The sequence below is a fragment of the Pseudoalteromonas espejiana DSM 9414 genome (assembly GCF_002221525.1).
Taxonomy (GTDB): domain Bacteria; phylum Pseudomonadota; class Gammaproteobacteria; order Enterobacterales; family Alteromonadaceae; genus Pseudoalteromonas; species Pseudoalteromonas espejiana.
Window position 1 is genome coordinate 1,922,815 of sequence record NZ_CP011028.1, and the last position, 115,343, is coordinate 2,038,157.

At 39.7% G+C, this 115,343-nt stretch carries 104 protein-coding genes and 2 tRNA genes (1 of these 106 running past the window's edge); 40 read left to right on the forward strand and 66 right to left on the reverse strand.

Annotated elements, in window-relative coordinates; translation table 11 throughout:
- Positions 1 to 208: 208 nt before the first annotated feature.
- Positions 209 to 616 carry an ArsR/SmtB family transcription factor gene (locus tag PESP_RS08815; RefSeq protein ID WP_089347703.1) on the forward strand — a complete coding sequence of 136 codons (408 nt, stop codon included), beginning with the start codon at positions 209 to 211 and terminating at the stop codon, positions 614 to 616.
- Positions 617 to 857: 241 nt separating this feature from the next.
- Positions 858 to 1,478: a trimeric intracellular cation channel family protein gene (locus PESP_RS08820; protein WP_055014828.1), complete on the forward strand. Its 621-nt coding sequence runs from the start codon at positions 858 to 860 to the stop codon at positions 1,476 to 1,478.
- 65 nt (positions 1,479 to 1,543) lie between these two features.
- On the opposite strand, the gene PESP_RS08825 is transcribed toward PESP_RS08820, so the two are convergent.
- Positions 1,544 to 2,053, reverse strand: a complete 510-nt coding sequence (locus PESP_RS08825; RefSeq protein ID WP_089347704.1) for a DUF421 domain-containing protein — start codon at positions 2,051 to 2,053, stop codon at positions 1,544 to 1,546.
- Positions 2,054 to 2,159: 106 nt separating this feature from the next.
- Positions 2,160 to 2,600 carry a GNAT family N-acetyltransferase gene (locus PESP_RS08830; RefSeq protein ID WP_089347705.1) on the reverse strand — a complete coding sequence of 147 codons (441 nt, stop codon included), beginning with the start codon at positions 2,598 to 2,600 and terminating at the stop codon, positions 2,160 to 2,162.
- Between the two features lie 104 nt (positions 2,601 to 2,704).
- Between PESP_RS08830 and gloA the strand changes: the two genes are divergently transcribed.
- Positions 2,705 to 3,232: a lactoylglutathione lyase gene (gene gloA, locus PESP_RS08835; protein WP_024033580.1), complete on the forward strand. Its 528-nt coding sequence runs from the start codon at positions 2,705 to 2,707 to the stop codon at positions 3,230 to 3,232.
- Between the two features lie 65 nt (positions 3,233 to 3,297).
- On the opposite strand, the gene htpX is transcribed toward gloA, so the two are convergent.
- The 6 genes from htpX to bioB all read right to left on the reverse strand — a co-directional run bounded on the left by htpX (position 3,298) and on the right by bioB (position 10,004).
- Complete coding sequence (htpX, locus tag PESP_RS08840) at positions 3,298 to 4,161, reverse strand: protease HtpX (RefSeq protein ID WP_089347706.1); 864 nt, start codon at positions 4,159 to 4,161, stop codon at positions 3,298 to 3,300.
- Between the two features lie 270 nt (positions 4,162 to 4,431).
- On the reverse strand, positions 4,432 to 6,000 hold the full coding sequence (locus PESP_RS08845; RefSeq protein ID WP_089347707.1) for an FAD-dependent oxidoreductase: 1,569 nt from the start codon (positions 5,998 to 6,000) through the stop codon (positions 4,432 to 4,434).
- A gap of 164 nt (positions 6,001 to 6,164) precedes the next feature.
- Complete coding sequence (bioD, locus tag PESP_RS08850) at positions 6,165 to 6,848, reverse strand: dethiobiotin synthase (RefSeq protein WP_089347708.1); 684 nt, start codon at positions 6,846 to 6,848, stop codon at positions 6,165 to 6,167.
- Positions 6,849 to 6,884: 36 nt separating this feature from the next.
- Complete coding sequence (locus tag PESP_RS08855) at positions 6,885 to 7,799, reverse strand: methyltransferase domain-containing protein (RefSeq protein WP_089347709.1); 915 nt, start codon at positions 7,797 to 7,799, stop codon at positions 6,885 to 6,887.
- The gene (locus PESP_RS08860; RefSeq protein WP_089347710.1) at positions 7,796 to 8,953 is read right to left on the reverse strand and encodes an 8-amino-7-oxononanoate synthase; all 1,158 of its coding nucleotides are present in this window, start codon (positions 8,951 to 8,953) and stop codon (positions 7,796 to 7,798) included. Before PESP_RS08860 ends, PESP_RS08855 begins: the two co-directional genes overlap by 4 nt.
- A 10-nt stretch (positions 8,954 to 8,963) precedes the next feature.
- Entirely contained in the window at positions 8,964 to 10,004 is a 1,041-nt protein-coding gene (gene bioB / locus PESP_RS08865; protein ID WP_089347711.1) for a biotin synthase BioB, read from the reverse strand.
- Positions 10,005 to 10,096: 92 nt separating this feature from the next.
- On the opposite strand from bioB, the gene bioA reads away from it, so the two are divergent.
- From bioA to PESP_RS08890, 5 genes are all read left to right on the forward strand, one after another.
- Positions 10,097 to 11,398, forward strand: coding sequence for an adenosylmethionine--8-amino-7-oxononanoate transaminase (bioA, locus tag PESP_RS08870; RefSeq protein WP_089347712.1), 1,302 nt, complete (start codon positions 10,097 to 10,099; stop codon positions 11,396 to 11,398).
- Positions 11,399 to 11,562: 164 nt separating this feature from the next.
- A complete protein-coding gene (locus PESP_RS08875; RefSeq protein ID WP_089347713.1) occupies positions 11,563 to 12,375 on the forward strand; it encodes a hypothetical protein in 813 nt (270 codons plus the stop codon).
- Positions 12,376 to 13,416, forward strand: coding sequence for an extracellular solute-binding protein (locus PESP_RS08880; RefSeq protein WP_089347714.1), 1,041 nt, complete (start codon positions 12,376 to 12,378; stop codon positions 13,414 to 13,416). It begins immediately after the preceding gene.
- Complete coding sequence (locus PESP_RS08885; RefSeq protein ID WP_089347715.1) at positions 13,417 to 14,916, forward strand: ABC transporter permease; 1,500 nt, start codon at positions 13,417 to 13,419, stop codon at positions 14,914 to 14,916.
- 14 nt (positions 14,917 to 14,930) lie between these two features.
- Positions 14,931 to 15,944 carry an ABC transporter ATP-binding protein gene (locus PESP_RS08890; protein ID WP_089347716.1) on the forward strand — a complete coding sequence of 338 codons (1,014 nt, stop codon included), beginning with the start codon at positions 14,931 to 14,933 and terminating at the stop codon, positions 15,942 to 15,944.
- Between the two features lie 53 nt (positions 15,945 to 15,997).
- Here the strand turns inward: PESP_RS08890 and PESP_RS08895 are convergent, their stop codons facing one another.
- Positions 15,998 to 16,432, reverse strand: a complete 435-nt coding sequence (locus tag PESP_RS08895; RefSeq protein ID WP_089349131.1) for an ATP-binding protein — start codon at positions 16,430 to 16,432, stop codon at positions 15,998 to 16,000.
- 279 nt (positions 16,433 to 16,711) lie between these two features.
- Here PESP_RS08895 and asnS point away from each other — a divergent pair, with 279 nt between their 5' ends.
- Positions 16,712 to 18,109, forward strand: a complete 1,398-nt coding sequence (asnS, locus tag PESP_RS08900) for an asparagine--tRNA ligase (RefSeq protein WP_089347717.1) — start codon at positions 16,712 to 16,714, stop codon at positions 18,107 to 18,109.
- 143 nt (positions 18,110 to 18,252) lie between these two features.
- A complete protein-coding gene (locus PESP_RS08905) occupies positions 18,253 to 19,185 on the forward strand; it encodes a PstS family phosphate ABC transporter substrate-binding protein (RefSeq protein WP_089347718.1) in 933 nt (310 codons plus the stop codon).
- Between the two features lie 261 nt (positions 19,186 to 19,446).
- Here PESP_RS08905 and PESP_RS08910 read toward each other — a convergent pair whose 3' ends face one another.
- Complete coding sequence (locus PESP_RS08910) at positions 19,447 to 20,373, reverse strand: electron transfer flavoprotein subunit alpha/FixB family protein (RefSeq protein ID WP_089347719.1); 927 nt, start codon at positions 20,371 to 20,373, stop codon at positions 19,447 to 19,449.
- Positions 20,374 to 21,123, reverse strand: a complete 750-nt coding sequence (locus PESP_RS08915; RefSeq protein WP_089347720.1) for an electron transfer flavoprotein subunit beta/FixA family protein — start codon at positions 21,121 to 21,123, stop codon at positions 20,374 to 20,376. It lies immediately after the preceding gene.
- Between the two features lie 206 nt (positions 21,124 to 21,329).
- On the opposite strand from PESP_RS08915, the gene PESP_RS08920 reads away from it, so the two are divergent.
- From PESP_RS08920 to PESP_RS08945, 6 genes are all read left to right on the forward strand, one after another.
- A complete protein-coding gene (locus tag PESP_RS08920; RefSeq protein ID WP_089347721.1) occupies positions 21,330 to 22,976 on the forward strand; it encodes an electron transfer flavoprotein-ubiquinone oxidoreductase in 1,647 nt (548 codons plus the stop codon).
- Positions 22,977 to 23,110: 134 nt separating this feature from the next.
- Positions 23,111 to 23,575 (forward strand): acyl-CoA thioesterase, encoded by a 465-nt coding sequence (locus PESP_RS08925; protein WP_055014849.1) that lies wholly within the window; start codon positions 23,111 to 23,113, stop codon positions 23,573 to 23,575.
- A 314-nt stretch (positions 23,576 to 23,889) separates the two neighbouring features.
- On the forward strand, positions 23,890 to 24,459 hold the full coding sequence (locus PESP_RS08930; protein WP_089347722.1) for an outer membrane beta-barrel protein: 570 nt from the start codon (positions 23,890 to 23,892) through the stop codon (positions 24,457 to 24,459).
- 203 nt (positions 24,460 to 24,662) lie between these two features.
- The gene (gene tsaA / locus PESP_RS08935; RefSeq protein WP_089347723.1) at positions 24,663 to 25,367 is read left to right on the forward strand and encodes a tRNA (N6-threonylcarbamoyladenosine(37)-N6)-methyltransferase TrmO; all 705 of its coding nucleotides are present in this window, start codon (positions 24,663 to 24,665) and stop codon (positions 25,365 to 25,367) included.
- 90 nt (positions 25,368 to 25,457) lie between these two features.
- A complete protein-coding gene (locus PESP_RS08940) occupies positions 25,458 to 27,182 on the forward strand; it encodes a proline--tRNA ligase (RefSeq protein ID WP_089347724.1) in 1,725 nt (574 codons plus the stop codon).
- 150 nt (positions 27,183 to 27,332) lie between these two features.
- The gene (locus PESP_RS08945; RefSeq protein ID WP_089347725.1) at positions 27,333 to 28,172 is read left to right on the forward strand and encodes a UDP-2,3-diacylglucosamine diphosphatase; all 840 of its coding nucleotides are present in this window, start codon (positions 27,333 to 27,335) and stop codon (positions 28,170 to 28,172) included.
- A 16-nt stretch (positions 28,173 to 28,188) separates the two neighbouring features.
- On the opposite strand, the gene PESP_RS08950 is transcribed toward PESP_RS08945, so the two are convergent.
- The 4 genes from PESP_RS08950 to PESP_RS08965 form a co-directional block, all read right to left on the reverse strand.
- A complete protein-coding gene (locus PESP_RS08950; RefSeq protein ID WP_174694383.1) occupies positions 28,189 to 31,245 on the reverse strand; it encodes an ATP-binding protein in 3,057 nt (1,018 codons plus the stop codon).
- A gap of 418 nt (positions 31,246 to 31,663) precedes the next feature.
- Entirely contained in the window at positions 31,664 to 32,872 is a 1,209-nt protein-coding gene (locus tag PESP_RS08955; RefSeq protein WP_089347726.1) for an ABC transporter permease, read from the reverse strand.
- Positions 32,865 to 33,653 (reverse strand): ABC transporter ATP-binding protein, encoded by a 789-nt coding sequence (locus PESP_RS08960; protein WP_089347727.1) that lies wholly within the window; start codon positions 33,651 to 33,653, stop codon positions 32,865 to 32,867. Before PESP_RS08960 ends, PESP_RS08955 begins: the two co-directional genes overlap by 8 nt.
- Positions 33,650 to 34,462: a DUF3025 domain-containing protein gene (locus PESP_RS08965; RefSeq protein WP_089347728.1), complete on the reverse strand. Its 813-nt coding sequence runs from the start codon at positions 34,460 to 34,462 to the stop codon at positions 33,650 to 33,652. Before PESP_RS08965 ends, PESP_RS08960 begins: the two co-directional genes overlap by 4 nt.
- A 113-nt stretch (positions 34,463 to 34,575) precedes the next feature.
- On the opposite strand from PESP_RS08965, the gene PESP_RS08970 reads away from it, so the two are divergent.
- On the forward strand, positions 34,576 to 36,201 hold the full coding sequence (locus PESP_RS08970) for a M28 family metallopeptidase (protein WP_089347729.1): 1,626 nt from the start codon (positions 34,576 to 34,578) through the stop codon (positions 36,199 to 36,201).
- A 122-nt stretch (positions 36,202 to 36,323) separates the two neighbouring features.
- The gene (locus tag PESP_RS08975) at positions 36,324 to 37,493 is read left to right on the forward strand and encodes a putative manganese transporter (RefSeq protein ID WP_089347730.1); all 1,170 of its coding nucleotides are present in this window, start codon (positions 36,324 to 36,326) and stop codon (positions 37,491 to 37,493) included.
- Positions 37,494 to 37,557: 64 nt separating this feature from the next.
- Here PESP_RS08975 and PESP_RS08980 read toward each other — a convergent pair whose 3' ends face one another.
- From PESP_RS08980 to seqA, 8 genes are all read right to left on the reverse strand, one after another.
- Entirely contained in the window at positions 37,558 to 38,883 is a 1,326-nt protein-coding gene (locus PESP_RS08980; protein WP_089346385.1) for an IS4 family transposase, read from the reverse strand.
- Positions 38,884 to 39,012: 129 nt separating this feature from the next.
- Complete coding sequence (locus PESP_RS08985; RefSeq protein WP_089347731.1) at positions 39,013 to 39,378, reverse strand: DUF805 domain-containing protein; 366 nt, start codon at positions 39,376 to 39,378, stop codon at positions 39,013 to 39,015.
- 139 nt (positions 39,379 to 39,517) lie between these two features.
- Positions 39,518 to 41,140: a dihydrolipoyllysine-residue acetyltransferase gene (locus tag PESP_RS08990; protein WP_089347732.1), complete on the reverse strand. Its 1,623-nt coding sequence runs from the start codon at positions 41,138 to 41,140 to the stop codon at positions 39,518 to 39,520.
- Positions 41,141 to 41,148: 8 nt separating this feature from the next.
- Positions 41,149 to 42,126 carry an alpha-ketoacid dehydrogenase subunit beta gene (locus PESP_RS08995; RefSeq protein WP_089347733.1) on the reverse strand — a complete coding sequence of 326 codons (978 nt, stop codon included), beginning with the start codon at positions 42,124 to 42,126 and terminating at the stop codon, positions 41,149 to 41,151.
- On the reverse strand, positions 42,126 to 43,340 hold the full coding sequence (locus PESP_RS09000) for a thiamine pyrophosphate-dependent dehydrogenase E1 component subunit alpha (protein WP_089347734.1): 1,215 nt from the start codon (positions 43,338 to 43,340) through the stop codon (positions 42,126 to 42,128). The genes PESP_RS08995 and PESP_RS09000 overlap by 1 nt, the downstream gene beginning before the upstream one ends.
- 265 nt (positions 43,341 to 43,605) lie before the next feature.
- Positions 43,606 to 44,658: a succinylglutamate desuccinylase gene (gene astE, locus PESP_RS09005; RefSeq protein ID WP_089347735.1), complete on the reverse strand. Its 1,053-nt coding sequence runs from the start codon at positions 44,656 to 44,658 to the stop codon at positions 43,606 to 43,608.
- Positions 44,659 to 44,738: 80 nt separating this feature from the next.
- Positions 44,739 to 46,376, reverse strand: a complete 1,638-nt coding sequence (gene pgm, locus PESP_RS09010) for a phosphoglucomutase (alpha-D-glucose-1,6-bisphosphate-dependent) (protein ID WP_089347736.1) — start codon at positions 46,374 to 46,376, stop codon at positions 44,739 to 44,741.
- Between the two features lie 10 nt (positions 46,377 to 46,386).
- On the reverse strand, positions 46,387 to 46,962 hold the full coding sequence (gene seqA / locus PESP_RS09015; protein ID WP_089347737.1) for a replication initiation negative regulator SeqA: 576 nt from the start codon (positions 46,960 to 46,962) through the stop codon (positions 46,387 to 46,389).
- A gap of 219 nt (positions 46,963 to 47,181) precedes the next feature.
- Between seqA and PESP_RS09020 the strand changes: the two genes are divergently transcribed.
- From PESP_RS09020 to fur, 5 genes are all read left to right on the forward strand, one after another.
- The gene (locus tag PESP_RS09020) at positions 47,182 to 47,949 is read left to right on the forward strand and encodes an alpha/beta fold hydrolase (protein WP_089347738.1); all 768 of its coding nucleotides are present in this window, start codon (positions 47,182 to 47,184) and stop codon (positions 47,947 to 47,949) included.
- Between the two features lie 95 nt (positions 47,950 to 48,044).
- Positions 48,045 to 48,266: a DUF2788 domain-containing protein gene (locus PESP_RS09025; protein WP_089347739.1), complete on the forward strand. Its 222-nt coding sequence runs from the start codon at positions 48,045 to 48,047 to the stop codon at positions 48,264 to 48,266.
- A gap of 2 nt (positions 48,267 to 48,268) precedes the next feature.
- Entirely contained in the window at positions 48,269 to 48,547 is a 279-nt protein-coding gene (ybfE, locus tag PESP_RS09030) for a LexA regulated protein (protein ID WP_004586673.1), read from the forward strand.
- Positions 48,548 to 48,561: 14 nt separating this feature from the next.
- Entirely contained in the window at positions 48,562 to 49,089 is a 528-nt protein-coding gene (fldA, locus tag PESP_RS09035; protein ID WP_089347740.1) for a flavodoxin FldA, read from the forward strand.
- A gap of 186 nt (positions 49,090 to 49,275) precedes the next feature.
- Positions 49,276 to 49,719: a ferric iron uptake transcriptional regulator gene (gene fur / locus PESP_RS09040; protein ID WP_089347741.1), complete on the forward strand. Its 444-nt coding sequence runs from the start codon at positions 49,276 to 49,278 to the stop codon at positions 49,717 to 49,719.
- 154 nt (positions 49,720 to 49,873) lie between these two features.
- Here the strand turns inward: fur and glnS are convergent, their stop codons facing one another.
- Complete coding sequence (glnS, locus tag PESP_RS09045; RefSeq protein ID WP_089347742.1) at positions 49,874 to 51,535, reverse strand: glutamine--tRNA ligase; 1,662 nt, start codon at positions 51,533 to 51,535, stop codon at positions 49,874 to 49,876.
- Positions 51,536 to 51,743: 208 nt separating this feature from the next.
- Here glnS and PESP_RS09050 point away from each other — a divergent pair, with 208 nt between their 5' ends.
- A complete protein-coding gene (locus PESP_RS09050) occupies positions 51,744 to 52,814 on the forward strand; it encodes a DUF3083 family protein (RefSeq protein ID WP_089347743.1) in 1,071 nt (356 codons plus the stop codon).
- A 62-nt stretch (positions 52,815 to 52,876) separates the two neighbouring features.
- On the opposite strand, the gene sucD is transcribed toward PESP_RS09050, so the two are convergent.
- The 8 genes from sucD to sdhC form a co-directional block, all read right to left on the reverse strand.
- Positions 52,877 to 53,749, reverse strand: a complete 873-nt coding sequence (gene sucD, locus PESP_RS09055; RefSeq protein ID WP_089347744.1) for a succinate--CoA ligase subunit alpha — start codon at positions 53,747 to 53,749, stop codon at positions 52,877 to 52,879.
- Complete coding sequence (sucC, locus tag PESP_RS09060) at positions 53,749 to 54,915, reverse strand: ADP-forming succinate--CoA ligase subunit beta (protein ID WP_004586679.1); 1,167 nt, start codon at positions 54,913 to 54,915, stop codon at positions 53,749 to 53,751. The genes sucD and sucC overlap by 1 nt, the downstream gene beginning before the upstream one ends.
- Positions 54,916 to 55,092: 177 nt before the next feature.
- Complete coding sequence (gene odhB, locus PESP_RS09065; protein ID WP_089347745.1) at positions 55,093 to 56,613, reverse strand: 2-oxoglutarate dehydrogenase complex dihydrolipoyllysine-residue succinyltransferase; 1,521 nt, start codon at positions 56,611 to 56,613, stop codon at positions 55,093 to 55,095.
- Positions 56,614 to 56,616: 3 nt separating this feature from the next.
- The gene (gene sucA / locus PESP_RS09070) at positions 56,617 to 59,436 is read right to left on the reverse strand and encodes a 2-oxoglutarate dehydrogenase E1 component (RefSeq protein WP_089347746.1); all 2,820 of its coding nucleotides are present in this window, start codon (positions 59,434 to 59,436) and stop codon (positions 56,617 to 56,619) included.
- Positions 59,437 to 59,525: 89 nt separating this feature from the next.
- A complete protein-coding gene (locus PESP_RS09075) occupies positions 59,526 to 60,242 on the reverse strand; it encodes a succinate dehydrogenase iron-sulfur subunit (protein WP_004586682.1) in 717 nt (238 codons plus the stop codon).
- Between the two features lie 10 nt (positions 60,243 to 60,252).
- A complete protein-coding gene (gene sdhA, locus PESP_RS09080; RefSeq protein WP_089347747.1) occupies positions 60,253 to 62,025 on the reverse strand; it encodes a succinate dehydrogenase flavoprotein subunit in 1,773 nt (590 codons plus the stop codon).
- Positions 62,026 to 62,373, reverse strand: coding sequence for a succinate dehydrogenase, hydrophobic membrane anchor protein (gene sdhD / locus PESP_RS09085; RefSeq protein ID WP_004586684.1), 348 nt, complete (start codon positions 62,371 to 62,373; stop codon positions 62,026 to 62,028).
- A complete protein-coding gene (gene sdhC, locus PESP_RS09090) occupies positions 62,364 to 62,741 on the reverse strand; it encodes a succinate dehydrogenase, cytochrome b556 subunit (RefSeq protein ID WP_084554498.1) in 378 nt (125 codons plus the stop codon). Before sdhC ends, sdhD begins: the two co-directional genes overlap by 10 nt.
- A gap of 415 nt (positions 62,742 to 63,156) precedes the next feature.
- On the opposite strand from sdhC, the gene PESP_RS09095 reads away from it, so the two are divergent.
- The 3 genes from PESP_RS09095 (at position 63,157) to PESP_RS09105 (ending at position 66,214) form a co-directional block, all read left to right on the forward strand.
- Positions 63,157 to 64,443 (forward strand): citrate synthase, encoded by a 1,287-nt coding sequence (locus PESP_RS09095; RefSeq protein WP_089347748.1) that lies wholly within the window; start codon positions 63,157 to 63,159, stop codon positions 64,441 to 64,443.
- Positions 64,444 to 64,557: 114 nt separating this feature from the next.
- A complete protein-coding gene (locus PESP_RS09100; protein WP_089347749.1) occupies positions 64,558 to 65,784 on the forward strand; it encodes an aminotransferase class V-fold PLP-dependent enzyme in 1,227 nt (408 codons plus the stop codon).
- Positions 65,785 to 65,797: 13 nt separating this feature from the next.
- Positions 65,798 to 66,214 (forward strand): SufE family protein, encoded by a 417-nt coding sequence (locus tag PESP_RS09105; RefSeq protein WP_089347750.1) that lies wholly within the window; start codon positions 65,798 to 65,800, stop codon positions 66,212 to 66,214.
- Between the two features lie 3 nt (positions 66,215 to 66,217).
- On the opposite strand, the gene tcdA is transcribed toward PESP_RS09105, so the two are convergent.
- The 7 genes from tcdA to PESP_RS09140 are packed head-to-tail and all read right to left on the reverse strand — an operon-like array spanning position 66,218 to position 73,679.
- Positions 66,218 to 67,021: a tRNA cyclic N6-threonylcarbamoyladenosine(37) synthase TcdA gene (gene tcdA / locus PESP_RS09110; RefSeq protein ID WP_089347751.1), complete on the reverse strand. Its 804-nt coding sequence runs from the start codon at positions 67,019 to 67,021 to the stop codon at positions 66,218 to 66,220.
- Complete coding sequence (locus tag PESP_RS09115; protein WP_089347752.1) at positions 67,022 to 67,693, reverse strand: TIGR01621 family pseudouridine synthase; 672 nt, start codon at positions 67,691 to 67,693, stop codon at positions 67,022 to 67,024.
- Between the two features lie 2 nt (positions 67,694 to 67,695).
- Complete coding sequence (gene kdsB, locus PESP_RS09120) at positions 67,696 to 68,457, reverse strand: 3-deoxy-manno-octulosonate cytidylyltransferase (RefSeq protein ID WP_089347753.1); 762 nt, start codon at positions 68,455 to 68,457, stop codon at positions 67,696 to 67,698.
- On the reverse strand, positions 68,445 to 68,642 hold the full coding sequence (locus tag PESP_RS09125; protein ID WP_004586692.1) for a Trm112 family protein: 198 nt from the start codon (positions 68,640 to 68,642) through the stop codon (positions 68,445 to 68,447). The genes kdsB and PESP_RS09125 overlap by 13 nt, the downstream gene beginning before the upstream one ends.
- Positions 68,632 to 69,612, reverse strand: a complete 981-nt coding sequence (gene lpxK / locus PESP_RS09130; RefSeq protein ID WP_089347754.1) for a tetraacyldisaccharide 4'-kinase — start codon at positions 69,610 to 69,612, stop codon at positions 68,632 to 68,634. The genes PESP_RS09125 and lpxK overlap by 11 nt, the downstream gene beginning before the upstream one ends.
- Positions 69,609 to 71,354, reverse strand: a complete 1,746-nt coding sequence (gene msbA, locus PESP_RS09135) for a lipid A export permease/ATP-binding protein MsbA (RefSeq protein ID WP_089347755.1) — start codon at positions 71,352 to 71,354, stop codon at positions 69,609 to 69,611. The genes lpxK and msbA overlap by 4 nt, the downstream gene beginning before the upstream one ends.
- Positions 71,355 to 71,414: 60 nt before the next feature.
- Positions 71,415 to 73,679 carry a DNA internalization-related competence protein ComEC/Rec2 gene (locus PESP_RS09140; protein WP_089347756.1) on the reverse strand — a complete coding sequence of 755 codons (2,265 nt, stop codon included), beginning with the start codon at positions 73,677 to 73,679 and terminating at the stop codon, positions 71,415 to 71,417.
- On the opposite strand from PESP_RS09140, the gene PESP_RS09145 reads away from it, so the two are divergent.
- A complete protein-coding gene (locus PESP_RS09145) occupies positions 73,659 to 74,165 on the forward strand; it encodes a DUF2062 domain-containing protein (protein WP_089347757.1) in 507 nt (168 codons plus the stop codon). The genes PESP_RS09140 and PESP_RS09145 overlap by 21 nt on opposite strands.
- Before the next feature lie 134 nt (positions 74,166 to 74,299).
- Here PESP_RS09145 and PESP_RS09150 read toward each other — a convergent pair whose 3' ends face one another.
- The 23 genes from PESP_RS09150 to PESP_RS09260 all read right to left on the reverse strand — a co-directional run bounded on the left by PESP_RS09150 (position 74,300) and on the right by PESP_RS09260 (position 105,386).
- Positions 74,300 to 76,036 carry a DUF3466 family protein gene (locus PESP_RS09150; protein ID WP_089347758.1) on the reverse strand — a complete coding sequence of 579 codons (1,737 nt, stop codon included), beginning with the start codon at positions 76,034 to 76,036 and terminating at the stop codon, positions 74,300 to 74,302.
- An 11-nt stretch (positions 76,037 to 76,047) separates the two neighbouring features.
- Positions 76,048 to 77,958, reverse strand: a complete 1,911-nt coding sequence (gene uup, locus PESP_RS09155; protein WP_089347759.1) for an ATP-binding cassette ATPase Uup — start codon at positions 77,956 to 77,958, stop codon at positions 76,048 to 76,050.
- Positions 77,959 to 77,970: 12 nt separating this feature from the next.
- Positions 77,971 to 78,207, reverse strand: coding sequence for a glutaredoxin family protein (locus tag PESP_RS09160; protein ID WP_089347760.1), 237 nt, complete (start codon positions 78,205 to 78,207; stop codon positions 77,971 to 77,973).
- Positions 78,200 to 80,317 carry a bifunctional 23S rRNA (guanine(2069)-N(7))-methyltransferase RlmK/23S rRNA (guanine(2445)-N(2))-methyltransferase RlmL gene (gene rlmKL, locus PESP_RS09165; RefSeq protein ID WP_089347761.1) on the reverse strand — a complete coding sequence of 706 codons (2,118 nt, stop codon included), beginning with the start codon at positions 80,315 to 80,317 and terminating at the stop codon, positions 78,200 to 78,202. The genes PESP_RS09160 and rlmKL overlap by 8 nt, the downstream gene beginning before the upstream one ends.
- An 89-nt stretch (positions 80,318 to 80,406) precedes the next feature.
- Positions 80,407 to 80,937 (reverse strand): cell division protein ZapC, encoded by a 531-nt coding sequence (locus PESP_RS09170; RefSeq protein ID WP_089347762.1) that lies wholly within the window; start codon positions 80,935 to 80,937, stop codon positions 80,407 to 80,409.
- A gap of 129 nt (positions 80,938 to 81,066) precedes the next feature.
- Positions 81,067 to 82,077, reverse strand: a complete 1,011-nt coding sequence (gene pyrD / locus PESP_RS09175) for a quinone-dependent dihydroorotate dehydrogenase (protein ID WP_089347763.1) — start codon at positions 82,075 to 82,077, stop codon at positions 81,067 to 81,069.
- Between the two features lie 117 nt (positions 82,078 to 82,194).
- On the reverse strand, positions 82,195 to 87,036 hold the full coding sequence (locus PESP_RS09180; RefSeq protein ID WP_089347764.1) for an NAD-glutamate dehydrogenase: 4,842 nt from the start codon (positions 87,034 to 87,036) through the stop codon (positions 82,195 to 82,197).
- 213 nt (positions 87,037 to 87,249) lie between these two features.
- A complete protein-coding gene (locus PESP_RS09185) occupies positions 87,250 to 89,571 on the reverse strand; it encodes an efflux RND transporter permease subunit (protein WP_089347765.1) in 2,322 nt (773 codons plus the stop codon).
- A complete protein-coding gene (locus PESP_RS09190; protein WP_089347766.1) occupies positions 89,571 to 90,566 on the reverse strand; it encodes a WD40/YVTN/BNR-like repeat-containing protein in 996 nt (331 codons plus the stop codon). Before PESP_RS09190 ends, PESP_RS09185 begins: the two co-directional genes overlap by 1 nt.
- A 127-nt stretch (positions 90,567 to 90,693) precedes the next feature.
- Positions 90,694 to 92,058, reverse strand: a complete 1,365-nt coding sequence (locus tag PESP_RS09195; protein WP_089347767.1) for a DUF1329 domain-containing protein — start codon at positions 92,056 to 92,058, stop codon at positions 90,694 to 90,696.
- A 13-nt stretch (positions 92,059 to 92,071) separates the two neighbouring features.
- Positions 92,072 to 94,165, reverse strand: coding sequence for a DUF1302 domain-containing protein (locus PESP_RS09200; RefSeq protein ID WP_089347768.1), 2,094 nt, complete (start codon positions 94,163 to 94,165; stop codon positions 92,072 to 92,074).
- Between the two features lie 250 nt (positions 94,166 to 94,415).
- The gene (locus tag PESP_RS09205; protein WP_089347769.1) at positions 94,416 to 94,637 is read right to left on the reverse strand and encodes a DUF2835 domain-containing protein; all 222 of its coding nucleotides are present in this window, start codon (positions 94,635 to 94,637) and stop codon (positions 94,416 to 94,418) included.
- A complete protein-coding gene (gene pepN, locus PESP_RS09210) occupies positions 94,638 to 97,232 on the reverse strand; it encodes an aminopeptidase N (RefSeq protein WP_089347770.1) in 2,595 nt (864 codons plus the stop codon).
- 43 nt (positions 97,233 to 97,275) lie between these two features.
- On the reverse strand, positions 97,276 to 98,736 hold the full coding sequence (nhaC, locus tag PESP_RS09215; RefSeq protein ID WP_174694384.1) for a Na+/H+ antiporter NhaC: 1,461 nt from the start codon (positions 98,734 to 98,736) through the stop codon (positions 97,276 to 97,278).
- 182 nt (positions 98,737 to 98,918) lie between these two features.
- Entirely contained in the window at positions 98,919 to 100,943 is a 2,025-nt protein-coding gene (prc, locus tag PESP_RS09220) for a carboxy terminal-processing peptidase (RefSeq protein WP_089347772.1), read from the reverse strand.
- Positions 100,944 to 100,969: 26 nt separating this feature from the next.
- Positions 100,970 to 101,608 (reverse strand): RNA chaperone ProQ, encoded by a 639-nt coding sequence (proQ, locus tag PESP_RS09225; protein ID WP_004586712.1) that lies wholly within the window; start codon positions 101,606 to 101,608, stop codon positions 100,970 to 100,972.
- 15 nt (positions 101,609 to 101,623) lie between these two features.
- Positions 101,624 to 101,902 carry a hypothetical protein gene (locus PESP_RS09230; protein ID WP_054982581.1) on the reverse strand — a complete coding sequence of 93 codons (279 nt, stop codon included), beginning with the start codon at positions 101,900 to 101,902 and terminating at the stop codon, positions 101,624 to 101,626.
- Positions 101,902 to 102,360: a GAF domain-containing protein gene (locus PESP_RS09235; protein WP_054982582.1), complete on the reverse strand. Its 459-nt coding sequence runs from the start codon at positions 102,358 to 102,360 to the stop codon at positions 101,902 to 101,904. The genes PESP_RS09230 and PESP_RS09235 overlap by 1 nt, the downstream gene beginning before the upstream one ends.
- Positions 102,361 to 102,488: 128 nt before the next feature.
- Positions 102,489 to 102,869 (reverse strand): hypothetical protein, encoded by a 381-nt coding sequence (locus PESP_RS09240; RefSeq protein WP_054982583.1) that lies wholly within the window; start codon positions 102,867 to 102,869, stop codon positions 102,489 to 102,491.
- A gap of 312 nt (positions 102,870 to 103,181) precedes the next feature.
- Positions 103,182 to 104,009 carry a CPBP family intramembrane glutamic endopeptidase gene (locus tag PESP_RS09245; protein WP_089347773.1) on the reverse strand — a complete coding sequence of 276 codons (828 nt, stop codon included), beginning with the start codon at positions 104,007 to 104,009 and terminating at the stop codon, positions 103,182 to 103,184.
- 119 nt (positions 104,010 to 104,128) lie between these two features.
- Positions 104,129 to 104,974, reverse strand: coding sequence for a LytTR family DNA-binding domain-containing protein (locus PESP_RS09250; protein WP_089347774.1), 846 nt, complete (start codon positions 104,972 to 104,974; stop codon positions 104,129 to 104,131).
- Positions 104,975 to 105,152: 178 nt separating this feature from the next.
- Positions 105,153 to 105,243 (reverse strand) — tRNA-Ser (locus PESP_RS09255).
- Positions 105,244 to 105,295: 52 nt separating this feature from the next.
- Positions 105,296 to 105,386, reverse strand: a tRNA-Ser gene (locus PESP_RS09260).
- 251 nt (positions 105,387 to 105,637) lie between these two features.
- On the opposite strand from PESP_RS09260, the gene PESP_RS09265 reads away from it, so the two are divergent.
- Genes PESP_RS09265 through PESP_RS09295 form a run of 7 tightly spaced genes read left to right on the forward strand, consistent with a single transcriptional unit; the run spans position 105,638 to position 108,777 of the window.
- Positions 105,638 to 106,303 (forward strand): Bax inhibitor-1/YccA family protein, encoded by a 666-nt coding sequence (locus PESP_RS09265; protein WP_089347775.1) that lies wholly within the window; start codon positions 105,638 to 105,640, stop codon positions 106,301 to 106,303.
- Between the two features lie 55 nt (positions 106,304 to 106,358).
- Positions 106,359 to 106,712, forward strand: a complete 354-nt coding sequence (tusD, locus tag PESP_RS09270; protein WP_089347776.1) for a sulfurtransferase complex subunit TusD — start codon at positions 106,359 to 106,361, stop codon at positions 106,710 to 106,712.
- Positions 106,709 to 107,065, forward strand: coding sequence for a DsrE family protein (locus PESP_RS09275; RefSeq protein ID WP_089347777.1), 357 nt, complete (start codon positions 106,709 to 106,711; stop codon positions 107,063 to 107,065). Before tusD ends, PESP_RS09275 begins: the two co-directional genes overlap by 4 nt.
- Positions 107,062 to 107,328, forward strand: coding sequence for a DsrH/TusB family sulfur metabolism protein (locus PESP_RS09280; RefSeq protein ID WP_089347778.1), 267 nt, complete (start codon positions 107,062 to 107,064; stop codon positions 107,326 to 107,328). The genes PESP_RS09275 and PESP_RS09280 overlap by 4 nt, the downstream gene beginning before the upstream one ends.
- A 3-nt stretch (positions 107,329 to 107,331) precedes the next feature.
- Positions 107,332 to 107,661 carry a TusE/DsrC/DsvC family sulfur relay protein gene (locus PESP_RS09285; protein ID WP_089347779.1) on the forward strand — a complete coding sequence of 110 codons (330 nt, stop codon included), beginning with the start codon at positions 107,332 to 107,334 and terminating at the stop codon, positions 107,659 to 107,661.
- A complete protein-coding gene (locus tag PESP_RS09290) occupies positions 107,661 to 108,344 on the forward strand; it encodes a pseudouridine synthase (protein ID WP_089347780.1) in 684 nt (227 codons plus the stop codon). The genes PESP_RS09285 and PESP_RS09290 overlap by 1 nt, the downstream gene beginning before the upstream one ends.
- Positions 108,337 to 108,777, forward strand: a complete 441-nt coding sequence (locus tag PESP_RS09295; protein ID WP_089347781.1) for an NUDIX domain-containing protein — start codon at positions 108,337 to 108,339, stop codon at positions 108,775 to 108,777. Before PESP_RS09290 ends, PESP_RS09295 begins: the two co-directional genes overlap by 8 nt.
- 35 nt (positions 108,778 to 108,812) lie before the next feature.
- Here PESP_RS09295 and PESP_RS20590 read toward each other — a convergent pair whose 3' ends face one another.
- From PESP_RS20590 to PESP_RS09305, 3 genes are read right to left on the reverse strand one after another with little or no spacing between them, the layout of a single operon-like run.
- The gene (locus tag PESP_RS20590; RefSeq protein WP_342744496.1) at positions 108,813 to 109,232 is read right to left on the reverse strand and encodes a diguanylate cyclase; all 420 of its coding nucleotides are present in this window, start codon (positions 109,230 to 109,232) and stop codon (positions 108,813 to 108,815) included.
- Entirely contained in the window at positions 109,229 to 109,501 is a 273-nt protein-coding gene (locus tag PESP_RS20595) for a GGDEF domain-containing protein (RefSeq protein ID WP_245852047.1), read from the reverse strand. Before PESP_RS20595 ends, PESP_RS20590 begins: the two co-directional genes overlap by 4 nt.
- A complete protein-coding gene (locus PESP_RS09305; protein ID WP_089347782.1) occupies positions 109,483 to 109,680 on the reverse strand; it encodes a hypothetical protein in 198 nt (65 codons plus the stop codon). Before PESP_RS09305 ends, PESP_RS20595 begins: the two co-directional genes overlap by 19 nt.
- A 470-nt stretch (positions 109,681 to 110,150) precedes the next feature.
- On the opposite strand from PESP_RS09305, the gene mnmA reads away from it, so the two are divergent.
- The 5 genes from mnmA (at position 110,151) to PESP_RS09330 (ending at position 114,944) form a co-directional block, all read left to right on the forward strand.
- Complete coding sequence (gene mnmA / locus PESP_RS09310; RefSeq protein WP_089347783.1) at positions 110,151 to 111,251, forward strand: tRNA 2-thiouridine(34) synthase MnmA; 1,101 nt, start codon at positions 110,151 to 110,153, stop codon at positions 111,249 to 111,251.
- Entirely contained in the window at positions 111,251 to 111,853 is a 603-nt protein-coding gene (gene hflD / locus PESP_RS09315) for a high frequency lysogenization protein HflD (protein WP_089347784.1), read from the forward strand. Before mnmA ends, hflD begins: the two co-directional genes overlap by 1 nt.
- Positions 111,854 to 111,885: 32 nt before the next feature.
- Entirely contained in the window at positions 111,886 to 113,256 is a 1,371-nt protein-coding gene (gene purB / locus PESP_RS09320) for an adenylosuccinate lyase (RefSeq protein WP_089347785.1), read from the forward strand.
- 74 nt (positions 113,257 to 113,330) lie between these two features.
- A complete protein-coding gene (locus tag PESP_RS09325; protein ID WP_089347786.1) occupies positions 113,331 to 114,476 on the forward strand; it encodes a ribosomal protein uL16 3-hydroxylase in 1,146 nt (381 codons plus the stop codon).
- 9 nt (positions 114,477 to 114,485) lie between these two features.
- Complete coding sequence (locus PESP_RS09330; RefSeq protein WP_089347787.1) at positions 114,486 to 114,944, forward strand: GNAT family N-acetyltransferase; 459 nt, start codon at positions 114,486 to 114,488, stop codon at positions 114,942 to 114,944.
- An 81-nt stretch (positions 114,945 to 115,025) separates the two neighbouring features.
- Here PESP_RS09330 and PESP_RS09335 read toward each other — a convergent pair whose 3' ends face one another.
- On the reverse strand, positions 115,026 to 115,343 hold the 3' portion of the coding sequence (locus PESP_RS09335) for a DUF4826 family protein (protein ID WP_089347788.1). 129 nt of this gene lie beyond the right edge of the window; only the last 318 of its 447 coding nucleotides appear in the window; the start codon falls outside the window, past its right edge — the gene reads right to left on this strand; its stop codon occupies positions 115,026 to 115,028.

The following is a 115,343-nucleotide window of genomic DNA, read 5'->3' on the forward strand; positions in this document are numbered from 1 at the left end:
CGCCCCTAGATTGAACAAATTTCAATCCGCAAAGGTCAACACGCCCTAGTAAGCACCACTTTTAAGTGGTGCTTTTACTATTTTTTGATGGTGTAAATTTTAAAGCACAGCCTTAGCGCCTGTTAGATTTGAGGAAATTTTATTTAGGCTCTGGTATAATCCGTTCGTAAATTTTTATGGTATTTTATTATTATCAAGAAGGTACATAATGGATGAAATGTATATTGATGCGCTTAAAGCGTTATCAGACCCTACCCGATTAAGATTATTTTGGTTAGTGGTTCATGTTGGCCAACATATAAATGTTGCTGAAGCAATGGATGTTATTGGTGATACGCAATATAACGTTTCTCGAAATCTTAAAATGCTACATAAAGCGGGTTTACTTACTTTAGAAAAAAAAGGAAAGTGGGTTTACTATACACTTAAAGAGCAAAGCGCCCCGCACTGCCAAGCTTTAGTAAACTCTGTAAAGTTTTTACCTAAAGAAACGTTTTCTGATGTTACAACTCGCTGCATGATGCGTTTATCAATGCGTGTAAATGGAGAGTGTGTTATTGGCGCCAATAGTGAACAGTGGTTAGCGGCATTAAAAGCTGAATCACCAACTAACTAAATTATGTATTAGATGAATTTAATACTATTTATTTTTATACATGGCGGCCATTTGTCCTTTGTTCTAACACTGCTAGCTTCTCCCTACTAATTGGCTTAACAGCTTGTTTACAAAGCATTTATCTATTAGATATTTCTATCTGAATTAAGCCAATTTAGTATGATTTTTCATTCGTTATTTACTTAATTTATCTATACAATCCTCACCTTATTTTTACGCACAGATCTCAAGTGATTATCTCATGCTACTAACCGTTGTTTATATTATTGGTATTACCGCAGAAGCCATGACCGGCGCACTTAGCGCAGGCAGAATGAAAATGGATTGGTTTGGCGTTGTACTGGTTGCCAGTGCAACAGCAATTGGTGGTGGCAGTGTGCGAGATATTTTACTTGGCAATTACCCACTTACCTGGGTACAACACCCAGAGTATTTATTAATTACTTGTATTGCGGGTATTGTGACTACTTGGCTTGCTAAGTGGGTGGTTAAATTTAAGGGCATTTTTATGCGCTTAGATGCGCTGGGCCTTGCGGCGTTTAGTATTATTGGCTGCCAAGTTGGGCTAAATATGGGTTTGCATTATGGTATTTGTGCAGTGGCTGCGGTTGTGACCGGTGTATTTGGTGGATTACTGCGAGATTTAATATGTCGTCAAGCGCCGCTTGTATTACATAACGAGCTATACGCGAGTGTATCGTTACTTGTTGCCTGCTTATACTTAGCGCTGCACCATTATAATATTGATGACAATATCAGCATTATTGTAAGCCTTGTTGCAGGCTACTTAATACGTATGGCGTCAATACGCTTTAAATGGCGCCTACCTACCTTTAGTTTATTAGAGCAGCACGCTAAATAACTTAGGCTTTAATACAAATTAAGGCAGGTATAAAGCCTGCCTTGGGTAATTTGTAGCGCATTATTTTAATAGACACTTACATCACTTAAAGCGGTTTTTATGCCGCTGTTATTTTGCTTAAGTACGCTAAAACTGCCGTCGGTTTCTAGCACGACTGCGGCTACATCTTCTATGGCCAATATTCCCGCGCCACGAATAGCCGCGCGAATTTCTGATTTAGTTACCCGCTGCGACTTAAGTGCAGCCGTGCAGTATTCACCATCACTCAATAACAGCGTGGGCTCTGCTTTTACTAAAGCCGCAAATTTAGAGGAGCGTACGCTTAGCCACGTAATTAAGTATTGCAGCCCTATTAACACAACAAAGGCCAATATGCCCTCAAGTAGCGCCACACTTTTTGAAATAATCACCGACGCTAAAATAGAACCCAGCGCAATAGTCACTATAAAGTCGAACACGTTCCATTTAGATAGCGTACGCTTGCCCGATACGCGCAGCCAAAACACCAACGCTACATAACCCAGTACACCAATAATAAGTACGCGTATTAAACCCTGCATATCATCAAAAAACATAGTCACTCCTTTATATACGTTATTTTCTGTATAAGTAATTGCCCGCAGTAGTTATTTAAACCCTACATGGTACTTAGTTAAATAACGATGAATAAAGCGCCCTGTTTTATTTTGCTAACTGTTTTACAAACTTAATTTTACTGAGCTCTGTACTTTGTTTATCGACATAGCCACCAATGTGATAGCCATTAGTGATAAGCATAGTGAGCATTTGAGGAAACTGGTTCATCGATTTTACATGTATATGTGTATAGCCTTGCTCAGCGGCCCATTGCTCCTGCTGAATAAGTAGCTTTTTAGCTATACCCAGCCTCCGGTATTTAAAATGTACGCCGCCAAGCCAGCTGTAAAACTGCGTGCTAGATTGCTCATAGCCAATTTTAAAACCAACTAATGTACCTTTATGGTAGGCAACTAATATAAGTGCTTTTTTATTATTTAAGCGGCTTTCTAATGCTTGATTATCAATAGTGGTTAGCAGTTCGGGAATATGTTTACTTACTGCGGTAACATCTTCAATTGTGCCTGTGGCTATTGTGATGGCCATAAAAGTCCTTTTTTAATACGCTTTGTAATTTAAACAACGGTTGATTATGATGGTTTAAGCATTATATCTCTATTTTCGCTGTTTAATTATTAGAAAGGATCATCATGTCTAGCTATAACGAATCTCCAGAGCAAATTGAACAAGCCACTAAAGGCTATGTGATGCAACAAACTATGTTGCGTATTAAAGATCCCAAACCATCGCTCGAATTTTATCAAAATGTTTTAGGTATGAAACTGTTAGGTAAGTATGACTTTCCTGAGATGAAGTTTACGCTGTACTTTTTAGGCTACGAGCCAGAGCAGCCGCAAGGTGATGATAAAACTAAAGCTAAGTGGGTATTTGGTCGCCCTGCTTTAATTGAGCTTACCCATAACTGGGGTACAGAAGACGACGATAGCTTTGAGGGTTACCACAGTGGCAACCAAGAGCCTAAAGGCTTTGGTCACATTGGTATTAGTGTACCCGATGTTTACGCAGCCAGTGAGCGTTTTGCAAAGTACGATGTAGAGTTTGTTAAAAAGCCAGACGATGGCTCAATGAAGGGCTTAGCATTTATAAAAGACCCTGACGGCTACTGGATAGAAATACTCTCACCAGAGGGCATTACCGATATTATTTTTGGTAAATAACCAGCGCCTACATACTAAAAAGCCAGCTATTACGCTGGCTTTTGTGTTTTTAAATAAGCGTTACTTTATTTACGTAGTGCGTCTATTCGCGCATCAAGCGGCGGGTGAGATGAAAACAGCTCAGCCATACCTTTACCACTTGCAATACCAAAGGCCATCATAGAGCCTTGTAATTGCGACGGGTGGTTTTGCTTTAATCGCTCAAGCGCTGATCGCATTTTGTCTGCACCTACCAATTTAGCGGCGCCGCTGTCGGCTGCAAATTCGCGCTTACGGCTGTAACTAGCAACCACTATGCTTGCAAGTACACCAAATAATACTTGGAATAGCATGTCGAATAAAAAGTAAGACCAGCTGCTACCGCCCTCTTCTTCGTCGCCATTTAAAAAGTTATCTACTATGCCAGCCAGTACTTTTGCGGCAAATATTACAAAGGTATTTACCACGCCTTGTATTAGCGTAAGCGTTACCATGTCACCGTTAGCTACGTGCGATACTTCGTGGGCAAGTACCGCTTCGGCTTGGTCTTGGCTCATGTTATGTAATAAACCTGTGCTAACCGCCACCAGCGAGTTATTTTTACTTGGGCCAGTTGCAAAGGCGTTCATTTCTGGGCTATCGTAAATTGCCACTTCTGGCATTTTTATACCTGCTTTTTGTGCTTGTGCAGATACGGTTTGTACAAGCCAATGCTCGGTTTCATTACGTGGTTGGGTAATTACCTGTGCACCCGTTGATTTTTTAGCAATCCACTTAGACATAAATAACGAAATAAACGAACCACCAAAGCCAAATACAGTGGCTATAAGTAATATTCCGCCAAGGCTACGATGGCTTAAGCCCAGCACGCTCATTATTATTGAAAGCACTACACCTAATACCAACATAACCGCTAGGTTAGTTAATAAAAACAAAAATATACGTTTCATATTGTCCTCACAAAAATAGGTTTGATCACTAAGCCATTTACGAATTTTAAATTAAATCAGCTAAAAGCAATCACCGCGCTATGACACACTATGTCATAGCGTTAGCGCCATTCTGTGACAAACTATGTCATAACGCAAGCGTTATTTATGTGTTTATAAATAAATATTTTGGGAGTATTTAGAGGCGTAAAGTTTTATAGGCTTGCTGTTAGTTAATAATAACAGCAAGCCTTAAATCGCTATTTAATCAGATGGTTAAGAGGTTAAACTTTAGGTACTTTTGTTTATACCGTTATTAATATTTGCCATAGCCACTGGGAAGCCACGTTCTTTTGCCAAGACTTGTGCAATTTTGCTTATGTCTTCATTACAATTTTGCTCAAGGTACGCCCATTGATGGTTGTTACGGTGGTTATTAATATCGTGATCGCTGCTTATTAGGCCAAGTTTTGTAAATTCAGCGACTATTTCGTCGGCAGCGATAAGCGTAGATGACGCTTTTACGTTTTCGGCGCGCGCATAACTAATATCTGAATATAAGCTAACATCGGCTACACGTAATGTGTCGTCTTCTCCTGGGATTTGTTGGCCACCAAATAACGCATTGTTTTGTGTATTTGCATTATTAAATGCCGGTACAAACTCGGCAACATAATTTATCGCTTTTTGGCTGCGTGCTTTAAGTGCGGTTTCATCCCACCCTTCGCTTATGTACTCTAAATATTTACTAGGTAATTGAGGTTGCGCGCTACTGCCGTTTGTTTCTACAAGCCCATCGTTAAATAGCGTAATTGCGTTGGTCATACCGTGTATTTGAAAGTACCCGTCTGGGTAAGGCGTTAACTGCGCCATACCTTCGGGCGTACCGCGGTTACCATAAATAATAATTTCAGGGATTTGACCACCAGCGCCCTGCCAATGAGTAATATACGAGGCTTTAAATTCAACCATACGTTTGGCATCAACCCCTACCATGTCATCAACAATACCGGTTTGAAACCCACAGGCATTAATAAGGTAATCAACCTCTGTTGATTGCGTGGCGTTGCTTTGTGCGTTTTGGTATTCAATTTGCCAAGTTGATGATTGGGTTTTGCCATTACTGCCATTACTGCTATTAACTTGGCTAACCTGTTTAACCTCTGTACTGGTAAGTACGTTAGCGTGTTCGTATTGTGCTAGTGCAAGCTGAGCACTGGCCGACAACCTAAATATGTTCCAGCCATATTCTTGAGCAACAATGAGTGGGTATTTAATTTTGTTTAAATTTAGGTGCTTAGCAACAGGAATCATCCACTCATCAAGTGTTTTAGGCTCTGCTATTTGCTCTTTATGTGAAAGCGCGACCATTTGCTCATAACTATAAAGCTGGTAGTAATTATCGGGCTCGCCAAGCACTTGGTTGTTAGGGTCTTGCTTAACTAAGTCTTTATACGCATTGGTTATTTTATTTAATCTTGGTAGTAAATCATCGGGTGAGTCGTCATCACGCGTTGGCACAGCAAACACTGTTGGGCGTACGTCTATGGTGTAAGGGTATAACCTTAAAATATCAATGCATTGTTTAAGTAGGTCTATGCAGTCTTCGTCGGAGATCTCTCGGTATAAATTACCCCCTGCGTGCAAGTGGCACATAGGCGGGCCATCTATTAATGACTTTTTTTTCTCAAAAACAGTAGTGTGTATTCCCAATGCCGCTAAGCGAATTGCTATTGTTGCCCCTGCAGTGCCCCCACCTAAAATACCCACACGGGTTTTAGGCAAAGCACTTTTTAGTACGTCTGGCTCGGCCTTTACGTGCGTATTTTGAGCGTAATTTTCGATAAATGGGTGGGTCATAGTGGTTGTAATTTCCTTAGTAACAATAACGGCTTAGTTATAAATGTTATATGTGTACTAAAGAGGGTTATTTCAAGGTGCAAATAAAAATATTAAGCATATGTTTTTAAAACAAAAACTGCTTTGTATATTTATTAAAAATTACAAAGCAGTTTTTTTAACTTTTAAGAATTTAAATCAAGAGTATTGAGTAACGTTTTGTATATTTGCAGCTTTGGTGTCTGTTCGCTGTAGGGGCTTATTGCAAGAATAGGAAATGGTAAACGCTCTTTTAGCGAATCAAGGTTGGCTTGGTATTCGTCCATGTTAGGGTCTACCTGGTTTGCAATCCACCCTACACAGTTAATACCTAAACTTTGCATATGGGCAGCAGTAAGTAAGGCATGGTTTAAACAGCCTAGCTTCATGCCTACCACTAAAACTACTGGCAGTTGCTCTGCTTTAACCCAATCGTATAAATAATCGGTGCTATTAATAGGTAGTGCCCAACCACCAGCGCCTTCGGTTAGGTGGTAATCGGCACCTTGTTGTTTAAGGGTTGAATACGCTGCGCTGAGTTTATCAAGCGTTATGGTTACGCCTACTTGCTCTGCTGCTATATGCGGTGCAATTGGCGGTGCAAAAGCAAACGGATTTATTACATCGTATTTGGCACTGACCGTTGCGCTTTCCATAAGCATAAGTGCATCAGCGTTTACGAGTTGATCAAATGCCATTTCGCAGCCTGCTGCAAGGGGTTTAAAACCAATCGCGTTTTTTTTATGTTGGGCAAGCAGCTTTAATAGCAAACTGGTAACGTGGGTTTTTCCGGCGTCGGTGTCGGTGCCGGTAATAAAAAATTCTTTCATTGCTTAGCCTTGGTATTTATTTTTAACGTGTGCTACTTACGTTTTTGTAATCGGTTTTTTTAATGATAATAATACCACATGGTATGACACACACGCTTTATTGTTTGTAAGCGGATACGCATTACACACTTTTTGCAGTGCCGATTTAGTTAATAACCCTTGGCGTGTATTAGTATGGTTTTGCGTAGTCGCACCAATGGCTTTAATTGATTTAATAGCTTTTAAGGGCGTTGAGTAGCAATCAGTATAAACCTGTTTTTGCGAGCTATTAATTTCAAACCCTGCCTTTTGGACTGATTGGTTTATATAGCCATGTGAATTAAAGGTGTTTATGTGGCTGCTGTTATCAAGGGCTGTAAAGGCGGTTTTAATTTCATTAAGCGACCCCTCAACCACCGTGCTTATATACGCCTGCCCGCCTGGTTTTAAAACACGATAAAGTGATTGCATTAACAATTCAAAATTAGCAGACCACTGCACAGCAAAGTTACTAAATATAGCATCTACACTGTTTGCCTGTAGCGGTAGGTTATCCATATCGGCGCAAATACGAGGTGTATTTAACGTGCTGCTTTTTAACATGTTTAAGCTTAAATCTATGGCAAAGACCTGCCCAAACTGATTTTGCAACGTGTGGATATTTACAAGCGGGCCTGCTCCTAAATCTACACACAGTTTATTTTTATTTTGTGGGTTTGCATTTATTAATTTAAATAAGTCGTTTGCTGCAAGTTTTTGTACATTAGCATGGCTGTTGTATTGCTCTGCCGCTTGTGAAAACTTAGTTTGCGCTGCTTTTTTTAGTGACTTATTTGCAGGATGTTTAGTTATACCGCTCGGCGTATTTGCAAATGGTTTTATGTTTTCAGGCACTTTTAGCTCAACTAACTCAACTACCTCAGTTTTACGCTCAGCTTGCTTTTGTATATTACTTAATGCGTGTGCAATCATGCTATTGCACCTTTTAAATGCTCAATGAGTGTTGTTATATCAGATTGCGTATGTGCAGCTGTTAACGTAATTCGTAATCGCGCGGTATTATGTGCAACCGTGGGTGGGCGAATAGCCGTAAGCCAAATTCCGTGCTTTTTTAGTTGCTCAGCAGCTTTTAGTGTTTGCTCAGCGCAGCCAAGTACAATGGGTTGAATTGCTGTGTTTGACTCCATAACCGCAATGTTATGCGTTTTAGCAAGCTGTTTAAAAAAGGCAATATTGCTATTAAGTTGCTCGCGTTTGCTGTTTGCCGTTTTAATTGCTTTTAAACGGATAAGCGTAAGGTGCGCCATAAGCGGCGACATAGCAGTTGAATAAGTGTAATCACGGTTATATTGCAGCATGTAATTTATGAACTCTTTACTTGCTAATACACACGCCCCGCTACTTGCTACGGCTTTGCCAAAGGTAATAACCAGTATTTCTGGAAGTGCTAACCCCTCATTTAACAATGCTTCGCAACTACCTAAGCCCGTTTTACCTAAAGCGCCAAAGCCGTGGGCGTCGTCTATCATAAGCCAGGCATTATGTTGCTTTGCCAAGGCGAGTAACGCTTTTAATGGTGCAGTATCGCCATCCATCGAAAATACGCCTTCGCTTATAATAAGCTTATTGTGGGCTTTTGATTTTTCGAGCCGAGAGCGTAAATGGTTTAAATCGTTATGATTAAAGCGCACTAATGCGGCGTTAGAATGCATTGCACCGTCAATTAAGCTGGCATGATTTAACTTATCTTGAAAAATAGCACTATTCTGCGCGGTGGTTTTATCTTGAAACAGCGCTTTAATTACGCTGCTGTTTGCACTAAAGCCTGAGTTAAACAACATACCTGCGCCATAGCCAAATTGCTCACATAGGTAGTGCTCAAGCTGTTGTTGCTGCGCTTGATACCCGGTAACTAACGGCGAGCTGTGGCTACCCAGTATTTGGCTTTGCTCAAGGTTTAATGTGCAATCGCCAAAGCCTAAGTAATCATTACTCGCAAAGTTAAGGTAGGTAACGTTATTTACTGTAATGGTGCGGGCTGTGGCGCTTTGCACACTATGGCGATTACGTAATAACGCATCTTGCTGGCGCGCTTGCAGATGCGTATTTATAAATTCAAATGGCATGCGTTTAAACTTAAGCTTCGTAAAATAGTTCTGACGTTGCTTTATCAGCCACTTGCGATGAAAGCGACGCAGCTACAGCTTCGTCTGAATAATCTTCGCTAGTTTCTGGGTTCATGCCTAATTTTTTAATGAGGTTCATGTCGGCATCTGCTTCTGGGTTTTCGGTTGTTAGAAGCTTATCACCATAAAAAATGGAGTTAGCGCCTGCAAAAAAGCACATAGACTGCATTTGCTCGTTCATGGCGTTGCGTCCTGCCGATAAACGCACATAGCTTTGTGGCATCATAATACGGGCTGTGGCTATAGTACGTATAAATTCAAAGTGATCTAAATCGTCAACGTTTTCAAGCGGTGTGCCTTTTACTTTAACCAGCATATTAATGGGTACGCTTTCTGGTTGTTGTGGCAAATTAGCTAATTGCATTAATAAACCAAAACGGTCGCTTGCTTGTTCGCCCATACCGACTATACCGCCTGAGCACACTTTCATGCCCGCATCACGTACGTGATCAATCGTGTTTAATCTGTCTTGAAATGTGCGAGTTGATATTATTTGCTCGTAATACTCAGGTGAGGTATCGAGGTTATGATTGTAGTAATCAAGCCCTGCACTGCTTAGTTCATGGGCTTTTTCGTTGCTAAGTTTACCTAAGGTCATACAGGTTTCTAGGCCAAGCTCTTTTACTTCTTTAACCATTTGCGAAATGTATGGCATGTCTCTGTCTTTTGGATCTGACCAAGCTGCACCCATACAAAAACGTGTTGCGCCTTTTTGTTTAGCAAGGCGTGCTTGCTCTACAACTTTTTCTACTTCTATTAGGCGTTCACGTTCTAGGTCGGTTTTATAGTGCCCCGATTGCGGGCAATATTTACAGTCTTCTGGGCAAGCGCCTGTTTTAATTGATAACAAAGTAGATATTTGTACTTCGTTAGGATTAAAATTAGCACGGTGAACCGACGCCGCTTTAAAGAGTAAATCGTTAAACGGCATTTCAAATAATGCTTTAACTTGTGTGTGGGTCCAATCGTGGCGAACAGGTGCAAATTCCATAGTAGTCTCTTATTTTTCTCAGTGGTGATGTTGGCTTAGTCTACGTCTTGAAGTACCATTGTCAACGAAGCCCACCAAGTTAAAGTTTACATATGAATAAAAAACAAACGATTGACCTTGATTTTGATCGTGAGCACATTTGGCACCCATATACATCTATGACTCAGCCAATTCCGGTTTACCCTGTTACCCATGCAAATCATAATTTAATTCACTTAGAAACCGGCGAGCAGCTAATCGATGGCATGGCCTCATGGTGGAGCGCTATACATGGCTATAACCACCCTATTTTAAACGCCGCTATGGTTGAGCAAATAAACAGCATGAGCCACATCATGTTTGGTGGCATAACGCATAATAGCGCGGTTGAGCTGTGTAAAAAGCTTGTTGCTATTACCCCTGAAAGTTTAACTAAAGTATTTTTAGCCGATAGCGGCTCGGTAAGTGTAGAAGTGGCCATAAAAATGGCCCTACAATATTGGCTAAGCCAAGGCATTAGCACTAAACAAAAATTAATGACCCCGTACAAGGGTTACCATGGCGACACATTTGCTGCTATGAGCGTATGCGACCCCGTTAACTCCATGCACAGTTTATACAATGGCTTTTTACCAGAGCATATATTTGTGCCTGCGCCAGTGAGTCAATTTGGTAGCGAATTTAACCAAGCAGAAGCCCAAACACTTGAGCAATACTTTAAAGCGCATCACAACCAGGTAGCTGCTTTTATTATTGAACCCATAGTACAAAACGCGGGTGGCATGAACTTTTACCACCCCGATTACTTAGCCTGCGTACGCAAACTTTGCAGCGAATATAATGTACTGCTGATTTGCGACGAAATAGCCACTGGTTTTGGCCGCACGGGTAAATTATTTGCGGTTGAGCATGCTGACATTGAACCCGACATTTTATGTATAGGTAAAGCACTTACTGGTGGCACAATGACGCTATCAGCAACACTTACCAGCGAAAAAATAGCCACGGGTATTAGTGAAGGCGAAGCCGGTGTTTTGATGCACGGACCTACATTTATGGGTAACCCACTCGCCTGCGCGGTGGCGTGCGCAAGTATAGATTTACTACTAAATCAAAACTGGCAACAACGTATTAGCGATATAAACAGCCAATTACAACAACTTAATAAGTGCCGTGAACTTGATGATGTAGCCGATGTACGCACATTAGGCGCAATTGGTGTAGTAGAGCTAAACGATGCTGCAGGCAGCGTTGATGTAGCTAAAATTCAAGCTTACTTTGTTGAGCAAGGTGTGTGGATTCGCCCGTTTGGTAAACTTATTTACCTCATGCCTCCGTATATAAGTGACGCAAACAGCATTAAAACACTGTGCGATGCGATTTATAATGCAATTAAAGATAAGCATTACCGCTAAAATACCTAATTATACAAAATATGCATACTTACTATTTACTTGTTATTACCTAATTTATAACAAGTTTTATGCTTTATTTAGGCAATTTTGATATATTGATTTTGGTACGCATTACGGATATGATAATGTCTATCATTTACAATTACCCTTTCGGACCCACTGATATGAAACACCTTTCAAAATCTGTTAAAACACTAGGCGCAAGCTTATTGCTAGCTTCTGCTTTTGCTACTCAGCCTGTGCTGGCAAACGGCCCAATTGGCGAACACGTTAACCATTTACAAGCAAACATTAAAGACTATTCAGAAGAAGTAGAATGGATGGTTGGTAAAGTAGACACTATGGTAAGTGACTACAGCAAAAGCGGCGCTAAAGCAGTTAAAAGTGATGATTTAATTGAATATTGGGAGTCGGTTAAGTTTCATAGCGCGATTGAAACTAACTATGTACCGGTGTACGCATCTATATGGCAAGGGATTTATGGCGTAAAAATGGCCATTGATAACAACAAACCTGCCGAAGAAGTGCGCAAACAGCAAAAAGCCATGAACATAGCCTTGTGGCAAGGTCTTGGTGCTGTTAAGCTTGCCGCAAAATTCCAGCAAAAAGGCTTGCTAGACACTGTTAAAGCCACTGCAACAGAGGGCATGACTCAAAGTGCCACTATTGACGAAATTAAGCATAAGCTTGACCGTGTTGTTGCTAAATTTGCAGAGCGTTTACAAGACGAAGCCACTGAAATTGTTCATGACACTTACCTACACCTTTTTGAAGGCGTGGAAGGTACGCTTATTGAACAAGACGCAAAATTAGTAGAAGTACTGGAAAAAGATTTTAACGTAACACTTCCACAAACAATTAAAAGCGCTAAAAGCGTTGATGAAGTTCGTGACGTGGTAAGTGATATGCACACTAAATTAGACCGCGCTAAAACGCTAATAGAAAAAGCGGAGAAGTCGCGTAAGGATGTTTTTTAAGTGAAGCGTAGGACCTTTATACAAGGCCTAGCTGCGTTAGGGGTTGTTGGCGCTTTGCCACTTCCTCTATCTCGCGCGCTAGCTGCCGATATAGCAAACCCAGTGTCTGTAGATAATTTACCAAAGCTTAAAGGTGATTTAACCTTATACCTTGGCCGTGGTGAAGGTGGTTTGTATGAAAATGTATTACAAGCGATTCAGAAAAAAAATCCTGATTTTAATTTAGCTATTCGCCGAGGTCCTACAGCCGCTCTTGCAAATACAATTGTTGCTGAAGCCAAAGCTGGCGTTCGTCGCGCCGATTTATTTTGGGCGGTAGACTCAGGTGCAATTGGTTTAGTAACCGATGCAGGCCTTGCAAAACCTCTTCCTAGCGATTTAACTGCGCAATTACAGCCGCAATTTAGATATGATCAATGGGCCCCTGTAACTGGGCGTATTCGTACATTACCTTATAACACTTCGCGTTTAACTAAAGATCAAATTCCAACAAGTATTATGGAAATTGCCGATAGCGATTTATCGATTGGTTGGGCACCTGCTTATGCGTCTTTCCAATCGTTTGTGACAGCTATGCGAATTTTAGAAGGCGATGATAAAACCGCTAAATGGCTTAAAAAAGTTAAAAAGCGCGCCAAAACTTACGCCGGTGAACTGGGTGTAGTAATGGCTGTAGAGCGCGGTGAAGTAGATATTGGCTTTGCTAATCACTATTACACATTACGTCTTAAATCAGGTAAACCAGATGCTAAACTTGATTTAGCCTTTACCGAACAAGACGCAGGCTGTTTAGTTAATGCCTCTGGCATACTTACGCTTAATGATGATCCGCTTGCGACTAACTTTATGCGTTATTTACTAAGCGAAGAAGTGCAAGGTTATTTAGCACGCGAAGCGTACGAAATACCGCTTGTTAATGGTATTACTCAGCCTGAAGGCTTGCCTTCTTTAAGTGATATTTCTCCACCAAAAGTTGATTTAACGCAACTTGCGGATTTACGCCCAACCATCAACTTGATGCGCAACAACGGCGTTTTGTAAATGCGAATACCTGCTTCTTACCCAATGGCGCTGCTTGCAGCGCTCATTACGCTTACCCCTGTTTATATTTTAATTACCCTAGCCAGTGACACAAGTACCCTTTTTGATAGCCATAACTTAGCAATTTTAGGCAATACGTTAGCGCTAATGGGACTTACCGTATTAGGCTCTATTTTAATTGGCGTTCCACTTGCGTTTATTAGTGCCTATGTACACTTGCCGCTAAAGAAAATATGGCTGGTAATATTTGCAGCCCCTCTGGCAATACCTAGTTATATAGGTGCGTTTACCCTTTACGCTGCATTTGGCCCCGGTGGTGAAATAAACAACCTGCTTGGTTTTGAAACGCCTCCCATGTATGGGCTAACGGGCGCCGCCATTGTAATGACCCTATATACCTTCCCTTTTGTAATGATGACCACTCGCTCATCATTGTTAAGCTTAGATGCCAGTATGGTTAACGCAGCGCGTACCTTAGGTATGTCGATGACACAAAGTGTATTTAAAGTTATTTTACCTCGCGTAGTTAATGGTATTGCAGCGGGCTCTTTGTTAGTTGCGCTTTACACCCTTTCGGATTTTGGTACTCCCGCTATGATGCGCTTAGATACCTTTACCCGTGTTATTTATGTTGAATACAACGCCTTTGCGTTAGGCCGAGCAGCAATGCTCTCTTTACAATTGATGGTTATTGTTGGCTTTTTATTACTTATTGAATCACAAATTAAAACTGCGAGTGAGCGCCACGGGCGCCCCTTAGTGCTGTTTCCTAATAAATGGCAAATAACGGCAATGATCGCTACCTTTGCGCCTATTTTATTACTCGCCATAGGCCTACCACTGGCTATATTTTTTGTATGGCTTGCCCGCGACGGTTTAAGTGACTTTGACTTTAGCATTGCCTGGAATTCAGCCTATGCCTCTGCTATTGCGGCCATTGTTGCTGTTATTGTTGCAGTGCCTGTTGCACATGCTGCACTAAGTGGTAAAACCGGCCGAATAATGGAGCGCGTTACGTACTTTGGTTTTGGCATTCCTGGCATAGTAATGGGCACCGCCCTTGTTTATGGCGGCTTGCAACTACCGTTTTTGTACCAAACGTTAGCGCTATTAATCATTGCATATATGCTGCGTTTTTTACCCTTAGCTGTAGGCTCTATCCGTACTAGTACTGAACATTTAGATCAAAGCTTAATAAAATCGGCACGCGTACTGGGTGCAAGCCCACGTGAGGCCTTTACTCGTATTACCTTGCCACTAACAATGCGTGGTATTATTGCCGGAGCCGCATTGGTGTTTTTAGAATCTATGCGAGAGCTTGAAGCAACACTGCTTTTAGGCCCCACCGGATTTGAAACACTGTCTACCTATTTATGGCGTGTGTACGAAGCAGGCTATTTTGGCCGTGCTGCAATACCAGGCTTATTGTTAGTAGTGATTTCTGCCTGTGGCTTAGCTATTATGATGTCTGGCGAAAAACGTAACCAACTCGAACATTGAGGATTTAAAAACAAATGCTATCTGTAAGCCAGTTGTCTATAGATTACGGCAGTAACCGCGTTGTAAACGATTTAAATGTATCGTTAGGTGATAACGAAATCCTCATGCTAGTGGGCCCTACGGGATGCGGTAAAAGCACAATTTTACAAGCGCTTGCGGGCTTAATCCCAATTAGCGAAGGTGAAATAAATGTGGGTAAATGGCGTGCAACGCCAAAACTTAATGTACCACCAGAAAAACGCAGCGTGGGTATGGTATTCCAAGACTTTGCATTGTTCCCGCATTTAACGGTTGAGCAAAACATTTGCTTTAGATTAAAAGATACAAGTATTGCAGATCACTGGATTACATTACTTGGCCTTGAAGATTTTAGAACTAAAAAACCGGCAACACTCTCTGGCGGCCAAAAACAACGTGTAGCCCTTGCGCGCACCCTTGCCCACCAACCAGATTTTGTTTTACTCGATGAGCCTTTATCTAACTTAGATGCCGCACTAAAAGACATGCTGCGCTGGGATATACGAAACGCGCTAAAAGAAGCAGGCGTACCTGCTGTGTGGGTAACACACGACCAAGAAGAAGCGCTTTCAGTTGGGGATCGTGTGGGTATTTTAAAAGCGGGTAAAATTCAACAAATAGATACACCAGAGCGTTGTTTTAGCATACCAAACAACCGCTTTGTAGCGCGCTTTTTAGGCGAAGCTAGTTTCATTGCCGGTAACTTTGAAAACGGACAAGCCACAACCGCTATAGGTAACGCACCAGCTCAAGGTGTAGATTGCGAAAGTGGCCACGTTGATGTACTGCTTCGCCCTGACGACGTATTACTTGTACAAAGTAGTGTAGGTAATAACGGAGAAGTTGTATGGGTTCGCTTTGAAGGTGGCAGCCGATTATGTGCTGTAAAACTTGCCTGCTCTACTGTTGTAACCAGCCGAGTTAGCCATGAGGTTGTGGTAAACCCAGGCGATGAGGTGCATGTATCTTTAAGTACTTCTCACCCACTTGCGGTTTATTCAAAAAGCTAAAAACAAAAAAAGCCCATATATTTGGGCTTTTTAAATGAATACGTTAACGTAAATTACCACTCAAACATGTAGGCCATTTTACTAATTGTTTTTAGCGGTACATTATGTGTATTACGCTTTGCATATAAGTGCTGCATAGATTTGTCTTTTACTTCACCTACAATCACTTCTTTTACTTGATACCCAAGTGCATGTGCCGCTTGAGAGTACGCAATAAACTCCCACTTTTTAATATTAGTGTTATCAACAATAATAAGTGGAATATTTTGAGCCAACGCATTAATAAAACGCGCTAAGTTTAAATTGTGGTATTGCGGTAACTTAAACTTATCAAAGTGGTACTCGCCCTGATCATTTAAAAAATAATCGTCGGTGGAACAAATTAAGTACTGGCTAGAATCTACCCCGCCAAGTTCATCAGCTAGGCTTTGTGCATAGTAAGACTTACCACTTCCTGGTAGCCCTCTTAAAATAAAAACTTGTTTCATAGCATCCATTTTTTGGGTAATGGTAAACGTTAATACTGATAATAATGCCACAAAATCGTTAAATTTCAGAGTAACAAATAACAATAGTGGCAATTTAAAGCAAAAAACGCCTTAAATTTAACCCACCTGCATAAAAACTTTTAAAGAGTTGCTCACAATAGTTTTTTTATTTTATTTAACTAGGTAAGATACACGGTTCAAGTTCGACGCGCTAAATTTAATCGACGCGTTGTGCAGTTAACATTATATAGTTAGGCAACTTATATCATTGGAGTGAAGATGAGCCATTTAGCGATTTCAGAGCTATTAAAAGGCAATGTTGCGGTAGACAGCCAAGTTACAGTAAAAGGCTGGATCCGTACTCGCCGCGATTCAAAAGCAGGAATTTCATTTTTAGCCGTTCATGACGGTTCGTGTTTTGATCCTATTCAAGCGGTAGTTCCTAATTCACTAAATAATTATGATGAAGTTACTAGCTTAACAGCCGGTTGTTCTGTATCGGTTACTGGTGTTTTAGTGCAATCTGCTGGTAAAGGCCAGTCGTTTGAAATTCAGGCTAATTCTGTAACAGTGCTGGGTTGGGTAGAAAACCCAGATTCATACCCAATGTCGGCTAAGCGCCACAGCATTGAGTACTTACGTGAGCACGCTCACCTTCGCCCACGCACAAACATGATGGGTGCGGTAACACGTGTACGTAACTGTTTAGCACAAGCTATTCACCGTTTTTATCACGAGCAAGGTTTTTACTGGATCAGCACGCCAATTATCACAGCAAGTGACTGTGAAGGTGCTGGTGAAATGTTCCGTGTATCTACGCTTGATATGCAAAACTTACCGCGTACAGATAAAGGCGATGTTGATTACAGCGAAGACTTTTTTGGCAAAGAAGCATTTCTTACCGTATCTGGTCAGTTAAATGGTGAAACGTACGCATCTGCCATGTCAAAAATTTATACTTTTGGCCCAACTTTCCGTGCTGAAAATTCAAATACGTCACGCCACTTGGCTGAGTTTTGGATGGTAGAGCCTGAAGTTGCATTTGCCGATTTAGAAGACATTGCAAAACTTGCAGAAAACATGCTGAAGTACGTATTCAAAGCGGTACTTGAAGAGCGCCGTGACGACATGGAATTTTTTGCACTACGTGTAGAGAAAACTGCCATTAGCCGTTTAGAAGAGTTTGTAGAAAAAGACTTTGCACAAGTTGATTACACAGACGCTGTAGAAATACTTAAAACCTGTGGTAAAAAGTTTGAGTACGCTGTTGAGTGGGGTGTTGATTTACAGTCTGAGCACGAACGCTACTTAGCAGAAGAACACTTTAAAGCACCTGTAGTAATTAAAAACTACCCGCGCGATATTAAAGCATTTTACATGCGCCAAAACGAAGACGGTAAAACAGTTGCCGCAATGGACGTAGTAGCGCCAGGTATTGGTGAGATCATTGGTGGCTCACAACGTGAAGAACGCCTTGATGTGCTTGATGCACGTTTAGACGAAATGGGCTTAAACAAAGAAGATTACAGCTGGTACCGCGATTTACGTAAATACGGTAGCGTGCCGCACTCAGGCTTTGGCTTAGGTTTTGAACGCTTAGTTGCCTACGTAACAGGTATGGGTAACGTACGTGATGTAATTGCGTTCCCTCGTACTAAAGGTAGCGCAACGTACTAATCAAAATATCTTGATTTTAAAGCCAGCTTATTAGCTGGCTTTTTACTGCCTGTAATAAAGTTGCCTGACAATAGTGCCTATAAATTAGTGATTTAAAAATTTTGAACTATAGTTTTATAAACTTTTACTAATTTGGCTAATTTATGATTAAAAACCTAATTTTGGCAGTTTCTGTTCTTGTTTCAGCCTCTAATGTTACCACTGCCCCTCCCTCTAATTTTTCAGACCATAAACCCATTTTAGTGGGTGGCTCGTCATCGGTTTCCCAGTTACTTGAAATTGTAAAACCAGAATTTGAGAAACAAACCAATACATTAATGCAAGTACGCTCAATGGGTAGCGATAAAGGTATAAAAGCGATTGGTCAAAATATTATAGATATTGGTACAAGCTCGCGTTATTTAACCCATGAAGAGCAAGCGCTTTATCCGCAAATTAGACAAGTAGTAATTGCTCAAGATGCATTGGTTTTTTTTACAAATAAAAAAAATAAAATAGACTCCCTTAGCGTGCAGCAATTAACTGATATTTACGCGGGCAAATATAAAACGTGGCAAGAAATTAACCCAAATTATACCCCGCAATCAGAGCGAGATAATAAAATACTGCTGTTTAGCAAAGCCTATAACCATGGCACTTTTGATGTTTTACTGGAGTTTTTAAACCTTGGATACATGAAAATCCCGAGCAACAACACAATTAAACTTAAATACGCCGGCAACCGTGGGCTTTTTCCTAAAACAGAAGTACATATGTATGACGAATTTAATCAAGCCCTTGGTATAGTGCAGCGTATGCCTAATGCCATTGCCTTTGATTCGTATGGTGCGGTATCAAAAATGTTAGGTTCTAAAAAAATTAACAAGGTGAACTTACTAGGGATAGATGGTGTTGCAGTAAACGATGCAACAATTAAAAGTGGCGAGTATACGTTTGTGAGGCCGCTTATTTTACTGGTTAATAGCCAGTCTGAGCGCTCTGTAGAACAAGTAGAATTGCTATTAAACTTTTTAAAGAAAGACACAATTAAAACAGCCTTAACCGAACACCACTACTCATTGGTTGAAAATAACTAGCCTATAAAAAAAGCCGCAGGAACCTAAGTTCACCGCGGCTTTACAACCAGAATAAGTTAAATACCAATCCGCAATAATGCATACTCATTTTGCAGGGCTAAACGTGTCGCTAACTGCATTAAAAAACCTCATTTACGACTGCATGGATACAGAAGGCAGAGCAATTGCTGAGAACAACTAAATAGCGATTTTTTTACCTAGCTATCAACACGTTTTTCCAGCCTCAAAATAGCTCACTTAATTAAGCGAATTAGTATGAAGTTAAAGTGCTTGTTCAAGCTCAGGTAATACTTCAAATAAGTCAGCTACTAGTCCGTAATCTGCCACTTGAAATATAGGGGCATCAGGGTCTTTATTAATAGCCACAATTACTTTTGAATCTTTCATACCCGCTAAGTGCTGAATAGCCCCACTAATACCCACAGCAATATATAAGTTAGGCGCAACTATTTTACCTGTTTGACCTACCTGCATATCGTTTGGTACAAAGCCCGCATCTACCGCTGCGCGCGATGCACCAATGGCAGCACCTAGTTTGTCAGCAATGCCATTTAACAAGGCAAAGTTATCGCCGTTTTGCATACCACGGCCACCCGATATAACCACCTCTGCTGCAGTAAGCTCTGGGCGCTCTGACTCAGTTTGCTCAACGCTTACAAATTGGCTTAACTGTGAATCTGATACCGTGCCTAGCGTATTAATACTGACAGCGGCTTGCTCGCCTTGTAAATCAAAGCTACTTGCACGTACGGTAATTACTTTTTTAGTATCGAGCGATTTAACTGTAGCAATCGCGTTACCAGCATAAATAGGACGCTTAAATGTATCTGCATCGACTACGGCGATAATTTCAGAAATTTGTGCAACATCTAAAAGCGCTGCAACGCGCGGCATAAAGTTTTTGCCTGTCGTTGTTGCACTTGCAACAATGTGGCTATAGCTATCTGCAATACTTAACACAAGCTCTGACATGCTTTCGGCTAATTGGTGCTCATAAACCGCATTGTCTGCAGTCAATACCGCCTTAACACCTTCAATAGTAGCAAGCTGCTGTGCCATGGTGTCTACATTTAAACCTGCAACTAAAACATCTACATCAAGGCCTAACTTAACCGCGGCATTAATTGTTTTTGAGGTTTCTGGTTTTAAGGCACCGTTATCGTGCTCTGCAATTACAAGTGTTTTCATTTAAATCACCTTTGCCTCTGTTTTAAGTTTTTCTACAAGCTGTGCTACATCTTCTACAATAATGCCACCACTGCGTTTAGCTGGCTCTTCTACGCTTACAAGTTGTACGCGCGGTGCTAAATCTACACCTAACGAGTCGGCTGCAATAACCTCAAGGGGTTTACGCTTAGCTTTCATAATATTAGGTAGCGAAGCGTAACGCGGCTCATTTAAACGTAAGTCGGTAGTAACAATAGCTGGTAAGCTAAGTGCTACCGTTTGCAGGCCGCCATCTACTTCGCGGGTCACATTTACAGTGTTGTTATTAATATCGACCTTTGAGGCAAACGTACCTTGCCCGCGATTTGTTAATGCAGCTAGCATTTGCCCTGTTTGGTTATTATCAGAGTCAATTGATTGCTTACCTAAAATAACCAACTCAGGTGATTCTTGCTCAACTAACTTAGCTAATAATTTTGCAATATGAAGTGACTCTAATTTTTCATCGGTTTCGATGTGAATAGCTTTATCTGCACCTAACGCCAGTGCGGTGCGCAATTGCTCTTGTGATGCCTTAGCGCCAATAGTTACGGCAATTACCTCTGTAGCGGTACCCGCTTCTTTTAAACGAATGGCCTCTTCAATAGCAATTTCACAAAACGGGTTCATCGCCATTTTTACATTTGCTAAGTCAACGTCGGTGTTGTCTGGCTTTACGCGTGCTTTAACGTTGTAGTCGATCACTCTTTTTATTGGAACGAGAACTTTCATAGGAACTCCATTATTATTTAAACCTACAAGCTAACGTGTACGTCAACCTATTTATTTTATGAAATCAGACTACTTCCTGTTGACGTAAACGTCAACCTAAAATAACCTTAAACTATTCACAGCCTGTAATGTTTAATGTGCAAGTATTAAAAAGGCTGCATTGCTTATCTAATTTAGCTAAGCCCGTCACTGATTAAGAGGTTAATATGGTCGAACGTGAAACCATGGAATTTGATGTAGTAATTGTAGGTGCTGGCCCAGCGGGCCTTGCCAGTGCAATTAAGCTCGCGCAAAATGCTCAAGAAAAACAACAAGAGTGCATGATTTGCGTAGTCGAAAAAGGCTCTGAGGTAGGTGCGCATGTTCTCTCTGGGGCGGTTTTTGAAACTAAAGCGTTGGATGAGTTACTTCCTAATTGGCAAGAACTCGGCGCACCAGTTACTACAAAAGTCTCGCATGATGAAATTTACTGGTTTAACAATAATGATAAAGCCACCGCCATCCCCCACTTTGCTACACCTAAAACGTTTCATAACGATGGCAACTATATTGTATCAATGGGGAATGTGTGCAGATGGCTTGCAGAGCAGGCAGAAAACTTAGGCGTAGAAATATTTCCAGGCTTTAGCGCGCATTCACTCATTATTGAAGACGATACCGTTAAAGGCATTATTACCGGCGATATGGGAGTAGATAAAGACGGTAATGAAAAAGACGGCTACATGCCAGGCATGGAGCTTCGTGCTAAGTACACTATTTTTGCAGAAGGTTGCCGAGGTCACTTAGGTAAGCAGCTAATCAATGAATTTGCGCTTGATGAAGACTCATCACCACAGCATTATGGCTTAGGCTTTAAAGAAATTTGGCAAATTGATCCTAGTAAACATCAGCAAGGTAAAGTTGCTCACGGTACAGGTTGGCCGCTTTCTGGCGACACCAATGGTGGCTCTTTTATGTATCACAGTGACAATAACCAAGTAGTGATAGGTTTAATTGTGGATTTAAATTATTCAAACCCACATTTAAGCCCGTTCGATGAGTTTCAGCGTATGAAGCATCACCCTGTGTTTAAACAAGTGCTCGAAGGTGGTGAACGCATTGCCTATGGCGCAAGGGCTATTGCAAAAGGTGGCTTGCATTCGTTACCTAAAATGCATTTTGCAGGGGGATTATTAGTAGGCTGCGATGCAGGCACACTAAACTTTGCAAAAATTAAAGGTAACCATACTGCAATGAAGTCAGGCATGATTGCCGCTGATGTTATTTTTAATGCACTACAAAACCAACAAGCGAATACGGATTTAGTTGAGTATAAAACAGCGTTTGAACAAAGCTGGGCGTATAAAGAGCTGTATCAATCTCGAAACTTTGGCCCTGCTATGCACACTTTAGGTAAATTTATAGGCGGTGCTTATAATACGCTTGATCAAAATGTGTTTAATGGTGCCTTGCCATTTACGTTTAAAGATAACACCCCTGATTACGACACGCTAAAAGATGCCGCTTCAAGCACTAAAATTGACTACCCTAAGCCAGATGGACAAATTAGCTTTGATAAACTCTCTAGTGTGTTTTTATCTAATACTAACCATGAAGAATCGCAGCCTTGTCATTTAAAATTAAAAGATGCTTCTATTCCAATTGCTGTTAACTTAGTTAAATTTGATGAACCCGCACAACGTTATTGCCCAGCAGGCGTTTACGAAATTCAACAGATTGAAGGTGAAGACCAATTTGTTATTAATGCTCAAAACTGTGTGCATTGTAAAACCTGCGATATTAAAGATCCCAGCCAAAATATAACTTGGGTTACACCTGAAGGCGCTGGCGGTCCTAATTACCCCAATATGTAACTAGTTTATGCACAAAGGCGTGCAAAAAAACCATCTTTTACATATAAATTATAAACCTACCCTAAATTGCAGGGGCTTCGGCCCCTTTTTTGCGGTATGCTCATAGATAAGTTTCATAAAGTGAGTAATTTAATATGCCGTCGTCAAATGTTGTATTTCGATTTTTAGCTGAACCTACCGATGTAAATTTTGGTGGGAAGGTTCATGGTGGAGTGGTCATGAAGTGGATTGACCAAGCAGGCTATGCGTGTGCTGCTGGTTGGAGTGGCCATTACTGTGTAACTGTATCGGTAGCGGGTGTTAAATTTAGACGCCCTATTCTTGTAGGCCAAATTGTAGAAGTAGAAGCAAAAATTGCCCATACGGGTTCAACAAGTATGCAAATATTTATTCAGGTACGTTGTGGTGACCCTAAAACACAAAACATGGTAGAGACAAATCATTGTGTTATTAGCTTTGTAGCCATGGATGAAACGGGTTACCCAGTAGAAGTGCCTGCATTTAAAGCTGTAACAGATGAAGATAAAAAATTAGAAAACTACGCAATTAAAATGAAACAAATAGCCATTGAAACAGAAAACCTACTTCATAAAGTATAGCGCTTTAAAATATAAGTCTGGTTTAATGTTGAGTGACTGAGTGGATTTTAAACAAAACACAAAACGCTAAAATTTTTATCATGTAAAAATCACATGGACTGTGTAAAAGGTACAACCTTTTCTTAGAAAACAAATAACTTAAAAAGTTCAACACTGCTTACAAAAAATACAAAATAGCCGTAAAAACCCTGTAAAAGCGGTTTTTACGGCTATTTAATAAACAACTTTAATATTTGGCACGCTCACTGCAATTAGATAATTGTCGTTTGATAAGTTAAATCAAACATTTATTATTTTTTTAAAGGAGCTATACAATGATTAAAACACTTTCTCTTTCTGCAATTGCTTTAGCAACACTGGGTTTTAACTCTGCAGCACACGCTGATATTACGGATTTTGATTCTCCTCGTATTTATACAGGTATTGGTTACGGTCAATACTCATTTCAATTTGAAGACAGTGAAAACGACACTGATTTTGACGATGATTCACAAATGCTAAAAGGTTACGTTGGTACTCAATTTAACGAACACTTTAGCGTAGAGCTTGCTTATCAAAATTTTGATGAAGTAAGTGACATTGACAGCAAAGCAGAAGTTGATGGTGTATCGTTAGCTGCAATTCTTGCAGCCCCAATTACAGAAAGCTTTTCTGTATACGCTAAAGGGGGTTGGTTTGAATGGGATGCAGATGTAGAGCAAGAGCTTCCTGTAGGTAGCATTTCAGCATCACAAGATGGCGGCGATGTATTTTACGGTGCAGGTATTCAGTATGCTTTCTCATCAAACGTACAAATGCGTTTAGAATACGAACGTTACGAACTTGATGACGATATTGACCCAGAAATGGACGTAGCGTCAGTATCTATCCAATACATGTTTTAATAACATTTAATCTATGCGTTGAAGGTGAGCATTTATGCTCACCTTTTGTATTTACTCAATATTATTTACCCCTCAAAATAGATTAAATCAATCAGTCTAATTTAAATTTAAACCGCTTAGTCTATATATAAAGCCACATCTGTACTGCTATAAACGTTAAATAAAGGTAGAATAACGCCCTACTTTATTGATTACAGAGCATTATGAGCGATTATAGCATTTCGGCAGTTGGCCATATTCAATCCCCTTATAAACAAAAATTTGCAATTCCTAGGCAACCTCGCTTAGTGCCTCAAGCTAAAGCTAAGCTCATTTTTACTGCTGACTTTAATCGTGAAGAATTTGTACGCGGCATTGAAGAATTTAGCCATATTTGGCTACTTTTTAGATTTCATGAAACTGCAGATAAAGGCTATTCAGCCATGGTACGCCCACCCCGTTTAGGGGGTAATGAGCGAAAAGGTGTGTTTGCAACTCGTGCTACATTTAGACCTAATGCCATTGGAATGAGTGCTGTAAAATTAGAAGGTGTTGAGTATAAAAATGGCCAGCTTAGCTTACTGCTTGCTGGAATAGACTTACTCGATGGCACACCTATTATAGACATAAAGCCTTATTTGCCTTATTCAGATGCAATGCAAGATGCCAGTGCAGGCTTTGCCGATACGCGCCCAGAAACACAAATGAGTGTTGAGTTTGCCCCTGAAGTAACTGACTTCATTGCTAAGCAAACTGACCACCCAGAGCTTAAAGACTTTATTACTAACGTTTTAAAGCAAGACCCTCGCCCCGCTTATAAAAAACAAAAAGAAGGAGAGCAAAGCTACGGCATGACGTTATATAATTTTAATATTCGCTGGCAGGTAAATGGCGAGCATAACCTAGTAACAAGTATAGAAAATAGCTAAAAAGTGCAGTTAGCGCTTTAGTGTAAAAGCAAGCGCTGGTAAACTTAGCGCCCTATTAAAAAGAACATATTACTTTATTTCGGAAAAATCATGCGTACCAGTCAATATATACTCGCAACACTAAAAGAAACGCCATCAGATGCTGAAATTGTTTCGCATCAACTAATGCTTAGAGCCGGTATGATCCGTCGCGTCGCTTCGGGTTTATACACTTGGTTACCCTCTGGTTTACGCGTATTACGTAAAGTAGAAAATATTGTTCGTGAAGAAATGGATAAAGCGGGCGCAATTGAAATGTTGATGCCAATTATTCAGCCTGCTGATTTATGGCAAGAGTCTGGCCGTTGGGAGCAATTTGGCCCAGAGCTAATGCGTTTTAACGACCGACACAACCGTGAGTTTGCGCTTGGTCCAACCCATGAAGAAGTTATTACTGATTTTGTACGTAAAGAAATTAGCAGCTATAAACAACTGCCAGTTACTCTATATCAAGTACAAACTAAAGTACGCGATGAACGCCGCCCACGCTTTGGCGTAATGCGCGCTCGCGAATTTACTATGAAAGATGCTTACTCATTCCATTTAAGTGAAGAGTGTTTAGATGCAACTTATCAAGTAATGCACAAAGCATACTGCAACATTTTTGAGCGTTTAAATTTAGATTACCGCCCTGTACTTGCCGATACTGGTTCAATTGGTGGTAGTTTATCGCATGAATTTCATGTACTTGCTGAATCTGGTGAAGATGCTATTGCATTTAGCGATGCCAGTGATTACGCCGCGAATATTGAAAAAGCAGAAGCGCTAGCACCTACTGAGCAACGCCCTGAGCCAACTAAAGAGCTTAAAGCGTTTCCTACACCAGATGCTAAAACAATTAGTGAGCTTAAAAAGCATTACGGTGTAAAGCCTCATCGCGGTGTAAAAACCCTGATTGTATATGGCACACCTGATGAAAATGAGCAACGTGGTTTAGTGGCGCTTGTGCTTCGTGGCGATCATGATTTGAACGAGTTAAAAGCAGAAAAGCACCCACTTGTTGACTCGCCACTTGAAATGGCAACTGAAGCAGACATAGTTGCAGCTATTGGCGCAAAACCAGGTTCACTTGGCCCGGTTGGCTTATCAATGCCAATTATTGTTGATAGAACTGCGAATATAATGGCTGATTTTGTAGCTGGCGCTAATAAAGATGATGAGCACTTTAGCGGTATTAACTTCGATCGCGATGTAACTAACTATGAAGTAGCTGATATCCGTAATATTGTTGAAGGCGACCCTAGCCCATGTGGCCAAGGTAACTTGCAAATTAAACGTGGTATTGAAGTTGGTCATATTTTCCAACTAGGTACAAAATACTCAGAAGCAATGAAAGCCGGCGTGTTAAACGAAGGTGGCAAAAACCAAGTAATGACGATGGGTTGTTATGGTATTGGTGTGTCGCGCATTGTGGCCGCAGCCATTGAGCAAAATAATGATGACTACGGTATTAAGTGGCCACAATCTATTGCTCCATTTGATTTAGCCATTGTACCTATGAACATGCATAAATCGCATCGTATTCCTGATATTGCAAATAACCTATACCAAGGGTTAAAAGACGCTGGTTTAGATGTATTATTTGACGATAGAAAAGAGCGCCCTGGTGTGATGTTTAACGATATGGAGTTAATGGGTGTCCCATTTACTTTAGTTATTGGTGAGCGTAACCTTGACGAAAATAAAGTAGAGCTTAAAAACCGCCGCACAGGTGAAAAGCTAATGCTTGATATTGATACAGCGATTGAAACAATTAAGGCCGCTGTACAAGGTTAATAGCACACCTGCTAGATTTATCAAAAGCCGCTCACTATGAGCGGCTTTTTTATGGGCTACATTAATTGTCATAGAGGCTTAGTGAAAGTGTCGTATAAGTGTCATTAGATTTCCCTAAAGTGTTTAATTATCACACTATGGATGAAGGGCATGACAAACAATCAACAGAGCCAAAAACAGCACTACCCAGCCGTTTGGATATCTGACGTACACTTAGGATATAAAGATTGTAGAGCTGACTATTTACTGGATTTTTTAAACGCAATTGAATGCGATACACTTTATTTAGTGGGAGATATTGTTGATTTATGGTCAATGAAGCGCCAGTTTTATTGGAACCCATCGCACTACCAAGTGCTAAGCTGTATTCAGCAAAAGGCGCTTGATGGCACGCGAGTAATTTACATACCGGGTAATCACGACGAAACCTTTCGAAATTATATCAACCAAACTTTATTTGGCGTAGAAGTCCACCAGCAATTTATTCATACCACTAAGGCCAACAAGCGTTTTTTATTACTCCATGGTGATGATTTTGATTCAGCAACCCGTTATAACAAACTGATTAGTATTGCAGGCGACGCTGGGTACGATTTACTACTATTTTTAAACCGTTGGACTAATAGAGCAAGAAAGTTGTTTGGCGGTAATTACTGGTCACTTGCATCGTGGATAAAAGCGCGCGTACATAAAGCCCGTGAAGCTATTGCAGCCTTTGAAGATGCGGCTATTCATGAAGCTAAAAAGCAAAAGGTCGATGGGATCATTTGCGGCCATATTCACCACCCTAAAATTAAGGTGGTGGATGGCATTGTGTATTGTAATGACGGTGATTGGATTGAAAGCTGTACCGCTTTGGTTGAGCAACAAAACGGACGAATAGAACTAATTCATTGGTCAGATACACAAAAAATACTTGATACTACCGATATATCTAACCTAGTAACACCTGCAAAAGCGCAAGTGAAACCAAATAAGTCAGCGGCATAACGCTGACTTATTTTAATTAGCTCAACCAGGTTAACAGCCTGTTTTTAAGCGTTTTAGGCTTTATGGGTTTAGTAATGTAATCGTTCATGCCGGCAGTGATACAACGCTCTCTGTCGCCTTCCATCGCACTTGCGGTCATGGCAATAATCGGAATGCTAATATACTCTACCCCAGCTTTAGCATTTCTGATTTCGCTAGTTGTATCGTAACCATTTAAGTTAGGCATTTGGCAATCCATTAAAATTAAGTCAAATGGTTGCTCTTGGTTAAATTTAAGGGCTGATAGCGCCTCTATGCCATCTGATGCACACGTTATTTTAATACCTGTGCGCTTTAAAATTGCTTTAGCTACTTCAATGTTGATCATATTGTCATCAACAAGTAATACATGATAAGCAGATAATTCTGGCTCAGCCTCTTGCTCGCTAGCATGTTTTGGTGGTGCTAAAACAAATTCGCCATTGGCGCCAAAAATACTGGCTAGTTTATAAGTGAATTGATCTTGCGTTAGCGGCTTTTGCAATATGTGGCTGTGATCCGGAAACACTTTTTTAGATTGCTTATTAACAACCATGTCGCGAAGTATAAGCACATATTTTTTATTTGCTTTATCGCAGTAACTAATGAGTGCATTCACTTGCGGGTGTTCATCATCGATAATTAGTAAATCGGCTTCAAATTCGCTGTGTTCGCTAAAGTAATCTAACCGCGTTATATGGCTAGATTGTATTTTACAGGTTTGCGTAAGTAAGACGCATACATTTTTAAATACATTATTGCGTGCAATAAGCGCTGCAACATTAACGTCTTTAGACAGCTCAATACCCGTATTAAGCTTTTGCTGCTGTGCTACATGTAATTCAACCGTTGCAGTAAAGGTACTGCCTATCCCTTTTTCACTTGAAACAGTTATTGTACCACCCATTAATTGGGCAAGCTTTTTACAAATAGATAAGCCAAGCCCTGTGCCACCAAAGTGACGTGTTGTGCTTGAGTCTTCTTGGGTAAATACATCAAATAGCTTTTCTATGTTTTCTGGAGCAATACCAATACCTGTATCTTGTATAGTAAAGCTCATTAAAATTTTGCTATCGGTAATGTATTTAGCGTTAAGCGTTAAGCTCACTTCCCCTTTGTGGGTAAATTTGAAGGCATTATTGATTAGGTTTATTAAAATTTGCTTTAATCGATGGCTATCACCAATAACCATTCGATCAACCACATTTTGTGTATTTAAAAAGACCTCTAACCCTTTGCGTTGCCCCTGAAGCGCTATTGAGTTAATCATATCGCTGCACACAGTAACTACATCAAATGAGTGATTATCTATGTCGAGCTTACCTGCTTCAATTTTAGAAAAATCTAAAATATCGTTAATTAAACTCATTAATGAATTAGCACTGCTATTGGCTAATTTTAAATAGTGTTGTTGTTGCTCAGTGAGACTGTCTTCTTTGAGCATTTCTAGCATGCCCAATACACCGTTCATTGGGGTACGGATTTCGTGAGAAATATTAGCCACAAAATCACTTTTGGCCTGGCTGGCTGCAAGTGCTTGATCAATTGCGCGTTCAAGTTCAATGGTACGTTGCGTCACTTTTAGTTCAAGTGTGCTGTTTAAACCTTGTAACTCAGACTGAATATTTTTTAACGAGCTAATATTTCGTAAAATAGCAGCCACTTGGTAGCAATTGCTAAATACATCAAACACACTGGTTAGCGTAATAGAATAGTACTCTTTTGTTCCGCTAGCATCGGTATAAATGGCTTCAAATGGCATTTTAGAGCCATGTTCAATTGTATCTGCTATGCAGTTTTTATCTTGCTCAGAAAGAGAAAATAAACCGGTAAAAGAGACCTCTTCATCACTGAGTTTATTAGCAAACACACTTTTTGCTGTTTGGTTAGCATTAACAATTTTATCATCGCTATCTATTGTAAAAATAGCGTCAAGTGAGTTTTCAATCACTTTATTATTTTGCTCTTTTAATGAGTGTATTAGTAATTTTCGATTTATATAACGCTGATATAGCAAAGTAATAATAATAAATATGGTAAAAAATGTAGCCATAATTGCTATAAAGCTTTCTCGCCTTTGTGCTACACGCTCTAACAAGGTTTTTGAATCGATTGATACAGCCAACTCAAGTGGCAACATTGCTATGTTGCCGTCAAAGCTAATACGTTTATTTAAAAAATACTCTTTGGGTGCTTGTGACATTATTAGCGTATCGTGCGCATTCATGTTTTGCGAAGGACTAAACTCGTCATTCCAAGTCTTAGATTGATTAAACTCAAATCCAAAGCGTAAATCAGGGTTTGGATGATACAAAAATTCACTTTCATTATTTAACAAATAAATGCTGATCCCGGGTGGCAGCTCAAATGTTAAGCTTTCAAATAATTTATCTGCAGAATAATTAGTCACCAAAATGGCAAACACTTGTTTTAAATTATCAAAAACGGGTTTAGCAACACGATAAGTACTTACTAAGGGCTTTTGTATTTCGCCATTCTCGCGGTTGTAGTTAATAGGCGAAATATACACACTGCTTTGATCAAGCATACTGGCTTTAAGTACGTAGTCTCGTCCGCCTTTTTTTTGAAGTTGTGGGCCTTCGAGCCTAATAATATCTCCTAAAAACCTATCCACACGTACTATTTCTTGGCCGTTTTCAGCAAGCATTATGTAACGCGCTTGTAAAATGGAGTCATCTGTTTGCATAAAGCCACTAAAGATACTGGCTAAGCGCTCTTGCCAAACGGCTATAGGTGTTTGTAGTAATGGATCTATTAATTGGTTATCGGTCGCTCTTGATATGCCTTGAATTGGCGGAGTAGCGTTTAAAAAACGTATGGCTGTTATGCTATCGGTTAAATGATTTTTTAAAGACGCGCTTTTAGTCTCTAACTCACGATTTAACTCATCTCGTGCGTCTGTGTAAATTTCGGCCCGCACTTTTTGCTCAAATACATATAACGCAGGTAACGCTATCATTAAAAACACGACAATAGCGATTAATAGTAATTTATTACCTTTTGCCGCAGTTATAAACACATTCCCTTTGAGCATTGAACCCTCGCGCCTTCATAGTTATTACACTAGATTATAGAGGAATATTTAATAAAAAATAGAAGTAAAAATAATTAGTTACTCATTAATATTGTTTAATTCATAGAATAATAACTCTAAACCAATTACTAAGTATTAGCCTAGAAATGCTGCATTAATTTAAGATGAATATAGGCGTAAATATCATGCTATCAACTACGGTATTTATTAAAAAATGCTGCAATAAGTAAAACTGTGCTTTACGCTAATTTCAATATTAAACATTTAGAAGGTGGTTATTTAAGGTGTGTAAAAACGTGCGTTTTAAAATAGACAAGTGGATTTTATTATGGGATTACCGTTTTAATTTTAGTTTGATAAACATTAAAGGTATTAAATGAGTAGAGCTAAGTGCCCTACTCATAATTAATATTTAACACTATCTAAAAAGAACGTCTTCTCTGTTAAACCACTTAACACAAAATGCAAGTAATGCCCCAGCAATAATCGCTGTTGCTAAAAATATTAAACCTACAAGGGTGTAATCTACCGTGCCTTTAACAATTTCTTTAATTGCGAGCGCAACATTAGTAACAGGAATAAAGGCAGTTTTAGCTGTTAGCTCTACATTAGGCATAATTGATACAATGATGGGAAAGAACACCCCCATACTTAAAGGTGCCATGTAGTTTTGGGCCTCTTTAAATGTGCGAGCATAAATAGATATTGCTAACGCCAACGCTGAGAATATCGCGGCAATGGGTAGTAACAATACAAAAATCATTAATAAATCGCTTACCGCTAATGAGCTAAATGCTGTTTTAATTACTTCTAGGTCTGCAAATGCAAGGGCTACAGCTATCCACCCGCCCATACTCAGTACAGTTATAGTTGTAGATGCAATTGAGGTTGTCAGTAAGGTTATAAATTTGCCTAGTACAAGCTCTGTACGCGTAATAGGTGTAAGCAATAAGGTTTCTAATGTGCCGCGCTCTTTTTCACCTGCACCTAAATCTATTGCTGGGTACGTAGCGCCCATAAGCACTATAGGAATAAGTAGGTAGGGCAAAAAGCCACCTAGTTTTTCCCCTAAATTTTCACGTTTATCGGCGGTATCAACCTTTACTACTTCTATAGGTGTTAAAAGTGCTAAATGTGCCTCTTTTTCAATGCCAAAACTTATTAGTTTTTCTGTTTGTAATGAATCGCTGTATTCTTTGGCGAGCTCTTTTACACGCTGAAATAAAAAGTTGATAGATTTAGCATCATTAAATACCACTTCCCACTTACTTTGCTGGGCATCATTTAAGGCTTGTTTAGCGTTAGTGGGTAAATATATACCCATGTCTATATCACCTGCGATTACCCCTTCTTTTAGCTCTTCAATGCTATTAAAAGTTTTTGCACCTTTATATTGCTCAAAGCTTTTATGATAAAACACTTTTTCGGTAAACTCTGGCGCAAAATCACCATTTATAATGGCGTAAGTATGTACTTTTTGCTCTGCATCGAGTGCGGCTTGTGAGCTTATAAATGCCACTACGGCAAACAATAACGGAAACACAGCAACAGGTAGCGCGACTACAAATAACAAAGTTTTTTTATCGCGTAGCAGTTCTTTTAATTCCTTTTTAAATACCTCAAACATGGGGTTTCTCCGTTAAAATATTCATAAATGCTTGGTTTAGCTCTTCACTATTACCTGCTTTTTTAAATTCTTCCACTGTGCCATCAAAACAACTTACGCCTTCGTTTATAACCGCTACACGGTCACACAAAAGGGCTACTTCATCTAAATGATGGGTAGAAAAAATAACAGGCGTCCCTTGTGCTTTTAAGCCTTTAATAAAGTTTATAACCGTTTGCGTTGTCATAATATCAAGGCCTGTGGTTGGCTCATCAAGCACCACTACTTCTGGGTGATGAACTACAGCGCGTGCAATATTGGCTTTTTGTTTCATACCGGTTGAAAGGTTTTCGGCACGTTTATCTATAAACTTATGCATATCGAGTAAGGTAAATAGCTCTTCGCAACGCGAGGTAATTTGCTGCTTGTTCATACCATGGAGCTTTGCAAAATATTCAATATTTTCTTTTACAGTAAGGCGTCCATATAAACCTGTAGAGCCAGACAAAAAACCAATCGACTTACGCCCTACTAACGGCTTTTTAATAATATCGTTGCCTGCAATGGTTATTTGCCCTTCATCAGGCTTAAGTGCCGTTGACAGCATGCGCAATGTGGTGGTTTTGCCCGCGCCATTAGGCCCAAGTAAACCAAGCACTTCGCCTTTCGCGCAGCTAAAGCTCACGTCTCGTACTGAGTGAAAGTAGTCTTTATCTTCGCGGGGGTCTATATCGTCTACTTTATTTTTTTTATGGTCTTTCGTTAGCTTAAACTTCTTTTTAAGCCCTGCGACTTCAATCATGGTCGTGTCCTTCGTTTGGGTCTAAAGTAATCTGTATTATCATAAAACGCTTCATCAAGGTTTTCGTCGTGCCAGCCTGGTACACCTAATAATGGTAATGGAGAAAGCTTTTTGTTATCGGCTAAGCAATTGTCTATTTTTATCTTCTCATAAAGTACTTGGTCTAGGTACTTATATTGAGTTACTAAATCTTTACAAAATATTTCATCTGGTACACAAATAAACAAAGCTTTACCGGTTAAGCCAATATAAGGCTTAGTCAACATTTCATAGTTAGCGTGGCCAAACATAAAAGGTTTAATAGTTTTGCCCCATTGCCCTTTGTTTTCTACAAAAGCCGTTTTCCATTGGTGGTCGCGTAGCCATTCTTGCCACTGAGTATTGCTAATTGCCAATACCACGCCACATTCGTCAAACAGTGTTAGTGCATTACGATGCTTAGTACGTTGCTTTAAGCCATGTTGTGCTATTTCTTGTACATGTCGCTCGTTTATGAGGGCTTTCGTTTTTGGAAATAAACACCATATAAATCCGCCAAATAGGTCGTGCCAATTTTCTGCGCGTGTTGGTACAACGCCGGTTTCAAAAATAACTTGTTCGTAATAACGCTCAGCAAAATCTACTTTGGCATCATCTTCAAATACAATTGGAAGATTATTAGCGTTAATGGCTGTTAAATAAGGTGAAAACCAATCAGGTGCGGGCCAATCAGTTTGTTTTTCAATTTCAAACAGCGTGCGTAAGTGCTCAAACGCACCGGTGTTTAAACTGCTAACCTGCCATTGCTCGGGGGGAGTAAAGCGCTTCATTTATACCTTTAACAATTTATGCCTTTAATTTACGGGAAGTTTACCGCAAAAACTGGTTCTAATTAATAGAACTTAATATACTAATCAGATCTTAGAACAAGAATAGAGCGACTATGAAACGTTATTTTTCTCTCACACTAATTGCCGGCGCGGTTTTAGCCGGTTGTGCAACAACAAGTATTACCCCTACAGACGTAACAAATGGTTACAACAGTATTAAAGCCGATGAGCTTGCTAAGCACATTAAAGTATTAGCTTCTGACGAATTTGGCGGCCGTGCTCCGTCATCTGAAGGTGAAAAGTTAACGCTTGATTATCTAACCAGTCAATTTAAAGCTCTTGGCTTGGAGCCTGGCAATGGCGACAGCTTTTTACAAGAAGTGCCACTTGTTTCACTTGAGGCTGACTCAGATATGGTGTTAAGTATTGGTGGTAAAGATTACCAATACAAAAAAGATATGGTTATGGGTAGTAGCCGTATTAGCGCACAAGAAGGCATTGAAAACTCAGAGCTTGTATTTGTTGGCTACGGTGTAAACGCACCAGAGTACAACTGGAACGACTACGAAGGCCTAGACGTTAAAGGTAAAACAGTGGTTATGCTGGTTAACGACCCTGGTTTTGCGACTAAGGATCCTGCTTTATTTACAGGTGATGCAATGACCTACTACGGTCGTTGGACGTATAAATACGAAGAAGCAAGCCGTCAAGGTGCTGCTGGTGCCATTATTATTCACGAAACGGCGCCTGCTTCTTACCCATGGTCGGTTGTAGAGAACTCATGGAGTGGTGAGCAGTTTGGTTTTCAAAAAGAAAACAACAATATGGACCGCGTTGCGGTAGAAGGTTGGGTTACTACTGATGTAGCAAAAGAGCTTTTTGCAAAAGCAGGACTTGATTTTAATACAGCTAAAGAAAATGCAGCTAAAGGTGCGTACAACGTAGACATGGGCGACTTAACAGCTTCGGTTAATGTTAAAAACACCATTAAAAAATCGGTTTCGTACAACTTTATTGCTACGCTTGTGGGTAGTGAAAAAGCAGACGAGCATGTAATTTATTCAGCTCACTGGGATCACTTAGGGACAGATACGACTCGTAAGGGCGATCAAATATATAACGGTGCACACGATAACGCTTCGGGCACCGCTGGTTTAATTGAAGTTGCAGAGGCGTTTACTAAGCTTCCTAAGCACCCTAGCCGTTCAATGACCTTTTTAGCAGTAACCGCCGAAGAGCAAGGCCTGCTAGGCTCTAAATACTATGCAGCTAACCCTGTTATTGCACCTAATAAAACCGTCGCTAATATTAATATGGATAGCTTAAATTTATTAGGTAAAGTTAAAGATATGAACGTAGTTGGTTTAGGTAAGTCACAAATGGATGACCTACTTGCAAATGCAGCTAAAGAGCAAGGCAGAACCATCGCTGGCGATCCTAAGCCTTCATCTGGTGGGTACTACCGCTCTGATCACTTTGCTTTTGCAAATATGGGCATTCCTGCAATGTATGCAGGTGGTGGAACTATTGCCGCTGATGACGAAACAGCAACTTACCGAAAGCGTATGAGCTTAGTGCTTCGTGGCTGTTACCACCAGCCATGTGATAGATACCGTGACGAGTGGGATTTATCGGGCGCAGTGCAAGACTTACAATTATTTTATAAAGTAGGTTTTGATATTTCTGAGCAAGCACAATGGCCAACATGGTACAAAAACTCAGAGTTTCAGCGTAAATAACAATCAAGCTGTAATCGAAAAACTTAAACTAAGTAATCGATTTAAATAGACGCAAATGATATTGATTATCATTTAATTAAAATATACAGTGTGACTTAGTCAATTAAAACTGGGTCACACTTATGATTTTACTCTCACAAATAGGATTTATTACGCCAGCTTCAAAGCGTTTTGTAAGTCAAAATAAACGGTTATTACTGCCATTATTTTTATTGGTATGTTTGGCTGTGCCTACCCTTCGGGACATCACAATAACAGCACTAAGCGATGCTTTTTTTCAAGTTAGCGTATTTGTTGCTGCCACTTTATTAATTTATTACTACTCTATTGAGCATTTACCTCAGCTTGAGCTGAGCTATTTAAGTGCTAAATCCCCTGCTCTAGAAGTTATGTTTGCCTCAGTTTTAGGTGCTTTACCAGGTTGTGGTGGGGCAATAATAGTGGTTACTCAATTTACCAAAGGCCAAGCGAGTTTTGGCGCCATAGTTGCTGTGCTTACTGCGACAATGGGTGATGCTGCGTTTTTACTTTTAGCCACGCGCCCAACTGAAGGTTTAATGATTATGGCTATAGGCTTAGTGGTTGGCAGCTTTTGTGGCTTAATAGTAAATGCAATACACAAGCCTGACTTTTTACGCCCAACCGAGCAAGAACAAAAACATCAAGTAAAAATACTGCCTACTAAAATTATTAAAATAAGTAAGCCAGTTTGGATGTTTGCTATTATCCCGAGCCTAGTTATTGCCTTTTTAATTGCTTTTAATGTTGATTTTGACCAGTTTGGCCAATACACCAGCACAGGCATTAGCCTATTTGGTGCGGCAATGGCTTTGTTTACAGTGACAATTTGGGCATATTCTTCAAAGGGTGAAACCTATAAAGAAATTACCTCAGAGGACGATGAATGTAATCCTCCTTCAAAGCTAATAAAAGTATTACAAGACACCCACTTTGTAACAGCTTGGGTAGTGGCCTCGTTTATGTTGTTCGAAATACTCGTGAATATTGCTGGGCTAGATTTAAAAACGTGGTTTGTACACTATGCCTATTTAGCACCATTGGTTGCTGTTGTCATTGGATTTTTACCGGGGTGTGGGCCGCAAATAATTGTAACTACGCTTTATATACAAGGCATTATTCCTTTTAGTGCATTAGCTGCGAATGCAATTTCTAATGATGGTGATGCGCTGTTCCCTGCTATTGCGATGGCCCCCAAAGCAGCTGTAATAGCAACATTGTATACATCTATCCCTGCTTTAGTTGTAGGTTACGGGCTTTACTTTTTAAGCTAACGTTTTAAGCTAATTTTTTAAAAGATCATAAGTACAAAAAAGCTCAGCAATTGCTTAATGCCAGTCAGTTAACAACTGACTGGCGTTTTTTATTGGAATACTTACTGGGCTTTGGTTTCACACACCTTGGATACGCTCTCTCTCGTTTTATCGGTAAAATATGATGTTCAACTTGTGCTTGTAGTTGCTCAATAGATTTTGGGATACGTCCCGCATTCTCTATAAACATCGTGTGAATTAAGTTAATAATACTGATTGCGCACGTCGTAAAACTCAGGTGCTTGGCATAAAGTCCCGGCTTTTTCTGCGCCATTTTTACCATCTGATACCTGAGTAAGTTATAGCTAAGCATTATGCCCCATAGCTCTTGCGCTATCATATCTGGCTTTTTACTGCGTAACGTGAAGTGACTATTTAATAAGGTTTGTTTCATTTCTCGATAGCCAAGTTCTATTTCCCATCGGTCGCTGTATAAGTCAACGATTTCAGCCTTGGGAAAACGCATTGGGTCGCTCAATGACGTCAGAATATTTACTTCTTTCCCTTTAATTGTTTTCGTTACCAGCCTTACTTCAATGTCCATAGGTAAGTCTGCAAACTTTTTTCTCGCTTGCGCTGTTGTTTTTAGTTTGATGAGTTTGTCTTGACGTCCTAAAGAGCGAACGACTTCGTACTGGGTTCCTTTTCTCATGGGTTGGAGCCAATGGCGGTTTTTTCCTGCATGATGCCAGCGATTTAGTAAGCCCAAAGAATAAAAGCCTCTGTCAAATAACGTGAGTGAATTATCGGGTGTTACTTCGATTAAGTCTTCTGCAAGTACCATTTCGCTTGAGCGGCAGCTATCAAAGGCACTCCCCAATAATAAATGGCTAGTCAGCTCCATTAGGCATACCATACGAACTTGAGGAAAGGCCGTATCACCGTGCTGGTTTTTCCAAGCAGAAAATTCTTGATGATTTTCCTGGGTATCAGGTGTGCGCCAAATAACGCCATCAACGCCTAAGAGAGATAACCCGCACCATGTGGGATGGTTAGCATCCTTATTCCACATTTTTTGACTTTGTTCAAAGACTTCTTTCACTGCACCAGCGCCAAGGCGTTGTCTTGCTTGTACGACAGCACTAGGCGCAACAAGCTCTTTTTTACCGGGTAATGCTAAACCCAATTTACTGACAATGCTCCAGAGTGGGTCTTCACGATAAAGTGACATACAAATTACAGTCCAAACAGCCATTTCAACAGGCAGCCTTCTTCGTCTTATAGTCGCGACACCGGCTGTTTCAGCACATTGTTTGATAAAATCAGAGCATAAAAAATCACTCAGTTGACCTAAGCCTTCTGAGTTAGGGGCATAGCCATTGGCAAGAGAAAGTGCGGTAGTGAGTTGCAAAAGAAAAGACTCCTGAATAAATTCAGGAGTCTTTATATACTAGCCAGAAGATCGGTCAATGGATCATTAAATATTTCTTAACTGATCGGCATTAAGCAATTGCTGAGCTTTTTAATGTATGACGTTTTGTTATACGGAAGCAGGCTCAGCTGCTAATTCTTTTGGATTAGGGCCATAATCGTTCTCACCTTCATGTGAGTCCTGTGCTAAAAACACAATTAAGATTATCCAACCAATAATTGGCACTATCCAAAGTAGCTGCCACCAACCAGAACGACCCGTATCATGAAGACGACGAGCACCGGCACTTAATTGCGGTATTAACAGTGCCAAGCTATATATTGTTCCAACCACAGCTACACCCATCAGCTCATCAACCACTCCCAGTACTAAAGCGATTAAAAAGTTGATTAAGTAAAACATCCAAAATGCTTTGCGACGATTACGCCCTGAGAAATCAGCGTAGCTGCGCAGCGCGTTCATATAATGTTCCATAACAGTTCCTTAGTGTTTATTTTTATATTCCCTTGCGGGTTAATTTCATTACTTTTTAGTAACATTTGTATCTTAATTAAAAACAGCCCGCTTTAAAACAAAAAACCAGCAAATTGCTGGTTTTTTATAAGTTTAATTTTTAGCTCATTGCCATCATCATCGCCGATGGGTTTTCAAGATACGATTTCCATAAATTATTAAAACGCGCAATGGTGCCCCCATCAATAACACGGTGATCGCCCGACCAACTAACTTGCATAATTGCTCTACTTACAACTTGGCCGCTTTCATCAAAACGCGGTAAGTGCTGTAACTTACCCAAAGCCACAATAGCAACTTCTGGTTTATTGATGATAGGCGTTGCAATAGTGCCACCAATTGCCCCTATGTTAGAGATGCTGATAGTCCCACCTTTTAAATCATCAGGTGCTACTCGCCCTTCTCGTGCGGCATTCGTTAAATTAGTTAGGTTATTTGCTACATCAACAATGCTTTTACTTTGGCACGATTTAATATTAGGCACTAACAACCCAATTTTAGAGTCAACTGCAATACCAATATTATGATCGTCATAATAGGTAATCTCTGAGCAATCATCGTTCACTTTTGAATTAAGTACGGGGTACTCTTTCATAGCAAGTGACAGTGCCTTTATAAAAAACGGCATCATGGTGAGTTTGACACCTTGCGCTTTATATTGCTCTTTTAAACTTCCTCGTAAACTAATTAGCTCAGTTAGGTCTATTTCATCACTAAACGTGAAATGCGGAATAGTTGAGACAGACGCAACCATTTGCTTAGCCATAGCCGCTTTAATGCCTTTAATTGGCTCAACACGTGTGCCACCAACCTGAGAATGTTTTAAAGCAGGCGCTTTATTTTGAGCTGTATTATTTTCAGGAGCACTATTAAGTGGCGAAGTATCAATTGTGTTAGGTACCTCTCCTTTAATAAACTCTTCTATGTCTTGCTTATAAATACGCCCATTTTTACCACTGCCTGGTACACATGTTAAATCAACATCAAGCTCGCGCGCTTTGCGCCTAACAGCAGGCGATGCAACCGCTTTTTTGTTTATCACTTTATCAGCTTGCTTTGCATTGGTGGCTAACGGTTTTTCAGCCGCTTTTGACTGCGCTTTTACAACCGCTTCATTGACATCCACACTTGGCTTTTGAGCACTGCCTGCAATAGTCATTTGAAATAGCGGGCTATGTACTTTCGCAATTTCCCCTTTTTGATAATAAAGTTTTTGCACTGTACCCGTATATTTAGCTGGAATTTGTACCAAAGCTTTGTCGGTCATTACATCACAAACAGCTTGGTCTTCTTCTATTTCATCACCTTCTGCAACTAACCAATCAACAATTTCACATTCAACAATGCCTTCACCAATATCTGGTAAAATAAAGTCCTCTACTTGTTCATTATTTTGTAGAGAATTAGCTTGCGTGCTTTGCTCAATATTGTTGGTGTCAGCGCTAGAAGATGTATCAGGTTTTTGATCATTAGAAGCCACTTCCCCTGCTACATCCATAGCAAATAAAGGCGCATGTACTTTAGCTATTTCACCTTTTTGATAGTACAAAGTGGTTATCACACCATCGTGCACAGCAGGAATCTGCACTAGCGCTTTATCTGTCATTACATCACAGATAGGCTGATCTTCACTTACCGTGTCGCCCTCTTGCACTAACCATTCAACCACTTCGCATTCAACAATGCCTTCACCAATATCGGGTAATATAAAATCTTTAGCCATGGTATCCCCTAAAAATCCATTGATTGTTTAATTGCGGCCATTACTTTTAGTGCATCAGGCACGTACTCTTTTTCAAGTGCTAATGGATATGGCGTATCTAAACCACATACTCGCATAATAGGTGACTCTAAATGCAGGAAGCATTCTTGCTGAATTGTTGCCGCAATTTCAGCGCCAAATCCGTTTGTAATAGGCGCTTCGTGGCTAACAATTAAACGACCCGTTTTAGTAACCGATTTAGCAATGGTTTCTACATCCCACGGTAAAATACTTCTAAGGTCAATAACCTCACAGCTAATACCCTGCTCACTTGCTTGTTTAGCAGTTTGTTCAACAATTTCCATTTGTGCGCCCCAGGCAAGTAAAGTGACATCAGTCCCTTGTTGTACAACCTCTGCTTTACCAAGCTCTATGCTGTAATCTTCTTCAGGTACCTCGCCTGTAGAGGCGCGATATAAACGTTTTGGCTCAAAGAAAATGACAGGGTTGTCATCTTTAATACAGGCACGTAATAGCCCTTTTGCTTGATACGGGTTACGCGGTACCACAATTTTTAAGCCCGGTGTATGAGCAAAGTACGCTTCTGGCGATTGCGAGTGATATAACCCACCTGCAATACCGCCACCGTAAGGGGTACGAATAGTTAAATTACCAACGTTAAATTCGTTACCGCTGCGGTATCTAAATTTCGCAGATTCATTCACAATTTGATCAAACGCTGGGAATATATAATCAGCAAATTGTATTTCTGCTAAAGCGGGCGCGCCAAAGGCTGCTAAACCGTTAGCAAAACCTAAAATGCCTTGCTCAGTTAAGGGGGTATTAAAAACACGGTGCTTGCCGTATTTTTCTTGTAAGCCCGATGTTGCTCTAAACACCCCACCAAAGTAACCGACATCCTCACCAAACACACACGCTTGCGGGTGCTCTTGCATGGTTATATCAAGGGCTGAGTTAATTGCATGTAGCATATTCATTTTAGCCATTACTTGATTCTCCCTGCGGTGATTGGGTATGCATCAGGATGCTGTTTTATGTGTGCTTTTAAATCATCATACTGGCGGACAAGTGACGGAATGGGTGTATCGTACACATCAGAAATAAGCGCTTCTAACGCTGGCTTTTGTACTTTTTCTGCGCGTTTAAGGGCGGCTAATATATCTTCGCGTATGGCCTCTTTTGCCTTAGCGTCATCTTCTTCGTTTAACCAGTCTTGTTTAATTAGCCACTTTTTAAATTTATCAATTGGGCACACTTTGTGATTGGCTTCTTCATCTTTTGAGCGGTAACCACTTGGGTCATCCGATGTTGAATGCGCGCCTAAACGATACGCAATAGATTCAATAAGCACAGGCTCACCGTGTGTAGATGCTATTTCTCGTGCCTTTTGAGTGGCTGCAAATACCGCAAGTGCATCTGAGCCATCTACACGAATTGTTTTAATACCGTAGCCCACACCGCGAGAAGCAATGCCATCACCTTTAAATTGCTCATCAGCAGGCGTAGAAATCGCGTAGCCATTATTACGTGCAAAAAATATAACAGGCGCTTTATGCACCGCTGCCATATTTAAACCCGCATGAAAGTCACCTTCCGACGCCGCACCTTCACCAAAATAACAAATAGTGACGTTATCAATCGGGCTTTCAAGCTCACCGCTTTTGGCATCAATATGTTTTACTTTTTGCCCGTAAGCATACCCTGTGGCCTGTGGAATTTGCGTACCAAGGGGAGATGAAATGGTCATATAGTTTAATTCTTTTGACCCATAATGAATTGGCATTTGGCGACCTTTGCCTAAATCTAATTCATTAGAAAACATCTGATTCATAAACTGATCAAGGGTAAATCCTCGGTAATGCAATGCAGCTTGCTCACGGTATTGCGCCATTATCATATCGTCTTGATCAAGTGCTGCAGCAGAGGCCGTAACGGCAGCTTCTTCGCCTAAACATTGCATGTAAAAACTTACGCGGCCTTGACGTTGAGCCCCTTGCATACGCTCATCAAGTAAGCGAATAAAGCGCATGGTTTCGTATAATTTAATTGCCGTGTTTTTTGATATATCGGGTGCGGTTGCACTAGGATGAATGTCGCCGTCCTCAGTTAAAATACTAAGGGTTGGAATAGTTAGCGCATGACCGTCGATAAACGTAAGGTCGTGGTTAATATTCAGCGATACGTTATTGGGATTACTCATAACCTACCTTCTTTTGTTGTCAGTTATACAGCGCCCCCTTTAGATTATTATTATGGGTGAAGCTTGCGAATAAACTTTGCAGCATCTGCACTGTATTTAATTAAAGCTGCCACCACCTTACGTTAACGTAAGATGTTATTCAACAAGTCTAAGACGAAACAAAAATAAAATAAGCTTACAAACATGGAAAGTTAACTGTACGCAATTATTTGTTAAATAAAAACATACAGTTAAAAATATGGAGGTTGTGGTCTGATGAGTTGTATTAGACGAAATTACTATCTATTTGCATAGGTACGACTGTTAATAATGCTCTTTGTCCTAGTGCAACTTTTGCATTAGGGAAAATAATTGCTTCACCTTCAACATCAGCCACATAAGAAGTGTCGCCGTCTTTAGCTAACAGCTCACCTTTTGCAAAGCCTGTAAAGTTCTCTGCATCGTCTGAAAAAGTAAAGCTAAAGTCTTCTTGCGTTCTGTTAATGGTTCGGTGCACAGAAAACAGCTCAAAGTCTTTTGCATTAAATTGCGGGTATTCAACTTCATTTTGACTAATTAATGCAGTAAGCGTTTGCTTAGTTTTAGCAAAACGGGTCATATCGTTTTCGCCAAACGGCTTTACTTGTCCAAGTTCAACAGTAAACGAGTCAGCACCGTGCACAAATGAAGAATAGTAACTAAACGTAGTTGCAGGCGACTTCATCATTAAAACAGTATTAACACCACAGCTTAATAAAAACTGTAATTGGGATTTTTTCCACGGTTTACCATGTAAAAATGGATAAACAGCAAACTTTTCGTTTTTAGAGCCGCGAATTGCCGTGTGTAAATCGTAATGAAAGCGTGCGCTTTGTGCATTACCGCGATCAAAAAAATCACTCACGTATTGCTCAAGCTTAGCAGCGCGAACACGCTCATCGTTCATAGGCGTGCCATCTACGGTGTGGTGACCATTAAACAAGCGATTTAAATTTTCTTCAACAAAACGTAAACCTATATTTATTGATTTAGGATTACCGTAAATAAATAACACGCGTTGCGCCAGCTCAAGTTCGCCACTTATAATTTGCTTTATTAGCGAGTCACAAATTTCTATTGGTGCCGTTTCGTTACCGTGCACTGCACTAGAAAGCACAACGTCTTTTGTGGTTGTAACACGTGGTTGAAACTCAATCACACCCGTATCATGAATGGTTACGCGAGTGCCATTTTCTAAAGCAAATTCACTGGCCTCTAAATGCCACTCATTATTACGACTAAGCGTTAAGAAATCGCCGGTATTTTTTAATTCATTTAAATAATCTGGTTTGGCTAACATGATAAGCCCTTTTAATTGTGTGAGAGGTACAAACGAAAACGGCTGAATAAATCAGCCGTTTTTAAATAGTTTAAGTAGGGTTAGCTGATCACAGAATCAACTAATTGTTTAGCTTCTTTTTCAAGAAGTGCTAAATGTTCTTCACCTTTGAAAGACTCAAGATAAATTTTATAAATATCTTCAGTACCTGATGGACGAGCGGCAAACCAGCCGTTTTCAGTCACTACTTTTAAACCACCAATGGCTGCGTCGTTACCTGGCGCATGCGTAAGCTTTTGTAAAATTGGCTCACCTGCTAAGGTATCCGCTTTTACATCACTTGCACTGAGTGCTTTTAAACGCGATTTTTGAGCGCTGCTTGCTGGCGCATCTAATCGTTTATAAAGTGGTGAACCAAACTCTTGCTCAAGCTCTTTATAAAGCACTGAAGGTGTTTTACCTGTAACAGCTAAAATTTCTGCTGCAAGTAGCCCCATAATAAAGCCGTCTTTATCTGTACACCACACGGTGCCATCAAAACGTAAAAATGCAGCACCGGCACTTTCTTCGCCGCCAAAAGCAAGTTTTCCTTTATTTAAGCCCTCAACAAACCATTTAAAGCCTACCGGTACTTCTTTTACTTTGCGCTCATTACGCGCAACTACTCGGTCAATCATAGAGCTAGAAACAAGGGTTTTACCAATTTCTACGCTGCTATCCCAATCACGGTGCTTTAATAGGTAATCAATCGCTACCGCTAAAAAGTGATTAGGGTTCATTAAACCATCGGGTGTCACAATACCGTGGCGGTCGTAATCAGGGTCATTACCAATAGAAATATCAAAGTCGTCTTTTAGCTTAATTAAGTTAGCCATTGAATATGGTGATGAGCAATCCATACGAATTTTGCCGTCTTTATCAAGTGGCATAAAGGCAAAACGCGCATCAACCGTGTTATTTACCACGGTTAAGTCTAAGTTATACTTTTGCGCTATCACTGGCCAAAAATTAATACCTGAGCCACCAAGTGGATCAATTCCTACTTTAATGCCTGCGTCGCTAATTGCTTTTAAATTAACGATATTTTCCAAGTCATTAATGTAAGGTGTCATTAAATCTTCGTATTTAATAAAGCCTGAACGTGATGCTTTAGCAAACGGGAATAATTCTACTTCTACTAAATCTTCTAATAAAAGTTGATTGGCTCTATCTTCAATCCATTTAGTCACGTCGGTGTCGGCTGGGCCGCCGTTTGGTGGATTATATTTAAAGCCCCCGTCTTCTGGCGGGTTATGCGAAGGTGTAACTACAATGCCGTCAGCTAATTCGTTAGGGTTTAATTTATTATGGCAAACAATAGCATGGCTGATTACAGGCGTTGGTGTGTAATCGTCATTTTGCTGAGTGATAACTTGTACTTCGTTTGCTACTAATACTTCAATTGCTGAATTAAACGCAGCTTCACTTAAAGCGTGGGTATCTTTGCCTAAAAAAAGTGGGCCAAAAATATCATTTTGTTTTCTGTAATCACAAATAGCTTGGGTGATTGCTAAAATATGAGATTCGTTAAATTTAACATCGTACGAGCAGCCACGGTGACCAGACGTACCAAAAGCAACACAGTGCTCTGGGTTTTGTTCTAAGTCTGGCTCATTTAAGTAATAAGCAGAAACCAGTTTTGGTACGTTAACTAAAGTTGAATGTGGCGCAGTTTTCCCAGCACCTGAATGAATAGCCATGTTTATTTCCTTACAAGTAATCGCGAATTTCTTCTGCTTGCTCTGCTGTATAACCTAAGCACAGCGCAACCTCGTGTAGCATCATTTTTTTACGTGTAGTATTTGAATTTGTCATTACCCAATATTCACTATCAGTAATGTTTTTAGGGTTCATACTGCTACCGCTATTTACTAAGTCTTCTTTGCTTGTTGCAAAATAAACGCGGTCACGGCCTTTAATTTCAAGCACCGCGGAAAAATCTTTTTTATGAGTGCGGTAAAAAGCACTTAAAATAAATAAAAACCTGCCCACAACACCCTTTTGCATTGCAAGCTCTTCTTTATTTAGAATATTAAACACATTAGCGTTTGTTTGCTTCACGGGTGTGACAACCTCAGCTTCTTGTGAAGCGTCGGTTTGTGGGGAATCGTCAATATTATCTTGAGAAGCTGTTTCGTTATTTTGATTATTCGCAGCAACGGTTGTGTTGTTGTCACCGTTTAAGTTTAATAAACGACGTAAAATAGTGGATGCGCTTTCGCCAATACTTTGTGTATTGCTAGCAATATACTGATATAACTCGTCGTCTATGTCGATTTGTTTCATGTTGTTCCTGTCATTACGGGCCACATTTTTTCTTTCCACGTGATTATACCCAAACCAAATATAAATGCGAGTTACAACAGGCACTCACACTAACATATCCATTAATTACTAAGCGCTGTTGATTAAACACCCAAAAGCCCAATGTATTAAATAGTAACTGTATTTTTTGCTTTTTTAGCCAATGCTCGGCAAACTAAGCCAAAATTTTAGGAGGTGGTAATGCAATTAAACTATAAACAATACGGCCAAGGCCCTGATGTACTTATAATACATGGCTTATTTGGCTCACTCGAAAACCTCAATGTTATTGCAAAGCCACTGAGCGAACACTTTAAAGTGACCAATATAGACTTGCGTAACCATGGTGCTTCATTTCATAGTGACGAAATGAACTACCCCGCCATGGCTGCTGATATTGTTGAGCTTATGAATTTTTTAAGCATTGAGAAAGCCCATATTATAGGCCACTCAATGGGTGGCAAAGTTGCTATGGAAGTAGCACTTACTCACAGTGATAAGGTTAACAAGTTAGTTGTGCTTGATATTGCCCCTGTGAGTTACCCAGCGCGTCACACACAAATTATTAACGCTTTAAAAGAGGTTGCCAATAGTAACGTAGCCGATAGAAAACAAGCTGATGCAATTATGAGCGAGTATATTAATGAGCTGGGGGTTAGGCAGTTTTTATTAAAAAGCCTAGCTAAAAATGATAAGGGTAATTTTGCATGGCGCTTTAATTTAGATGTGCTTGATAAAAAATATTCGACAATCACCGCCAATGTTAATGAAAACAATTCTTGTTTATGCGATACTTTGTTCATTAAAGGGAATGATTCGGATTACATATTGCCCGAACACCGAGATGAAATAACCAAACGTTTTAAAAATACTCGCGCAAAAATTATACATGGTGCTGGCCATTGGCTACACGCACAAAAACCATTGGCGGTTAATAAGGCTATAAATGACTTTTTAACAGCGCTTTAATGCAATTTTAATCATGTGTTTTTGTTTATGCGTACTAAATTAATGCATATTTATATGCTATAGTACGCGCCGTTTAATTTAAAGGTTATACGTTGATGGTCAGTCAGTTTATTAACGAATTTGATACCCTAGGGTTGTACTTTGGCTTAGCCGGTATTTTTGCATTCATCGGCCTGGCAATTAAAGACGTACTAAATAGTGGTAATGTGCCTAAATTTGGTCGCTACATAGTATGGGGCGTACTTTTTTTAGGGTGTTCTGGCTTTATTGCAAAAGGGCTTATTCAAGTTTTTTGGCAAGGCGCAGGTGTAGGTTAGGCATGGCGAAGTCAGAAACAGATAGAACAACTCCCGATTTATTTGAATACGAAAAGCGCCCAGGCAGGCCTAAAACGAACCCTCTTCCAAGGGATATGCAGTTAAAGGTTAATAAACGTAATCAAATAAAACGAGATAAAGCACGTGGTTTAAAGCGTGTAGAATTTAAAGTTTCATCACAGTTATATCAGGCACTGAGTGATATGGCAGATGCACAAAATATTAGCCGTAGTGCGCTGATTGAAACAATTTTACAAGAAAGATTGGCTATTGATAGATAAAAGGTTTGAAGTCCATGGCAAGTGTAGGCATTTTTTTCGGAAGTGACACAGGTAATACAGAACACGTAGCAAAAATGATCCAAAAAGAATTGGGTAAAAAGCTTGTGGCTGTACACGATATTGCAAAAAGCTCTAAAGAAGAGATTGCAGAATTTGATTTGATCTTATTCGGCATCCCAACTTGGTACTACGGTGAAGCACAATGTGATTGGGATGACTTTTTCCCTGAGCTTGAAGAAGTAGACTTTGAAGGTAAATTAGTAGCAATTTTTGGTTGTGGTGACCAAGAAGACTACGCAGAATACTTTTTAGATGCGATGGGTATGATTAACGATATTGTTACTGAACGTGGCGCTATTGTTGTTGGCCATTGGTCTAGCGAAGGTTATGACTTTGAAGCATCTAAAGGCATGGCTGATGATGCTCACTTTGTTGGCCTTGGTATTGATGAAGACCGTCAACCAGAATTAACTGAGCAACGCGTTAAAGCATGGTGCGCACAAGTATACGACGAAATGTGCTTAAGCGAATTAGCTGACTAACCTCCCCCCTTTGTCGCTAACTGTTTAAATAATTATCAAACAGTTAGCGAATTTAAATTTAATAACAAAATTGATCAATTGTTCTTTGCACTCCGTGCTTAGGCACGTTATTCTTGTTATTGCTAATGTGTCGTGTACATCTGTAAGAGATGTCTAGTATAAACAAACAAATTTGAGACAGATTTAATGACTGATCATAACTTGGAACTTAAAAAAGCCGGTTTAAAAGTAACTTTACCGCGTATTAAAATTTTAGAAATTTTACAATCTCCAGATAACCAACACATCAGCGCTGAAGATGTATATAAAATTCTATTAGATTTAGGTGAAGAAATTGGTCTTGCGACTGTTTACCGCGTATTAAACCAATTTGATGACGCAGGCATTGTAAGCCGTCACCACTTTGAAGGTGGAAAGTCAGTATTCGAACTTTCTGGCAGCACTCACCACGATCACTTAGTGTGTTTAAAATGTGGCAAGGTTGTAGAGTTTGAAGACGATTTAATTGAACGTCGCCAGTTAGAAATAGCTGAAGAGAACGGTATAACGCTAACAAACCACTCTTTATATTTATACGGTGAGTGTAAAGACAAAGAAGCGTGCAAAGCATTTAGCGATGCAAATAGCTAATAGCGCTTTTTAAGTTATAAAAAAAACCTGCAATTGCAGGTTTTTTTGTGTTTAAAATTTAGTGTTTAACACTGAGTGCTTAACCACACAATTTAATACCAATTTGCAATAATAATTAATTACGCAAATTGGTATTATAAAACGTTATGAAGCGTTACTTGTTAATTTTAGCCCAAGAGTCTCTTAAGCCAACCGTTTGGTTAAATACTAAGGCTTCTGATTTTGTATCGCGAGCAAAATAACCCGTACGCTCAAACTGGAAACCTTGCGCAGGCTGTGCACTTGCAAGTGACGCTTCAAGCTTGGCGTTTTCAAGTACCACAAGTGAATCTGGGTTTAACGTTGTTTCAAACTCTTCTGCCGCTGCTGGGTTTGGCACATTGAATAAACGGTCGTACAAACGCACTTCGCCAGTTACCGACTCAGGAGCAGATACCCAATGGATAACCCCTTTTACTTTGCGGCCGTCACTTGGATTTTTGCCTAAAGTTTCAGGGTCATAGCTACAGAAAATAGTGGTAATTTCACCATTTTCATCTTTTTCTACACGATCAGCCTTAATTACGTAAGCACCACGTAAACGCACTTCTTTATCGAGTACTAAGCGTTTAAACTTATTATTAGCCTCTTCACGGAAGTCTTCACGCTCTATGTATAGCTCACGTGTGAATGGTACGTCACGACGCCCCATCTCTTCTTTATTTGGGTGATTAGCTACAGATAAGGTTTCAACTTTGTCAGCTTCGTAGTTTTCAATAACCACTTTCACTGGATCAAGTACAGCCATGGCGCGCGGCGCGTTTTCGTTTAAATCATCACGAATACAGGCTTCAAGCATTCCCATTTCAACCATGTTTTCTTGCTTGGTTACACCAATGCGTAAGCAGAACTCACGAATTGAAGCTGGGGTATAACCACGACGACGTAAACCGGCAATGGTAGGCATACGCGGGTCATCCCACCCTTCTACAAAATTATTTACCACTAAGTCATTTAGCTTACGCTTAGACATAATTGTGTATTCAAGGTTTAAACGAGAAAACTCAATTTGTTGTGGATGACACTCAAGGCTAATGTTATCAAGCACCCAGTCATATAAACGACGGTTGTCTTGAAACTCTAGCGTACATAAAGAGTGTGTAATACCCTCTAGCGCATCAGAAATACAATGCGTAAAGTCGTACATTGGGTAAATACACCACTTATCACCTGTTTGGTGGTGGTGAGCAAAACGAACACGGTAAATAATTGGATCGCGTAGCACCATAAATGAGCTCGCCATATCAATTTTAGCACGCAGAACACACTCGCCTTCTTTGAATTCACCAGCGCGCATTTTTTCAAATAAGGCTAGGTTTTCTTCAACTGAAGTGTCACGGTATGGGCTATTTTTACCCGGCTCTTTTAACGTTCCACGGTACTCGCGTGCTTGGTCGGCTGTTAAAAAACAAACGTAAGCTAACCCTTTTTCAATAAGCTCTACAGCATAGCCGTATAATGTATCAAAGTAGTTTGACGAATACTTAATGTCGCCAGTCCAGTTAAAGCCTAACCACTGAACGTCTTCTTTGATTGAATTAACGTAGTTAATATCTTCTTTTTCTGGGTTTGTATCATCAAAACGTAGGTTACATAAACCATCGTAATCTTTTGCGATACCAAAATTCAAACAAATTGATTTTGCATGGCCAATATGTAAAAAGCCATTTGGTTCAGGAGGAAAACGGGTATGCGTAGTCGCATGTTTTCCACTTGCTAAATCTTCATCAATTCGGGTTCTAATAAAGTTACTTGGGCGATTCTCAATTTCCGCCATAGGAGTGCGATCCTCTGAATATTTGTGATAACAAAACTAATGCATTATTACAAAAACAAACACTAACATACAGCACTAGATGCGCCTTTATTCTAGTTATTGTGGCAATGTTGCATTAGTTTATTGCTAAAAATTGTTTTAGCGCAATATTTGAGTCATCAAAGCATTTTATAGTATCTGAACTTAAGCTCATTAAAAGGATTCGACGATGGCAAGTTCTACCCAACACCGAGTATATATTGCGACCAACGCACGTGCTAACCACTATTTACTCGCTGAAATTACACCTAAAGAAACATTCTATAACAGCTTTAATAATATAGATTGCTGCTATGAGCGCATTGCTAAGCAACTCTTTGCAAGCTGTGATGAATACGAATTACATAATGTACATGTATTGGCCAATGATAAGTTACCTGTTGTGCGCTTTCATGACGAGGCGTATCAATTAGAAACAGCAAAGCAGATGTTATTTTTTTATAACCCTCGCTATCACGAGGCCCATAAACTTCATTACACTTCACAAGTAAAAAGTAAAAAAATCCGTTTATTGTTTTTAGCAACCGGAGAAGATTTAAGAGCAAGCTCAGCGCAATTTCATTCTCGTGTTCAAAAAGTGTTGGATAACTTACAAACTCAATTATTTATTGAGCAACCTCAATTTAAATTACGAGACCATCAACATTTAACATACGATTTATTCGCTAAAAGTAAGGGCTGTAATCAAAGCTATGGCTACAAATTAAGAAGCCTTTACCCAAGGTATTTAGCACGTAACTGTAAAATACCAGCTAAGCACGCAGAAATGACTTACGCGACCTTCTCTATTCCTGTTTCACGAGCTATTAAAACACAATTTCAAAGCTTAATTAATAACAATAATTACAGCGAGTTTTATAATTACTTTGCTCAAGCTTTTGAAGCTACTTGTAAAAACAATGGGCTGACTCACGGTGCTATGGTTGCAAATGGGGCAATACCCATAATACGAAATAGAAAAATAGATAAAACGCAGGGAAATAGCGAATTACAAAAGTTAAGCTTTGATACAGAGGATGAATCAACACAACTAACTATTTTTTTCGATGGAGCAAAGCTTGTTGAAACACTCCATTTTGTTATTGTTGCAAGCCAAAAAGATAAGCACGAAATGGGCTACGGGCGCTTTATGAATCAAGTAGAAAAGGCAATTCATGTACTGTGCTCAGAGCTTGCTATAAATAAAGAACGACAAGATTTATTAGTGCGGTTTTTTCAGCATATTAGTTATCCGTACTAATTTGTAAATTAATAACAAAAAGGCTCGCAAATGCGAGCCTTTTTAAAGATTAACAGTACTGATTACCAGCCTGTTTTCTCTTTAAGTGCTTTACCGATATCAGCAAGTGAACGTACAGTTTGTACGCCAGCAGCTTCTAGTGCAGCAAATTTTTCATCAGCAGTACCTTTACCGCCTGCGATGATTGCGCCAGCGTGACCCATACGCTTACCTTCTGGTGCAGTTACACCAGCAATGTAAGAAACAACAGGCTTAGTTACGTTAGCTTTGATGTACTCTGCAGCTTCTTCTTCTGCAGTACCACCAATTTCACCAATCATTACGATTGCTTCAGTTTGTGGGTCTTTTTCGAACATTTCTAAAACGTCGATAAAGTTAGTACCTGGGATTGGATCACCACCAATACCAACACACGTAGACTGACCAAAACCAGCATCTGTAGTTTGCTTAACAGCTTCGTACGTTAAAGTACCAGAGCGAGAAACAATACCTACTTTACCAGGCTTATGGATATGACCAGGCATGATACCAATCTTAGTTTCGCCCGGAGTGATAACACCTGGACAGTTAGGACCGATCATACGAACACCAGAGTTATCAAGCTTAACTTTAACGTCAACCATGTCTAGTGTTGGGATACCTTCAGTGATACAAACGATTAGCTCGATGCCAGCATCAATAGCTTCTAAGATTGCATCTTTACAGAAAGGTGCTGGTACGTAGATAACTGAAGCTGTTGCGCCAGTTTCTTGTACTGCATCACGTACTGTGTTGAATACTGGAAGACCAAGGTGCGTTTGACCGCCTTTACCTGGGCTAACACCACCAACCATTTGTGTACCGTACTCAAGCGCTTGCTCAGAGTGGAAAGTACCTTGGCCACCAGTGAAACCTTGACAGATAACTTTTGTATCTTTATTGATTAATACAGACATTATTTGCCCTCCGCAGCAGCTACAACTTTCTCAGCAGCGTCTGTTAGTGATTCAGCAGCGATGATATCAAGGCCTGAGTTCTTAAGAACGTCACGACCAAGTTCAGCGTTAGTACCTTCTAAACGTACAACTACAGGCACGTTTACACCTACTTCTTTAACTGCGCCAATGATACCTTCAGCAATCATGTCACAACGTACGATACCACCAAAGATGTTAACTAAAACAGCTTTTACGTTATCGTCAGAAAGGATGATTTTGAATGCTTCAGAAACACGTTCTTTAGTTGCGCCGCCACCAACATCTAGGAAGTTAGCTGGCTTGCCGCCGTGTAGGTTTACGATGTCCATAGTACCCATTGCTAGGCCTGCACCGTTAACCATACAACCAACGTTACCGTCTAGTGCTACGTAGTTAAGCTCAAAGCTTGCTGCGTGTGCTTCACGTGCATCTTCTTGAGATGGATCGTGCATTTCACGGATTTTTGGTTGACGGTAAAGTGCATTACCATCGATACCGATTTTGCCGTCAAGACAGTGAAGGTTACCTTCGTCTGTGATTACTAGCGGGTTGATTTCAAGTAGTGCGAAATCAAAATCGTTGAACATGTTGCCAAGACCCATAAAGATCTTAACGAACTGCTTCATTTGTGTAGGGTTAAGACCCAATTTAAAGCCTAACTCACGTGCTTGGTAAGCTTGAGGACCCACTAATGGATCGATTTCAGCTTTGTGAATTAGCTCTGGAGTTTCTTCAGCAACAGTTTCAATTTCAACACCGCCTTCAGTAGACGCCATGAAAACAACTTTGCGAGAAGCACGGTCAACAACTGCACCTAGGTACAATTCGTTAGCGATATCTGTGCAGCTTTCTACTAAAATTTTAGCAACAGGCTGACCATTTTCGTCTGTTTGGTAAGTAACTAAGTTTTTACCTAACCAGTTAGCAGCGAATTCTTTTACTTCTTCGATAGTTTTAACTAGCTTAACACCGCCAGCTTTACCACGGCCACCTGCGTGAACCTGAGTCTTAACAACCCACATATCACCGCCAATTTTTTCGGCAGCTGCTGCAGCTTCTTCAGGTGTATCGCAAGCGAAACCTTGAGAAACTGGTAAACCATATTCGGCAAAAAGTTGTTTTGCCTGATACTCATGCAAATTCATGATGCTTTATCCAATTTTTTATACTAAAAGAGCTGAATATTTATGCAAATAAACAGCTATCCCAAATTGCGCACTTAGTATAGATCCCAAGGCTTAACATGAAAACCCCAGTAACACTAAAGGCGCAAAAAAAAAGCTGTGAATTATCATTCACAGCTTAGATTTCATACAACTAGATTAAACATCTAGCAATAAGCGTGTTGGATCTTCAAGTAACTCTTTAATTGTTACTAAGAAACCAACAGATTCTTTACCATCGATTTGGCGGTGATCGTAAGATAGCGCCAAATACATCATAGGAAGAATTTCAACTTTACCATTTACTGCCATTGGGCGTTCTTGAATTTTGTGCATACCCAAAATTGAAGACTGCGGTAAGTTAATAATAGGGGTAGATAGTAATGAACCAAATACACCACCGTTAGTAATTGTGAAATTACCACCAGTCATATCGTCAAGAGTAAGTTTACCGTCACGACCTTTAAGTGCTAATTCACGAATACCTTTTTCGATTTCAGCAACCGATAACTTATCGCAATCTTTAAGAACTGGTGTAACTAAACCGCGAGGAGTAGAAACAGCAATGCTGATATCAAAGTAATTGTGGTAAACAATATCATCGCCATCAATTGATGCGTTTACATCTGGGAAGCGCTTAAGTGCTTCAGTTACCGCTTTAACATAAAACGACATGAAACCTAAACGAATACCGTGGCGTTTTTCAAACACTTCTTGGTATTGCTTACGAAGATCCATAATTGGCTTCATGTTTACTTCGTTAAACGTTGTTAACATTGCTGTAGAGTTTTTCGCTTCTAATAAACGATTAGCAATGGTTTTACGTAAACGAGTCATAGGTACGCGTTTTTGTGTACGGTCACCCATAGGTGCAGCTGGAGCCGCAGCTTCAGTTTTCTTAGCTGCTGGTGCAGGCGCTTTTAAGAAAGAGTCTACATCTTCTTTAGTTACACGGCCGTTTTTGCCAGTGCCTTTGATTTTAGATGCATCAAGGCCTTTCTCAGCGATTAGACGACGTACAGATGGCGTTAACACATCTGAGCTATCGCTTGAATCACTTGCTGGTGCTTCTTCCGCTTTTGCTGCAGGAGCAGCTGGTGCACCACCTGCTTTAACGTTACCAATTACTTGTTCGCCAAGTACTGTATCGCCTTCAGCGTTTAGTTGCTCACCCATGATACCGTCTTCTTGAGCTACTACTTCAAGAACAACTTTATCAGTTTCAATATCTACCAAGTTTTGGTCGCGAGTTACCGCTTCACCTGGTTGTACATGCCATGTAGCAATTGTTGCGTCTGCAACTGATTCTGGAAGTACAGGTACTTTAATGTCCACTTCTTTACCTTCTGATGCTGGAGCTGATTGCGCCGCCGGCGCGTCTTCTGATTTTTCAGGTGCCGCTTCTTCTTTAGCTGGAGCACTGTCACTTGCTGGTGCTGCATCAGCATCACCAAGTAAACCGATTACTTGATCGCCAAGTACCGTTGCACCTTCTTCTTGTGATATTTCAGTAATTACACCGTCATTTGGTGCTACAACTTCTAAAACCACTTTATCTGTTTCAATGTCTACTAAGTTTTGATCACGGCTAACTTTGTCGCCTACACTTACATGCCATGTAGCAACGGTAGCATCTGCAACCGACTCAGGAAGAACAGGAACTTTAATTTCTGTGCTCATTGCTTATCCTTTATTTTGTATAGTAAGCGCGTCTGCAACGAGCGCTTGTTGTTCTTTAGTATGTACTGACATGTAACCACACGCTGGTGATGCTGACGCTTTACGACCTGCGTAAGTTAATTTAGCACCTTGTGGGATTGCATCAATAAAGTGATGTTGTGAACAATACCATGCACCTTGGTTTTGTGGCTCTTCCTGACACCAAACAAAATCAGTAACGTGTTGGTAACGTTCCATAATCGTGTCCATTTCTGCATGTGGGAACGGGTATAATTGTTCAACACGTACAATAGCAACGTTATCTTGCTCAAGTTTACGGCGCTCTTGTAATAGCTCGTAGTAAACTTTACCACTACAAAATACCACGCGTTCTACTTTCTCAGGGTTAATATCATCGATTTCGTCGATCATATTATGGAAAACACCTTCAGAAAGCTCTTCAAGCGAAGATACAGCAAGTGGGTGACGAAGTAATGATTTTGGAGTCATTACAATCAGTGGACGACGAAGTGGTCTAACTGATTGACGACGAAGCATTGCATATACTTGTGCAGGTGTTGAAGGAACACATACTTGCATATTATGATCGGCACAAAGCTGTAAAAAGCGCTCTAAGCGTGCTGAGCTATGCTCAGGACCTTGGCCTTCATAACCATGTGGTAGCAAACACGTTAAGCCACATAAGCGACCCCACTTTTGCTCACCAGAACTTAAAAACTGGTCAAATACCACTTGTGCACCATTTGCGAAGTCACCAAACTGGGCTTCCCAAAGTACTAATGATGTAGGCTCTGCAGTGGCATAACCGTACTCAAAAGCAAGTACTGCTTCTTCAGACAATACAGAATCGAAAACTTCAAACGTACCTTGTTCTTCACTTAAATTTTGAAGAGGTAGGTAAGTAGAGCCATCTGCCTGGCTGTGAACTACAGCGTGACGGTGGAAGAAAGTACCACGGCCAGAATCTTGACCTGTAAGGCGAATATCTGTGCCTTCAGATGCAATTGTTGCATAAGCTAATGTTTCAGCCATACCCCAATCAAGTGGTTTTTCACCGTTTGCCATCAATTTACGGTCATCGTAAATCTTTTTAACACGCGATTGTGCTTTGTACTGCTCAGGGTATTGTGCAACTTTTTCGCCAAGCGCTTTTAATTGCTCAACGGGTACGCTTGCATCGTAATCAACGCTCCACTCATGGCCAACATATTTTGCCCAATCTGAAGAGTGTGATGTTTCTGGCTGAATTTCTTCAACAACACAATTACCATCATCTAAGCCATTACGGTAGTCATCGGCTAGTGCTTTAATTTCACTTTCAGTGAATGAGCCTTCAGACATAAGTTGATCTGCGTATATTAAACGCGGAACCGCATGTTTTTTAATTTTTTGGTACATAAGAGGCTGTGTTGCGTTAGGCTCATCAGCTTCATTGTGACCATGGCGACGGTAACATACTAAATCGATTACTACGTCACGTTTAAACTGGTTTCTAAAATCAAGTGCTAGTTGTGTAACAAACGCAACAGCCTCTGGATCGTCAGAATTAACATGGAAGATAGGCGACTGAACCATTTTTGCAATGTCAGTACAGTAATCTGTAGAACGTACGTCGTCTTGTTTTGATGTAGTAAAACCAACTTGGTTGTTTACAACAATACGAATACTACCACCACATGAGAAGGCGTTGGTTTGTGACAAGTTAAATGTTTCTTGTACAACACCTTGGCCAGTAATAGCCGAGTCGCCGTGGATAGTGATTGGAAGTGCTTTGCTACCAGAGCTATCACCTAAACGGTCCAAACGTGCTCTTACTGAGCCCATAACTACTGGATTAACAATTTCTAGGTGAGATGGGTTAAACGCAAGCGCCATATGTACATTGCCACCTTTGGTAGCAAAGTCAGATGAGTAACCCATGTGGTATTTAACATCACCTGAACTTAATGTTTCTTTATGTTTACCAGCAAACTCATCAAATAATTCTGATGGATTTTTACCTAAAACATTAACAAGCACATTTAAGCGACCACGGTGAGCCATACCAATAACAGCTTCTTTTTGCCCGCTTTCGCCAGCACGGTGGATAAGTTCTTTAAGCATAGGAACCAACGCATCACCACCTTCCAGTGAGAAACGTTTAGCACCAGGGAACTTTGCACCTAAATATTTTTCAAGACCATCTGCTGCGGTTAATCCTTTAAGGATACGCAGTTTTTCTTCTTTAGAAAAAGTTGGTCGTGATTGAACAGACTCTAAACGCTGTTGTAACCAACGTTTTTCTTCTGTTGATGTGATGTGCATATACTCAGCGCCAATAGAACCACAATATGTGGTTTTAAGTGCTTGGTATAGTTCACCTAAAGGCATAGTATCGCGGCCTACGGCAAACGATCCTACGTTAAATTCGCGGTCAAAATCAGCTTTAGATAGGTCGTGGTATTCTAGCTCTAAATCTCGAACACGCTCTCTCTCCCAAATGCCTAGTGGATCTAGGTTAGCATTTTGGTGTCCTCGAAAGCGGAAAGCATTAATAAGTTGTAGTACTTTAACCTGTTTAAGGTCACCGCCACTACCCTCTGCTACCACTACTTCTCTATGCTTGTTTTTTGCAAGCGCCGCAAACTGTGAACGAACTTCTGAATGTTTTACTTCAACATCCACACCATCTACTTTTGGTAGTTGTTCGAACACTTCTCGCCATTCTTCTGGCACAGAAGTCGCATCATCTAAATACGCTTCATAAAGCTCTTCTACATAAGCAACGTTACCGCCGTTTAAATGTGAAGATTCTAGCCATGCCTTCATCACACCTTCGTGCATTTATAAGCCCTTTTCTTTAGCGCAGAAATTAATAGTTGTCATAACAAGATGGCTAATAAAAATATTAGCCATCTTACGTTACTAAGTGATTAAACCGCGCGGTTTAATAACATAGATTTAATTTGTCCAATTGCTTTGGTCGGGTTAAGACCCTTAGGACAAACGCTAACACAGTTCATGATACTGTGGCAACGGAACACACTGAATGCATCGTCTAGGTCTGCTAAACGTTCTTCAGTTGCCGTATCACGGCTATCAGCCAAGAAACGGTAAGCATGAAGAAGGCCTGCTGGACCAATGAACTTGTCTGGATTCCACCAGAACGAAGGACACGATGTCGAACAACATGCACATAAAATACACTCGTAAAGCCCATCTAATTTGTCACGTTCTTCAATTGACTGAAGACGCTCACCAGCCGCTGGCTGATCATTAATTAGGTATGGTTTAACTTTTTCGTACTGAGTGTAGAACTGACTCATGTCAATAACAAGGTCACGTACCACAGGTAAACCTGGTAAAGGACGAATTACAATTGTACCCTTGCCGCCTTTTTGCAGCGTAGATAGCGGCGTAATACACGCTAAACCATTTTTACCATTCATGTTAACGCCATCAGAGCCACACACGCCTTCACGGCATGAACGACGGAATGATAATGTTGGATCTTGCTCTTTTAAAAGTAAAAGTGCATCCAATACCATCATGTCCTGACCTTCCTCTGTTTGCAAAGTATATTCTTGCATACGAGGTGCGTTATCAACATCCGGATTGTAACGATAAACTGAAAATTGTACTTGTGCCATCGTCTCGCTCCTAGTAGGTACGTGCTTTAGGTGGGAACGCTTCACGCGTCTTAGGCGCGTAGTTTACTTCACGCTTGCTCATTTCATCTGTTACCGGATTAAATACTGAGTGACATAACCAGTTTTCGTCATCACGATCTGGGTAGTCAAAGCGAGAATGTGCACCACGGCTTTCAGTACGGAAGTTTGCAGCTACTGCAGTTGAGTAAGCTGTTTCCATTAAGTTGTCTAGTTCAAGACATTCGATACGCTGCGTGTTGAAGTCTGATGATTTATCATCAAGACGTGCATGCTGCAGACGTTCACGAATTTCTTTAAGCTCTTTAAGACCTGTAGCCATAGAGTCACCTTCACGGAATACCGAGAAGTTAAGCTGCATGCATTGTTGTAGGTCTTTTTTGATTTGAACTGGATCTTCACCCTGGCCAGCCGTTGAATTTTCCCAACGGTTAAAGCGAGCAAGTGACGCATCAATATCAGATGCTGACGGTGCTTTAGTAATTTCAACTTCATTAAGGTATTTACCTAAGAAGTTACCAGCCGCACGGCCAAATACAACTAAATCAAGTAGTGAGTTACCACCTAGACGGTTTGCACCGTGTACAGATACACATGCAATTTCACCAACAGCAAATAAGCCTTCAACTACTTTTTCGTTACCGTTGGCATCGATTTGTAGCGCTTGACCATTTACGTTTGTAGGAACACCACCCATCATGTAATGACAAGTTGGTATTACTGGAATTGGCTCTTTTGCAGGGTCAACGTGTGCAAATGTTTTAGCAAGGTCACATACACCTGGAAGACGTAGATTAAGCGTTTCTTCACCTAAGTGGTCAAGTTTAAGCTTAAGGTGAGGACCCCAAGGACCATCACAACCACGACCTTCACGGATTTCAGTCATCATTGAACGTGCAACAACATCACGAGACGCTAAGTCTTTTGCGTTTGGTGCATAACGTTCCATGAAGCGCTCGCCATCTTTATTTAAAAGATAACCACCTTCACCACGACAACCTTCAGTTACAAGTGTACCTGCACCCGCTATACCCGTTGGGTGGAACTGCCACATTTCCATATCTTGCATAGCAACACCAGCACGGGCTGCCATACCAACGCCATCACCAGTATTAATGTGTGCGTTAGTAGTTGAGGCAAAAATACGCCCTGCACCACCAGTTGCAAGAACAACAGCTTTTGATTTGAAGAAAGTGATCTCACCTGTTTCAATCTCAATTGCAGTACAACCTACTACATCACCGTTATCGTTTTTAACTAAATCAAGTGCATACCACTCAGAGAATACATTTGTTTGGTTTTTAACGTTTTGTTGGTAAAGAAGGTGTAATAAAGCGTGACCAGTACGGTCAGCTGCAGCTGCTGTACGAGCGGCTTGCTCACCACCAAAGTTTTTCGATTGACCACCGAAAGGACGTTGGTAAACACGGCCATTTTCAAAACGAGAAAATGGTAAACCCATGTTTTCTAATTCAGTAATAGCTTCTGGGCCAGTTTGACACATGTATTCAATAGCGTCTTGGTCACCGATAAAATCGGAACCTTTAACGGTATCGTACATATGCCATTCCCAGTTATCTTCGTGTGAATTACCAAGCGCTACTGTAATACCACCCTGTGCTGATACAGTGTGTGAGCGTGTTGGGAATACTTTAGATATTAATGCACACGTTTTGCCAGATTCAGTAATGGCAAGAGCGGCGCGCATACCTGCACCACCTGCACCAATTACTACGGCGTCAAATTCACGAACAGAATATTTCACTTAAACACCCCATAAAACGATTAGACCAATAGCTACGTAAGCAACGGCCATCAGGTTTAATACAAAGCCTAAAACAGCGCGTAGTTTAGCGTTTTTAACGTAGTCCGTTAAAACTTGCCAAAGGCCAATGCGGGTATGAACCATCATGCAAACTAGGGTAATTAAGGTAAAACCCTTCATTGCTAAATTAGAGAAGAGGCCTGTCCAGGCTTCGAAAGTGACTTCTGGCGTTGCTAAAAAATAGCCAATAATAAAAATCGCGTATGCGGTAATTACTAGTGCCGTGGTACGTAAAGATACGAAATCTTGTACACCATCACGTTTAAGAGTTGCTTGATTTAAGACCATATCCACACCCCTGCCAATACGGCAAATACAACGCCAAGTGCCATTGCAATTTTAGCGCTAAGGTTACCTGATTCAAGTTCTTCCCAGTGGCCCATATCCATAATGATGTGACGGATACCACCAATAAGGTGATAACCCAATACAGAAAGTGTGCCCCAAGCTATGAATTTGGCAATGAATCCGCTAAACAGACCCTTGACGAATTCAAAACCTTCAGCTGAAGAAAGAGACTCAGACCAAGCCCAAATGACAAACGTTAAAGCAAAAAATAATGCAACACCGGTGACGCGGTGAAAAATTGATGCTTTAGCCGTTGCCGGCATAGATATAGTTGTTAGATCTAGATTTACAGGTCTTTGCTTTTTCACAGTTACTTGCCCATCTTGCCCACAGTGGAGCTCATCTACTTGTTTTTCTAAAACCCACCAAAATTTCTGGTGGAACTATCAAAGTAAACGTGTCAATACAGCAAAAGTTCACAAAACTGCAAAAATTACGCTGTAAAAATATGTTTACCTAAATACAAAGCGGTTTGAAACCTCCGATAGTATATATACCCAAAGGTTGTTTTACAATTCTTGTTTAGTTAGAGACGTTTGCGAATTAGCCAATAGTATAATATTTAATTAATACCGAATATTTATTATACATATATGCATAATGTTTATAAAAATTGACTTTATACCCCTCTTTCACGTTAAAATGCGAAGATGTGCTTAAAACAAGATTTCAGAACTTTAAAATCTAAAAATCAGAATAGATATCTTAATAGGAGATACATAGATGGCAGATAAAAAAGCCACAGTCCAAATTGATGGGCTAGATCCAATCGAACTTCCAATTTATCAAGGCACTGCTGGCCAAGATGTAATCGACGTACGTACGCTCGGTTCACATGGTCACTTTACTTATGACCCAGGTTTCATGTCGACTGGTTCTTGTGAATCTGCAATCACCTACATTGATGGTGGTAAAGGTGTATTACTTCACCGCGGTTACCCAATTGAGCAATTAGCTGAAGACTCTAACTACATCGAGCTTTGTTACTTACTATTAAATGGTGAGTTACCAACTAAAGAGCAATACGATTCGTTTGCAAAAGAAATCACGCATAACACTATGCTTGACGAAAAAATTGCTAACTTTTTCCAAGGTTTCCGTTTCGACGCTCACCCAATGGCAATGCTATGTGGCGTAGTAGGTGCATTATCTTCTTTCTACCATGAAGATCTTGATATCACTGATGCAAACCAACGTAAAACAAGCGCTGTTAAGCTTGTTGCTAAGCTTCCAACAATTGCTGCGATGGCTTACAAGACAAACATTGGTCAACCGTTTGTATATCCACGCAACGATTTAAGCTATGCAGAAAACTTCCTACATATGATGTTCTCTGTACCTGCTGAAGAATATAAAGTTAACCCAGTGACTGCTAAAGCAATGGATAAAATCTTCATGCTTCATGCAGATCATGAACAAAACGCTTCTACGTCTACAGTACGTTTAGCTGGTTCATCTGGCGCTAACCCATATGCATGTATCGCTGCGGGTATTGCATCTCTTTGGGGCCCTGCTCACGGCGGTGCAAACGAAGCATGTTTAAACATGTTAGAAGAGATTGGTTCAGTTGACCGTATTGATGAATACGTAGCAAAAGCGAAAGACAAAGCTGACCCATTCCGCCTTATGGGCTTTGGTCACCGCGTTTACAAAAACTTCGACCCACGCGCTACAGTAATGCGCCAAACGTGTCACGAAGTTTTAGAAGAGCTTAATATTCAAGATCCACTGCTAGATATTGCAATGAAACTTGAGCAAATTGCACTTGAAGACCCATACTTTGTTGAGAAGAAACTATACCCTAACGTAGATTTCTATTCAGGTATTATCTTAAAAGCGATTGGTATTCCAACAAGCATGTTCACTGTAATCTTTGCAATGGCACGTACTGTTGGTTGGATCACGCATTGGGATGAGATGCTATCTCAACCTGGTCATAAGATCAGCCGCCCACGTCAAATGTACACGGGTTACACTCAACGTGACTTCGTATCTACTGACAAGCGCTAATACGCATTTGTAAGTATTAAAAGGCCGCTTTTGCGGCCTTTTTTATTGCTCAAGCTTGTCAATTTAAATAAACACATTACAATTCCTGCCTAATTTTATAGATGTAGAATAGCCATGCCTGTTTTAGAGTTTGATATAAAAACAATACGTAAAGACTTCCCAACTTTAAACCAAAGCGTAAACGGTAACCCGCTCGTTTATTTAGACTCTGGTGCAACATCACAAAAGCCTCAAGCAGTTATAGATGCCACAACAAAGTTTTATAGCCAAAGCAACGCAAACGTTCACAGAGGGCGCCATGCGTTAAGTGAAGCTGCAACAGCGCAATATGAGCAAGCGCGTGAAAATATAGCTAATTACTTTCATGTTCAAGCAAATGAAATTGTATGGACAAAAGGCGCTACCGAAGCGCTAAATTTATTAGCATATGGCTTACAAAACCAATTAAATCAATCAGACACTATAATAATCACCCCTTTAGAGCATCATGCAAATATCGTCCCTTGGCAAGTTGTCGCACAAAACACTGGGGCTACGTTATCTGTATTGCCGCTGGAGAAAAACGGGTCATTTAATACTGACAACTGTGTTAAATACATAAAGCAAACTAAAGCTAAAGTGTTATGCATTAGCCAAGCATCAAATACATTAGGCAATATTACTGATTTAGCCCCTTTAATAAGCGCCGCAAAAGCAGTTGGCACATTAATTATTGTAGATGGTGCTCAGGGGGCTATGCATTTACGACCAAATTTAAAAGCATTAAATTGTGACTTTTACGTATTCTCTGCCCATAAAATGCTTGGCCCAACCGGTGTAGGCGGTTTGTATGGCCGTTATGAACTACTAAATACACTAACGCCCTATCAAACTGGGGGCGAAATGATTCAAACAGTTACCTTAGAAAAAAGTACATACCGCAGCGCCCCAGCAAAATTTGAAACAGGCACCCCTAATATTGCCGGTGTGATTGGTTTTGCTGCTGCTATTAATTATTTAAGCTCGTTAAATTTTGCGCAATTGCAGCAGCACGAACAAACTGTATTTAAGTATGCCGCTAACGAACTGAGTAAAATAGAGGGAATTACTATTTACAGTGACCTTAGTCATAACATTGGTACGTTAAGTTTTAATTATAAAAGCGAGCACCCTTATGATTTGGCAACTTTGCTTGACGGTTTTGGGGTTGCTGTTCGAAGTGGCCATCATTGTACACAGCCATTAATGGCTCATTTAGGCTTAAACGGAACCGTTCGCGCCAGCTTTGCCTTTTATAACACCGTGCAAGATGTTGATATTTTCATCAATTCACTTAAAGAATCGATTGCTCTATTAGACTAATTTAGGATAACTCATGACAAATACGTTTAATAACGTAGTAAAACCTATACAAGATGCCGGTGCATGGCAGCAAAAATACCGAGAAATAATGCTATTAGGTAAAACCCTACCCCCCCTTGCTGAGGTTCTTAAAACTGATGATGCGTTAGTACCGGGTTGCGAAAGTAAAGTATGGATGTTTGTAGATTTTGATAACAACGAAAATTGCTTAGTTGTTATTGGCGACTCTGATACACGCATAGTAAAAGGGTTACTTGCAATTATACTAGCGCTTTATAATGGCTTAACACCTGAGCAAGTAGTGAATACAAATGCATACGATGAGTTTGAAAAGCTAGGCTTAATTAAGCACCTTAGCGCTTCTCGCGGTAATGGGATAAAAGCCATGGTAGAAAGAATCCAAGCCATGGCCAGTGCTAAGCTCAATTAAAAATTATTGAGCTTGCTGTGTGCGTTGTTTTTTATCGAGGTATTTTCTAACGGCTTTTGCAGCGACAAAAAAACCAAAGCTACCAGTAATCATCGTTACTGAGCCAAAGCCATTATTACAATCCATATTCATTGTGCCATCTGCATTTTGTTTTGCATGGCACACACTGCCATCACTTCCAGGGTAAACAAGCTGCTCAGTAGAGTACACACAATCAATATTAAACTTACGCTTAGGATTATTACTAAAGTTATATTGCTTGCGCAAAATATAACGCACTTTAGCAAGAAGTGGATCTTGCGTTGTTTTTGCAACATCACCAAATGTTATTTGGCTCGGATCGGTTTGTCCACCAGCTCCACCGGTTGTAATAATCGGCAATTTATTGCGCTTACAGTGCGCTATAAGTGCTGCTTTTTCTTTAACAGCATCAATGCAATCAATTACATAATCAAAGCCTTGAATATGCTCTTTAATATTATCAAGGGTGATAAAATCATCTACAACTGATACTTCACACTCTGGGTTGATCAGCTCACAACGAGTTTTCATTGCATCTACTTTTGCTTGACCAATGCTGCCACTAAGCGCATGTATTTGCCTATTTACATTAGTTGCACAAATATCGTCTAAATCTATAAGTGTAATTTTACCTACACCTGTGCGCGCTAATGCCTCAGCAGTCCAGCTGCCCACTCCGCCAATGCCAACAACACAAAAGTGTGCTTGTTGAAGCCAATCAAATTGTTGATTGCCATATAATCGTTTAATACCGCCAAAACGGATATCAGTTACATTTTCGCTCATTTACCAATCCAGTTGCCATGGCGTTTGCCATGCTTGAAATTCTTGCTGATTTATTAATTGCTGGTATTCATCGCCATCATTAGGAAATAAACAACAATTTATTTGTTCACCCTGCCACACAAAGCTTAACGCATAGGCATGTAAGTATGTTCGTACGGCATTACTGCCACTATAGAGCGAGTCACCTAATATTGGTGCACCTAAACTTTTTAATGCCACACGCAGTTGGTGTGTTTTCCCCGAATAGGGTTTTAAAATATAAGCTCTAAAACCGGGTTTATAACTAAATGAATAAAAACGGGTAATTGCCGGGTTTTGTGAACTTGCTAAAAGCTTATACATACCACGGCGCGATTTAGCCATATCACCTTTTACCCAGCCTTGCTTTTTTTTAGGCTTGGTATCGCTAACGGCTAAATAAAACTTATTTATGGCATGCTCAGTAAAAAGAGCAGTAAATTTAGCGGCCGAGGCCTTGTTACGAGTTAGAATAATAAGGCCAGAAGTCACTTTATCAAGACGGTGAACAGCATATAATTTTTCGCCCGTTTGCTGCTCAGCCAATACAACAAAACCAGGGCCGTCTTCAGAATGAAAATTAAGCCCTGCTGGCTTTTCAAAAATATAAAAGTCGGCGTGGCTCATCACAATTTTTAAATTGTTATTACCCATACCTAAGCAGGATTGCCTTCAATATAAGCAATGACCTTGGCTAAATCTTCTGGGGTGTCTACACCTGCATGAGGTGTCACTTTTGCTTGCTCAATCTTAATCGCATAACCGTGGTATAAAACACGTAGTTGCTCTAATGATTCAAGCACCTCGAGCGGAGATACACTCAGTTCAATATACTGTTTAATAAACCCTGCGCGATACGCGTAAATACCTACATGGCGCTGAAATGGCGCTAATTCTAATGCTGCGTTTTCACTCATCATCGCATTTCGATCAAACGGAATGCTTGCACGTGAAAAATACAATGCATTTTTATTTATATCACTCACTACTTTAACCGCATTAGGGTTAAAAACCTCAGCCTGCTCTTCTATAGGTACGCTAAGCGTTGCCATAGGTGCTGTAGCATCATTTAAAAGCGCTGCAACTTGAGTTACATTTTCACTTGCAAGTAATGGTTCGTCACCTTGCACATTAACCACAATCGTATCACTATCAAGCGCTAATAAATCAACAACTTCAGCTAAACGCTCAGTGCCTGATTGGTGGTCTTCTCGTGTCATCAATACATCATTTGTAAATTTTTTAACGGCATCGAAAACTTTTTGGTGATCGGTTGCGATAACCACTTTGCTGGCACCCGATGCACATGCTTTCTCATAAACATGTTGAATCATAGGTTTACCACATATATCGGCCAGTGGTTTTCCAGGTAAACGCGTTGATGCGTAACGAGCAGGAATAATAACTACGAATTCCACTTATCAACCTCATCTTGGCTAAGCTCACGGGCTTCATTTTCAAGCAGTACAGGAATATCGTCACGTACAGGGTACGCAAGCTTTGCTGCTGTGCTGATTAACTCTGCATTTTCTTTATCAAAACGAAGCTTTCCTTTACACACAGGACAAGCAATTATTTCTAGTAATTTTGTATCAAAGGCCATTGAGGATCCCTTTTTGTTTTAATAATAAATCTAATTTATTGATTACAGCATCTGTCGGTTTTGCATCTACAGGTAAAAAATACCAATTATCTTTAGCAAAGCCCTTACATTTAACTGCGTCTTTTTCTGTCATTAATACATTATCATCTGAAAACTGTGCGAAGTCTTGCGCACTGTATGCGTAATGATCTCTAAAATGATGTGTAGAAAGCAGTGTTATATTTTGTGCTTTAAGTGCATTTTCAAAACGCCCTGGATTACCAATAGCACTTACCGCATGGCCATTTTCTATTGTTGTATTACTTGTGGCACTATTTATAACGTGTTTAAGCTTACTTGGCTCAAGCGTATAGCTAAGCGCTGCGTTACCGCCGTTTTCTATGACGATATCAACGCTTTTCAATCGTTTTGTGGTTTCGCGAAGTGGCCCTGCCGGCATAAGTAAATTATTACCAAATTGCCTTTGGCTATCTACAATGCAACACTCTATATCTCGAGCCATCTTATAATGCTGCATGCCATCATCTGAAATAATCACATCTACACAAAACTGCTGCTCTAATAAAGTAATATTGGCTTTTCTATCCGGGCCTACCACTACTGGGCACTTTAAGCGGTTAAACAAAAGAACTGGTTCATCCCCGGCTTGCAATGTGTTTACCGTTCGGTCAACCACAAGTGGATAACTAACCGCTTTACCACCATATCCACGGCTAATAATACCTACTTTTAAGCCTTGCTCAGATAGGTAATCATACAGCCATAAAACAAAGGGTGTTTTTCCGTTGCCACCAACACTGATATTTCCCACCACAATAACTTTGCTTTTAGCTGTAAAAGGCTTTGTAATACCAAGCTTATAAATCCATTTTCTAATGTTCGCTATTAGCCAAAAAAGAGCAGACAATGGCAGTAACAAGAGCGTTATAAAGCTAAATGGTTTATACCAGCTTTGTTCTATTTTACTCACCCCTGCTCACCAAACTGCATTTTGCATAACGCAGAGTAAGTGCCGTCTTTAGCAAGTAAACTTTGATGATCGCCGCTTTCTATTACACGGCCGTTATCTATAACGTATATTTTATCGCTGTTTTCAATTGTTGATAAGCGATGTGCAATAACAATCGATGTTTTATCTTTCATTAAAGTGTCGAGTGCTTGCTGAATTAATTTTTCAGACTCAGTATCTAATGCCGAGGTTGCTTCATCTAAAATTAAAATAGGTGCGTCTTTTAATATTGCACGCGCTATAGCAATGCGCTGGCGCTGTCCGCCTGAGAGCATAACGCCATTTTCACCTACCATAGTATTAAGCTGCTCGGGTAAGTCTTTAACAAATTCCCAAACATGCGCCTGTTTTGCAACATCTTCTAATTGCTGAGGCGTAATTTCACGTGTTATGCCATAACAAATATTGTTTGCGATAGTATCGTTAAACAACACAACTTGCTGCGATACTAAGGCAAATTGGCGGCGCAAGTCGTCTAGCTTATATTCGTTAAGCGCAATGCCATCTAATAAAATTTCACTCGGTGCTTCTAGGTCATAGTAACGAGGTAATAAATTAGAAATAGTTGACTTACCCGAGCCCGAGCGCCCTACTAATGCAATGCTTTCACCCGCTTGTATACTTAATGAAAGGTTATTTAAAACAGCTTCATCTTTTGTTGGGTATTTAAACGTAACGTTATTTACTTCAATTTTGCCTTTTACTTTATCTACACTAAGTGTACCGGTGTCTTTTTCAATCTCTTCATCAAGGACCAAAAATATACTTTGCGCTGCAGATATACCACGCTGCATGTCACTATTTACGTTTGCTAACTGTTTAAGTGGGCGTAGTAGCATCATCATTGAAGAAATTAACACCACAAAATCACCAGAGCTGATGGTGTCTATCATTGATGGCATAGAGACCACATATAAAATCACCGCCATAGCACTGGCCGCTAATACTTGAATAACCGACACACTTAATGCTTTGGTTGCATCCATTTTAATACGTTGCTGGCGGTTATGATTATTAATTTTAGAGAACTGGTTAATTTCTTGTTTTTGACCACCAAAGCCATGAATTACTTTATGACCACTTAGCATTTGCTCGGAGCTACGTGTAACTTGCCCCATTGCAGATTGAATATTTTTTGAAATATGACGAAAACGTTTTGATACAAACGTTACGATAATTGCCACTAATGGAATGATCACCAAAAATATCAGCGATAGTTTCCAGCTGGTGTAAAACATAACGCCCAATAAAAACACCACAAAGGCACCTTCACGCACAACAATTAACAACGCTTTAGTAATTGCTTGCTGAACTTGCTCAGTATCAAAAGTAATTTTTGAAATTAAATCGCCGGTAGAATTTTTATCATGAAATGAGACAGGTAAATGTAAAATATGCTCAAACAACTGCTGGCGTAACGAGCGCACCACTTGCGAGCCTACGTAACTTAAACAGTAAGACGACATAAAGTTAAACAGGCCGCGCCCTATCACTAATGCAATAACTACAAACGGCGCATACATTAAAACTTCATTATTTCGTTGGTTTAACCCTTCATCTATAAACGGTTTCATTAACTGAATAAATAAAGCATCCATACCCGAATAGCCGATCATTCCAATAATAGCGACGAAGGCAACGCTTTTATAATCACCCACGTAAGAAATTAACCGTTTATAAATTTGTGTAGTACTTTGACTCATATTACTCTCGTTATTCAATTACAGCCCGTATTGTATCCTTCAAACTGTTAAAACTAAACGTCAATCTTCTATAAACCAATAACTTTCGTGTTCACGAGCAGTAGTAACACTAAAGCTATCTTTATAAATACTTACTGTAATTTGGCCGTCATTCGCTGTTATATATTGTTTCGCATTTATTGCCTTATACCGAGCAACTACATTTTCATTAGGGAATTGCCATTGTCCTTTGTAAGCAGTTGAGTGAATAACAGTATGTGGCTTTACATGGGCGATAAATTCGGGGCTTGAAGATGTATCGCTGCCATGATGCGGGCTTAAAATAATATCGGCTTGCAATGAATGTGATTTAATTAGCTTCTGCTCTCGTGCCTTAGAAATATCACCCGTTAACAGCGCGCTAAATTGCTTAGAGGTAATAAGCAATACACAAGAGTTATCGTTTTCATTATTATACAATGTGCTGCCAAAACTGGTTATTTCAAGGCCATTAAAATTATACTGCGCAGATACACAAGGCTGTGTATGCCCATTTGGATGAAAACGCTTAAAGCTATTTTTAAATCCGGCATTAATAAAATGTATAGCCCCTCCAGCATGATCGTTATCCTGGTGGCTTATAATTGCATCACTCACTTTTAGGTTATGCGCTTTAATATAAGGAATTAACACACTATAAGTTCGGCTAAAGCGATTAAAATAACTAGGCCCAAAATCATACACTAATGCGTTGCTATCTTTTTCAAGTAAGGTCATTAAACCATGGCCTACATCAAAAACATGTAATTGCCACAGTGGTTTTGGCGTAAACCAATAATCAACTAGCGCCACACACAGGGGAATCACAACTAAACGCTTAAAGGGCGAATACCAAAAAAGTAAAATACTCATATATGCTATAGCAACATACAGCATGTTAGGCTTTGCTGTTTCAAACCACCTTAAATGCATCGGAATGGCATTAACATAATCAAACATGTCCGACACAGCCGTATCAAAAAGTAAAATTAAACTGGTTATATCTACAAGTGTACTTACCAAGGTAATCAATAACAGCAACGGCATTATAATGAAACTAAGCAAAGGTATTGCCACTAAATTAATTAGCAGCCCAGCAATACTCACCCCATTAAAGTAAATAAGTGTTATTGGTAGTAGCCCAATAAATAATCCTAATTGAATAACACACAGCGCTATTATTGCGCTAAGCCAACGGTAGTTACTTTTAGGTAGGTGCTTTATAACCAGAAAAATAATGCCTACAGCTATAAACGAAAAATATAACCCCGGGTTGAGTACATTAAATGGATTTATTATTAAAACTGCCACTAAAGCATATAAAATACTTCGCCAACGCAGTGGCTGTTTGGCAATATAGTAAAGTAATAAAAAACTCGTTAACATTATAAATGCACGGGTTGCAGAGACTAAAAAGTCACTTAAATACACGTATACCAATGCACAAAGCCAACCCACAAAGCTATAGATGATGGTTAAATTAACTGATTGCGAAACTGTGACCTGTGTAAAATAAAGTAGATATTTACTCAAAAAATAAAAACAACCAAATACTAAACCTATGTGTAAGCCCGAAATAGCCAGTAAATGGCTAAGCCCTAATGTTTGCATGGCGTGTTTTTGCTCACTCGTCATTAATGATTTATCACCACTTAACAAAGCATAATAGAGCCATTTAAGCTCTGTTTTGTCATACGTTTCTTTTAAAAACGTCCTGTAATTATGAATTAACGACTGTGAAAGTGGCTTATTAATATCTAATTGTTTATTAAGTACTTTACCTTTAAACAATATTCGCTGCTTAAACGCATGTAGATTATTATCAAACACATCTTTATTTTTAATGGCTCTAAACGTACGTAAAGTAATGGCTGCATCAAATGTGTCACCTTGCTCAACAAGTTGTTCAACATTTAAACTCAGCATCGCTTTAGGTGCTTTAAATTTAGGTATTTCGTCCCCATTTAGTTTAAGTAATGTTGCTTTTATATACTGAGGTTTTTTTGCTGAAATTACGTCATCGACAATAACAGTGGCAGGATAAGCATAGATATTTTTATTTACAGGTAACGTATAGCTATAAAATAGGTGAAAGTGCACAACAATGCAGCAAATAGCTAAAATAAACCCTAACAATACATTTAAAAACGGCTTAAAATAGGCGCTCGCAATAAGGACAGATATTGTGATGACTGTAAATTCATGGGTTTGATAATAAAATACGGTTGATATGCAACCTATTACAAATCCAAGACTAATCCACACTGAAGTAAATGGTTGCTTGAAATGCCTAAGAAAACGATCCAACGATTTTTACCTGATCCTAATAAAATTAGGCATCATAAAACGCTTAGAATATTCGGCCGCCTTTTACAAGATGCCAACTTATGGCACCTTAACAGACGTTCAGCGCGTGGGGCTTTTGCTGTTGGATTGTTTTTTGCTTTCATCCCTGTTCCTTTTCAAATGGTTTTAGCTGCAGCAGCTGCCATTGTATTTAGAGTCAACTTACCTATTTCAGTTGCCCTAGTGTGGTTAACTAACCCACTAACTATGCCGCCTATATTTTATGGCTCCTACTTAGTTGGTACCCTAGTTTTAAATCAACCTGAGCAACATTTTGCATTTGAAGCCAGTTGGGCTTGGTTTTTAGAAAGCTTATCAACAATAGGCCCAGCGTTTTTAATTGGCTCGCTTGTATGTGCTTCTATTGCCGCAATCATTGCCTATTTAGGCATTGATATAATCTGGCGTCGCTCTGTTCGTAAAGCATGGCTTGCACGCAACCAATAAACGTTGTACTAAGGCGCAATAATACTTAAGTATTTGCGTGGCTAAACGCATTAAAACCACAAAATAACTCACTTTATTATAGACGAAAAAAAACCAACTAATTTAAGTTGGTTTTTTTATAGCAAAGTTCAAATTTAAAATCTGAACACTCTGCGTAAACCTACTAATGGTAATAGTAATAGCGTGTACCAAGGGAAACTTGCCGAACTTCTTTCATAAAGTTCTTCTTCCACAGGCGTACAGTCTTCTACTTCACCATCAATTGGCGTTAATTTTACAGCAACGGCTACACTTTCGTATTCCGTGTTACCTTCAATATCGGTTTCAACATTACCAAACGTATCGCGCTTTTCTACTGTTTTAGTGGCAACACCGAATATTTCGTTGTTTTCATTAATAACTTTAGCTTCAGCCATCGTATACGCGTAATCTGTTTCACCATCTGTTTCATAACACGGTAGTAAATCATTTAAGTTAGTGATTTTATCATCACCTATTTTGTAGATAAACGCTTCTTTACGACGGCTGTTTTCTGTTGTACCTACTTCACCTTCACCAACAACATAACCTTGATTGTTTATGTCGTTACCATAAGCACTTGAGCTATTAAAGTAGCCCGTTGGAAAAACCGTGTTACCCGTGCTTATATCGTGGTAAAAAAACTGGTCACGAATTGTTGTTTCAATACGCTTTGACGCATACCCAACAATTACATCGTTATCGTTTACTGCAAGTGCTTTACCTGCAAGCCAATCATCTTCTTGATCGATAAAATTAAAAACGTCACCATTTTTAAAGTACACAGGCATAGTTAAAATAGTGTCGTCATTTTTGTAATAACGCGCATTAGATGAACCAACAACAGTGCCATTACTATTTAGCGCAAGCGCAGTGCTTGTAAAAGCAAAATCGTCATCATCTTCAGGTGTTAATGCAAGGCCTAACGTTTCGGTAGATGTAATATTAAACGACTCATCAAGCTCCCACTTAACTGCACGCTCATCAAATACACCCGTGGTAACGCTTGAGTTTAGCAATTGAACACATGTATTAGTTGGCTCATCTTCGTTATCACAGTTATCTTCAATGTTATCAAGGCGATCCTCTGGGATACCCGTAGATACATAACCAACTACTGTGTAACCGTCGTTTGTTTTAACAATATCGTTAGCACGGCTAGTACCGCCGTAGTCGTCAAATTCAGGTACTAACGCTACGCTTTGCGTGCCATCTTCTGAAATAACAATACCGCGTTCAATAAAGTCATGGGTAAACCATGTTTCTTCTTCATCTTCATCATCCGGGGTAAACAAGATTTTATCGTATGGCGCTGCGCTCCAGCCAACACTTACGCCGTCTTCGCTTACCGCGTTGTAAAAGTTACTCATTGAGCGAGTTAAGCCATCGTAATCAACAGACTCTTCATCAAAAAGGACCTGTTCAGTTACCGTGCCATTGTCAAACTTAATACCCACTACAGAACTTAGTTTTTGGTATTCAAAATCAGTGGGTCTGCCAGCTAAAAAGCTGATCATAAATGAATGCGCATCAGCATTAGTAAATACAGCATCATTATTTTCAATGTCATCAAGTGTAAATGTGATTTCTTTATCACTTAACTCAAAATTATATTCTTCACTGTCGTAGGCGTTTTCAATAACACTTTCTGTGAAGTCGATGTAACTAATATCGATTGGTAAGTTATACAATCCGTTGGCAGTACCAATAATGTGCCCGCTTTCACTTACGTCAGTAACATAAGAATGTTTAGCGTCTTCAAGAGTACCTAGTTCTGTTAATTCATAGGTTGCACTTAATGCAGATGTACTCAGTGTCGCTAAAATACTGGCAGCGAGTAATTTATATTTCATTTTAATCCTTACTACTGATTCTGTAATTCTTCAAGTTCTTCCCAGCGCTCAAACGCGGCTTCAAGGTCAGACTCGAGTTTTGCTAAATGGTTCAATGCATTAGTGGTTACGTCGCTATCTTGTTTGAAAAAGTCAGGATCGCTCACTACAACTTGCTGCGCTTCTACTGCAGCTTCAAGTTGCTCCATTTTATTGGGTAGTTGCTCTAATTCAAGTTTTAATTTGTAAGAAAGCTTATTGCTTTTATTTTCTGCTTTTACCGCAGTAACTGGAGCCGGTTTTACTTCTTTTTTAGGCGCTGTTTGTTGTTTTTCTTGCTCTGCTAAGTAGCTTAAATATGCTTGGTAGTCAGTATAACCACCCACCATATCGGTAATTTTACCGTTACCTTCAAACGCCCAAACACTACTACAAGTATTATCAATAAACTCACGGTCATGGCTTACAATAAGCACAGTACCTTGATACTGATTAATAATTTCTTCCAATAGCTCTAGAGTTTCAATGTCCAAATCATTGGTCGGCTCATCGAGAACTAAAATATTTGATGGTTTTAAAAATAGCTTGGCAAGTAAAAGTCTATTTTTTTCACCACCAGATAATGCTTTAACTGGCGTGCGTGCACGTGCTGGCGGAAATAAAAAGTCTTGTAAGTAACCTAATACATGGCGTGAGCGTCCGCCCATCATTACTTCTTGCTTACCTTCAGCAACGTTATCTTGAACGGTAGCCTCTTCATCTAGCTTTTGGCGATACTGATCAAAGTAAGCAAATTCAAGATTTACGCCTTGCTTCACATTACCGCTGTCGGCTTCAAGATCACCAAACAATAGTTTTAACAAGGTCGTTTTACCAATACCATTTGGACCCACTAAACCTATTCTGTCTCCACGCATTACTAAAGTAGAAAAATCATTAGCAATTACTTTGTCTTTAAATGCATGATTAATATGTTTGGCTTCAAATACTAACTTACCAGAGCGATCAGCAGTTTCTATATTGAAGTCCGTTTTACCAACTTGCTCAACACGGGCTTTACGTTCAACACGTAGCTGCTTTAGTTCACGTACACGTCCTTCGTTACGCGTACGACGTGCTTTTACGCCTTGTCGGATCCACGCTTCTTCTTCAGCTAAGCGTTTATCAAAAAGTGCATTTTGTGTTTCTTCTACTTTTAAATCATGCGCTTTTTGTTCAAGGTATGTAGCATAGTCGCCAGGATAAGAAATCAGCTTACCGCGGTCTAAGTCTAAAATTCGCGTAGCTACAGCACGTATAAACGCACGGTCATGCGATATAAATACAATGCCGCCTTTAAACTCTTTTAAAAATTGTTCTAACCATTTAACACTATCTACGTCTAAGTGGTTAGTTGGCTCATCTAGTAGTAGCAGGTCTGGCTCACTTACAAGCGCACGAGCTAGGGCTACTTTACGTAACCAACCACCTGAAAGTGATTCTAATTTTGCATCTGGAGATAACTCTAATCGCGTTAAAACCAACTGTATACGCGAATCAAAACGCCAACCGTCACACGCTTCCAACTCGTTAGATAAACGCTCAAGTTTGTTTAGTAGCTTATCTGTGCAGTCAGTTTGTAGCTGTGTGCTTACGTGATGGTAATCAATTAATAAATTGGCTATATCAGGCATGCCTTGCGCTACGTAATCAAATACTGAGCCGTTTGCTCCTTTTGGTGGATCTTGCTCTAAACGAGAGATTTTAATGCCACCTAACTGGTTAATTTCACCATCATCTAAAATTACTTGGCCATCAAGTACTTTTAAAAGTGTTGATTTACCAGCGCCGTTACGCCCTACAATACATACGCGCTCGCCACTTTCAATAACTGCATCGGCATCATCTAATAGTGGATGGGTGCCATAAGCTAACTGCGCTTTTTGTATTCTTATTAAATCCATAAATACTGCTCTTTATTCTTGCGCTAAAAAATCATGCACACGTTGTGCATCAAACGGCCAATACAAGTGTTGGCCGGTTTTGCTTTCAAATACGGGTATACTTAACTGAAAACGCGCTATTAGTTGCTCATCAGTCATAATATCGGTTAATTCAAGCTCGTTTTTATTACCTAAAACCGACAATAAAACCTGCTCAGCTTGCTCACATAAATGGCAGCCATCGGTATGGTATAAAACATAATTAGCCATGAGTAATCAGCCAGCTATTATGTATTTTTTTATTTCGCTTAAAATCAGGCGATAATGTTTTTTCTGAGATGTTTTCTGCTTTTAAACCGAGTCCCATTAAACCAACTTCATCCATCACAAAGCCACGCTTGTTATTTGAGAATATTAGAGTACCTGATGGACTTAGTATTTTTTTAACCCATGTTAAAAGCTTAATATGGTCAGTTTGTACATCAAATGCATCTTTCATACGCTTTGAGTTAGAAAACGTCGGTGGATCTAAAAATATTAAGTCGTATTGCCCTTGAGCATACTCAAGCCATTTTAAACAGTCGGCTTGCTCAAAACGGTAGCGGGTATTACTAATATCATTTAAGGCAAAGTTATCTTGGCCCCACTTTAAATACGTTTTCGATAAATCAACAGTAGTAATTGCCTTTGCACCGCCCAGTGCTGCGTGTACAGATGCCGTTCCAGTGTAAGCAAATAAGTTTAGGAAACGTTTATCTTGCGCATTTTGTTGAATATAACGACGAGCCAAACGGTGATCTAAAAATAAGCCGGTATCTAAGTAATCAAATAAATTCACTTTAAATTTAGCACCAAACTCTTCTACTACCATAGTACGGTTTTGTTTTGCCATTGGGGTATATTGCTCTTCCCCTTTTTGCTTTTTACGTACTTTTACGGCAATGTTTTCTGGCGCTATATTTAACTGTTGGGCTGTTAAGCTAATCACATCTTGCAGGCGTTTCTCAGATGTTTTTTCGTCTATTTCTTTTGGTGCTGCGTATTCAAAAATAACCGCAGAATCACCATAAATATCAACAGCTACGTTGTACTCAGGAATATCTGCATCATATACGCGATAAGATTGTACATCGTTTTGCTTAAGCCAGTTTTTTAAGCCTTGCTTATTCTTTTTTAAGCGGTTTGCAAACGACATAGAACCTTCAAAGTTGAGCGCAGGCTTATCATCAGAAGTTAAGCTCACTTGCTTATCATCTAATTGATATAAGTTAAGCTCTACATCAAGTGGGCCATTTTTAAACTTATAACGCTTTTGTTTTACTAGTTTTAAAAGTTTAAATAAGCTTTCATCCATGCCTAATAACGCAAGCTTCCAATGATTGAAGTGCTTTTTAAAGCCAACACCCATACTACGGTGTAAATTTACCAACTCAGCCATAGAGCCAATACGCTCACCGTACGGTAAGTTAGAAATAACCACACCCGGAAGCTTAGCAACTGAAGTGAGTTTAGTTGCATCACTTTGCTTAAATTTAATGACTTTATCAAGCTCTGCGCGCTCAGCATTGCCAATGGCTTTATCAAGAACTTGTGCATCGTAATCATGGCCAATTAACCATAATTTAGGATCGGTTATCTGTGCTATTAATTCTTCACGTAGCTGCTTAAACTTAGCAGCTCTGAAACTTGGAAGACGTTCAAAAGCAAACCCTTCTCTAAATAAGCCAGGTGCTTCATTACGAGCCATACCCGCAGCCTCTATTAAAATAGTACCGGCACCACAACAAGGGTCAAATAAAGGTTGGTTAACATTTTCAAGCCAACCACTGCGCTTGATAATAGCAGCCGCTAAATGCTCTTTAATCGGTGCTTTACCTTGGCCTTGTCTGTAACCACGTTCTGATAAACGAGGGCCCGAATAATCAATGTATAAAGAGACGCCGTGGCGATTTAAGCGTGCGACTACACGCACATTGGCATCTTGCTTATCTACATTTGGGCGTTGTTCGTATAAATCGTTAAAGTAATCAACAATCGCATCTTTAATGACAAGCCCAGAAAATTGCGTATTTTTTAGTGAGTCGTTTGTGCCGTTAAAATCAACCGCGAACGTTTGAGTTGGCCCAAACCACTCTTGCCAAGGTTGAAAACGTGCAAATTTGTATAGGCTATCTTTATCATTAACGCCTTCTTTTTCTTCAATAAGCATCAGCACACGCGTTGCATAGCGAGTTGATAAGCAAACCTTTTGTGCCAATGTTGAATCCGCTTCAAAGCGAACAGAACCCACAGTTTGCTTAGACACAACTGCGCCTAGCTCTGTTAGTTCATCAACAAGTAAATTTTCGATTCCGATAGAAGTAAGTGCGATAAATTGCAAAGTAATAACCCTTAATAGCTAATTGCGCAGGATTATAACATAGGTTGGCTCACAAACACTTGATAAACACAGCCAGATTTGTAAATTTGCTAAGCAGATTTAGTTTGATATTGCTCAAGTATTAGAGGGTGAACGCGATTATTTAAAACACGAATGACTTCAAACTGCTCAAGCGATAAATTATCATCTAATTGGAAGGTTTCGCTTAGGTTTAAACAAATTGAGGCATCAGGGCAATGCTCAACAATTAAAAATTCGCCGGTTTGTGCTTTAGAGGTAAGTTTAACAATGGCTTCGGTACTTGGTTGGCTCCCCGTGTATTCTTCAAAAAACCAACTTTTGGCAAGTACTGGTTTTAAATGAAACTTTACGGCAGTCGCGTTTAGGGCTATTTGGCAAATTTGTGCGGGTTGCCAAAGCTCAAACCCGTCTAAATAATTATAAACTTGCTCGTAAAAGGCTGCATCTTCTAAACTAAAGCGCGGGTTTTCAAAAACACAGTCGGTTAATTGTCTTAATTTATACGGAGTACATAGCTGCATATCATCATTTAAATCAAGCAGTAAGCGGTTTTTATTTGCACATGCAATCCACTGCCATTGTTTTGTTGCTTGTAACATTTGCCTCCTCCTTGTTAAAAATTAATTTTTTAATAAGACAATAATATTAAATTATAGCTGCTTTTGACCATTTTTAAAACACCCACTTAGAACATTTATTGAACGATCAAAAGCTTACATAACTGATCCTTATAAGGAATCAACGATCGATTTTACCAATTGTGGTCCTTTGTAGATGAACCCAGTATAAACCTGAACTAAATTAGCACCTGAATTTAGTTTTTCTTGGGCTGATTGTGCATCATCAATACCACCTACACCAATAATTGGCAGCTTACCCTGCGTTAAGCGTTTAAGCTCGCTAACCACGTGTGTAGAGCGCTCTCTAACTGGTAAACCCGATAAACCGCCCGCTTCATCAGCGTATTGTTGACCCATAACTGCGCTGCGTTCTAACGTGGTATTGGTTGCAATTACACCATCAATTTTATTGCTTAGTAATGATTCGCTTACTTGTGCGATTTGGATCTCGTCAAGATCTGGCGCTATTTTAACTAGCATAGGTACTTGTTTATTGTGTTTTGCTATTAAATCAAGCTGCTCGTTCTTTAAGCTTTGCAGTAAATCGTCTAATGCAGCGCCGTACTGTAAATCACGAAGCCCAGGTGTATTTGGCGATGAAATGTTTACCGTAATGTAAGATGCATGCTCAAACACTTTACGCATACAGTGAATGTAGTCATCTTTGCCTTGCTCATTTGGGGTATCTTTATTTTTGCCTATATTAATACCTAAAATGCCTGTGTAATTTGCATCTTTTACATTATTTACTAGGTTATCAACCCCTTTATTATTAAACCCCATACGGTTAATAATAGCGTTTGACTCAGGTAATCTAAAAATACGAGGCTTGTCGTTACCGGCCTGTGGGCGAGGTGTCACTGTGCCTACTTCAACAAAGCCAAAACCCATTTGGCTAAATGCATCTATACACTCGGCGTTTTTATCAAGGCCTGCAGCAAGTCCTACAGGGTTTTTAAACTCAAGCCCTAAAAAATTTACCGGTTTATCTGCTACTTGTTGAGACCAAGCTGCATTTAAAGGGGTGTGTGCAAAGCGGCGTAAATTATTAAGCGCAAACTCATGTGCCCATTCAGCATCTCGGGTGAACATAAAACGGCGGGCTAAATCGTAAAACATGAATTGTTCCTCTTTAAATTACAGACAAAAAAATACCTCAGACAAGGCTGAGGTATTGTATAACAATTTTAACAATTAACTGATTATTTACTGAATAAATAACCAATTAAAGCCAAATTATTTTCCAGATGTATCACAGTTATGACTTAGTAGCATTAATTCACGCAGCGCAACTGAGAATTTTGCAAAATCGTGACTTTGCGATGTTTTAAACTCAGCAAGCATGTGCTTCCAACGTTGTAGTAATAAATCTTGGCTATCCATCCACTGATCTATTTGATTATCTACATCGTTTTCGTCACCTTCAAAGCTATTTAACACAACATGAGAAAGTGTACGTTGTTGCCAATCAAGCTCTTCACGGTACGACGCACGTGCAAGTGCTTGCCAATGGTTAGATACAGGCTGATTAGTAATTTGATCCAAGAACCAATGTAAGCCCATACGCGAACCAAGTTTGAAGTAGGTATTAGATACCATTGCGACACTTCGCCCAGAGTTATGTGCGATTTCAGCAATATCCATTACAGAGAACAAGCTAGAAAGGTCGATAATTCGCTTAGCAATCTGCTTAGGTACACCTTTATTGACTAACTCATCTGCTTTACCATTTAAGCATTCATGCTCTTTGTCTTGCATATAAGTGTTTAAGTTATCACTTAAGTCTTTAAATGTTGGAGCAAAGAACTCAATTGCTTGCTCAATAGTTTGTGCTTTATTACGATGACGTAAGAACCAACGCGTTGCACGGCGAACTGTACGACGTAATTGATAAAGCATTTCGGTTTGCACAGCAGCCGGAATTTTATTATCAAGTGCGCTAATTGATGACCACGTTTCACGCATTTCAAAAATTTCGCTAGCAATTGAGTAACACATTGCGATTTCAGCTTCGTTAGCGCCAGTCTCTTCATTCATGCGAACCATGAAATTTAAGCCCATGTCGTTAACGATGTTATTAGCCAATTTTGTAGCAATAATTTCTTTGCGCAGTGGGTGGTTATCCATTGCGTCATTGAACTTTTCACGCAGTGGACGTGGGAAAGATTTAACCAATAGCTGACGGTAATACGGGTTTTCAGTAATATCATCAGTTACTAAAGACTCTTTAAGCACCATTTTAGCGTAAGAAACCAGTACAGATAACTCAGGGCGCGTTAGGTCTTTACCTGCTGCCGCTCTTTCTGCTAGTTCTTCATCAGTTGGTAAGAATTCGATTGCACGGTTTAACTTGCCTTCTTTTTCAAGGGCATGGATAAAACGAATCTTTTCTTTAAGTGTTGAAGCACCTTTAGATTGCGTAATAGACAGCGTATGAGTTTGACGGTAACAATCTTTAAGCACTAATTCAGACACTTCGTCGGTCATAGAGTAAAGTAATTCATCACGCTGTTTACGTGTTAAATCACCTTCAGAGACTAAACCGTTAAGTAAAATTTTAATATTTACTTCATTATCTGAACACGCAACACCACCTACGTTATCAATAAAGTCGGTATTAACTCGACCACCTTTAGCTGCAAATTCGATACGACCAAGTTGAGTAGCACCTAAGTTACCACCCTCGCCTAATATTTTAGCACCTAAATCTTTACCGTTAATACGCAGCGCATCGTTAGCGCGGTCGCCTACATCTGCATCTGTTTCTTGGCTATTTTTGATGTAAGTACCAATACCACCATTCCACAGTAAATCAAATTCCATCATTAATGAGGCTTTAATTAGCTCATTTGGTGTCATGCTCGCTTTTTTAGTGCCCAACATTTTTTTCATTTCTGGGCTTAACGAAATTGATTTAGCAGCACGAGAGAAAATACCACCGCCGGCCGAAATGAGGTCTTTGTTGTAATCTTCCCATGATGAACGAGGTAAGTTAAATAAACGTTCACGCTCAGGGTATGACGTAGCAGCATCTGGCGTTGGATCAATAAATATATGCATATGGTTAAATGCCACTTGTAAGCGAATATGCTTAGAAAGCAACATACCGTTACCAAATACATCACCGGCCATATCACCAATGGCAACAACCGTAAAATCAGTTGTTTGACAATCAATATCCATTTCACGGAAGTGACGTTTAACTGACTCCCACGCACCTTTGGCTGTTATGCCCATTTTCTTATGGTCATAACCTACTGAACCACCTGATGCAAACGCATCACCAAGCCAGAAGTTATATTCGTTAGCAATGCCATTAGCAATATCTGAGAAAGTAGCGGTACCTTTATCGGCTGCAACTACTAAATACGGGTCATCTTCGTCATGACGTGTCACATTTACTGGCGGTACTATTTCCCCGCGCTCAATGTTATCTGTAATGTCTAATAAACCACGGATGAAAATTTTGTAGCACTCTTGGCCTTCTTTAATAAACGCTTCGCGTTCACTAGGTAGCTGTTTACAAACAAAACCACCTTTAGAGCCTACTGGTACAATTACAGTATTTTTAACTTGTTGCGCTTTAACTAAGCCTAAAACTTCAGTACGGAAGTCTTCACGACGGTCTGACCAACGAAGTCCACCACGCGCTACTTTACCACCACGTAAATGCACACCTTCTACACGCGGTGAGTATACAAATATCTCAAACGCTGGCAGTGGTAATGGCATATCAGGAATTAAACTAGGCTGTACTTTAAACGACACGTACGATTTAAATTGGCCCGCTTCATCTTTTTGGAAGTAGTTGGTGCGCAGCGTTGCTGCAATCATATCTACGTATAAACGAATAATACGGTCATCATCAAGGTTTGCTACGTTTTCAAGCTCTAAGTAAATTTGTGCACTTAATTTTTCAAGTGTTTTAGCGCTTGCAGGGCTTTTAACCGAGAATTTTTTAGCAAATAAATTAACAATTTGCGCAGCAATATTCGGGTAGTTAGCAAAGGTACTTTCAATGTAAGTTTGCGAGAAAGTAACCCCGATTTGACGCATATACTTTGCATATGCACGTAAAATAGACGCTTCACGACCCGTTAAGCCACCCATTAGTACTAAGCGGTTAAAGCCGTCGTTTTCAAGGCGGTTGCCCCAAACGTTGGTAAGTGCAGCACGAAAACGAGCAGAAATCTTGTCAAAATCAGCCATCCCTTTGCTATCAATAAGCATAGAGAAGTCCATGATCCAATTAATTCGACCATCACTTGTTTTAACAGAGTAAGGTGTTTCACCAACTACACGTAAACCAAAGTTTTCTAACATTGGCATTACGTCAGATAAATGAATTGGCTCATCTTTATGGAATAAGCTTAAACGAACAATATTACTGTTTGCTTCTTCTTGAGGACGGTAAAACAGCATTTCTAGCTTGTTTTCGTCTGTTAGCAGCTCTAGCTTTTCAATATCAACAACTGCGGCGCTTGGTAATACTTCATCTTTGTATGAACGTGCAAAAGCGTTGCAGTATTTACGATTTAAATCATTACCGCGGGCTTCACCTGCAGACTCTAACAGTGCAGATTGAAGTTTATCTTCCCAAGTGCGGGCCGCTTCTACTAAGTTGTTTTCGATGTCTTTCACTTTATATTCGATATTGTTATCGGTCACACGAACGGTGTAATGAGTACGCGCAAGTGTTGACTCAGAGAAATAGGTAGTAAATTCGACTTTTTCGTCAGAATTAAAGGCGTTAGCTAAAATATCTTGTGTTTCACGGCGCAGCGCTGTGTTGTATCGCTCACGTGGCACATACACCATGCAAGAGAAGAAACGCCCGTAAGCATCTTTACGCACAAATAAGCGACACATATCGCGCTCTTGTATTTGTAAAACGCCCATCGATACTTCTAATAATTCACTTTCGCGCGCCTGAACAAGCTCATCACGAGGGTAAGTCTCTAAAATATTTAGTACCGCTTTGTACGCATGTGTTCCTTTAGCAAAGTCACACATATCCATAATGCGGTTAATTTTACTTTTTAGAACTGGCACATCTGCTGCGCTGTTGTTGTAAAAACTTGATGAGAACAAACCAATAAAGCGGTCTTCACCGACTACATTACCTTCGTCATCGAAACGTTTAATACCAACGTAGTCAATATACGCTGGGCGATGCACGCGAGATACAGAGTTAGTTTTCGTTAACACCAATAAATTGCTGCTTAGTGCTTCTTGACGGGCAAATTCTGGTAATTCAGATAATAAACGTGTGTGCTCATCTGTTGAGTTTTTCATTAAACCCAGGCTGGTTTCCATTTTACCTTTTAATTGGTAATCACCTTGCACTGGTGTTAATTCGTACTCGCGATAACCCATTAATGTAAAGTTATCTTTAGCTAGCCAGTCTAAAAATTCAACGGCTTCAGATACTTCGTTTTTATTTTTATTGTGCTTACGTTTAGGTACTTCTTGAGTAACTGACACAAGCTTTTCGCGAATTGGTTGCCAATCGTCTACCGCAATAGAGACATCAACTAACACAGATTCTAATTCTTTTTTAAATGATGAAATAACAGACGCGTCTGTTTGACGGTCAATTTCGATAAAGAACACTGTTTTAGTCGAGGTAGATTCTTGCTCTGCTTTTAAATTTGATAAGCCAGAAATTTTAGCGTTTTTGTCACGCTGAATTTTAAGTGGGCTGTGAAGTAATAAGTGAGAAGCTATATTTTCACGGGTCATAGCCATACGAACAGAATCAACTAAGAATGGCATATCTTTAGCGATGATTTCTACAATTGTATGTGATGACTGCCAGCCATCTTTTGCTACTTCAGGGTTGAAAACGCGAATTACTGCGTCGTCCGTGGTGTTTTTTTCTAGTGCATTCCAAAGGCTGAGTGCAGCACCGTATAAGTCACTGTCATTGCGATTTGCCAAATCCTCTTTAGACATGTTGCTGTACAAGGCTTTGGCGAATTTCTCAACGAGTAACACATTATCAGCGTGAACTTTTTTCTGGATAAGCTTACAGACATTATCTAGGATAACCGAGGCTTGGCCTTCATTTCGTGTCATTGTATGTTCCTTAATCTATTACTGCTTTTAGTTAAGCAGAATATTTGTACAGCCATTTATTAGCGTGGAGTCAGTTAAATTCTAACCCTTTTAGCGCTAATAAACAGCCTTTTCGATGAAAACATTTTAAGCATTTCAGCTATTTGGTCATCTATTCACAAAATATAGATATAAATGACCATTACTGGTCATTTAGGAGCACAATTATTCACTTTATTTTTTCTGGTCGGTCCACAGTAAGCTACCTATCGCAGGTAAAAGCAGCACTGCACCTAACATATTCACTAAAAACATGAAGGTAAGTAGTATTCCCATATCTACTTGAAACTTAAGATCAGAGAATATCCACGTACTTACACCTATCGCAAGCGTAATACCGGTAAATAATACTGCACTACCACGCTCAACAAGCGCGTTACGGTACGCCACACTAAGCGGTACATTTTGCTTAAGCTGCCCCATCATAGATGACAAAATGTAAATGCCGTAATCAACCCCAATACCTACACCAAGCGCTATAACAGGCAATGTAGACACGGTTAGGCCAATTTCGAGCTGTACCATAAGGGCTTGCGCGAGTGTTGATACAATATAAAGCGGTAGTACCACAGCAATTGTTGCTTTAACACTTCTAAAGCTCATTAAACATAACACTATTACGGCGCCGTATACGTAAAGCATCATCGGAATTTGCGCAGCAGATACCGACTCATTTGTAGCAGCCATTACCCCAACAGGGCCCGAAGCTAGTTTAAAAGCAAGCTTATCTGTGCCCTCTTCTTGTGCAAATTGCTTAACACTTTGAATTACAGTATCAATAGTTTGCGCTTTGTGATCATCTAAAAAGATAATCACTGGCATGACAGAACAATCACCATTAAGTAAACCGGTACTGGTTTCTACTCGTGCAGTAGATTGCACTAAACTTGCCGAATTACGCGGTAAGCTTTGCCATTTTAAGTTACCTTCGTTGTAACCTGCATTCACCGACTGCGCGACCGAACTTAAACTAACCGCCGATTGCACCCCAGCTACATTTTCTACTTTGTATTGAAAACGACTAATACGCGCCATTACATCATGCTCTGTACATGCTGCTGGGTAAGCTTCAACAATCACTTTTAAAATATCTGACGAAATAGTGTATTTGTCCGATATTAAAAATGTGTCTTGGTTATAACGCGCATCTTGATGCAATGAAGGCGCACCTGCGTGTAAATCACCAATACGCATTTTATCTGCTTGCCAGTAACCTAATGCAAATAAAACTAACGTAAAGCCGATGATCACTTTAGCGGTTTTAGGGTCTGTTGCCTTAACTAATAAATTACGAATTGCATCAAGCATATTTGGTTTTTGAGCATCACCAGCTTGAATGTGCACTGTATTAGCAAAGTTTAAGTACGAAGCCCACACAGGTAGTAAAATTAAATTAGTAAATATAATTACAGCCACACCTAAACTGGCTGTTATAGCAAGCTCACGAATAATACCAATATCTATGGTAAGGAGTGTTAAAAAGCCAACTGTGTCAGAAAGAAGCGCAATGCCACCAGGTACTAATAACGCTCTAAAACTTGATTGACAACAAACACGCGTACTTTTACCTTCGCCTACTTTTTTGCCAATCGCGTTTATCATTTGCACACCATGGCTTACACCAATCGCAAACACTAAAAATGGGACCAAAATAGACATAGGATCAAGACCAAACCCTAAGCTTGAAAGTAAACCCATTTGCCAAATTACGGCAATAATAGAACAGGCAATTGGCAATATAGTGAGCTTTAGGCTGCCACAAAATAACCAAACCATAATAAATGTAAATGCAATTGCGATTGCAAAGAACAGCACAACACCTTTAGCACCTTGTGCTATATCTCCTGCCATTTTTGCAAAGCCAATAATATGAATGCTCACTTTGTCTGTACTTAGTGGTTCTCTTAGTTGGCTTTCGAGTTTTTCAGCAAAAGCGAGTGTATCTAACTTTTGCTGTGTTTGCGGATCGGTCTCTAATAGCTGCGCTGTCACCATGGCACATGAGTAGTCGCTGGCAATCATACGCCCTACTACTTTTGCTTTTTCGATATTTTCTTTAACGATGCCTAAGCCGCGTGCATCAGCTTTAAAGTTTGCAGGTATAATTGGACCACCGGCAAAGCCATCTTCTACCACTTCAACAAAACGTGCACTTGGCGCAAAAATTGAGTTAACTAAAGGGCGATTTACACCAGGAATAAAATAAAGCTGATCGTGTACCGCTTTTAACTGAGTAAAAAACTCAGGGTTAAAAATATTACCGCTATCATCACACACCGATATTAAAATACTGTTAGCGCCACCAAATTGCTTTTCATGCTTTGTGTACACTTTCATGTAGTCATGATTGAGCGGGATGTTTTTATTAAATGATGCGTCTAGTTCAATATGCGTGGCTTTGTAGCCTAAAAAACATGTTATGAACGCAAATACGATTAACATGATTGTGCGGTGTCTAAATACCGCTTTTTCTAAAAAATCTAAAAACATATGCATTAAGGGGTCAACTCCTTCACTTTAATGCCATCTTCTGTTGCCATGACCAATTTATTATTAATTATTACGCCATCTAGTATCGCTTTGCCATCGGGACGTTGTTCATGAGTTAGTAAGCCATCTTTTAAATGAAAAATCACGCCACTATTAGCAAGCAATAACCACTGCTCGTTGTTATAATTTATGATGTTGTTTACTGTGGCTGTTTTCACATTTTCAAAATGTTGCCACTGCTGCTCGTTTTTACTTTTGGCAAACACATTACCTCGTAAACCTGCCACTATTTCTTGTTCGCTATCAGATGCAACGGCAAAAAAAGAGCCAGGATAAATCTCATCAAGGCGTTGCCAAGTGACGCCGTTATCTTGGCTGCGTGCCATTAGCCCCATTTCGCCAACCAACATTAAGCCATTATCTGTTTTTTCTATGCGATTAAAGTGTGGCAAAATAGAAGCGGTTTCAGCTTCGTAACCCTCAGGGTCATTTTCTTTTAAGTCGTTTAAATACTCTCTGTCTTCGCTAAATAATAAAGAGTCTAAAAAGCGTTTTTGCCAATGTTGTCCGCCATCGGTTGTTTGATAAAACATCCCGTAAGCACCAACAGCAAAGCCTGTTGTGTTATTTTCAAAATATATATCTAAGCAAGGCTTATCAAGCTCTGGTTTAGCTTGTTGTAACTGCCAGTTTTGCCCGCCATCAGTGGTATTGATAATTGTTGCATCGTGCCCGCATGCCCAGCCGTTAGTCTCGGTGCTAAAATCGACGGCAGTTAACAAAACTTGCGTAGGTACACTTTGTGCCTGCTGCCACTTTTCACCATTAATGCTTTTTATAACAGTACCGTGTTTGCCAACTGCAACAAGGCCAGCGCCTGTATTTGTAATATCGGTGAGGAGAGTTTTATTTGCGTTAATTGCGCTAATAGCTTGTAAAGGTGCATCTTGTGCAACACTTGCACCGCTTATAATCAGGCTGGCATATACCAAATACTTCATAAATTTTAATCGCCTTGAACTGAAGAAATGTTTGTCTTGTTTACTGAGGAAAAACCTGCGCGTCATAAAGACAAACGCGATGAGAAAGAAAAAGCAGCTAACGGGCTGTTAGCTGCATATTACTTGGTTATCTACCTTCACGGCGCAATGCGCTTGAAGTAAACTCGTTATCGTTAAACGATTCTGAAAAATCGTACATTTTTTCTTGGTTATCTAAACCAATTGCTAAATAACGACGCGAATTTAAATCGTGATAAACTTCAAGTGTACTCCACTGCGTAGGTACTTCGTAGTAGTTAAGACCATAAGCCATAGCTACACGATAAAGTTGGTCACGGTTATCATAAATGTCGGTAACCTGAACTTGCCAGCTATCTTCGTCTATGTAAAACACACGCTTTTTGTAAATATGGCGCGTATCATCTTTTAAGTTCGCTTCAACAACCCAAACACGGTGTTTTTCATAGCGTGTATGCTCAGGATTAATATGACCAGGTTTTAAAATGTCATCGTATTCCAGCTTGTCACTATGCAGCTTATAACTATTGTAAGGAATGTATAACTCTTGCTTGCCTTTAAGTGTCCAATTGTAACGATTAGGCGAGCCATTAAACATATCAAAGTCATCAGTAGTACGTAAGCTATCAGCCGCTGTACCTGGTGCATCGTATGCAACGTTAGGTGCACGACGTACACGACGTTGACCTGAGTTATAAGTCCACGCTTGGCGCGGCGTTAATATTTGGTCCATGGTTTCATGTACAAGTAGCGCGGTACCGGCTAAACGAGCAGGCTCAGTTACTTTTTGTTTAAATTTAAACAAAATGTTTGAGTCTTGAAGCTCTGCAGGTGTTGCTTTTGGATCAGAATATTTAACCAGTAACTGCTCATCAAAACCTACATAGTTATAAGATCCTGATGCTGTAGGTGCAGCCTGCCCACCAAAGCGCTCAATAGATTGACCACGGTAACGTAATAAATGATTCCAAATAGCTTCTAAACCCGACTTAGGAATCGGGAATGGAATACCAATTGCAGTATTTTTTATACCATTACCACCTTCAATAAGCTCTGCGCTTGGTGCAAATTCTTTGGTTGCATCATAAACAAACTGCGGATACGAAGCCGAACGGCGTGTTTCGTATACAGGCATTTTAAACGTATCAGGATACGCTTCAAACAATGCAATTTGGCCAGGGCTCAAATTTTCTTTGTATTTATCGATATTTGTTTTATCAATAGTGAATAAAACTTTGTCGGCTGAGTATGGGTCAAGGTGATGCATACCCGGTTCATACCCTTTTGGAGCTGATGTAATACCACCGTTCCATGCTGGGATAGAACCATCCGCATTTGCTGCTTTTTCTGCGCCAAATGGCGTTAAGTCTTGCCCTAAACGTGCAACTTCTTCAGCACTCATTTTTGCTAATGCAGCCGAGCTTAAAAACATGCTACACAAAGCGGTAGCGATGAGGGTAGGTTTTTTAATCATACTAATATTACCCCTAAATTGAATATTTTAAATTGAAAGAAACGTAGTCGCGATCTGAGAAAGTATTGATATCGCCACCACCCCAAAATGAGTTGTAGCTCACATCAAGTGACCATGCATTTTGGTAGTTAAAGTTCATGGTTACACCTAATGATTTACGGTCTTCAATAAATAAGAACATAGGATCAGGCGTGTTACCATTTACGTCATGAGAAAATACAAATCGCGGAGAGAAGTTAATGCCATTGTACAGATTAAAGTAGTCACCTTTAGCAATTAAGCGATAACCCCAAGATGATGCCGTTGCAAACGACTTTTCTTCTGGGCCATTAGAAAGACCAAGTTGCAATGTTGTGTAGTCAGTTGTGCCTGGACCGGTAATTACACCGCTTCGACCAGTACCTGATACATTTAAGCGCATTTCGTCGTAATCAGGCATATCATGAATTTTAACAGCACCCACTTCACCTACTACAGCCCAACTATCAGCACCTAATGACGGGCCAAATAAATGTGTAGCTGTAAATTGAATTTGCGATGTATCACGCTCAATGTAACCTTGTGCTACTTCGCCAGCGGCTACCGAACTAATATCGTCACCAAAACTCATTTGCGAAATACCCGCAAAGTCTGGACGAATACCCGCTAGTGCTAATTGCTCAGGCATTGCAGTGTATAAAAGTTCAACATCATCTATTTGAAGTGGCTCATCTTGACGATAAGCAAATTCACCTGCAAAGGCGGTTTCACCAATGGTGGTATTAAAGCTTAAGCCATAAAGTTTAATATCTTCTGGGTAATCGTTTTCTGCTTTAGAAAAAGCAACTAAATCGGCTACGTTGTCATCTGTAATTTCAGTTGTGGCAATCATCGCTAAATCTTGAGCGATAGCAGCTTGTGAAAAGTTAGAAACACGTCCAGAAATAAGCGGCCTGCGGCTGTGGTAATTTACATGATATAACGCAACTTCTGTATCGTTCCACTCAGGTAAAAACACACCTAAACGTAAACCATATTGGCCACCATCTTCAGGCTCTGTTTTACCGTTATCACCTTTACCTTTAAGGGCCACTTTGGTTGGATGCGCTAAATACATATTTGCAAGTAATGCTTGGCCTTCGGCGCTAGTTGGATCTACACCCTGGGCTGCAGCTACTTGAGCAAAGTTTGTATATAAATTATTTAAACTGTCAGTTAAAAACGCAACATCAATATCTGGGTTTGATGTAAACCCTAACTGTACATTTTGCTGATAGCCGTTTTCTGCTGCAAAGTCGTTAGTAGAAAAATAGGTACCCGCAGCAGGTAAGCGTGTCTCATGCCACTGATACTGGTAAAAACCTTCTAGGGTAATATTTTCAGTAATTCCTAATGAAGCCCAAAGCATACCCACTGGGATAAACGCTTCTTTAAGCTCAGCACCCGGTGCTTTTAAGCGGTCAATATCAACTGGGTTTACGTTAATACCGTGCGAAATTAACGTACTTTCACCCCAGTTAACTACTTGTTGGCCTAAACGAATTGAAAGTGGGTTATTCCCATCGTTTAAATCAAAGTTAGCCCAAACGTAGGCATCAAGTAAACGAATGTCAGCACAGCTTTGCTCTTTAGTGTCGTCATCATCACAAGGGTCTACGCCCTGCCCTGACGTTGGGTTAACGTAAGCTCTGTCGCCATCCATTAACTCAAAATCGTAAAAGTACATAAAGCGTGTAAATAAGCCGTAGTTATCTTTGCTTATTGAAAGGTCGTGTGTGCCTTTCAATAATTTTGAAAACGAGTCACCGCTATCAAAATTAAGATTACCTGCATCGCCATTATTAGAATAAGAGCCAGGCTGCGCCCAAACATCTTGAGAAGAATAAATTGTATTTAATGCAGGATTATACCCAGACCAATCAAATGCAGGATTATTACTTTTACCAATAATGTTGAAATCTCTATCTTCAACACGGACGCTTTGACCATAGGAAAAAGTTGAATCGAAAGTTACATCAAAACCTCCAACCTCAAAATTTGCTGCATTCGCTGCTGCAGATAAACCTAAGCTTGCGGCTGCTAAACCTATAGCTATTTTGTTTTTAACAAAAAGCGATCTTCTTATCATTGTGTATCCCCCCTGTCGTGGGTAATTATGTGTGATCAAGTTATTGTTTTTAGTGTAATCTTAACGATAGAAGCGATTATAAAAAATTACAAATGGTCGCATTCAATCAATTATTATATTTTTTTAGCTGACGTTTACGTATTGGTAAGACGTCATACCAGATAATTTATACACGTAAATTAACAATAGAACAAATTGAAATTAACAAAAAGATAATATTTTTATGTATCTATAACATAAAAACGACAGGTTAGGCGATACGTTCGAGGCGAATAAATTTATTCTCAGGGGTGAGTAATAGTCTAAAGCGCCCTCTTATTCCAATAGAAGAAATATAAGGGCGTAGGTGTGAAGCGGCAAAACGTATTGTTTTGCCGTTATCCTCAACAACTTGCAGTGAGCTATAACGGCCATGGTAATAGTCCATGCACTTGTTATAGCTCAAGTTTAAGTAAAAGTAATACTCTGTCATTTAGTTGAGCGCTTTTTCTACCTTTTCGTATAAATCTGCACTTAATCCATCAAGATTAGCCAAACGTTGTAGCTGGGCTTTCATTGCCTTTGCACGCGTTTCATCAAAGCGTTTCCATGACATAAATGGCGTTAGCATTCTTGATGCATTTTGTGGATTAATCGCATTTAATTTAATGAGTAAGTCACCTAATAACTCATAGCCTTTTCCATCTTCTCGATGAAATTGCGATGTATTAAAATGACTAAAGCTACCAACTAATGCACGAACGCGATTAGGGTTTGAAAAGTCAAAGCTTGGGTGCTCATATAACGCTTTTATATTATCTATTGCATCAGCATCGGCGTGCATCGCTTGAAGTGCAAACCACTTATCCATTACCAATACATCATGACGCCACTGGCTATCAAAGTGATTTAAAAGCGAGCCACTTAACGGATGAGATGCTTTAACTACTGCACTTAGCGCAGCTAAAACATTGGTCATATTTGAAGAGTCAGCCGCGTTACTAATTATACTGCTTACTTCGTCGTTTTGTGTTTTAGCAAGGTAATGCAAACACATACCTTTGAGTGCACGTATAGCAACGGCATTTGCATTTATACTACCGTCATCTACTAAGCTGTTGTAACAGCTTAAAAACTCAGATGCTAACTGGGTTGCAATTTGCTGCTCAAAACGCGTTGTTATAGTAATAATTTCATCAACCTGAATTATCTCAAACTCAGCGGCAAACGTATCAAAGCTAGGAAGCTTAATCAGCTCTGCTATGAGTGCTAAATCCCCTGATTGCGCCTCAACTAAAACGCGTAGGGCTGTTATTACATTGTCACTTAGCTTTGCTTGCTCAGGCGCATCCATTGCCTCTTTTACAGCTTTAATAAATAACTGCTGCTGTGCATCCCACCGTGAAAAATCACTACGTGCAAAACGCATTATATGTAATAAATCGTGCTCTGAGTTCTGCTGGTTTAAAATACACGGCGCTGAAAAATCTTCTAGTAAAACAGCAACTGGACGAGACTCGATAGAGTCAAACGTAAATGTTTGCGTTTGCTCTGTCACATTAAGTACATGATCTTGTTGCTCTCCTTGATATGTAAGCGCAGTACTTTCGCCTTTTTCATTTAATAACTCAATGGCAAAAGGAATATGTAAATTACTATTATCTGGCTGATTTAACGGTGCTGACTGCTCAACAGTTAACGTAAATAGCTGCTTTTCTTGGTCGTAATGTTGAATGGCTTTTAAACGCGGCGTACCCGATTGGTTATACCAACGTTTGAACTGGCTTAAATCAATTGCAGATGCGTCGCTCATTGCCGCAACAAAATCATCGCAGGTAACCGCTTGGCCATCATGGCGCTCAAAATAAAGCTGCATTCCCTTTTGAAAGTTAACTTCACCTAGTAATGTATGCATCATACGAATAACTTCAGCGCCTTTATCGTAAACAGTCACGGTGTAAAAGTTATTCATTTCAATTACTTTTTCAGGGCGAATTGGGTGAGCCATTGGACCTGCATCTTCACTAAATTGATGTGTGCGCATAACTTTAACCGCATCAATTCTGTTGAGCGCGCGAGAGCCTAAATCACTGCTAAACTCTTGGTCTCTAAATACCGTTAACCCTTCTTTTAACGATAACTGAAACCAATCTCTGCACGTTACTCGGTTACCAGTCCAGTTATGAAAATACTCATGCCCTACAATAGATTCAATAGTGTGATAGTCTTTATCTGTCGCGGTTTCTTGATTCGCCAATACGCATTTACTGTTAAATACATTTAAACCTTTATTTTCCATTGCGCCCATATTGAAAAAATCAACGGCCACTATCATATAAATGTCTAAATCGTATTCAAGGTCAAACCGTTCTTCGTCCCACTGCATTGCTTTTTTTAGAGAGTTTATTGCATGCGGAGTTTTAGATAAATTGCCTTTATCTACAAATAGAGCTAGCTCTATTTCTCGGCCACTTTTAGTCGTGTACGTATCTTTTAGTACATCAAAGTCACCCGCCACTAAAGCGAATAAGTAACTTGGCTTTTTAAAAGGGTCTTGCCATTTAGCAAAATGACGACCATCTTGTGTTTCACCACTGTCTATTTCATTACCATTAGAGAGTAACTGCTTGAAGCTTTTATCAGCAATGATGGTTACGTCATAGGTGCTTAATACATCAGGACGGTCCATAAAGTAAGTGATTTTTCTAAAGCCCTGAGCCTCACACTGCGTGCAATAAGCACCACCCGATAAATAAAGCCCCTCTAGAGAGGTATTCGTTTGTGGTGAAATTTTAGTCACCATTTTAAGTTGGCATGCATGCGGTAAGTCATTAATAATTAAATGCTCACCTTCAACTTTGTAATTACTGTAAGGTGTGTTATCAACTTCAAGCTCAATTAATTGCAAATCTATACCATCTAGCACTAACGCAGAATTTTCGTGAGTTGTTCGCTTAAGCGTTAAAAGTGCAGTAACTTTGGTGTTTAATGGCTGTAAATCAAAAGTCAGCTCGGTGTGCTCAATAGAAAAATTTGGCGCTGTGTAGTCTTTTAAATACTGCGCTTGAGGTTGTTCTGAAACGGTCATAGTTACTCCAGCTAAAGCTCCTTAAATAAGGAGCTATTTAGATTTAAGCAGGTTGCTTTGGTTCAATGCGTAAAATTTTAATGCCTACGTACGCATATATAATAGCTAAGAAAGGATTAATTAAATTAAAGAAAGCGTATAACGCATAATCAAATGGGTTAATTAATAAAACACTTTGCATGTATGCACCACATGTATTCCATGGAATAAGTGGACTCGTTATCGTACCGCCATCTTCAAGTGTACGTGATAAATTTACAGGTTTTAAACCGCGCTTTTTGTATTCTTCTTTAAACATGCGCCCAGGTACTACAATGGCTATGTATTGATCCGCTGCAATTAAGTTTGTACCAACACAGGTAGCAATGGTTGATGCAATAAGTGAACCTGTGCTTTTAGCGATTTTTAAAATACTTTTAACAAAAATATCTAATAAGCCGGTTTTTTCCATGATGGCACCAAACATAAGTGCCGTCATTATAAGCCAAGTTGTAGTTAGCATACCTGCCATACCACCACCGCTTAATAATGAGTCCATTTTTTCATCGCCAGTGACAATATTGAAACCATCAAAAAACGTAGTCCAGATTATTTTAAAGTAACCAACTAGTTCACCTTGCGAAAGGTCTAACTGTGTTGCAATTAAATCTGACTGAAAAAGCATTGCCCACACAGCACCTATTACCGCACCAATCGAAATAGCAGGAAACGCTGGCATTTTTTTAATTGCAAGAACCAATAGCACAATTAAAGGTATGAGCATTTCAAAACCGATATTAAAGTTTTGCTCTAAAATCGCAGTAATTTCTTCAATTCGGCCTGCTTCATTTGAAGCCGTTGCATTAAAGCCCATAAATATAAAAATGACTAGCGCAATTACAAAGCTTGGCACAGTTGTCCAAAGCATATGATGAATATGTTCAAATAAGTCAGCGCCCACAACAGCTGGAGCTAAATTGGTGGTTTCTGATAATGGGCTTAATTTATCACCAAAATAAGCACCAGAAATAACAGCGCCCGCTGTAACGGTAGGATCTAGTCCTAAACCTGTTGCTACGCCTAATAGCGCCACACCTATTGTGGCTGCAGTAGTCCAAGAACTACCAATACTCATAGCTACAATGCCACAAATTAAGCAGCTCGCGGCATAAAACCAGCTTGGGTTAATCACTTGTAAGCCATAGTATATTAATGTCGGAACGGTGCCCGATAGCAGCCAAGTACCAATTAAGGCACCTACCATTAATAATATCAAAATAGCCCCTAACGACAGGGTGATGCCTTCAATCATGGCATCTTCAAGTTTTTTCCAGGTATAACCATTTTTAAGGCCAATTAAAGCCGCTGCAAAAGTAGCAAACAGTAACGCAATTTGGTTGGGGCCTGATGATGAATTATCACCAAATAAGTAAACTGCAGCACCAAGTAGGCATATCAAAACAGTTATTGGAACTAGCGCATCGAGGAACGAGGCGGGTTTAATTGGTTTTTCTAAAGGCTTCAAAATAGTGACTCCTACACACATATAGGAATGTGTGTTTATTTATTATTTTTAGCATATCAGTGCATTTTTTAAGCCACAGTAATGTAACTCAATTTTAGTAATTGGCGATTATAGCAATTCAGTAAAATTTAGGTAGCAAAAAAGGCGCATTAAGCGCCTTTTAAAAGTAGTAAAACACGGTTTTACTTTTTAGCTATACGGCCAAAGTTAATGTAATCCTGCGTGATTAAAGCGGCCTCTTCTAAGAAAGGGTCTAGCTCTTCAATTACTTCAGGCACATCGTCTAGGTTTTCAACGGGGTCTTTACCTAAACGCTTTAAACGCTCGTTTGTACGAGCTAAGGCGCGTGCTTCGTTTTCATCTTTTTCTTTAATGCGGTTAGCTTCGACTAAAGAAATAGTTTTACGATCTTTTTCTTCATTGTAACGAGCAATGTCATCAAATACATAGCCAAACTCTGGCTCTGATTTAATTCGCTCATTATGCTGCTTTTCTAAGTAAGTAATAACAGGGGTTAAATTTCCTTGTTTATTGTACTTAGCGCGCACAATGCTATCCCAAGGTAATGCATTATCTTGCTTACTTTCACCCCACTCAGCCGGATCGATAGCTGATGGAAAAGAGATATCTGGAATAACGCCTTTATGTTGCGTACTACCGCCATTTATACGGTAAAACTTAGCTATGGTGTATTGCACGCTGCCAAGCTCGTTATCGTATAAATCATACGCACGGCCTAAACCTTTGTGCTGCTGTACAGTCCCTTTACCAAAGGTTTGTTCACCAATTATCACTGCGCGACCATAATCTTGCATCGCAGCGGCAAATATTTCAGACGCTGATGCGCTGTAGCGATCAACTAATACAGTAAGCGGACCATCGTAATAGGTAATGCCGTCACGGTCTTTTTGTTCTTCAATTCGGTTATTTAAAGTATGAATTTGAACAACGGGGCCTTGGTCAAAAAAGAGGCCTGATAACTGAGTAGCTTCATATAATGAGCCACCGCCGTTTTGACGAAGGTCAATAATAATGCCATCAACGTTTTCTTCTTTTAGCTTAGCTAACTCAACTTTTACATCTTTAGATAAATTATTGTAAAAACCAGGTATTTCAATAACACCTACTTTAGAGGTTAAGTTTGAGTAACTTGCTTCAAATACTTCTGATTTAGCGGCTCTATCTTCTAAGCGGATTTTATCACGCGTAATTTCTACCACTTTTGGCGTACCGTGGGCATCAGCACCTTTCAAATATTGTAAACGTACTTTGGTGCCCTTTGGCCCTTTAATTAAATCTACAACATCGTCTAAGCGCCAACCAATAACATCTACAAACTCTTTGTTATCTTGTGCTACACCAATTATTTTATCGTCAGCTTTTAATTGTTCTGTTTTATCTGCTGGGCCACCAGGGACTAAACTGCGAATAACAGTATAATCTTCATCTGGGCTTAAAACGGCACCAATGCCTTCAAGCTCTAGGTCCATATCCATTTTAAATTGCTCAGCGCGACGTGGCGATAAGTACGAGGTATGTGCCTCTATGCTACGTGCTAAAGAATTCATCACAATTTGAAATGCATCTTCAGAATTTGTTTGAACTAAACGTTTTTGCGCATTTTTGTAACGTTTGGTAAGAACCTCTTTGATCCCTTCCCAGTCTTTACCTGTCATTTTTAAACGAAGCGCATCGTATTTAACGCGCTCACGCCAAATCTCGTCTAACTCAGCTTGCGATACTGGCCATGCAGAGTCTTCACGGTCAAAAAAATACTCATCGTCTTTATCAAATGTCATTTCTTTATCAAGCAACGATAAAGAATATTCATAACGTTCAAAACGGCGCTTTAAACTTAGATTAAAAATATCAAAGGTAAAGCCAAGTTTTCCGGTAGTGATACCGTTATCAAAATCATCGCGGTATTTTTCAAACGACGCAATATCGCTTGCTAAAAATACGCTTTTATTAAAATCAAGGGATTCGATATAACGATCGTACACTTTACTCGAAAGCTCATCGTTAAATCGAACCGGTGTATAGTGTGAACGAGCAAATAAGTTAGCCACTCGTTTGCTGGCAGTGCCATGTTGACTTTCTTGCTTAAGCACAGGTAAGTCTTCAAGTTTGGCAGCTTCTACTGAAGCAAGTAAAGAACCTGAAAACAGGGCAGCAACTAACGGAATGAGCGTAAACTTTTTACTCATACACAACTCCTTAATTTATTTACAGCTTAAATAATGTATAAGCTGTCAGCTTTGGTTTTAACTTGCATACCAGTTACTAATTCAACATGAACTTCGTCCTTGTTTACTTCAGTAATTACTGCATTTACAAGTGCTTGGCCAAGTTTAACCTTAACCTTGTTATTAACCTTGACCTCACTTGCAGGTAAAGGTTCAACTTTTCCTGAACGTTTAGCTGGCGCTGCTTTAGCTGGTTTATTAGCTTGTGCATTGTTTTTGCTAGCGTGAGCTGGTTTTTTCTTGAAAGATTTAGAATCTGAATCTTGGCGAGGACGCTGCTGCTTTTTACGCTTTGCCATTTTCGCGCGGCTTTCTTCTAGGGCTTTTTGAGCGTGATCAATATGCTCTTGCTCTACTTTTTCACCCTGATTACCATCAAGGTCAATACGAAACTCTGACTTAGTCACAGCTTCTAAATAGCGCCAGTTCGACGTGTATTTTCTAAGCGCTTGACGTACTTGTGTCTTACTTACTTTTTCAGACCCTTCAATACGTTCAGCGATATCTTTAAAAATACCGACTTTAAGCGGTTTAATACCGTCTTTTTGTTTAAAACATTGTGGGAATTCTTGATATAAAAATTCCAACACTTCATTAATATCTTTTAGCTTGTTTGTGGTTTCCATTTTAGAACCTATTTTTCACATCTTTTCATCAAGGGACGAATCAACGTAGTGTATTACCCAGTCGACCAACTCTTCGAAGTCGGCCTCTAGTACAGCCATATCACCACGAAGGTGTTCCCAAATACCATTTATTATTTCATCGATTGATTCACAATCTAAATCATCTGGGAGTTTATCCCAGGCAATGTGAATCAAATCATTGAGCGTTTCCGCTACATGTTCTTCATCCCCTTCCCAGTCGCCAACATCTTGTATAGCAAATAGGTAGTCTTGAACATTTAGCAAATCTTTCATTACAAGCTTGCCTCTAAGCATTTAACTAATGCTTCAAGACCCGCTTGGTCATCAGTATCAAATCGACCAATAGTTGGGCTATCAATATCAAGTACAGCAACTATTTTATCATTTTTCATGATAGGTACAACAATCTCTGAGTTTGACGCCGCGTCACATGCGATGTGACCATCAAAAGCGTGAACATCTTCAATTAATTGTGTTTGCAACGTTGCTGCAGCAGTACCACATACTCCTTTACCTACAGGAATACGGATACAGGCCGGATTACCCTGAAAAGGCCCAAGTACTAATTCACTCGGTGAATCCATAAAGTAAAAGCCCGCCCAATTTACATCTTCTAATGAGGTAAATAACAGCGCACTTACGTTAGCCATATTAGCAATGACATTAGATTCACCAGCAATTAGTGATTCAGTTTGCTTAACTAATGACTGGTAAAAATCGTGCTTTTGCATACCAAACTACTTCTTATTAAACAGACAGTAGCTAAAGGTACTCTTTGTCGTGAAAAATTGAAACCTTTTGCAGGCAAAAAAACAGAAATAGCGCCGTTTTTCAGCACGCTTGATTAATATTTCTGCAATTATTTTTTTGAGGATTTACGAAGGCCAAACAAAAATAGTCCAGCAGCAAATGCTGACATTACACTATTAATTAAAAATATCTCGCCTGTAGTCGCACTTAGTAAAAAGCTAAATATTGCACCACCTAATAAACCTAGTGTTAAAACCCCCGAATAGTTTACTTTTGCGTACTTAAACATTAGTAAATAGCCAGGCACAACAAAAGCAGCCATAGTAAGGCCAACAATGTGAGCATTCGCTATTGCGGTCATTAAAAGTTGCAAAAAAATAGTGGTAACATCACCATTAACTGTCAGTCCATAATATAAGCCCAACAGGCTGCCAACAATAACGGGCGATAACAAAGAAAGTGCAACACTTTTAGCAAGTTGATGTTTCATATAAGTTCCTAATTACACACTACAAACAATATATAAAGCATGCACCAAGTTCTTAAGGTTAGAAACAGAGACTATGGTCGTAATTTATGATGGGAAATTGAGCACTCTTTAAACTGCTGTAACTAGACATTTTAATGAATAGTTTTGTTAACTGAAAATCAAACACCTATTTTTTGGCAGCTCACGCTTACTTTGAGCTGCTTATTCGCCTGTAAGGCAAAGCTCACTACTTTACAGGCGCTATCTTCGATAAAACCTAGCCTTAAGATTGCAATATAAATGCGTTCTACAATTAATGGCTAATTTACGCATTTAGACTGCGGCAGTCATTTGCGGTTTGATAGGGGTATTAAGCGTCGCTGCTGATGTATTTATAAATAATGAGGACATAGTGACTTCACGTTTTTTCCCTCGGCGGATCAGTGCTTCAACATATACGATACTTAATACAATAGCGGTGGCTTTATAAAGGTTGCCGTGCAAATCACCCACTGCACCACCCGACATACTAAAAATGCCATAAGCTGCATTCATAAAAATATGCATCCACATAGGAAACCAAATTTTATAACCGCACTCACAATAAAGCCACGCAAACCAAGTACCCGCAACGGTGGTTACTGCGACCGCCATTAGTGCAGAAACGGCATCGCCACCTTGGTACATGTGCCCTACTCCAAATACTACCGAGCTTATCAACGCTGCAGGGATGAACCCCCAGCGGCAAAATCGGTATAAAGCGCCAAATAAAGCCGCCCTAAATATTAGCTCTTCAAAAAAACCAGCATAGATTGAGCCTGTTATTAGCCCAGACAAAGACAAATTTAAATTATTACTTAAATATGCATAGCCAAGTGTCATAGGTATACAGCACAGCAAAGCTGCAAAGGTATAGTTATTAAAGCCTGCGGTGTTAAGGCCAATTGCGTCAAGCATGTTACGTCTTTTAAATAGCAATGTGGTTAGCACTAATAAAGGAGTATATAAAAATAGGTATTTAGCGGGGATAAATAAAACATCAGTAGACGCATCGGCCTGGGTTAATATTTTCGTCCATTCGCTACCCCAAAAGCTTTTCATTATGTAATGGCAAAAAACAAACGTGGCTATCACTAACAGTGATTTTAAAATAATGTTCATAGTAACCTTCTTAAATTGTAATTTTTAGTTCCACTTAAGCATGCCTACCCCATCGTAAAACTACGAACTGTTAGGGCTTAACAACATTTTTAGGTATCAAATACAAGTATATGGGATGACTAACAAGCACTTGGGGTGAGTAACAAAGCCGCTTTTACATTATCTACATAGCTGCGCGATACAGGAACAGGTATAGGTGTATTTTTAAGTGTTAATTGCAAGCCGCCAGCGTTGCCACTATACGAGTGAATAAAGGCTACATTAACTGCATAAGAGCGATGGCACCTAATAATTGCAGAGTTAATCGAGAGCTGTTTAAGTAAGCGAGTTAAGGAAATACGCAGTAGAGTTTGTTGTATTGCGTGTCCGTCATAAACACTAATTTCGCAATAATTATCAGCCGCTTTTATAAACAAAATATGCTCTAATGCTATGCTGATTGCATCACTTTTATTATCGCCCACTAACGTAATTTGCTCTAGCTCTAAAGGAAGGGTTTCACTTTGCTTGTTTTGTTGCGGCTGTGGTGTTTCATCAATGCTAAACTGACTAGCATGGCGATTTAACATATACATAAAAATTAGCGGAAATGCGCCAATAGCAAATATATAGACAATAAACAGCATCTGATTTTGCCAATGCCACTTTCCTAAAAACGCCACAACAAAATAAGCGTGGTTAAATAAAGCGCAAATTAAAATATAAAGGCCGCTTATAAGCATAATACGAAGTGGCTTATAAAAATCATAACGTAACAGCACTATTTCAATAAAGCCCGATAATAGCAACGCAACAAAAGTGACTAAACCATAGCCTGAAAGCCTGAGTATTTTATATGACGATGTATCGTTAATTGTGCCAAAAGGCTGGAATACAAATAAGACAAACAACGTTACCAACGAGAACATCACTGCACGATAAACAATAAGTTTTCTTGAAGGTAAATCATCCTTGAGCCACAACATACTATTTTAATTACCAATTTTAAAATCTAAAAAATAAAAGTAACACATTAACATGTTAATGATCTATTAATAGCGGCTAATAGCAAACCGAAATGGGGAATAAGCGAGAAAACCTAAAGGTGGCCTGATAATAAACCGTAGATACAAAAAAGCCCGCTTTAAGCGGGCTTTAATATAATGGTGGAGAGATAGGGATTTGAACCCTAGATGGGCTACAAACCCATGCCGGTTTTCAAGACCGGTGCATTCGACCACTCTGCCATCTCTCCTAAAGTGCTATAAACTACAAGTAAGAGTGCACTCATAGTTATTGTAATTAGGTGGTGGAGAGATAGGGATTTGAACCCTAGATAGGCTACAAACCTATGCCGGTTTTCAAGACCGGTGCATTCGACCACTCTGCCATCTCTCCGCACGGCCTGCATAATAGGGAAACCCATTGGCTTTGTGAAGCTTTTTTTTAAAAAAATTGTTTAAGTGCTTAAAAAACAATTAATTTGTTTAAAGATAAAACAAAAACTTCCTTTTTGGTGGTTAAATGAACTTTAATTAAAAAATAACACTCTATTGATCTACAAAGGTTTGCCCAAACATATAAGAGTTGGTAATCTAATTTTAGTTAAATTATCGAAACAAACATGTTTCACTTAAAGGAGCTCTACAATGGCATTTAATCATTCGTACAATACCGCTAAACCGGTAATGTCGACCATTGAAACAAACAAGGTACTTAAAAACACCTATTTCTTACTGGCCATGACATTAGCATTTAGTGCTGTTACGGCGGGTATTTCAATGGCATTACAATTACCTTACTTTATGGGAATTGTGTTCACACTGGTTTCGTTTGGTTTATTATTTGTTGTAAACAAAAAAGCAGACTCAGCTTCAGGCGTATTTTGGGTATTTGCTTTTACAGGCTGTATGGGCGCAGGCCTTGGCCCACTACTTAACTACTACGCGGCTATGCCTAATGGTCCAATGCTTATTATGCAGGCCCTTGGTTCAACTGCATTAATATTTTTGGGTCTATCGGCTTATGCATTAAACACAAAAAAAGACTTCTCGTTTATGGGTGGTTTTTTAACAGTCGGCTTAATCGTTGTTATTGTTGCTAGCATAGTCAACATTTTCATTGGCAGCTCGCTAATGTTTATGGTGCTTAACGCTGCTGTTGTGTTAATTATGTCTGGCTTAATTTTGTTTGATACTAGCCGTATTATCAACGGCGGTGAAACAAACTACATCCGTGCTACAGTATCTTTATACTTAAATGTGTATAACCTATTTACTTCATTACTGCACCTTCTTGGCGCAAGTGATGACTAATTAAATAGTTCTGTTAAAATAGCCCCTTTATTGGGGCTTTTTTATTGGAATTGTTTTGGCACGATTTGTTCTTTCTTTACATACTCCACCATCAGATCACGATACAACGCAGCGCATAATTAAGTTTGCGCATGCGTGTTTGGCTCAAGGCCACACAATTGATGCACTTTTTTTGTATCAAAACGGTATTTACCATGCTTCAGAGAACTTTGAGCTTGCCTCTGACGAGCTTCAGATCCCTACACTTTGGCAACAGCTTGCAGATAAAAACATTAATTTAATGCTGTGTATTACAGCAGCAGAAAAGCGTGCGTTAAATTGTAAGCATACCGGTGTGTTTAGCGTGGCTGGGCTTGCCGAATTTGCAATGCTTACCAGTGATGCCGATAAATGGATACAGTTTAAATGAAAAACGTTCTAGTGATGAGTCAGTCAAGCCCATTTGATGAGCTAAATATTAGAGATGCGTTAGATATGTCACTGATTTTTGCAGCCGTTGAGCAAAATATTAGTTGGCTATTTAGCGGCCCTGCAGTGCTTGCGTTAAAAAACAATCAAACTACACACCCGCTGGGGTTAAAAGATTTTTTTAAAAATATAAAAACACTCGAAATTTATGAAGTTGAAAACATTTATGTGTGCGAAAAATCTTTACTGGATTACGGCTTAAATAAATCGCAATTAATTATTGATTCCATCAGCTTAAACTATACCGAGCAACAACAACTTATTGCAAAGCAGCATTTTGTGGTGAACCTATGAGTACATTACATATTTTTTCAAAACCACTGGCTTATTACGACTCAACCCAGCTTGAAAATATAATTAAAGACACCGATAAAGTACTTCTTGTAGGCGATGCCTGCTACGCAGCTAAGCAGTATATGCAATTAAATGATTCGCTATTATTGCTTTTAGAAGATGCGCATGCACGCGCAATTAAACTAAGCCTTGGCCAAACACTTATTAATTACGATGAGTTTGTTGCCCTTACTTTATCTACTAACCAATCTATTACCTGGTAACCCATGCTTGAATTTAACAATCAACACATTGAAACTGATAAACAAGGCTATTTACTTGACCATACTTTATGGTCAAAAGAGTTAGCGCCCGTAATAGCAGAGCAAGAAAACATAACGCTTAGCGAACAGCATTGGGAAGTCGTTAATTTTGTAAGAAACTTTTACCTAGAATACAATACAAGCCCAGCAATAAGAATGCTTGTAAAAGCGATGGCAAAAGCGCTAGGTGAAGATAAAGGTAACAGTATTTATTTGTATAAATTGTTTCCTAAAGGTCCGGCTAAACAAGCAACTAAAATTGCCGGCTTACCAAAACCTGCTAGGTGTATTTAATGGCTAATAAACCGTTAAACCGCACATCAAAATCGAGTACCAAACGAACAACTGGTAGAAGTTACTCTCGCAGTGCAGTGACTAAAAGTACACATACCAAACGTGAAGTTAAGCCAGCAATTGCAGCTAAAGATCGTAAAATAGTACTTTTTAATAAGCCCTACGATGTACTTTGCCAATTTACGGACGACGCAAACAGAAAAACGCTTGCTGAATATATCCCAATAAAAGAGGTTTATGCCGCAGGCAGACTCGATAGAGACAGCGAAGGATTATTGCTTTTAACTAATTGCGGTAAATTACAAAATACCCTCACTGCGCCTAATAAAAAAACCAATAAAACCTACTGGGTACAAGTAGAAGGCGAACCTAGCACAGAGGCGATTAATGCATTATGTAAAGGCGTAGAACTTAAAGACGGCCTAACGCTTCCTGCAAATGTTAAAATAATTGACCCACCTACACTATGGGACAGGCAGCCTCCTGTTCGAGAGCGAAAATCAATTCCTACTACGTGGTTAAGTATTACCATTAATGAAGGTAAGAACAGACAAGTAAGACGCATGACAGCGCACATTGGCCACCCTACTTTAAGGCTTATTCGTTACAGTATTGGTAATTATACACTTGATGGGATTGATTCTGGCCAATACAGCGTTATCAAAGGCGACGTAAATGCATAAACCTCATGTGACTGTGGCTGCCATTGTTAAAAAAAATGACTATTATTTATTAGTAAAAGAGCGCGATAAATTTACTAAAAAAATCTGTTATAACCAACCTGCAGGGCATTTAGAGGATAAAGAAACCTTAGCACAAGCGGCTAGCAGAGAGCTCCTTGAAGAAACAGGCTTAACCTTAGCGCCAATGGGCTTAATCGGTATTTATAATTTACACGCAGCAAACGGCGTTCATTATTTACGGTTTTGCTTTATGTTTGACGGCGAAAACATTGATGATGAGCCAATTCCTCTTGATAACGATATTATTAGTGCAAACTGGCATACAGTAGAGCATATTAAAACGCTTCCTTTAAGAAGCCATTTAGTGCTGCAATGCATTGAAGATAGCCAAGCGCGACCGCTGCAAAGCTTAGACTTTATTTACGACGATTAACACACTATTGCTTAAAGCGCTTACTTAACCATCAGCTAGCTGAGCGCTAAGCAATTTCGACCTTGCCTTTTTGAATAATACAGTGCGCTGTCGGCTGCTTTAATAAAGTCTTTTTGTGCACACTCAACATCTTTATTAATTGCGTTTATACCCATACTCAGTGTTAGGTAGCCAGTAAAGCTATCTGCATGAGGGATTTGTAATTCCTCTATTGCCTTTTGAATATGCTCAGCAATAAATAAAGCCCCTTGCTTATCCGTTTGAGGCAGCAGCACTACAAACTCTTCACCACCGTATCGCGCTACAAAGTCTTCTGTTCTGCTTACTGTGCAGGCTATTGCTTGCGCAACGTTGTATAGACACAAATCACCTTCTACATGCCCATAGCGGTCGTTAAATAATTTAAAGTGATCAATATCTATTAAAATAATGGCTAAGTCGTCACCACACTCTATGGCTTTTCAAACTCTTTACTTAGTTTTTCATCAAACCGGCGTCTATTAGCAATTTGCGTCAACGAATCTAGAAAAGCCATATCGCGTAAAACATTTTGATCTTCTAAGCGCTTGGTTGCATCGTTAAATACTGCAATGTATTCATCGCCTAAATTAATGCCTGACACTTCCATGGTAATTTCAGTGCCATTTTTACAGGTAACGTTATAGTCATTTACCGGTATATCTTGCCCAGTTTCATTGCCTATATCTAATGCTGACTGCCACAAAGCGAATTATCCATACTTAATGCAAAATACCATTCATCCCACCAGCGTTTCATAGTCTCAAACAAGGCAGCTTCTGGCTCGCCAACTAATTCAAAAGAACTTGAGACAGCATTGAAAATCTCATCAATAGGACTGTTTTGCTTGGCATCTGTGGGGGGAAATGTTCTCAAAAACTTCATGAAAAACCGTATACGTATCACGTTTTAAGTCGCTTGTAGGCATTTTGAGTAACTCATTCAGTTCATCTTGTGAGTTTACAGCAAAATATTGTATTAACGTTGAGAGCTTTTTTACCTGGAAGGCGTAAATCATATATTCATTCCGTTGAAAATATTTTTAATAAAAAGTGAGTCTAATACGCTAAATCTTACTTGCAGCTGAATTTCCTATCAAGAACAAGGTAAAAAAGCATTATTACCACCAACAATGCGCAATAATGGCCCCTAAATAACTTTTTACAATCACTTATTTCAATTTTTAGCTATTTTTTGCCTCAAATGCGTTTCAGTCTTATTTGCTATTTATTATATGAATAAAATAACGACAAAAACGTCTGTTTGCGCTACTCCTCTCTTTAAGCAAAAACAAAATGCGTGCTATAATCGCGGCCTTTCCAAGTTAACAGCAATCTGTATAAGCGAAATTATTCATGAGCGAAAATAGTCACATTAAAGTCATCGTTGGTATGTCCGGCGGTGTTGATTCTTCTGTATCTGCATATTTATTACAACAACAGGGCTACCAAGTAGAAGGCCTGTTTATGAAGAACTGGGAAGAAGATGACAATGACGAATACTGTGCAGCCGCTGATGATCTAAAAGACGCACAAGCTGTGTGTGATAAATTAGGCATTGAGCTTCACACTGTTAACTTTGCAGCAGAATACTGGGACAACGTTTTTGAATACTTTTTAGAAGAGTACAAAGCAGGCCGTACACCCAACCCAGATATAATGTGTAACAAAGAAATTAAATTTAAAGCCTTTTTAGAATTTGCAGCACAAGCACTAGGTGCAGATTACATCGCAACGGGCCATTACGTACGCAGAGAATTACGTGGTGATAAACATGTTATGTGTCGCGGCCTTGATGACAATAAAGACCAAAGCTACTTTTTATACACATTAAGCCATGAACATATCGGCCAAACTTTATTCCCAGTAGGCGACATTGCTAAACCAGAAGTACGCCGTATAGCTGAAGAGCAAAATTTAATTACCCACGATAAAAAAGACAGCACAGGTATTTGTTTTATTGGTGAGCGTAAATTTAAAGACTTTTTACAAAAGTTTTTACCTGCTCAACCTGGCGTAATTGAAGACACTGATGGCAATAACGTGGGTGAGCACGAGGGCTTAATGTACCACACACTAGGCCAGCGAAAAGGTTTGCTTATCGGCGGTATGAAAGAAGGCTCAGGTGAACCATGGTACGTGGTTGATAAAGATGTAGAGCGTAACGTATTAGTTGTAGGGCAAGGTAAAGATCACCCTCGTTTATATAGCAATGGTCTTAACGCAAACCAATTACACTGGGTAGACCGTGTTGGCCCGCAAGGCACAACACGTTGCACCGTTAAAACCCGTTACCGCCAAGAAGACATAAATTGTACGCTTTTGGTTGGTAAAGATGGTATGGCACGCGTATTATTTGATGAGCCACAAAAAGCCGTTACCCCTGGCCAATCAGCCGTATTCTATGCCGAAGATGTGTGTTTAGGTGGTGGTATTATTGATTCGGTGATTAAGTAATGAATGAACACCAAGTCATGGCGCTTGCTGCCATGTGCCAAGTTGCAAAACAAGTACAAAAAATTGCGCAGTACGGCAGCGCAAACGATTCAGATCTAGACGTGTTATTTACAAGTATTGTTCAAACATCACCGGCATCGCCGGTTGATGTTTACCAAGGTACGCATAATTTACGTGATGGCTATAAAACACTAATGGCGCAGCTCACAGCGGGCGCTCAAAAAGATGTTGAAATAGTTAAATATGTAGGTGGTTTAATGCAGCTTGAACGCATTTTAAATAACAACCCAAAAAGTTTAACTGAGCTTGGCCGTCGAATTGACGACATTCATCGCCGCTTAGATCACTTTTCTATAACCGATGACACCGTTGTGGCCGGTTTAGCAGATATATACTCGTCGGTGCTGAGCCCCCTTGGGCACCGAATTCAGGTTTATGGTAAACCCGAGTTATTAAAACAGCAGCAAACGCAAAATAAGATCCGTGCTCTTTTACTGGCAGGAATTCGCAGTGCTGTATTATGGCGACAAATGGGCGGTAAACGCCGTCATTTTTTCTTTGCAAAAAGAAAAATTCTCGCTATTGCAAAAACAAAAATTTAACTATCGTTCAAAACTAAAATTTAGGAGTTATTATGGAGCTTTCAGCGTTAACCGCTATCTCTCCAGTGGATGGTCGCTACGGCAGCAAAACCACTGAACTACGCAGTATTTTCAGCGAATTTGGCTTAATCAAATACCGCGTAACCGTTGAAGTGCGTTGGTTGCAAGCTTTAGCTGCAGCAAGCGATATTAAAGAAGTACCGGCTTTTAGCGACGACGCTAACGCGCTTTTAAACGCCATTGTTGATAACTTCAGCGAAGCAGACGCACAACGCGTAAAAGACATTGAACGCACCACTAATCACGATGTTAAAGCGGTTGAATACCTACTAAAAGAAAAAGTAGCCGATAACAGCGAATTACACGCAATTAACGAATTTATTCACTTTGCATGTACCTCAGAAGACATCAATAACCTTTCTCACGGTTTAATGCTAACAGAAGCACGTGATAAAGTATTATTGCCATACTGCGACCAGCTGCTTGATGCAATTAAAGAAAAAGCAATTGAGTACAAAGCAGTGCCAATGATGACACGTACGCACGGGCAGCCTGCTACACCATCAACTATGGGTAAAGAGTTTGCTAACGTATATATGCGTTTAAAACGCCAACGCGACCAAATCGCTCAAGTAGAAATGCTAGGCAAAATTAATGGCGCTGTTGGTAACTACAATGCTCACCTAAGTGCTTACCCAGATTACGATTGGCATACACATGCTGATAATTTTGTAACAAGCCTTGGTTTAACGTTTAACCCGTTCACTACGCAAATAGAACCGCATGATTACATTGCTGAACTATTTGATGCTATTGCCCGCTTTAATACAATTTTGCTTGATTTTGACCGTGACGTTTGGGGTTACATTGCCCTTAACCACTTTAAGCAAAAAACAATTGCAGGCGAAATTGGCTCTTCAACAATGCCGCACAAAGTTAACCCTATCGACTTTGAAAACTCAGAAGGTAACTTAGGCCTAGCAAATGCTATATTTGCTCACCTTGCACAAAAGCTACCCGTTTCTCGCTGGCAGCGTGACCTTACCGACTCTACAGTACTACGTAATTTAGGTGTAGGTATGGGCTATGCACTTATTGCTTACCAATCAACACTTAAAGGTGTAAGCAAGCTTGAGGTAAACGAGCAACGTTTACTTGACGAGCTTGATCAAAACTGGGAGCTACTCGCTGAGCCTATTCAAACGGTAATGCGTAAGTACGGTATCGAAAAACCTTATGAAAAGCTAAAAGATTTAACCCGTGGCAAACGTGTTAATCAAGAAATTATGGCTGACTTCATTGATGGTTTAGACTTACCTGAAGATGCAAAAGTAGAAATGAAAAAACTAACGCCTGCTAATTACATTGGTCGCGCTGTTGAGTTTATCGACAACTTAGTTTAAAAACTAACTTGCTAGATAAAAAGCGAAAGGCTCACCCCTTTCGCTTTTTTGTTTTAAAAATAAAGGCCCTTTGTATGTACCAATTAAAAATTAACGACCTATCAGAGCAAGCGTTTTTGAACCAATTTTGGCAAAAAAAACCACTGTTAATTAAACAAGGATTTACTGACTTTCAAGACCCGATAGAAGCAGAAGAACTCGCAGGGCTTGCAATGGAAGAAAGTACAGAGTCGCGTATTGTTACCAACCACAATAATGATTGGCAAGCATACCAAGGCCCATTTGAAGACTTCGAAAAATTAACTCAGCAACACGCTACTTTATTAGTACAAGCGGTTGATCACTGGCATAGCGATGCAGCCCAACTATTAGAACCTTTTAGGTTTATACCAAATTGGCGCATAGATGATTTAATGATCAGCTATTCAACACCTAAAGGCGGCGTTGGCCCGCATTTAGACCAGTATGATGTGTTTATTATTCAAGGTGAAGGTAAACGCCACTGGCGTGTAGGTCTTCCTGATGCAACACTTAAGCAATTTGCACAAAATAAAAAGCTATTACAAGTTGAGCAATTTGAAGCTGTAATAGATTGCATTTTAGAACCTGGCGATATTTTATACATTCCACCGGGCTGCCCACATGAAGGATACGCGATAGAAAACGCGTTAAATTATTCAGTAGGTTTTAGAGCGCCTAACCAACAAGATTTACTGTCAAGTTTTGCCGATCATATTATTGACACAGATAGCGGCCAAAAGCGCTACACCGATCATACCCTTACCCTCAGAGAATCTAAGGGGGAACTACTTGATAGCGAAACAGATAAAGTTAAAACGCTAATGCAAGCGCTATTAAATAACGATGAATTATTTAAGCAATGGTTAGGTAACACGCTAAGCCAACCCAAGCACGAAATGGACTTAGCCCCGCTAGAAGAGCCAATCTCTGACGATCAATTAACGCAGATAATTACAAGTAACGATGAAGAATTTGAACGCTTAGGTGGGGTCCGTGCTATTTACCAGCAGCTCGAAGACACCTTACTGTTAAGTATTAATGGTGAGAACTACACACTGCCATTGTCAGATTTAAATGCCGTTAAACTACTAACCGATAACAGCTATTTTAGCACTGAAGATTTAAACGCGGCTCAACCCAGCCTAGTTTTTATTCAAACTTTTACTACACTAGTTAATGAGGGAATTTGGTTTAACTAGGGGTGAACTATGGGCTATCAAGTTAATAAAGTTGACTGGGATATACAAAAAGACCTACTTCAGCAAATACGCGAAAAGGTGTTTGTTTACGAATTACACATACCTAAGCGCATAGAATTTGATAGCCACGATAAACTTGCCCACCACGTATTAGTTACCGATGATTGCAAATCGCCTGTTGCTACTGGCAGGCTTTGTACAGACGGTCTAATTGGCCGTATTGCGGTGCTACCTGAGCACCGTAATCGCCATGTTTACACATCGCTGCTAACCTTTATTGTTCAACTTGCCGCAAACGATGGCCATAAAGCCATTAGTATTAATTGTATCTTAAATGAAGTTGAGCGCTTTAAACGTAATGGTTTTAAACAGCAAGGTGGTGTGTTTATGGAAGCAGGCATACCCAGGCAGCGCATGCTATGTGAAGTATCGCAGTTTGTAACTAAACCATTTACGTTAGTGCATTAACACCATAGTGAAAAATTCTTAGTCCTCATAAAAAAGCACTTAATGACGTGATATTCACTAAATGCCACTTATTATTTTAAATTATTTAGGCTCGTTAGCCCAAAGCTGTTCGTTTTCGTGCATTTCGTATAAACCATGTGCGCGGTTTATTAATAAGTTAGCAAAATCTGCCTGCGTTTTATCACGTACACCTGCATTAATTATTTGGTCTGCTTTTAACTGCCATTGCAATGAAAAATAACGCATAGCTTCACGCGCATCTTTTGCAGCACTTACTTCAGCATGGTCAGTTGGTAAACGCCCGGTAACTACCCAATATGTTTTGCCGTTTTGTGCTTTAAACTTCCACATAGCACAAAGCGGTGCTAAAAAGCGGCTATCTTTATCTACCACTGTCTT

What these genes read in the sequence shown, in the direction of transcription:
- msbA (WP_089347755.1), bottom strand. Translation starts at nt 71,354, where the DNA reads ATGAGTCAAAGTACTACACAAATTTATAAACGGTTAATTTCTTACGTG.
- bioB (WP_089347711.1), bottom strand. Translation starts at nt 10,004, where the DNA reads ATGGAATTTGCACCTGTTCGCCACGATTGGACCCACACACAAGTTAAA.
- PESP_RS09105 (WP_089347750.1), top strand. Translation starts at nt 65,798, where the DNA reads ATGACAAATACGTTTAATAACGTAGTAAAACCTATACAAGATGCCGGT.
- PESP_RS08820 (WP_055014828.1), top strand. Translation starts at nt 858, where the DNA reads ATGCTACTAACCGTTGTTTATATTATTGGTATTACCGCAGAAGCCATG.
- prc (WP_089347772.1), bottom strand. Translation starts at nt 100,943, where the DNA reads ATGAGTAAAAAGTTTACGCTCATTCCGTTAGTTGCTGCCCTGTTTTCA.
- PESP_RS08915 (WP_089347720.1), bottom strand. Translation starts at nt 21,123, where the DNA reads ATGAAAGTTCTCGTTCCAATAAAAAGAGTGATCGACTACAACGTTAAA.
- PESP_RS09275 (WP_089347777.1), top strand. Translation starts at nt 106,709, where the DNA reads ATGAAAAACGTTCTAGTGATGAGTCAGTCAAGCCCATTTGATGAGCTA.
- PESP_RS08970 (WP_089347729.1), top strand. Translation starts at nt 34,576, where the DNA reads ATGAAACGTTATTTTTCTCTCACACTAATTGCCGGCGCGGTTTTAGCC.
- PESP_RS08815 (WP_089347703.1), top strand. Translation starts at nt 209, where the DNA reads ATGGATGAAATGTATATTGATGCGCTTAAAGCGTTATCAGACCCTACC.
- PESP_RS09145 (WP_089347757.1), top strand. Translation starts at nt 73,659, where the DNA reads ATGCCTAAGAAAACGATCCAACGATTTTTACCTGATCCTAATAAAATT.
- ybfE (WP_004586673.1), top strand. Translation starts at nt 48,269, where the DNA reads ATGGCGAAGTCAGAAACAGATAGAACAACTCCCGATTTATTTGAATAC.
- PESP_RS08985 (WP_089347731.1), bottom strand. Translation starts at nt 39,378, where the DNA reads ATGGAACATTATATGAACGCGCTGCGCAGCTACGCTGATTTCTCAGGG.
- fur (WP_089347741.1), top strand. Translation starts at nt 49,276, where the DNA reads ATGACTGATCATAACTTGGAACTTAAAAAAGCCGGTTTAAAAGTAACT.
- sdhD (WP_004586684.1), bottom strand. Translation starts at nt 62,373, where the DNA reads ATGGTCTTAAATCAAGCAACTCTTAAACGTGATGGTGTACAAGATTTC.
- pepN (WP_089347770.1), bottom strand. Translation starts at nt 97,232, where the DNA reads ATGACCGTTTCAGAACAACCTCAAGCGCAGTATTTAAAAGACTACACA.
- PESP_RS08945 (WP_089347725.1), top strand. Translation starts at nt 27,333, where the DNA reads ATGACAAACAATCAACAGAGCCAAAAACAGCACTACCCAGCCGTTTGG.
- PESP_RS09150 (WP_089347758.1), bottom strand. Translation starts at nt 76,036, where the DNA reads ATGAAATATAAATTACTCGCTGCCAGTATTTTAGCGACACTGAGTACA.
- PESP_RS09305 (WP_089347782.1), bottom strand. Translation starts at nt 109,680, where the DNA reads ATGAAGTTTTTGAGAACATTTCCCCCCACAGATGCCAAGCAAAACAGT.
- PESP_RS09280 (WP_089347778.1), top strand. Translation starts at nt 107,062, where the DNA reads ATGAGTACATTACATATTTTTTCAAAACCACTGGCTTATTACGACTCA.
- PESP_RS08875 (WP_089347713.1), top strand. Translation starts at nt 11,563, where the DNA reads ATGAAACACCTTTCAAAATCTGTTAAAACACTAGGCGCAAGCTTATTG.
- PESP_RS08960 (WP_089347727.1), bottom strand. Translation starts at nt 33,653, where the DNA reads ATGATTGAAGTCGCAGGGCTTAAAAAGAAGTTTAAGCTAACGAAAGAC.
- asnS (WP_089347717.1), top strand. Translation starts at nt 16,712, where the DNA reads ATGAGCCATTTAGCGATTTCAGAGCTATTAAAAGGCAATGTTGCGGTA.
- sucA (WP_089347746.1), bottom strand. Translation starts at nt 59,436, where the DNA reads ATGCACGAAGGTGTGATGAAGGCATGGCTAGAATCTTCACATTTAAAC.
- PESP_RS08895 (WP_089349131.1), bottom strand. Translation starts at nt 16,432, where the DNA reads ATGAAACAAGTTTTTATTTTAAGAGGGCTACCAGGAAGTGGTAAGTCT.
- PESP_RS09125 (WP_004586692.1), bottom strand. Translation starts at nt 68,642, where the DNA reads ATGGCCTTTGATACAAAATTACTAGAAATAATTGCTTGTCCTGTGTGT.
- purB (WP_089347785.1), top strand. Translation starts at nt 111,886, where the DNA reads ATGGAGCTTTCAGCGTTAACCGCTATCTCTCCAGTGGATGGTCGCTAC.
- PESP_RS09050 (WP_089347743.1), top strand. Translation starts at nt 51,744, where the DNA reads ATGGCAAGTTCTACCCAACACCGAGTATATATTGCGACCAACGCACGT.
- PESP_RS09250 (WP_089347774.1), bottom strand. Translation starts at nt 104,974, where the DNA reads ATGTTGTGGCTCAAGGATGATTTACCTTCAAGAAAACTTATTGTTTAT.
- PESP_RS09285 (WP_089347779.1), top strand. Translation starts at nt 107,332, where the DNA reads ATGCTTGAATTTAACAATCAACACATTGAAACTGATAAACAAGGCTAT.
- PESP_RS08950 (WP_174694383.1), bottom strand. Translation starts at nt 31,245, where the DNA reads ATGCTCAAAGGGAATGTGTTTATAACTGCGGCAAAAGGTAATAAATTA.
- PESP_RS09115 (WP_089347752.1), bottom strand. Translation starts at nt 67,693, where the DNA reads ATGGGTAATAACAATTTAAAAATTGTGATGAGCCACGCCGACTTTTAT.
- PESP_RS09245 (WP_089347773.1), bottom strand. Translation starts at nt 104,009, where the DNA reads ATGAACATTATTTTAAAATCACTGTTAGTGATAGCCACGTTTGTTTTT.
- PESP_RS08825 (WP_089347704.1), bottom strand. Translation starts at nt 2,053, where the DNA reads ATGTTTTTTGATGATATGCAGGGTTTAATACGCGTACTTATTATTGGT.
- PESP_RS08845 (WP_089347707.1), bottom strand. Translation starts at nt 6,000, where the DNA reads ATGACCCACCCATTTATCGAAAATTACGCTCAAAATACGCACGTAAAG.
- PESP_RS08930 (WP_089347722.1), top strand. Translation starts at nt 23,890, where the DNA reads ATGATTAAAACACTTTCTCTTTCTGCAATTGCTTTAGCAACACTGGGT.
- PESP_RS09075 (WP_004586682.1), bottom strand. Translation starts at nt 60,242, where the DNA reads ATGGCACAAGTACAATTTTCAGTTTATCGTTACAATCCGGATGTTGAT.
- fldA (WP_089347740.1), top strand. Translation starts at nt 48,562, where the DNA reads ATGGCAAGTGTAGGCATTTTTTTCGGAAGTGACACAGGTAATACAGAA.
- PESP_RS08995 (WP_089347733.1), bottom strand. Translation starts at nt 42,126, where the DNA reads ATGGCTAAAATGAATATGCTACATGCAATTAACTCAGCCCTTGATATA.
- hflD (WP_089347784.1), top strand. Translation starts at nt 111,251, where the DNA reads ATGAATGAACACCAAGTCATGGCGCTTGCTGCCATGTGCCAAGTTGCA.
- PESP_RS09190 (WP_089347766.1), bottom strand. Translation starts at nt 90,566, where the DNA reads ATGAAGTATTTGGTATATGCCAGCCTGATTATAAGCGGTGCAAGTGTT.
- PESP_RS08905 (WP_089347718.1), top strand. Translation starts at nt 18,253, where the DNA reads ATGATTAAAAACCTAATTTTGGCAGTTTCTGTTCTTGTTTCAGCCTCT.
- PESP_RS09020 (WP_089347738.1), top strand. Translation starts at nt 47,182, where the DNA reads ATGCAATTAAACTATAAACAATACGGCCAAGGCCCTGATGTACTTATA.
- bioA (WP_089347712.1), top strand. Translation starts at nt 10,097, where the DNA reads ATGAATAAAAAACAAACGATTGACCTTGATTTTGATCGTGAGCACATT.
- PESP_RS09185 (WP_089347765.1), bottom strand. Translation starts at nt 89,571, where the DNA reads ATGCATATGTTTTTAGATTTTTTAGAAAAAGCGGTATTTAGACACCGC.
- proQ (WP_004586712.1), bottom strand. Translation starts at nt 101,608, where the DNA reads ATGGAAACCACAAACAAGCTAAAAGATATTAATGAAGTGTTGGAATTT.
- PESP_RS09170 (WP_089347762.1), bottom strand. Translation starts at nt 80,937, where the DNA reads ATGTTACAAGCAACAAAACAATGGCAGTGGATTGCATGTGCAAATAAA.
- sucC (WP_004586679.1), bottom strand. Translation starts at nt 54,915, where the DNA reads ATGAATTTGCATGAGTATCAGGCAAAACAACTTTTTGCCGAATATGGT.
- PESP_RS08990 (WP_089347732.1), bottom strand. Translation starts at nt 41,140, where the DNA reads ATGGCTAAAGATTTTATATTACCCGATATTGGTGAAGGCATTGTTGAA.
- PESP_RS09235 (WP_054982582.1), bottom strand. Translation starts at nt 102,360, where the DNA reads ATGCAAAAGCACGATTTTTACCAGTCATTAGTTAAGCAAACTGAATCA.
- PESP_RS09265 (WP_089347775.1), top strand. Translation starts at nt 105,638, where the DNA reads ATGGCATTTAATCATTCGTACAATACCGCTAAACCGGTAATGTCGACC.
- PESP_RS09325 (WP_089347786.1), top strand. Translation starts at nt 113,331, where the DNA reads ATGTACCAATTAAAAATTAACGACCTATCAGAGCAAGCGTTTTTGAAC.
- uup (WP_089347759.1), bottom strand. Translation starts at nt 77,958, where the DNA reads ATGGATTTAATAAGAATACAAAAAGCGCAGTTAGCTTATGGCACCCAT.
- bioD (WP_089347708.1), bottom strand. Translation starts at nt 6,848, where the DNA reads ATGAAAGAATTTTTTATTACCGGCACCGACACCGACGCCGGAAAAACC.
- sucD (WP_089347744.1), bottom strand. Translation starts at nt 53,749, where the DNA reads ATGTCTGTATTAATCAATAAAGATACAAAAGTTATCTGTCAAGGTTTC.
- PESP_RS09330 (WP_089347787.1), top strand. Translation starts at nt 114,486, where the DNA reads ATGGGCTATCAAGTTAATAAAGTTGACTGGGATATACAAAAAGACCTA.
- PESP_RS09100 (WP_089347749.1), top strand. Translation starts at nt 64,558, where the DNA reads ATGCCTGTTTTAGAGTTTGATATAAAAACAATACGTAAAGACTTCCCA.
- PESP_RS09095 (WP_089347748.1), top strand. Translation starts at nt 63,157, where the DNA reads ATGGCAGATAAAAAAGCCACAGTCCAAATTGATGGGCTAGATCCAATC.
- PESP_RS08965 (WP_089347728.1), bottom strand. Translation starts at nt 34,462, where the DNA reads ATGAAGCGCTTTACTCCCCCCGAGCAATGGCAGGTTAGCAGTTTAAAC.
- PESP_RS09160 (WP_089347760.1), bottom strand. Translation starts at nt 78,207, where the DNA reads ATGGCTAATTATGTTTTATACCATACCGATGGCTGCCATTTATGTGAG.
- glnS (WP_089347742.1), bottom strand. Translation starts at nt 51,535, where the DNA reads ATGGCGGAAATTGAGAATCGCCCAAGTAACTTTATTAGAACCCGAATT.
- gloA (WP_024033580.1), top strand. Translation starts at nt 2,705, where the DNA reads ATGTCTAGCTATAACGAATCTCCAGAGCAAATTGAACAAGCCACTAAA.
- PESP_RS08855 (WP_089347709.1), bottom strand. Translation starts at nt 7,799, where the DNA reads ATGATTGCACACGCATTAAGTAATATACAAAAGCAAGCTGAGCGTAAA.
- PESP_RS09290 (WP_089347780.1), top strand. Translation starts at nt 107,661, where the DNA reads ATGGCTAATAAACCGTTAAACCGCACATCAAAATCGAGTACCAAACGA.
- PESP_RS09000 (WP_089347734.1), bottom strand. Translation starts at nt 43,340, where the DNA reads ATGAGTAATCCCAATAACGTATCGCTGAATATTAACCACGACCTTACG.
- PESP_RS09025 (WP_089347739.1), top strand. Translation starts at nt 48,045, where the DNA reads ATGGTCAGTCAGTTTATTAACGAATTTGATACCCTAGGGTTGTACTTT.
- odhB (WP_089347745.1), bottom strand. Translation starts at nt 56,613, where the DNA reads ATGAGCACAGAAATTAAAGTTCCTGTTCTTCCTGAGTCGGTTGCAGAT.
- PESP_RS09200 (WP_089347768.1), bottom strand. Translation starts at nt 94,165, where the DNA reads ATGATAAGAAGATCGCTTTTTGTTAAAAACAAAATAGCTATAGGTTTA.
- PESP_RS08940 (WP_089347724.1), top strand. Translation starts at nt 25,458, where the DNA reads ATGCGTACCAGTCAATATATACTCGCAACACTAAAAGAAACGCCATCA.
- seqA (WP_089347737.1), bottom strand. Translation starts at nt 46,962, where the DNA reads ATGAAACAAATCGACATAGACGACGAGTTATATCAGTATATTGCTAGC.
- pgm (WP_089347736.1), bottom strand. Translation starts at nt 46,376, where the DNA reads ATGGCTATTCATTCAGGTGCTGGGAAAACTGCGCCACATTCAACTTTA.
- PESP_RS09195 (WP_089347767.1), bottom strand. Translation starts at nt 92,058, where the DNA reads ATGATTAAAAAACCTACCCTCATCGCTACCGCTTTGTGTAGCATGTTT.
- PESP_RS08860 (WP_089347710.1), bottom strand. Translation starts at nt 8,953, where the DNA reads ATGCCATTTGAATTTATAAATACGCATCTGCAAGCGCGCCAGCAAGAT.
- tcdA (WP_089347751.1), bottom strand. Translation starts at nt 67,021, where the DNA reads ATGAGCGAAAATGTAACTGATATCCGTTTTGGCGGTATTAAACGATTA.
- htpX (WP_089347706.1), bottom strand. Translation starts at nt 4,161, where the DNA reads ATGAAACGTATATTTTTGTTTTTATTAACTAACCTAGCGGTTATGTTG.
- PESP_RS08920 (WP_089347721.1), top strand. Translation starts at nt 21,330, where the DNA reads ATGGTCGAACGTGAAACCATGGAATTTGATGTAGTAATTGTAGGTGCT.
- PESP_RS08830 (WP_089347705.1), bottom strand. Translation starts at nt 2,600, where the DNA reads ATGGCCATCACAATAGCCACAGGCACAATTGAAGATGTTACCGCAGTA.
- PESP_RS08890 (WP_089347716.1), top strand. Translation starts at nt 14,931, where the DNA reads ATGCTATCTGTAAGCCAGTTGTCTATAGATTACGGCAGTAACCGCGTT.
- PESP_RS09180 (WP_089347764.1), bottom strand. Translation starts at nt 87,036, where the DNA reads ATGACACGAAATGAAGGCCAAGCCTCGGTTATCCTAGATAATGTCTGT.
- tsaA (WP_089347723.1), top strand. Translation starts at nt 24,663, where the DNA reads ATGAGCGATTATAGCATTTCGGCAGTTGGCCATATTCAATCCCCTTAT.
- PESP_RS09230 (WP_054982581.1), bottom strand. Translation starts at nt 101,902, where the DNA reads ATGAAAGATTTGCTAAATGTTCAAGACTACCTATTTGCTATACAAGAT.
- PESP_RS09240 (WP_054982583.1), bottom strand. Translation starts at nt 102,869, where the DNA reads ATGAAACATCAACTTGCTAAAAGTGTTGCACTTTCTTTGTTATCGCCC.
- astE (WP_089347735.1), bottom strand. Translation starts at nt 44,658, where the DNA reads ATGTTAGCCAAACCAGATTATTTAAATGAATTAAAAAATACCGGCGAT.
- PESP_RS09205 (WP_089347769.1), bottom strand. Translation starts at nt 94,637, where the DNA reads ATGACAGAGTATTACTTTTACTTAAACTTGAGCTATAACAAGTGCATG.
- PESP_RS09295 (WP_089347781.1), top strand. Translation starts at nt 108,337, where the DNA reads ATGCATAAACCTCATGTGACTGTGGCTGCCATTGTTAAAAAAAATGAC.
- PESP_RS08975 (WP_089347730.1), top strand. Translation starts at nt 36,324, where the DNA reads ATGATTTTACTCTCACAAATAGGATTTATTACGCCAGCTTCAAAGCGT.
- mnmA (WP_089347783.1), top strand. Translation starts at nt 110,151, where the DNA reads ATGAGCGAAAATAGTCACATTAAAGTCATCGTTGGTATGTCCGGCGGT.
- PESP_RS08955 (WP_089347726.1), bottom strand. Translation starts at nt 32,872, where the DNA reads ATGTTTGAGGTATTTAAAAAGGAATTAAAAGAACTGCTACGCGATAAA.
- pyrD (WP_089347763.1), bottom strand. Translation starts at nt 82,077, where the DNA reads ATGTTTTACGATTTAGCCCGCCGTTTTATGTTCACCCGAGATGCTGAA.
- PESP_RS08910 (WP_089347719.1), bottom strand. Translation starts at nt 20,373, where the DNA reads ATGAAAACACTTGTAATTGCAGAGCACGATAACGGTGCCTTAAAACCA.
- PESP_RS08925 (WP_055014849.1), top strand. Translation starts at nt 23,111, where the DNA reads ATGCCGTCGTCAAATGTTGTATTTCGATTTTTAGCTGAACCTACCGAT.
- PESP_RS08885 (WP_089347715.1), top strand. Translation starts at nt 13,417, where the DNA reads ATGCGAATACCTGCTTCTTACCCAATGGCGCTGCTTGCAGCGCTCATT.